This is a genomic window from Ruegeria sp. HKCCSA071, from assembly GCF_017872555.1.
Classification (GTDB): Bacteria; Pseudomonadota; Alphaproteobacteria; order Rhodobacterales; family Rhodobacteraceae; genus Ruegeria.
The window spans coordinates 455,883-569,656 of sequence record NZ_JAEDOX010000001.1 but is presented as its reverse complement, the minus strand read 5'-3'; the positions used below and the strand labels follow the sequence as shown (position 1 = coordinate 569,656).

Genomic DNA, 113,774 nt, shown 5'->3' with positions numbered 1-113,774 from the left:
GTAACGTCGAGACCGGTCATCTCGAAATGGACACCGCCGGGGATCGTGCCCTCAGACTGATGCACGCCAAAGAAATCGCGCACCTCACGCAAGACAGAATCGAACGGACGGGTTTTGTAGCCCGTGGCCGATTTGATGGTGTTGCCGTGCATCGGGTCGCAGACCCAGGTGACCTTGGCGCCTTCTTCCTTCACAGCCTTGACCAGACGCGGAAGGTGTTCACCCGCCTTGCCTGCACCAAAACGCGCGATCAGGGTCAGGCGGCCCTCTTCATTTTCAGGGTTCAGCTTCGACATGAGAACTTTGAGGTCTTCTGCCGTCGTCGTCGGACCACATTTCAACCCGATCGGGTTCAGAACGCCACGACAGAACTCGACATGTGCACCGTCAGGCTGGCGTGTACGGTCGCCGATCCAGATCATGTGACCAGACCCGGCCAGCCAGTTGCCCGAGGTCGAATCCAGACGGGTCAGCGCCTCTTCATATTCAAGCAACAGACCTTCGTGGCTGGTGTAGAATTCAACAGTCGAGAATTCGTGCGTCGTGTCTGCCGTGATGCCAGCTGCTTCCATGAAGTCGATGGTGTCCTGAATGCGATCTGCCACCTCGGAGTACTTCTGAACGTCCTGTTCGTCGGTAAAGCCCAGCGTCCACGAATGAACACGGCTCATGTCGGCGAAGCCACCGGTTGAAAAGGCACGCAGCAGGTTCAACGTGGCCGCCGCCTGTGTGTAGGCCTGCAACATCTTGCCGGGATTCGGAATCCGCGCTTCGGGCGTGAACGCCAATTCGTTGATAATGTCACCGCGGTAGCTGGGCAGTTCTACACCATTCACAACCTCTGTCGGGGCGCTGCGCGGCTTTGCAAATTGGCCGGCCATGCGACCGACCTTTACCACCGGCACCTTGGCACCATAGGTTAGAACCATCGCCATTTGCAGCATCACCTTGAAGGTGTCACGGATCGCATCGGCGCTGAATTGTTCAAAGCTTTCAGCACAATCCCCACCCTGAAGCAGGAAGGCCTCGCCGCGACCGGCGGCACCAAGATGTTGCTTGAGACGCCGCGCCTCACCGGCAAAGACCAGCGGGGGATACTGCGAAAGCTGGGCCTCGACCTTGGCCAATGCGGCCTCGTCGGTATAGTCTGGCATCTGAACCCGGGGCTTGTTGCGCCAGTTCGTTTTTTGCCATTCGGTCATAGCTTTGATCTCCGCTGAAGTGTTCAGGTCGCCTCTATACAAAAAGCAATGAAGAGTGACCATATCCCATTTGCGCCTCTTGACGCCGCAAACAAGCTTTGATCATGGTGACTGCCAAATACGCCGCAGGATACCTGGTTTTCCCGCGCAGAATTAAGGACATTTTGTCATGCAAGTGCAACGCCAAGCAGTCACGGTCGAAAATGCTGGGGCCATGCCCCGTCATTTCGTTTTTGTCCTTTTGGACAAGTTTTCGCTGCTGTCTTTTGCATCGGCACTCGACAGCCTGCGCATCGCAAACCGCATGGCGGACAAACAGCTTTATACATGGACGCTTTCAGGTGAAGGCGGAGATTCAATTTCATGTTCGGCCGGAACCGAATTCAAACTCGATCGTGACCTGGACGAACTGCAACGCGACGATGTCGTTCTGATTTGCGGGGGCGTTGACGTGCAGGCTGCTACAACCAAACGCATTCTGAACTGGTTGCGGCGCGAGGCACGGCGCGGACTGCGGATCGGCGGTCTGTGCACGGCTGCTTATACCTTGGCCAAGGCTGGTCTGCTGGACAACAAGCGGGCGACGATACATTGGGAAAACTCCGACAGTTTCATCGAAGAATTCGATGAGGTCGAGTTGACGAAAGCAGTCTTTCAGATTGACGGCAGTCGTATGACGACGGCTGGGGGGACTTCATCCATTGATCTGATGCTCAAGTTGATTGCAGACGATTTCGGCGAAGACCTGGCAAATGCGGTGGCGGATCAGATGATCTATTCGTCTATCCGGACAGATCAGGACACGCAGCGCCTGTCTACACCGACACGGATTGGTGTACGTCACCCCAAGTTGAGTCAGGTCATCCTGATGATGGAAAAGAACATAGAAGAGCCGATCTCACCTTCGATTTTGGCCAAGGAAGTCGGTATGTCGACCCGCCAGCTTGAGCGCCTGTTCCGGCGTTATCTCAGCCGCTCGCCCAAGCGGTACTATATGGAGCTTCGTTTGCACAAGGCGCGGAACCTGCTAATGCAAACCGATATGAGTGTCATCAACGTAGCCCTGGCCTGTGGGTTCGCCTCGCCTAGCCATTTCTCGAAATGCTACCGCGCGCATTACAACACCACGCCCTATCGCGAGCGCGGTGCGCAAAGCGGGCGGCTATCGGTGTAAGGTCACTTTGCCGGGGCCATTCTGTAGACGGCCCCCTGCCCAACCGAGATAAACCAGATCGACCCGTCTGGCGCTTCGACGATATCGCGGACGCGCTCGGTTTCAGGGCTTCTGATCTGTTCGGCCTCGTGCATTGGATCGCCCTTAAGTCGGGCGATATAGTCAAACTTCAACGATCCTACGAAAGTGTCACCTGCCCATTGCGGCCAGAGCTTGCCGGAATAAACCAGCAGACCAGAGGGTGCTATGGAAGGATCCCAGTAGTGAACCGGCTGTTCCAGCCCTTCTTTGGTTGTACCTTCCCCGATTTTGTCTCCGGAATAATGTGTGCCGTACGAGATAACAGGCCAGCCGTAATTGGCACCTGCGCGGGGTTGGTTGATTTCATCTCCACCCCGCGCCCCGTGTTCCGAGATCCAAAGTCGGCCAAGCGCGTCCAAATCCGCGCCCTGTGGATTTCGATGACCGTATGACCATATCTCGGGTTCGATATTCAATTGCCCCACAAAGGGGTTATCTGCCGGAACCGTCCCATCGCGGTTGATACGAATGACCGAGCCCATAGGATTGGACCGATCCTGTGCCTTCTCCGCCTGTCCCCGCTCGCCCAAGGTCACGAACAATGTCCCATCATTCGCTTCGACCACACGGCTGCCAAAATGGCGACCACCTGTACCACCTGGCGATGCCTCGAAAACTACTCGGAAGTTCTGAAGGTTTTTGCCTGTTTCGGACAGGCGCGCAACCGCAACAGCAGTTCCTGCACCGTCGCCTTGCGGTTTTGCAAAAGTCAAAAAGACCTCTCGGCTTTGATTGAAATTGCGTGAGATCGTGACGTCCAACAATCCGCCCTGCCCCAGAGCCGCGACCTTTGGAACGCCTGAAACACCCTCTACTTGACTATTTCGCACATACAGCAACCTTCCATCCCGTTCCGTGACGAGGAAGCTTTCATCGGGCAAAATGCCAACTGCCCATGGGGTCTCCAACCCGCCGACCATTTCTTCCAGCTTGACCATCCCGGCTGAAACCGACAGCGTCTGGGCCGCGGCATTCAAGGCGCAGAGTGAGAAAGACAGAATCATCGCCGTTCTGAGCATTCTGGTCCCTTTCGGTGACAATCAGGAGTGAGTCCCAACAAAACAGATAGGATTTCAAACGAAAAAGACAGGTTTGCGTTAGGACTTTTCTTTTCCGAACAGCTTGCCTAGGGTCGTCGCCAGAACGAATACGTTCACAACTGGGAGTAACCATATGAAAAAGCTGCTTACTGCAACTGCAGCAACTGCATTGCTGGCCGGCGCAGCCATGGCCGAAGATGTCAAACTGGGGATTTTGATCGGCTTTACCGGCCCGATTGAATCGCTGGCCCCTGCCATGGGATCGGGCGCGGAACTGGCAATCGCCGAAGTCAACGAATCCGGCAAGTTCATGAACGGTGCCAGCGTGGCTGGTGTACGTGCTGATACCGGCTGTATCGACAATGGTCTGTCCACCTCGAACGGCGAGCGTATGATCGCTGACGGCGTTGCAGGCATCATCGGCGGCGACTGTTCGGGTGTAACCGGCGCGATCCTGCAGAACGTTGCCATTCCAAACGGCATGGTCATGATCTCGCCTTCGGCGACCTCGCCCGGCCTGTCGACCATGGAGGACAACGGCCTGTTCTTCCGCACCGCGCCGTCGGATGCTCGCGAAGGTCAGGTTATGGCTGATATCCTCAAGGATCGTGGCATCAACTCGATCGCGCTGACCTATACCAACAACGACTATGGCAAAGGTCTGGCCGATGCGATCCAGACGTCCTTCGAGGCGGTTGGCGGCGAAGTGACCATCGTGACGGCGCACGAAGACGGCAAGGCCGACTATTCGGCTGAAGTTGGCGCGCTGGCCTCGGCCGGTGGCGACATTCTCGTTGTCGCGGGTTATCTGGACCAGGGTGGTCTGGGCATCATCCAGTCGTCGCTGGACAGCGGTGCGTTCGACACCTTTGGTCTGCCCGGTGGCATGATCGGTGACTCGCTGCCCGCAAATGTCGGCCCCGACCTGAACGGCTCGTTCGGTCAGATCGCCGGGTCCGGTGGTGAAGGTGCAGAAAAGTACTTTGCACTGGCTGAAGCAGCCGGGTTTGACGGGTCGTCGCCCTATTCGCCCGAATCCTATGACGCGGCAGCGCTGTTCATGTTCGCCATGCAAGCCGCCGGTTCGACCAACCCCGCAGATTACGCGGGCAAAGTAATGGACGTCGCTAACGCACCGGGTGAAAAGATCTATCCGGGTGAACTGGCCAAAGGTCTGGAACTGCTGGCCGCCGGTCAGGACATCGACTATGTCGGCGCGTCCGGTGTCGAGTTGATCGGCCCCGGCGAAAGCGCAGGATCGTATCGCGAAATCGAAGTGACCGACGGCGAAAACAAGACCGTCAACTTCCGTTGATCCCGCATATCAAGCTATAAAAACAGACAGCCCGGGCCTTGTGCCCGGGCTGTTTCAATGACAAAAGGCTGCACCTCGTTTCACGGGGACAAGGCAAGGGGATACCATGATCGTCGTCGAGGACGTGCATAAGCATTTCGGCGGATTTCACGCGGTGGATGGGGCGTCGCTGGAAATCCAAAAAGGGTCGATCACCGGCCTGATCGGGCCCAACGGGGCCGGAAAAACCACTCTGTTCAACGTGATCGCCGGTGTTTTGCCCCCGACCAGCGGCAAAGTGGTCATGGACGGTGAAGATATCACCGGCCTGCCCCCGCATGAGTTGTTTCACAAGGGTTTGCTGCGCACGTTCCAGATCGCGCATGAATTCTCGTCGATGACCTGCCGCGAAAATCTGATGATGGTGCCCGGTGCGCAGTCGGGTGAGGCGCTGTGGAATACCTGGTTCGGACGCAAACGCATCGCTGATGAAGAACGCGCGCTGAAAGCCATGGCAGACGAGGTGCTGGAGTTTCTGACCATCGAACATCTGGCCGATCACAAGGCAGGTCAGGTTTCGGGCGGTCAAAAGAAACTGCTGGAACTTGGACGTACCATGATGGTGGACGCCAAGATCGTATTTCTGGACGAGGTCGGAGCAGGCGTGAACCGCACCCTGCTGATGACCATTGCTGATACGATCCTGCGCCTGAACAAAGAGCGTGGTTATACGTTCGTCGTTATCGAGCACGACATGGATTTCATCGGCAAGATCTGCGACCCGGTCATCTGCATGGCCGAGGGCAAGGTTCTGGCCGAGGGCACTCTGGATGAGATCAAGGCAAACGAGCACGTGATCGAAGCCTATCTTGGCACCGGCCTCAAAAACAAAGACAAGCTGGAGGCCCAGACATGACCGCTGGCATGAGCGATAACCCCTATCAGGACGACAAGGGCAACAAGGACGCATCGATTACCAACACGCAAGGTATCGGTACAATGACGCCTGCCCATCGGAAAAGCGGGACGACTCATCGCGTTGAAGGCGGCCCGTTTCTGATTGGCGACACCATGACCGGCGGCTATGGCAAAGGCCCGGATATCCTGCATGACTGTACCATTGCCGTGGACAAGGGTGAAATCGCAGTCATTGTCGGACCGAACGGTGCGGGCAAGTCAACGGCGATGAAAGCTGTGTTTGGGATGCTGGATGTTCGCGCCGGCTCAGTGCGTCTGGATGGCGAGGATATCACCAGCCTCACCCCGCAAGACCGCGTAATCCGCGGTATGGGCTTTGTTCCTCAGACGTCGAACATTTTCACCTCGATGACTGTCGAGGAAAATCTGGAAATGGGTGCCTTCATTCGGCGCGACGATTTCTCGGACACGATGGAGCAGGTCTATGACCTGTTCCCGATCCTGCGCGACAAACGCAATCAGCCCGCCGGAGAGCTTTCTGGCGGTCAGCGCCAGCAGGTTGCCGTGGGTCGCGCGCTGATGACGCAACCCAAGGTCTTGATGCTGGACGAGCCGACCGCGGGTGTCTCACCCATCGTGATGGATGAGCTTTTTGACCGCATCATCGAGGTCGCACGCACCGGGTTGCCGATCCTGATGGTCGAACAAAACGCCCGTCAGGCGCTAGAGATTGCCGACAAGGGATATGTGCTGGTTCAAGGGCGGAATGCCTATACCGGCACGGGCAAGGAACTGTTGGCCGATCCGGAAGTGCGTAAGAGTTTCTTGGGGGGGTGAGGCCTATGAAAACCAGCCTACTCGCCGTTTTCTGTTCATGTCTGCTAGGCAGCATCGCGTTTGCTCAGAGCCTAGCACCGCAAGCTAAGCAGTCTAGAAATGGGGTGATCTTTCGTTGCGATTTCGAGAATCAACGAACGGTCATCCTATCGGCGCTCGATGACAGGATTGTTTGGCAGGAAAATGGTTCTGATTACCCTGCCAGTGATTGGGCACATATTCGGATATCGCATGACCCAATCCTGTCAGTATTTGCTTATGGTGTGGGCATCGGAAGCCCTAGGCTCGATATTTACCAAGGTATCTTCCACGCTGATAAGCCCGGCTACGACCTTAGAACTGCAATCCTCAGCGAGACGCTTGTTGGGCGCGAAAGGTTGATAGTAGAGGCCGTTGAGGGTTTTTGCCAAGGCGAGCAACAGAACTAGTGGGCTTTTTCAAAGCCATTTTTGCACCCTCCAACTTCCTTCTTGTTTCCGCAATCAACTGAAGTCGCCAGTTTAGAAGGAAACGCTAGTTAATCTCGGTATCTGGCCGTCTTCAACCGCGACAACCATCCCAAGATTTCCACGCGTCGGCTGCAATCCGGTCACATTGTGCGTTTAGCGCCCGGCGCTGTGAAGGAAACGGTTTCCCGGACAAGCAAATCTGGTTCCGAGAAATCAAGCGAACCTTCTGAATGAAAAACTCTATTCAGGACCCAAGAATGAAAAATTGGATGTGGGTGGCCGTCGCCACTTTGTGCACGACCGCAGCAACTGCGGAAGAGCGTCACTTTGTCTGCGTCTCAGACCGCGACGGCAGTGAAGTGCGCCTCAAACGGGCGTCGGAAGGAGACAAGGGCATCATCGAAACCACAAGTGTTTCTGGCGATGCGATGGTCTTCAAAGGCGTTGGCAACATGACGTTTGTCTATATCCAGGGCGATGAGGTCATGACCTTTGTCGTGAACTATGACGACATGACCTTTGATCTCTCGGTCAAAGGCCCCAATGCGGGGACCGATCGCGGCGCTTGTACTGAAACAAACGCCTGAGCCCCCTTCCGACCATCTCAACCACGCATCGGAATTGACCGGTGCGTGACTGAGCCGGGCTAGATGTGGAAAGTCCGTCCTTCGTGGAAATTTTTCTAGGGTTTTTGCGCTACCAGCAGGAAAATATGACGATAAACCGCGTGCAAAACATTGTGCCCGCGCAGACCGTTATGCCATAAGGTCGCACCCGGACAGTGAGAAGAAATAATGGACTTACTCAACGCGCTTGTTGCGCTTGCCAACTTTGTCATCGTGCCCGCGATTGCCTATGGCAGTCAGTTGGCGTTGGGAGCGCTTGGCGTGACCCTGATCTACGGAATCCTGCGGTTTTCGAACTTTGCCCATGGTGACACCATGGCCTTTGGCGCGATGATCGCTGTGCTTGTCACCTGGGGCTTGCAAGCCGTTGGTCTCAGCTTTGGGCCGTTGCCGACTGCCCTGCTTGCTCTGCCCTTTGCCATCCTTGGCTGCATCCTTTTGGTGTTGGTCACGGACAGGCTGGTCTACCGCTTTTACCGCGAACAAAAGGCCAAGCCGGTTATCCTTGTGATCGTTTCAATGGGTGTAATGTTCATCATGAACGGTCTGGTACGCTTTATCATCGGGCCGGACGACCAAAAGTTTTCGGATGGTGCAAGATTCCTGATTTCCGCGCGTGACTTTAAGTCCATGACGGGCCTACAAGAGGGGCTGGCTATCAAGACCTCGCAAGGGATTACACTGATAGTGGCCGTTATTGCCGTGGCCTTGTTGTTCTGGTTCCTCAATAAAACACGAACCGGAAAATCGATGCGCGCCTATTCCGACAACGAGGATCTGGCGCTGTTGTCTGGTATCAACCCTGAACGTGTTGTGATGATCACCTGGATCATCGTAGCCGCCCTGGCGACCACAGCGGGTGTACTTTACGGGTTGGACAAGAGCTTTAAACCCTTCGTCTATTTCCAGCTTCTGCTGCCGATATTCGCTTCGGCCATCGTGGGTGGCCTTGGTAACCCACTGGGCGCAATTGCAGGCGGGTTCATCATCGCGTTTTCCGAGGTGACGATCACCTATGCCTGGAAAAAAGTACTGACCTATGTGGCCCCGGAAAACCTGGAGCCGTCCGGATTGGTTCAGCTCCTGTCCACCGATTACAAATTCGCTGTCAGCTTTGTCATCCTGCTGATTGTGCTTCTGTTTAAGCCCACGGGCCTGTTCAAGGGAAAAGCAGTATGACCGAATCTGTCAAAAACACTCTGCTTTTCATAGCGGTTGGCAGCCTCATTCTGCTGACCGGTTTCACGCAAAGCTGGAACACCGCCGTTCTGATTCTGAACATGGGGCTGATCTCGGCCATCATGGCGATCGGTGTGAACCTGCAATGGGGCTTTGCAGGCCTGTTTAACGTGGGGGTCATGGGCTTCGTCGCGCTGGGCGGTCTGGCCGTGGTGCTGGTTTCGACGGCGCCTACCCCGGGCGCCTGGGGCGCTGGCGGTTATGGTATCGTTCTGTCCTTACTACTGGGGGCTGCCACCGTGGTTGCAGCCGTACTGGTGGCAACAAAAATGCCCAAAGGCCGGGTGCAGACGCTCACAATAATCGCTGTCCTTATCGTCGGCTTTTTCCTCTACCGGGCCGTGTTCGACCCCAATGTTGCCGCGGTCGAGGCCATTGACCCGGCGATTGCCGGTAACATTGGTGGTCTGAACCTGCCCGTTCTGCTGGCCTGGCCTGCCGGAGGTCTGCTGGCAGCCGGGGCGGCATGGCTGATTGGCAAAACCGCGCTTGGGCTGCGGTCAGATTATCTGGCAATTGCCACGCTGGGTATCGCCGAGATTATCATCGCCGTCATGAAGAACGAGGATTGGCTGGCCCGCGGCGTGAAGAATGTCTATGGCATTCCGCGCCCCTCACCGGTTGTCGGGTACGAAGTTGAATTGCAGCAAGATCCGGCTTTTCTGGCCCGCGCCGAATGGCTGGGGCTGGATCCGGTCACTGCATCCACCCTCTCGGTGAAACTTGGGTATTCGCTGCTGTTCATGCTGGTTCTTTTGGCGTTACTCTGGATGGCGCAGATGGCGCTGAAAAGCCCGTGGGGTCGTATGATGCGCGCAATCCGCGACAATGAAGTCGCGGCCGAAGCCATGGGCAAGGACGTCACCCGTCGCCACTTGCAGATTTTCGTATTGGGGTCGGCCATTTGCGGAATCGCAGGCGCTATGATGACCACTCTGGACGGACAGCTGACGCCAGGCACCTACAATCCGCTGCGTTTTACCTTTTTGGTTTGGGTCATGGTGATTGTTGGCGGTTCCGGCAACAACTTCGGAGCCGTACTTGGCGCGTTCCTGATCTGGTTCTTGTGGGTTCAGGTCGAGCCGATTGGCTTGTGGTTGATGAGTGTGATCACCGCTGGCTTGCCGGATGGCAGCGCGCTGAAGTCACATCTTATTGATAGTGCCGCACATATGCGCCTGTTCACGATGGGCCTGATCCTGTTGATTGTTCTCAGATTCAGCCCAAGGGGTCTGATCCCCGAGAAATAGGTCAACGCCACGTTCCAATACGCAAGACCGCGCCACTAATCTGGCGCGGTTTCTTGATTCTTAAGGTTTTTCTGAATAAACGGACCCACCACAGTGTTTTTGATTTGCAGCAGGTCCCTGACACTCACACCCGCCTATACCGTTATAATCAATCAACATGACGAGTAGACAAGAGTAGAAAATGAAAGCACCACATCTGAAATCACTCATTCTGTTTCCGGCTATTGCCGTTGCAGTATCCGCCTGCGTCCCCAGTCCCGAAGATCTTGAGACGACGCCGGTCAAAGTACAGACACCAAAAGGTGTCGTGACCTGTCAGCTCTATCGTCAGGATCGCGTGACCTGGGACCGTGCAATCGACTTCCCAGCTACGAAGATGTCGGTTCCCGAGGCTGATGCCTATTGTCGTCAGGAAGGCCAACGCCGACTGAAGTAAACGCGACAGCGCCCCCAACGGGCGCTGCGTTACTTACCTGTTGCGAAACAAACCGCCAAGGATACCGCGCACAATCCGGCGCCCGGTTGTACCTTTAAGCTCTTTGATCACCGCTTCGGTCATTGCCGTGGCGAAGGTGTCCTGCTTGCGCTCAACCCGGGATGAAGACCGACCGACCCGGCTGCCGGAGTATCTGCGGGCGGAAGAGTATTCGCGTTCGATCGGCGATTGCGCTTCAAGAACTTCGTCGGATTCCGCCCGTTCCGCTGCACTGGCCGCAGCTTGGGCTCGCGCCTGAAGAATCTCGAAGGCAGATTTTCGATCTACGCTCTTATCGTATTTCCCTGCCATCGCCGAGGCGGCAAGGATATCCCGGCGTTCGGCATCTGAAATTGGCCCCAGCTGAGATCCCGGTGGACGAATAAGCGTACGCTCGACCACGCCCGGAACGCCTTTCTTTTGCAGCATTGAGGTGATAGCTTCGCCAACGCCGACTTCGCGAATTGCCGTTTCCGTGTCGAAAGTCGGGTTTTCGCGATAGGTTTCAGCGGCCAGCCTCAGGTTCTTTCGGTCCCGCGCCGTGAATGCCCTTAGTGCGTGCTGTATACGGTTGCCCAGCTGTCCAAGAATATCTTCCGGGATGTCAGCAGGGCTCTGAGTGATAAAATATACCCCCACACCCTTTGAACGGATCAGGCGGGCGACCTGTTCAACCTTGTCCACCAGAACCTTAGGCGCATCGTCAAACAGCAGATGGGCCTCGTCAAAAAAGAACACCAGCTTTGGTTTTTCTGGGTCCCCAACCTCTGGCAGCTCTTCGAACAGTTCGCTCAGCAGCCATAACAGGAACGTTGCATAAAGCCGTGGGGCAGCCATCAGCTGGTCGGACGCCAGTATGTTCACCATCCCCTGCCCGTTTTCGTCAGTTCGCATCAGATCGGCCAGATCCAGTGCAGGCTCGCCAAACAGCTTTGTACCACCCTGATTCTCGAGGACCAGCAGACGTCGCTGAATCGCCCCAATCGAGGACGTGGATACGTTGCCGTATCGCAATGACAGTTGCGCCCGATTCTCTCCGATCCATATCAGCAGCGCCTGTAAGTCCTTGAGGTCCAGCAGCGGCATCCCTTCTTCGTCAGCTACGCGGAATGCGATATTCAGGATACCTTCCTGCGCCTCGCTCAACTCCAGTAACCGTGACAGCAACAGCGGGCCCATTTCCGTCACTGTCGTACGCACCGGATGGCCCTGTTCACCGAACAGATCCCAGAACGTCACCGGGCAGGCAGAATAGGCAAAATCCTCGAACCCGATCCTACTGGCCCGTTCCTGAAAGGCCTGATTCAGTTTGTGGGTCTCGCTTCCGGGAAGGGCCAGCCCAGACAGGTCCCCTTTCACATCCGAGAGGAATACCGGGACACCCGCCTGAGAAAAACCTTCTGCAAGAATCTGCAATGTCACGGTCTTGCCGGTACCAGTTGCCCCGGCAATCAATCCATGGCGGTTCGCATATTTCAACGTAAGTTCCTGCGGCTCAGCATAGTTTTCACCGCCACCGCCCAAAAAGATATTCGTGCCCATTAACATTGCCTTATTGTTCACCGATCCGCCGCCAGCATACAAAGTTAACCTTTGACTGCGATAGTCTATTTGCCTTGCGTTGCGGGGCAAAATTCCTCCCTGTCGACTGGCCGTGCCTGCTGGCACGGCCCTTTTGGTTCGGCCCCTAGATTATTATTCTGGCGCATAGATTAAAAATTGAGGATAGCTGTTGACCCGTGTGCGCCCCTTCCGTAGGGTTTGCGCATAAATAAGTCGGCCAGTCCGACGGGGAGAATCTTATGGGGAAGGGAGCTGGTCGAACAGCTCCCTTTTTCTAATATCCGAAGGTGCGGCTCCAACCCTCAGGCAAGAATCTGTTCACGTTCACAAAGGCTGCTCTGTTAGTGCCTGACACTGGTTCAGAAGAGTGTTAAACGAAGCAAAAAGATCAATCATCAACCCGAGGCATTCATGATCAAGAAAATCCTCTCGTTCAACACTATCGCCGCCGTACTTCTGTCCGGTGCGGCGTATGCACAGGACACATCCACAACCGCGCCTGAAGCTGGCCTCGACCTTGGTCAAGAAGGACCTCGGGCCGGTGAACAGTTCGTAAAGGAAGAATTCGGAGATTGGGACGTTTCCTGTATCAAGGCACAGGAAGGTGACGATCCTTGTGCCATCGTTCAGGTTCTTGAAGGCAACAATGGTGATCCGATAGCAGAAGTATCGATCGGAAAACTGCCGGAAGGTGGTGCCGCTGTTGCCTGGGCAAACGTCATCGTACCCCTGGAAACACTGCTGCAAGCACAACTAGCCCTGTCAATCGATGGCGCGCCGCGTAAGCTGTACAACTACCATCACTGCGTTCCGGTGGGCTGTATTGCGCAACTGGGTCTCAGCCAAGGCGATATTGACGCGATGAAAGCTGGTACCAAGGCGACGTTTTCGCTGGTTCCCGCCCGTTTCCCGGATCAGGTTCTTGAAATGGACATGTCGCTCTCCGGCTTCACATCGGGCTTTGACGCTCTGAACGTCAACACGAACTAAGAAATTAATTCCGTGAAAGCCGCCGCCTTATCAACGGCGGCTTCTTCACTAAATCCGCTTCAAGGCCAGTACGGCATTCAACCCACCAAAGGCGAATGCGTTGCTAAGCGCGACGTCGACCTTTGCCTCGCGCGATTCGTTCGGTACGACGTCCAACGCGCATTCCGGGTCTGCTTCCTCATATCCGATCGTCGGTGCAATGACACCGTCCCGCAATGCCATGATGCAGGCCAGCAGCTCAACAGCTCCGGTCCCACCAATTAGGTGGCCGTGCATGGACTTCGTGGACGATATCATCAGATCGTCTGCGTGCGGCCCAAACACGTCGGCCACCGCAGCGCACTCAGTTTTGTCATTTGCAGCCGTTCCGGTTCCATGTGCGTTGATATAGCCCACATCTTTTGCGTTCAGTTTCGCATCGGCTAAGGCACCAGCCATAGCCCGCGCGGCACCTTGTTTGCTGGGCATCACAATGTCCGAGGCATCCGATGACATGGCAAAGCCGGCAACCTCGCATAGTATTTCGGCGCCTCGGGCCCGGGCGTGTTCGTATTCCTCAAAGACAAAGACACCAGCTCCTTCGCCCTGCACCATTCCGTTGCGGTTGGCACTGAACGGACGGCACGCGTCTTTCGACATCACGCGCAACCCTTCCCAGGCTTTTACGCCGCCGAAACACAACATGGATTCGGACCCACCCGTAACCATGACCGGCGCCGCGCCGCTGCGCACAATCTGAAAGGCCTGCGCCATCGCATGGTTTGATGACGCACATGCTGTCGACACCGTGAAACTGGGGCCTTTTAGGTTGTGTTCCATGGAAACATGGCTGGCGGCCGCATTGTTCATGAGCTTTGGAACGACAAAGGGGTGTACCCTATTCTTCCCATCCTCATAGACGGAACGGTAATTGTCATCCCAGGTCGAAACACCACCGCCCGCGGTCCCCAGAACGACGCCTGATCTGGCCGCCAGTTCGCCGTGAAATTCGATGCCCGACTGTTCAATCGCCTCTTTGGCTGCTGTCAGGGTGAATTGGGTGAAACGGTCGTACAGCGACATCTGCTGTCGGTTGAACCGTCCCTCCGCCTCGAATCCCCGGACCTGTCCGCCGATCTTGATGGCCAACCGATCGACATCCCGGAATTCAAGCTCCGAAATACCACAACGACCTTCGCGCATGGCTTCCAGTGTATCAGGGACCGAATGCCCCAGCGAATTGATCGTACCCGCTCCGGTAATGACAACGCGTTTCATGAGCGTTTGTCAGACCTTTTCCGAAACGAGTTTTTCGATCCCAGAGATGATCGCGGCCACATTGGAGATATCAAAATCATTGGCCTCAGGCTCGTTGGCATTGAAAGGAACCGAAATGTCAAACTCTTCCTCGATGGCAAATATGCTTTCGACCAGCCCGAGGCTGTCGATTCCCAGATCTTCCAGCGTGCTTTCGGGCGTTACATCCGATGGCTCCAGAACGGCCTGTTCTGCAATGATCGCGATGACGCGGTCGCTGATGCTCATGTCGATCCCCTGATTATCAGTTTGAGGTTGATTTAATCGCTCGGGTTCTGTTTGAAAACAGCCTTTTTCAATGCCTCGACGTCGCGGGCGATACGGGGCAAGCGCCGTTGCACCTTGTAAATATCTGTATGCGTTTCCATTTTGACGCCGGGATACCCCATGATCACGCGACCAGCGGGTACATTGGAAAGTATCTTGGTGCCGCCTCCGGCAATAACCCCGTCCCCGATGAAAATGTTGTCGACAACGCCGGTCTGACCGCCCAGAACCACGTTGTTTCCGATCTCAACCGAACCCGACACACCAGTCTGACCGCACAACAGGCAGTCCTGACCGACTCGGGTGTTGTGCCCGACATGGACCAGATTATCCAACTTCGAACCGTGGCCAATATACGTATTTCGGATCGTGCCATTATCGACTGTGCAATTCGCACCGACTTCGACGTCATCACCGATTTCCACCGCACCCAGCGAATGAATGCGCAGCCAGCTCTGCGCTTTGGCCTCCCCCTGATCGCCCATTGTCTTGCGTACATTTTCGACGCCCGAGACTTCGGGTGTTACGAAGCTGAACCCGTCCCCTCCGATCCGGGCACCGGGTTGCGCGATAAAACGATCTCCGATCTGCGCCCGTGCGCCAATGCTGACCATTTCGCGCAACACCGCCTGGTCGCCCAATATGGCATCCATTCCCACCGCGCAATGTGCCCCTATGACAGAGCCTGCGCCGATCCGGGCGCGCGCGCCCACAACAACCAACGGTCCAATCGCGACGTCAGGACTGATTTCAGCTGTTGGATCGATCACGGCCGAAGGGTGTATCCCCGGCTCGACCCCCTGCCCCCGGTCCAGCATGGAAGTAATGCCAGCCATCGCCATACGTGGACGTTTGACAAAGATCGCAGCACGCAATCCCATCGCCTGCCAATCGGCCCCTTCCCAAAGGACGGCCGCACGAGCGGCTCCGTTGGTAAGCGCCTCGGCGTATTTCGGAGACATGGCCATCGCCAGATCTGTCGGGCCTGCATCGCCCGGTTCGGCGGCGCGCACAATCGTCAGGCCGCCATCGCCCTGACATTCAGCACCCAGAGACTCGGCGATCTGTTGTACGGTAAACTGCATGGCGGGCTTCCTTTTGGCAGGATTTGCCCTGTGCTTACCCCTGAACGTCCGGCAGGGCCACCCCTGCTTTTTGAAGCGCATCCCAAATCTTGCCGTCCCGTCCATAAACATCTCGGCGGTACTGTACTTCGCCTTTGGGCCCGACATAGGCCGTTCGATAAATCAGATGCACCGGAACTTTCTGTTCCAAATTGACTTTGGTCTCTTTTCCGGTGTTCAGAACGCGATGGAAGAATGCCTTTGGATCTTCCTCCTGTTTGGCCAGAAGCGCGTAAGCAAATTCAAAGGGCTGGGCCAAGCGGATACACCCATGTGAAAAGGCCCGAACTTCGCGCGAGAACAGGTTTTTCTGTGGAGTATCATGCAGATAGATGTTGTGCTTATTGGGGAACATGAACTTCACCAGACCCAACGCATTGCTTTTGCTGGGCGGTTGGCGCATCGCGAAGGGAAAATTGCTGGTCGTGAACTGGGTAAAGTCTACCGCACCCCGATTGACCTGCCTGCCGCTTCTATCTGTTATCTGGATATGGCCAACAGCATTTGGGTTTGATTGCAGTTTCGGCAGGTATTCCTTGGTTATAATCGAGCGGGGAACATACCAGCTGGGGTTGATTACCATATGCTCCATCTCATCCGAAAACTCCGGACTCCTGCGATCATGCACATTTTTACCGATAACCGCACGGGTTTCAAAGGTGACTTGCCCGTCATCCACGATCTTCGCCGTGAAATCGGCTTGGTTCACAAGAATTTGACGCGTGCCACGTTCCCGAGGCAGCCACCGCTCACGTTCCAACGCCACGTAAACGGCTTTCAACCGGTCTGTCGCTGGACGGTTCATCTCGGCAATCGTCCCTTTACCCGCCACACCATCGGGTTCAAGCCCATGCGCGGTTTGAAAGGCACGAACGCCCTCAAGCAATGCGTTATCGAAAGTCGGGCTGGCGGAAGGTTTCATGTAACCCATTACCACTAGGCGATCGCGCAGCTTGATAACATTTGGTCCCGTGTCGCCGTATTCCAGTTTGCTTTCGGGAACTGTTGGCCCCCATCCCCCCTGAAACACCAGCTTTTCCAAGGACAGCTTCTGCTTCATCAACGCACGGTATTGATGTGATTGCGGCGCTAGGGCTGTAAAGTAGGCCGCGCCCTGGGTGCTTATTCCTTGCAAATGCTCTACAGGGCTGCGTCGTTCTACGGACCGAACCAGCCCATCATCCACGCTGCCGGGCCGGATTACGCCCGCATAAAGCGCGTCGGCATATTCGACAAAGATACGGCTCAGTTCGGCTTCAACTGTTCCGAGATCACGCACCGAACGGGCCTTTTCCATCTTCTCCATCACGGCGGCGATAATCGGCTCGGCCTGTGGCAGACCGTGCAGATGCCCATCCTTAAGCGCCTTGATCAACGTCGCCCGGCGTTGAGCGTGTTCAGGCGTATCGCCGACCCATAGCGGTGAGAACCCGTTTGCCCGGTAGAACTCAACCAGTTGCGGTGCCTGCAGAGTATGTTCAGCGATGGCCATCTGAAACGCAGTTCCTGGCGCTGCTTCGGACGTCGTATTGGCGACAGACGCGGTGGCCACGAAATACGCAGCAAACAGGATACTGGTACTGGTTCGGAGAACAGAAAGCATAGGATAGCCTTGGAATTCAATAGTTTGAACTGGTGATTTATACGCCGAATAACTATGCAGTCTTGCCAGAACGCTTGTCCACTCACGATATCCTTACCAAATCGCATCTTCGTCGGCCTGATGCGCGTTTGCATCGGCTACGCGGCCCAAAGCCCACAACTGCGAAATATTTGTAATGCTCTGTGACAAATGCGCAAAAAACTGCCGAAAACTCCCCCTTGAAAAGGTGAAAATGAAACACTTCTTGGCCCTCGATTCCGATTGTGCCATAAATTCCGCATCTGGGATGGGAATAATTAAGACAGTGCACGTAACATCGTGTGCAGGCAGGAACAGTACGGGACGAAACCAAAATGACAGAGAGCAGTTCCTCGGGCTTGACCCGACGTGCCCTATTGGGTGCGTTTGCAGCAACGGCAATCGCAGCAGCACCAACCTACTCCAACGCAGCGGGCTTTTTACGCGGTGGCGGTGACATCCGTCGCATCCGTATGTATTCCGGTCGCACAGGCGAACGGTTGGATATGATTTATTGGGTTGATGGTAAGTATATCAAGGACGCTGTCAAAGAAGTGAACAACTTCATGCGTGATTGGCGCACAGATCAGGTAAAATCAATCGATTTACGCACTATTGATATCATGGCGGCATCACACAGCCTGCTGGATGTCAACGAACCCTATATGCTGTTGTCTGGCTACCGCTCTCCTCAGACCAATGCAATGCTCCGCTCCCGGTCCCGCCGTGTGGCGCGCAATTCGCTTCACATGGAAGGGCAAGCAGCTGATTTGCGCCTTGCCTCCCGCTCGGTTTCGCAGATGGCCAAGGCGGCGATGTCGTGCCGTGCAGGTGGTGTTGGTCAATATTACGGATCGAACTTCGTACACATGGATTGCGGCGTGGTTCGCACCTGGCGCGGGTAACACCTGGACACTCCTCCCGGTTTGTTCAGAACTTTAGCTGACTATATATTCCGGTCGGTTTTATCGTTTTCGTGGCGATTGGCGGCAGAGTCGCCAAGTCTGCTAATTTGAATTTCTCGGTACCTGGCAGGGTATCCCTCTCTCAAGCACTACAACTCAGCTATGGTTATTAGCTTGCGGGCCGTTGTGATGACTGCACGATCAAAGCGCAAAGCGAGCTAATTCACAAGCCTACCGTTCTGGGCTCCCGACTTCGATCCAACTTTGAATATTGGGTGGCGCACCTGAGAGGATTCGAACCTCTGGCCTCTGCCTTCGGAGGGCAGCGCTCTATCCAGCTGAGCTACAGGTGCCTTGGCCGTTAGCTAACCTTGTTCCAATCCGGGTGCAACTGCAAATCGCGATTGCCGCACCCCAATCAAGCCAAAATCAGGCAAACAGATCATGCGCCAATTCAAGCGCTTCGATCAGCGTATCAACTTCATCGGTAGTGTTATAGAGACCAAAGCTGGCGCGGCACGTTGCCGTCACCCCCAGGTGGTCCATCAGTGGCCCGGCACAGTGGTGACCGGCACGAACCGCAACACCCTTCTTGTCGAGAATGGTTGAGACGTCGTGTGCATGGCCAGCACCGTCCAGCGTAAAGCTGAAAATCGCGGCCTTGTCCGGGCGAGCGCCCTGAACCTGCAACCAGTTCAGCCCTGTCAGACGTTGCATCGCGTAATCGCGCAAGCAGGATTCATGGGCAGCGATGTTTTCCATCCCCAGGTCCATCATATACTCCAGCGCTACGCCAAGGCCGATGGTCTGAACGATCCCCGGCGTGCCGGCCTCGAACTTCATTGGCGGGTCATTATAGATGACCTGATCCTTACTGACCTCTTTGATCATGTCGCCGCCACCGATAAAGGGGCGCATTTCGGCCATGCGGTCGGATTTGATGAAAATCGCACCCGACCCTGACGGACCATAAAGCTTGTGGCCAGTGATCGCGTAGAAATCGCACCCGATCTCTTCGACATTTACCGGCATGTGAACGGCACCCTGACTGCCATCAACCAGAACCGGGACGCCCTTGGCGTGGGCACCATCAGTTATGGTCTTCACATCCACAACCGTGCCCAGCACGTTCGAGCAGTGTGTCACAGCAACCAGCTTGGTTTTCGGTCCGATTGCATCGATTACCGCCTGCGGGTCCAACCCGCCCTCTGCGTCGACATCGACCCATTTCAGCACGACACCCTGTCGTTCGCGCAGGAAATGCCAGGGCACGATGTTTGCATGATGCTCCATCACACTCAGAACGACCTCATCCCCCGCTTCAAGTCGCGGCATAGCCCAGCCATAGGCGATCAGGTTTATTCCTTCTGTGGTACCAGAGTTCAGGACGATCTCATTCTCGTTCGATGCCCCCAGAAAACGTGCGATCGTTCCACGAACGGCCTCGTATTTCTCTGTCGCAAGGTTGGACAGGAAATGCAGGCCACGATGGACATTCGAATACTCCTCGGCATATGCCCGCGTCACCGCGTCAATGACCACCTGAGGCTTCTGAGCCGAAGCACCATTGTCGAGATACGTCAAGGGCTTGCCATTCACCTGACGCGACAGGATCGGAAAGTCAGAGCGAATTTTCTGCACATCATACATAAGAGTGGTATTCCTAGACGGGCCCGGTTGGGCTTAGAAACAGAACGAAAGGGATGGCGACAAAAGCTGACAACACAATTACCGCAAAGGATTTCCAGAGAGACCCGAACTGATGCGCTTCATTCAGAAAATGAAGCGTGACGTAAAGGCTCAGGATTGCTGTCGCCAACAATGTCATCATCATCAGGAATGGTAGGGTCAGACTCAAGACCAGCGTCACCACCAACGCGGCTATTTGCAGGAACTGCAGCCAGATCGTCAAAACCATCAGATCATCGAACCTCGCCAGACCTCCCAGCAATCGCCCGACCAGCAGGAATGCGACGATGCTCAGCATCATGGCCCCGGCCGAGCGCACCAAAACGATGGGAATACTCTCGAGCGCCGGAGAGGGTTGACCCGCCGCCATTGTTATCGACAAATCTATTCCCAATTGGACAGCGCAGTTCAAAACGACCGCCAGCGCAAATGCCAGCCAAAGCACTTCTCGCCTCAGCTTGAGCGCCATCAGCCGTCGCGCCGCTTCGGCCGGGTTCTTGATCGTCAAGACCGCCAGATTTCCCAGGAAACTCGAATTCATGCGACGGACCTTTGCACTTGTCTGAGACCGGATACCCAGAACCAAACAAAAACAGCAACCCAGACGAAACCCACAAACGTCAATGTAGGCCCTGGTCCGATAAACCCGGCGACAAGGCCGTTCAGCAGAACCAGCGGTGCAGAGGACAACAGCGCCCAGAACAGCGCCAGACGCGCACCAAAAGCGCTTCCCTGCCCGCCAAACAGGCGCGCCGCCCAATGAGTCACCAGTGCCAGCGTGTAAAAGACCAAGGGCAGAATGAACACTGATCCAAGCAGAGCACCACCCAATAGCATGTTCAGTTCAACGCCTTCCAGATGCGCTTTGCGCGCAAGGCCAGGCATCTGGGCGATGAATGCCACCACACAAAACGCCATGACAAAGATCAGCGCCCGGTCTTCTCGTTGCCCCATATCCAGAAGCCTGCGCACCACGCGCCCCGGCCCCCGGTATGTTGCCAGGATATCCGACGAAAGGGCCATCAGCTTCGGCGCGCCAGCCACCCTTCCAGACGGCTTACGATTTCATCTGCCAAAGCGTTGTCTTCGATCTCGTCCACTGCTTCTGCCAGGAATGCCAGCGTCAACATGTTGGTCGCGTCCTTGACCGGAACACCCCGTGACCGAAGATAGAACAGCGCCGTTTCGTCAATCGCGCCCGAGGTTGAGCCGTGGGAACACGCCACATCATCGGCGTAGATCTCAAGTTCGGGTTTGGCGAGGAACTGGCTATCATCATCCAAAAGCAGCGATTGGCTGATCTGGTACCCATCGGTTTTCTGGGCACCTTCCTTTACAAGGATCTTGCCCTGAAACACTCCGGTCGCACCGTTGCGCAGCACTTTCTTAAAGACCTGACGGCTTTCGCAATTCACCGCGTCATGGGTGATGAACACCGTGTCATCATGGTGGAAATCACCATCCCCAACACAGGCCCCGGCCACATGCGCCACAGCATTGTCGCCGGTCAGTTCAACGACCTGTTCGTTACGGGTCAGCACCCCATTCGCTGTCAAGGTGAAGGACTTGTAGACCGACTCTGCCCCCAAACGCGTGAACATATGGGTCGCGGCGCGACGTTCATGGTCCCTGCCTTGTGCCCGCACATGATGCAGCGTCCCCTTGTCGGCGATTTCAATCTCCATGCATTTGTTGAAACGCGACGCCGCCGGACCGGATTCAAGAATTGTCACCTCGGCCCCGCTTTCCACACGAATAACGTGATGCAGGATCGCGTCGGATGTCGGTGAGGCATGACGATAGATCAGGTTGATCGGTTTAGAGGGTTTGCCCGTAACGTGAATGGCGACACCGTCCGACGCAAAGGCCGTGTTCAATGCAGCCAACGGACGTTGAACCGGGGACTGGCCACGCGCTTCCAGAACGCCATACAGGTCTTTTGCCCAATGAATGTCTTTGCAGCAGATGTCTTCAATCCGGTCGATCTTGACACCGTCCAGCGACAGCTCATCGGATTCCTCGGCGCTGAACACCCCGTCGACAAAGACTATTTTCAAACGGTCGAGGTCGTTGAAAAGTACCGGTTCATCATTGACAAACACCGCCGCAGGCAAAGCCTCGGCAGAAATCAGACTGTCGGGCTGGGTGTATTTCCAATACTCATCCCGGCGCCCCGGCAGCCCGGATTCCAGAACACGCGCCAGAGCGTCTTCGCGTGCACCGCGGGTGCAGCCCGCGTCAGGCATGGTCAGCGCAGCCAGACGCGCCTCGGTTGCGGTTTGTTTCGCTTGCGGCAAAGCCATCAGTTCACCTCGGCCAGAATGTCGGCATAACCGTTGTTTTCAACCTCAAGCGCCAGATCCGGGCCTCCGGTTTTGACAATGCGGCCATCGGCCATGATGTGCACGACGTCAGGTTTGATGTGATCCAGCAGGCGCTGGTAATGGGTGATGACCAGGAACCCACGGCCTTCGTCCCGCAGGGCATTCACACCTTCGGCGACCAGCTTCATCGCATCCACATCAAGGCCCGAGTCGGTTTCGTCCATGATGCACATCTTCGGTTCAAGCATAGCCATCTGCAGGATTTCGTTACGCTTTTTCTCACCGCCCGAAAAACCAACATTGACCGGGCGCTTAAGCATATCCGCGTCGATCTTTAGCGTCTTGGCCTTGCCACGCACTTCTTTCAGGAAGTCTGCGGCAGACAGTTCCTCTTCTCCACGGGCCTTGCGCTGCGCGTTTACTGCGGTGCGCAGGAACGTCATGTTGCCAACTCCGGGGATTTCAACCGGGTATTGGAAGGCAAGGAAAACACCTGCTGCTGCGCGTTCCTCCGGTTCCATCTCCAGCAGGTCCTGACCGTCCAGAGTGGCCGAACCTTCGGTAACTTCGTACCCGTCGCGCCCCGACAGAACATAGCTGAGGGTCGATTTGCCCGACCCGTTCGGCCCCATGATCGCGTGTACCTTGCCAGCCTCGACCGTCAGGTCTACACCTTTGAGGATCTGTTTGTCTTCTTCTTCAAGCTGTACGTGCAGGTTTTTGATTTCCAGCATTTTTTGTCCTTTTGCGTATCGCAAGGGGCCCTTGGCCCCGTATTGTTCTAGCCCAGTAATCTGCGGATCAGTCTGGCGATGATCCAACCCAGGATCGCCCCGCCACCTACTGCCCAAACCGGGTTGATGAATTCCATGTAATGGGTGTTGACGTAGGCCACGCCAAGCAGACCGCCCAGAACCGGCAATGCGTACCCAAGCCAGGTCAGCACATTATCCTTTCGGATGCGGGTTCCGGGTGACCGCGTCATCACCCAACCGAACCTTCAAGTGAGATGGCCACCAACTGCTGTGCTTCCATCGCAAACTCCATCGGAAGCGCCTGAAGCACGTCTTTGCAGAACCCGTTGACCACCAGAGCCACGGCTTCTTCCTCGTCCATGCCGCGCTGACGGCAGTAGAACAGTTGATCGTCATCCACTTTTGACGTCGTCGCCTCGTGCTCAACGCGGCTCGAGTTGTTCCTGACCTCGATATAGGGAACCGTATGTGCGCCGCACTTGTCACCGATCAGCAGACTGTCACACTGCGTGTAGTTCCTGCTGTCCTTGGCTTTCGGGTGCATCGACACTAGCCCACGATAGGTGTTCTGGGCCTTACCCGCACTGATGCCCTTGGACACGATGCGCGACTTGGTGTTTTTGCCCAGATGTATCATCTTTGTGCCGGTATCAGCCTGCTGATAATTGTTGGCAATCGCGATCGAATAGAATTCACCTTGGCTTTCATTGCCGCGCAGGATGCAGGACGGGTATTTCCATGTCACGGCCGATCCGGTTTCCACCTGCGTCCACATCACCTTCGACCGGTCACCCCGGCAGTCGGCGCGTTTGGTCACGAAGTTATAGATACCGCCCTTGCCGTTTTCATCCCCCGGAAACCAGTTCTGAACGGTCGAGTATTTTACCTCGGCATCTTCTTCGACGATGATCTCGACCACGGCAGCATGCAGTTGTGCCGTGTCACGCTGGGGTGCAGTACAGCCTTCCAGATATGAGACGTACGAGCCCTTGTCAGCAATGATCAGGGTGCGTTCGAATTGACCGGTGTTCTCGGCGTTGATGCGGAAATACGTGCTTAGTTCCATCGGGCAGCGAACGCCCGGCGGGATGTAGACGAATGAGCCATCCGAGAATACAGCTGAATTCAACGTTGCATAGAAATTGTCCGATACGGGAACCACGGTTCCCAGGTACTTCTTGACCAGCTCAGGATGCTCTTTGATCGCCTCAGAGATCGAGCAGAAGATCACGCCTGCCTTTTTCAGTTCGGCCTGAAAGGTCGTGCCCACGGAAACCGAGTCAAACACTGCATCAACCGCTACCTTGCGGCCTTCGGCAGGTGCATCCTCTGCACCTTCAACACCAGCCAGAATCATCTGTTCTTTCAGGGGGATACCAAGCTTTTCGTAAGTGGCGAGCAGTTTTGGATCAACCTCATCCAGAGATTTGGGCTTCTCTTCCATCGATTTGGGGCGGGCATAGTAGTACTGGTTCTGAAAATCGATTGGAGGATAGTGAACCATGGCCCATTTGGGCTCTTCCATTTTTGTCCAACGCTCGAAAGCGGCCAGACGCCATTCGGTCATCCACTCAGGCTCATCGTTTTTCCCCGAGATCAGACGGACGATATCCGGGTTCACGCCTTTGGGCGCGTATTCCATCTCGATATCGGTGTCCCAGCCATATTTGTATGTGCCGACCTCGCGAACCGCGTCCACGGTTTCCTGATCGACACCTTCTTTTACCTGGGTCTGGTCCAAAGCGGCCATGACTTACCCTCCGTCAGATCACGCAGCCCGCGCGCGATGCTTTTTCTCTTTTTCAAGCCACGTTTCGGCGAAACGCAGCACATCTTCTTCAGTCGTCTCTGGCCCCAACGATACGCGGATTGCGCATGACGCCACCGTCTCATCAAATCCCATTGCTGTCAGAACCCGACTGGTTTTAACTTTGCCGCTGGAACAGGCGGATCCCGCACTGATGGCAAAGCCCGACAAATCCATCTGCATCACCTGCGTTTCGCCTTTCCAGCCGGACGTCGCGAAACACAGGGTATTCGGGAGTCGCTCCTGATCTTTCCCGACAAAAATAGTAGATATTGAACCAGCCTCAAGGGCGTTTTCTAGAATATTTCTAAGTTCTCTGACTTTTTCCCATACTCCATCAGCCAGATCGCGCTGAGCAGCTTCGGCAGCCGCGCCAAATCCGGCGATACCCACCACATTTTCAGTTCCGGATCTTCGCCCCAACTCCTGACCGCCGCCGCTGGCCAAAGGTTCGATATCGATACCTTGCCGCAGGATCAAAGCGCCAACACCTTTTGGCCCGCCAATCTTGTGCGCCGACAGGATCGCCATATCTGCGCCGCTCCAGGCAAAAGAAAACGGAATGCGTCCGACAACCTGCGTAATATCAAGCAACAGCCAATCAGCGCGCCGCGCGCCATAGGGCCACTGGTTCTCGACTTTCTGTGGCGGCTTCGTGATGACTCCAGTCTCGGAGTTCGCAAGCCCCATCGCCATTATGTGCCCAGGGCCAAAGGGATGCTCGCTGCAATGGGTCAAGTCGAAATGCGACCATAGCGCATCGTGGGCGGTGCTGTCGACAAATACGTCGCAGCCTTCGGGGCGGTTTTGCAGAACCCGCGCCGCTTCGGTCGCGCCAGAGGTAAATATGACCTCTTGCGGACGGCAACCGACGGCATCGGCGACCTGCGCCCGCGCACATTCAACCAACGCTTTTGCGGCACGCCCTTCTGCATGAACAGATGACGGGTTCCCGACCACATCCATCGCCGTGATCATCGCTTCGCGTGCTTCGGGTCGCAGCGGCGTGGTCGCGTTATGATCCAGATAAACACGTTTCATGGATACATCTTTTCCCGCACGGAACTCATATGCATGTTCGACTTACCCAGCTCATTCATCCACGACGGAAAACAGGCTTGGAACTGCCGGGCAAGGCGCAAGGTCGTTCCTGATCACATCCGACAGGCGCGTCTGATGCAAAAAGACATAAACATGCGCGCTTAGGCTTTCCCACAAGCGGTTCGTCAAGGATTGCGCCCTGCTGCCCGATGACGCACCGGATGCTCCGGCCCCTTTTTGCAGGGCATCAACCGTCTCATCCACGGCCGCAAGAACCTCGACCACGCGAATCTCGGAGGCGGGACGTGCAAGACGATACCCTCCACCGGGCCCACGGACTGATGCAACCAGTTCCGCGCGACGCAGCTTGACGAAGAGCTGCTCAAGATACGGCAGAGAAATGTCCTGCCGTTCCGAGATTTCGCCCAGGGTTACCAGCCGGTCTGTTGGCTGAAGCGCAATATCCGCCACAGCGACCATTGCGTAACGCCCTTTGGTCGAAAGCTTCATTCCCTGCCCCCTTTTAGCCGGATCTGCGCGAAATCATTGACGCCGACGCTGCCAGTGCGTATCTCCGACTGACAGCGCGATTGCGCCAAGCAATGTAATTAGAACCGTTCTAAGGTGTCCGACGATTATAGTCAAGTATATCCGGATACCCGCACGAAAATGACAGGACCAAAGCACACATGCCCGAGGTGATTTTTCCCGGACCCGAAGGCCGCCTGGAAGGCCGCTACCACCCGCAAAAGGAAAAAGACGCACCGATCGCTATCGTGCTTCACCCGCATCCTCAGTTCGGCGGGACTATGAACAACAAGGTGGTCTATAACCTGCACTATGCCTTTTACAACATGGGCTTCACCGTGCTGCGCTTTAACTTCCGCGGCGTCGGTCGCAGCCAGGGCGAATATGATCAGGGCGTAGGCGAGCTGAGCGATGCGGCATCTGCGCTGGATTACCTGCAATCCATGAACAACAACTCGAAACACTGCTGGGTTGCGGGCTTTTCGTTTGGGGCGTGGATTGGAATGCAGTTGCTGATGCGCCGCCCCGAAATCACGGGTTTCATTAGCGTGTCACCGCCTGCCAACATGTATGACTTTTCCTTCCTTGCGCCCTGCCCGTCTTCGGGTCTGATCATCAACGGATCGGCTGACCGTGTGGCACCACCAGCGGATACCACCGCGCTGGTCAACAAGCTGCACGAGCAAAAAGGAATCACAATCACCCATAACGAGGTTGAGGGCGCGGATCATTTCTTCCAGGAACGCCACATGGACACGCTGATCACAGATGTCAGCGACTATGTGAAACGTCGGCTGACCGAGAACACCCGCTAATGTCCGACACCATCACATCGCTCGCGGCCAAACTGGCCGAAGATACGATGAAGGTCATGGACGAAACTGGCGAAGACCGGTTCTTCGTGGAGGTAGGTGAAGTGCTTGGTGCGGCGTCGCAATCACTGGAAGAGGCTTTTCTGACGGAAATCCGCGTGCGTCTGGCCGAACGCAAGGCCAGACAATTCGTGATCAAGCGCCTCGCCACGCATCGCGCGAAACTCAAGGCGATTGAAAAGCAATGACCGATCACCTGGCTGCGCAGGTCGCATTTCTGAAACGGGCCGACAATCTGAAACTGGTCGAGCGGGCAAATGTCCTGCTTGACCAGTCAAGGCCCGAAAACTCTGCTGAACACAGCTGGCACTTGGCTTTGTGGGCAATGGTCATGGCACCGCTGGCCGGGCCGGACATCTCGGTCGACCGGGTCATCCGCATGTTGCTACTGCATGATCTGGTTGAGATCGTGACAGGTGATCACCCGATTCACCTCAACACGGATTGGGACACCGTGGCCGAGGCTGAACAGGCTGCCGCACAGGAATTGTTTGGCCTGTTGCCCGACGAACAAGCGCAGGAATTTCTTTCACTCTGGCACGAATTCGAGGCGGACCAAACCCCGGATGCCCGGTTTGCCAAGATTCTGGATCGCTGCCAGCCGCTGTTTCAGGTTCTGTGCGCCACCGACCCACGAGAGGATCATGTGGAGATTGCGCGGTCAAATCTGGCAGACGGGCGCGCAGCGTATCTGGCCCATACGTTTCCAATGGCCCACCAGCATGCCACTAACCTCTTGACCAACTCGGCCCCTCAGGATGACGCATTCACGAAAAGATTGGCATTTCTCACAGAAGCGGACCAGTTGAAATCCGTTCTGCGCGCCTCACGCCTGATGGCCAGTGACAGGTTCGAGAATTCGGCTGAACATTCGTGGCATGTCATGCTCTACGCATGGGTATTGTCGGAATACGCGCATTCGGATGTTCAAGTGGACCGAACCCTCCAGATGTTGCTTTTGCACGATGTTGTCGAAATCGACGCGGGCGACCACCCGATCCACGGACATGTCGACCACGCGGAACAGGAAGCCAAAGAACAGGCCGCCGCCAAGCGATTGTTTGGCCTTTTGCCTGACTGTCAACACAGGCCATTTACTGAACTTTGGCACGAGTTTGAGGCAGCTGAGACCGCAGAAGCCAGGTTTGCAAAGGCTGTTGACCGCTTTCAGACACCCATAGCAAATCTGGAAACAGGTGGCGGCTCATGGGTCGAATACAAAGTGAAATTCGACCAGATTGTAACGCGTGTCCGACCAGCTATTGCAGCGGGAGCGCCTCAGCTGTGGGACTGGCTGCAACCGCAACTGGTTGCGCATTTCGAAAATGGCAAAACAACCGATCCTCAAGCATAAAAAAAGGAGCCTGAAGGCTCCTTCTTTCTTGCTCGGTTTCTAGCGGCGTTCAAAAAACACTACTACCATCAAACTGTTGAACCAAGTTGGCTGCATTCACTTCGACGGACCCCCCGTCAGCAAGCCACCCAATCGCCACTATCAGACCCGAAGCAAATATGATTGATTTCGCAAATAACGTCATCGCTCAAAACTCGTTAACAAAATGAAAAAATATACGGCGAATATTACCTTCATTCGACTGAAAAAACAGTCAGGTATACCTGACCCAAGGTAATCTTGTAGACAACATGACGGCCCGCGTATTTCACTCACACAAATCGCTCTCAAGCCACCCGACGCACCCTTTTCCGAGGTATTCAAATGCCCCAAGCTTATCTGTATCTGTTGCTGGCTGTGCTGGCTGAAACCATTGGCACAACGGCCCTGCAAGCCAGCCAGCAGTTTACGCGGTTCTGGCCATCCGTGATCGTTATCGTTGGGTACGCGTTTGCATTCTACCTTTTGGCGATGACGTTGAAGGTCATGCCTGTCGGCATTGTCTATGCTATTTGGTCCGGACTAGGCATCTTTCTGATCGCGCTCATCGGTTTTGTCGTTTTCGGTCAGCGTTTGGATTGGCCGGCAATTGTCGGATTGGCGATGATTCTGGCGGGAATCCTGATCATTCACCTCTTTTCAAAGACTGCCGGGCACTGAAGGCCGGTTAGGGCTGGTATATTTTGCCGCGCCGCGTTATGCGCGCGGCAACTTTCCGTTCAAAGGCTGACCTCTCATGGACCTGCGCAATATCGCAATCATCGCTCACGTGGACCACGGCAAAACGACCCTGGTGGACGAGCTGCTCAAACAATCCGGTGCATTCCGGGAAAATCAGGCTGTCGCAGAACGCGCCATGGACAGTAACGATCTGGAGCGAGAACGCGGCATCACCATCCTGGCCAAGGCCACGTCGGTTGAATGGAAAGACACGCGCATCAATATCGTCGACACCCCTGGCCACGCCGATTTCGGTGGCGAGGTCGAGCGCATTCTCAGCATGGTCGACGGTGTTGTTCTGTTGGTGGACGCCGCAGAAGGCCCGATGCCCCAGACCAAGTTTGTAACGTCCAAGGCACTGGCGCTGGGCCTACGCCCGATCGTGGTTCTGAACAAGGTCGATAAGCCGGACGCCGAACCTGACCGCGCACTGGACGAATGCTTTGACCTGTTCGCCAATCTCGGCGCGGATGACGACCAGCTGGATTTCCCTTCAATGTACGCCTCGGGTCGTTCGGGCTGGGCGGATATGGAGCTGGACGGCCCCCGCAAGGACTTGAGCGCGCTATTCGACCTGATCGTCGATCATGTCCCTGCCCCGAAGCAGGTCGATCACAAAAATGAACCCTTCCGCATGCTGGCCACAACATTGGGCAGCGATCCCTTCATCGGTCGTATCCTGACCGGTCGTGTGGAAAGCGGCACGCTGAAGGCTGGCGACAGCCTCAAGGCGCTCAGCCGCGATGGTTCGGTCATCGAAAACTTCCGCGCCACGAAAATCCTGGCGTTCAGGGGCCTGGCTCAACAGCCCATTGACGTGGCCGAAGCAGGCGACATCGTGACCATCGCTGGCATGAGCAAAGCCACCGTAGCGGATTCGCTGGTTGCCCCTCAGGTCACTGAGGCCCTGCCCGCGCAGCCCATCGATCCACCGACCATTACCGTGACCTTCGGTATTAATGATTCTCCGCTGGCAGGCCGTGACGGCAAAAAAGTTCAATCTCGCGTCATTCGTGACCGCCTGATGAAGGAAGCCGAGTCGAACGTCGCCATCCGTGTCACCGACACCCCCGGCGGTGAGGCGTTCGAGGTTGCGGGCCGCGGCGAGTTGCAAATGGGTGTTCTGATCGAGAATATGCGCCGAGAAGGCTTTGAGCTCAGCATCTCGCGCCCGCAGGTTCTGTTCCGTGAAGAAGACGGGCAGCGGCTTGAGCCCATCGAAGAAGTTACCATTGACGTGGATGACGAATATTCTGGTTCCGTAATTGAAAAGGTTACCGGCGCACGTAAGGGTGAACTGGTCGAGATGCGCCCAGCCGGTACGGGCAAGACGCGGATCATCGCCTATGTCCCGTCCCGCGGTCTGATTGGTTACCATGGCGAATTCCTGACCGACACGCGCGGTACGGGTGTACTTAACCGCGTGTTCCATGACTGGGCGCCACATAAGGGGCAGATTCCGGGCCGTCGCGCAGGTGTTCTGATCTCGATGGAGAAAGGTCAGGCCGTGGCTTATGCGCTGTGGAACCTGGAAGAGCGTGGCCGCATGTTTGTTGGTCCCCAAACAGACGTGTACCAGGGTATGGTGATCGGCGAACACTCGCGCGACAACGATCTGGAAGTGAACCCGCTCAAAGGCAAGAAGTTGACAAACGTACGCGCCAGTGGATCCGACGACGCGGTCCGCCTGACGCCGCATATCCAGTTCTCACTGGAGGAGGCAATTGCCTATATCGACGATGACGAACTTGTGGAAGTCACACCAAACGCGGTGCGTCTGCGGAAGCGTTTTCTTGACCCGCACGAGCGTAAGCGGATGGCCAAATCTGCCTAGAACACCCTCAGGTTGCAAACTGACCAAACGGAAACAATGGCATTAGTGTGGCAAATTTGCTTCCAATTCGACAAAGGACGAAATCAGAAAAACCGGGCTCACTGCCCGGTTTTTATTTGAAAAATAACAGTTTTCTCCATATGGTTGAAGGTTTCTGACACAAACCTCACCAACAAGATATTGTAGGCGCCCTCAAATTATGGTCAAAACACGTCAGAAGTGTGACGTCCTTCACAAACACCGACACGGGAATGGTGCATAGAAGGACGAAGTTTAGTTATCGAGTTCCAAGGAGTTCAAAATGGGTAATAGAGCTCGTAAGTTTCCGCTGTTTTTTATTGCGACAACTTTTCTGCTTTCACCTGCCGGTGAAACCTTTGCCGCTGGGACATGTACAGTTGCAACAGCGCGGCAATCCGCTGCGTCCGCTCAGGTTTTGTGCGAATGCGATGCCGTGACATCCGGCATGATCCGCTATATTCAACGTCGCCATGACTTCGATCAGATACTGGCGCGCGTAGGTGCAGAATGCGCCCCGCTGGCGGGCCTGCTGAGTGACTTCCCGACCGCATCGATCGGTGTCTCAGACCAGAGATCTGGAGACGGACCTTCCCAGGAAAACGGCACGACCTCCAATGGCGGCGGTGGTAACCCAACCGGGGGTGAAGAACCCGGTGGTGAAGAACCCGGTGGTGAAGAGCCCGGTGGTGAAGAGCCCGGTGGTGAAGAACCCGATGGTGAAGAGCCCGGTGGTGAAGAACCCGGTGGTGAAGAGCCCGGTGGTGAAGAGCCCGGCGGTGAAGAGCCCGGTGGTGAAGAGCCCGGTGGTGAAGAGCCCGGTGGTGAAGAGCCCGGTGGTGAAGAGCCCGGTGGTGAAGAGCCCGGTGGTGAAGAGCCCAAGAATATGGAGCAGCAAGTCAACGAACGCGCCCAAGGAATGCGGAGCGCATTTGATGGCAAAAACTCCGCTGGCCGTGGCCTCGGGAATAGAGAGCGCCGATAAGAAAAACGTCCGGATTTCCCTTTCCGAACGTCAGGTTATCGACAGCACTGTCAGGCGCAGATTACCGCTGCGCCTACGACAACACATAGTTCTTCGCTGATATCAGCTGCGTCCGTAAACGCCAACCCATTGACTGGGCCGCTTCGGATTCTGCATTCGCAAAAACAGGTAGCGCGTAGCTGTCCAGGGTTTGATCCGGTTTGTAAGATTATCCAGAATCAGGTCGCCCTGTGCCGAACGGTAAACCAGAACCGCATGAGGTGTCCGACGTGTGTCCAGTACGGTTGCAATCAAAAGCTTTCTTGGATCAACCCCGGCATGGATCAGATCTCTTTTCTTCAACAAAGCAAAGTCTTCGCAGTCACCGCCTCTGGATGTTGGCAGCGCCCATCGCTCTCGCATTTTATACTGGGACTGATCTGTAACTTCACGGGTCGACGCGTTTACGCGGCGATTCACCTGATTTACCACCTTCAGTTCTTGCTGGCTGGAAAGTTTGACCGAGCGTTTAGCGGCGCAAGCCCAGTCATACTGGCTGCAAAGGTTGATTGCACCTGAAGGCGGTGGCGAAGACGCGATGAATGGAATAAAGACACCGTCGGAAGCGTGGGCAGCAGGTGCTAAAGCCAAGCCACCGATGCACACGGCGCAGATACCCAATGCACGCGCCGCAACCGATACAGGCACGGAAACACACCTCTTGGTTAAATTCGCTAATGAAATCATGCGAGTTCCCCGATCCGATGTTCTTCGAATGATTACATGGCCACCTGCACCACATTCTGTTTCTTGAAACTATCTGTGATCAGGTGTTACGCGCAATCTTTTGAGACCTTGCAAAGGAAACAGGGCAGAAATTCGTCCGAGAATCTGACAATTTCACGTAAGAATTTTGTTGGCGGGGCCACAATTCGGCCAGGAACCATTCAACAGAACAGGAGCATTGAAGGATAAGTGATTGAATTAAATCAATTAAGCAAAAAACAGCCCGCTGTCGCGGGCTAATCAGTATCAATCAAACATGACATAAGCCGAATCTTGCTCATTCACTGCCGGTTTTCTTGGAAATATCAGTGCCTTGGAAGCAAGCCCCGAATGTCACTCGGTGATTTCCACCACAACCAGTTCACGTTCGCTTGCTCCACGCGCGTGATTCAGGGCCTGCTGGTACTCATCCGAGTGATAGCATTCAACCGCAGCCTCCAGCGTTGGGAAGCGCGCCACTACGTTTCGTGGACGTTCCTTACCTTCCAGCTGAACGTACCGTGCAGCACGGGCGATAAACTCGCCCCCGTGCTTGGCGATGGCCGGTCCGGCCAGTTCCGCGTATTTGCCGTAAGCCTCAGTGTTCGTCACCGTGACATGCGCAATCCAAAGAGCAGCCATATTATCCTCCCAAAACCTGTTGTGCGGCCTTGATTGCCGCATCTGCATTTGATGCATCCTTGCCGCCGCCCTGGGCCATATCAGGACGACCGCCGCCGCCTTTTCCGCCCAACTCGATTACCGCAGCTTTGACAAGATCCACCGCCGAAATCTGTCCGGTCAGGTCTTCTGTCACACCAGCCGCAACGGCCGCCTTGCCGCCCGTATCCGCAATCAGCAACACCGCACCCGATCCAAGGCGGCTTTTGTGTTCGTCGATCAACGCGGGAAGGTCCTTGCCTGAAACACCGCTGAGCGCTTGTGCCAGGAATTTCACACCGTTTACATCCCGCGCCTCGGCACCACCGCTCTGACCGGCCCCGCCAGCCATAGCCAAATCCCGGCGCAACTGAGCCACTTCGTTCTGCAAGGCCTTGCGTTCGTCCAGAAGGCTTTTCACGCGCGCCACCACGTCGTCCGGTTGCGCTTTCAGTTCCGATGCCACCTGAGCCAGACGTTGATCCTGAGCTGAAAGATAGCGGAAGGCTTCACCCCCGGTCAGCGCTTCGATCCGACGCACACCTGCACTGCTGGCGCTGTCACCCAACACAACAAAGGTGCCGATATCACCTGTCTGGCGCACATGTGTGCCGCCACAGAGTTCTATCGACCATGTATCGCCTTCATGGCCTTTGCCTGTTGGCGCCTTGCCCATGGAGACGACACGAACCTCGTCACCATATTTCTCGCCGAACAAGGCCTGCGCGCCCAATGCGCGCGCGTCGTCAGGTGTCATGACCCGGGTTTCAACGATCGAATTCTGGCGGATGAAATCGTTCACCTCACGTTCGACTTTTTGAATTTCCTCCAGGCTCAGCGCTTTGGAATGACTGAAGTCAAACCGCAAACGATCCGCCGCGTTCAGCGAGCCGCGCTGCGCCACGTGATCACCCAGCGTTTCGCGCAACGCTTCATGCAGCAGGTGCGTGGCCGAATGGTTGGCGCGAATGGCGGAACGGCGGGCGTGATCAACTTCAAGCTCTACCGCGTCGCCCTTGCAAATGACTCCGCTTTGAACCGCCACCTTATGAGCATAGACCTTGCCGTCGGCAAACTTCCTCGTGTCCTCCACGCGGCTCAGGTGATCGCGATCCTCCAGCCGACGCAACGCGCCAGTATCACCGACCTGACCACCGGCCTCTCCATAGAACGGGGTCTGGTTCACGACGACCCAACCGCTGCTGCCCGCGTCGATCTTGTCGACCAGCGAACCATCAACAACGAGGGCGGCAACCTGCGCTTCGGCTTTCTCAGTATCGTAGCCCAGGAAATCCGTCGCACCGGCTGCATCCAGAACATCGAACCATACGACCTGATCCGCTGCTTCACCTGACCCGGCCCATGCGGCACGTGCCTTGGCCTTTTGTTCGGCCATCGCGGTATCAAAACCGTCCGTGTCAACGCTCAGGCCCTTTTCACGCAGCGCATCCTGCGTAAGATCCAGTGGGAAGCCATAAGTGTCGTAAAGCTTAAAGGCTGCTTCACCTGACAGGGGCGCCCCCTCGGAAAGCCCCGAAACCTCATCATCCAGCAACTTCAGACCACGGTCCAGTGTCTGCTTGAACCGGGTTTCTTCCAGCAGCAGCGTCTCTTCGATAAGCGGTTGCGCCTGTTTCAGTTCAGAATAATGCCCACCCATCTGCTGCACCAGCGTAGGCACCAGGCGATGCATGACAGGATCCTTTGCGCCCAGCAGGTGCGCATGGCGCATGGCGCGGCGCATGATCCGGCGCAGAACGTATCCGCGGCCGTCATTGCTGGGCATCACACCGTCTGCAATCAGGAACGAGGTCGACCGCAGGTGATCCGCGATCACCCTGTGATGCACGTTCTGGTCGCCATAGGGGTCGACACCGGTCGCGTCTGCCGAAGCCTCAATCAAGGTCTTGAACAGGTCGGTGTCATAATTGTCATGACTGCCCTGCAACAGCGCCCCAATCCGTTCGAGCCCCATACCGGTATCGATGGACTGCATGTCAAGCTCGACCATCGAGCCATCTTCGAACTGCTCGTTCTGCATGAAAACGACGTTCCAGATTTCGATGAACCGGTCGCCATCCTCCTCGGGTGATCCCGGAGGGCCACCCCAGATGTGATCGCCGTGATCATAGAAGATCTCGGTGCACGGGCCGCAAGGTCCGGTCGGACCCATCTGCCAGAAATTGTCATTGGTGGCGATACGAATGATCCGGTCCTCGGGCACACCGACCTTTTTCCAGATTTCAAAGGCTTCATCATCCGTGTGGTAGACGGTCGTCAACAGGCGGGTCTTGTCGATACCGAATTCCTTGGTGATCAGTTCCCAGGCAAATGGGATCGCTTCATGTTTGAAATAATCCCCGAATGAGAAGTTTCCCAGCATCTCAAAAAACGTATGATGACGCGCCGTATAGCCAACATTGTCGAGATCGTTGTGCTTGCCACCCGCACGCACACATTTCTGCGCCGTAGTGGCGCGTTTGTAATCGCGGGTTTCCAGACCGGTGAACAGGTTCTTGAACTGCACCATACCTGAGTTCACGAACATCAGCGTCGGGTCATTGCGCGGCACCAGCGGGCTGGACGCGACGACCTCATGCCCTTGTTTTTCAAAGTAGTTCAGAAAAGTCGATCGGATGTCGTTCAGGGTTGGCATAGGGCTCTCTCGGCGCACATATATCTTGGTCTCCGTTGGTTTAGCCCCCCGTCAGGTGAGTGTCCACAGCAGAGGCACTCGGGAACGAAACAAGGCGACCCGATCAGGCCGCCTTGTTTCAAGTGTTACAGTCTTTGCGCAGATGTCAGGGGTACCCACCTCAGGACATCAGGCCTCCAGAATATCGTCATCCTCGGTAACGCCTGGCGACATATCGAATTCCAGCCCATGCGCCGCGCGGATCTTGTCTTCGATGTCCAGCGCCACCCGGCTGTTTTCCCGCAGGTATTGTTTGGCGTTCTCACGCCCCTGCCCGATCCGCTCATCACCATAGCTGAACCAGGACCCGGACTTTTCGACAACACCAGCTTTAACACCCAAATCCAGCAATTCGCCCATCTTCGAGATGCCTTCGCCATACATGATATCGAACTCGACCTGCTTGAACGGCGGTGCGACTTTGTTCTTCACAACTTTGACGCGGGTCTGGTTCCCGACAACTTCGTCCCGATCCTTGATCGCGCCAATCCGGCGGATATCCAGCCGAACCGAGCTGTAGAATTTCAGCGCATTGCCACCGGTTGTGGTTTCCGGGCTGCCGAACATCACGCCGATCTTCATCCGAATCTGGTTGATAAAGATGACCATGCAGTTCGAGCGACTGATCGAGCCGGTCAGTTTGCGCATCGCCTGGCTCATCAGCCGGGCCTGCACACCGACACTGCTGTCGCCCATGTCCCCTTCGAGTTCCGATTTCGGCGTCAGGGCAGCGACCGAGTCGACAACAACCATGTTGACCGCGCCCGAGCGCACCAGTGTATCCGTAATTTCAAGCGCCTGCTCACCGGTATCGGGCTGCGAGATCAGGAGCTCATCCAGATCAACACCCAGCTTTCGGGCATATTGCGGGTCCAGTGCGTGTTCTGCATCCACGAACGCGCAAACTCCACCCCGCTTTTGCTGCTCAGCAATGCAATGAAGGGTCAAAGTGGTTTTGCCCGAGCTCTCAGGCCCGTAAATTTCAACGATACGCCCCATCGGCAGCCCGCCGATACCCAGCGCGATATCCAGACCCAGCGACCCGGTCGAGCTCGCCTCGATGTCCTGCCGGGCATCTTCGCCCAGCTTCATGATCGACCCCTTGCCGAACTGCCGTTCGATCTGGGCCAGCGCACTGTCGAGCGCCTTTTGCTTGTCTGCGTTTTTCTTGTCGCTCATTGTCAGAAGATCCGCCATTGTCCTGTCGCCTTCCCTTTTGTCACACCCTTAATCGGGCGGCAATCGCTGCCTTGTTCGCCTCTTGTTCCTTATGAGATCAAAAAGAGAACATTTCAACTAAAACTTACAGAAATCAGTCTTCTGCAATTGTGTTAAAGAGTCGTTTACGACAATCTGCACAAGTAACATGGCAACCTTGAGAACCGATAAATGCTTGTTTTTTATAAAGAACGACTTGCTTTTCTTTCAGTCCCCAAGACCGGAAGCACGGCTTATCACACGGCGTTGCGTGACCGGGCCGATCTCATCGTGACACATCCACCTGAGCTGAAACACGCCCCGGTGCGTCGGTATGACCGGTTTTTCCAGACCATGTTTCGAAAACTGTTTGATACCGAGATGGAAATTATGGCCGTTGTGCGCGAGCCGTTGGATTGGTTGGGCAGCTGGTACCGGTTTCGCAGTCGTGAAGACTTGATAGGTCAACCGCGCTCGACACGTGACATGAGTTTTGACGCATTCGTGCAAGCCTATTTGCTGGACACACGTCCCGAGTTCGCCAATGTCGGCAGCCAGGCGCAATTCTTCCTTACTCGCAACGACAGTTCTGGCGCTCGTCATATCTTCAAATACGAGCATCAAGACAAGGTGTTGGGCTTTCTGCAAACACGTCTGGACATGCAGATCGACCTGAAGCGCGAAAACGTTTCGCCTCCGGGAGATTTGCATCTGTCACCTGCGACCGAACAGAAGTTTCGAAATGCCTTCCCGGAAGAATTTGCGCTGCACAAAGCCGCAATGTGATCCATCAGTTGAGTTGTTGAAACACGGCCTCAGTCAGTTGGTTGAGGGAAAACGGCTTGGGCAGAAAGGTTGAGTTGGCAATATCCGGACCGGTATCGCCGAAAACGCCTTCGGTATACCCGGACACGAAGATCACACGCGCGTCCGGGCGCGTCTCCCTGGCCTTGCGCACCCAGGTGGGCCCGTCCATTCCCGGCATGACAACATCGGTGACGAATACGTCGACACTTAACGCGGAATCTTCAAGCAGTCGAAGCGCCTCTTCCGCCGAGTCCGCCTCGAGCACGGTGTAACCCTTCAGTCGCAGCGCGCGCGTTGCAAAGGCGCGAACTGGTGCCTCATCCTCGACCAGCAGCACCACGCCCTCACCCTGTCTGGTGCTCTGGGCTTCGGGCTGGACTGGCAATTCGGCTTCGACATGGGTCGCTGTCTCGCAAATCGGAAGAAAGACAGTGAACTCGGTGCCCCGTCCAATCGCACTGTCGACAAAGATGAACCCGCCGGTCTGCTTGACGATCCCGTAGGCCGTTGAAAGCCCAAGGCCAGTGCCTTCACCAGTTCGTTTCGTGGTGTAGAAAGGTTCGAAAATCTTCTGCAGCTTATCTGCTGGGATACCAACACCGCCATCCACGACCTTGACTGACACATAATCGCCCGGTTGTACGGTTGCCCTGTCCCGCATGAGAGGCTGCAAAAGTGTCAACACACTGGTTTCAATGCGAATTTCACCACCGTCCGGCATGGCATCTCGTGCGTTAACGACAAGGTTCATCAGCACCTGCTCAAGTTGACGCTTGTCCGCCCGCACGGGTTTGAGCACCGGATCGTGGCTCAGCGTCAATTGCACCTTCTCGCCAACCAACCGGTTCAGCAGGTGAATAAGGTCCGAGATCGTGTCACGCAGATCCAACACTTCGGGCCTGAGGGTCTGTTTTCGCGAAAACGCCAAAAGCTGACTGACCAGCGCGGCGGCCCGGTTGGCATTCTGATTGATCTGCACCAAATCCCCGTAATCCGGGTCATTCTGGTCATGGCGCAACAGCAGCAGATCGCAGTGACCGGAAATGGCCGTCAGCAGGTTGTTGAAATCATGTGCAACACCTCCGGCCAATTGCCCTACGGCCTGCATCTTCTGGCCCTGAACGAATTGAGCTTCGAGCGTCTTCAGTTCAGTTGCATCGTTCAGAACCGCGATTAGGCATATCTTTCCGTCGACAAACACGCGGCTCAAGGTGACTTGAACAAATATTTCTTTGTCGTCCCTAATGAACCGCAAAAACTCGGATCGCAGCGTTTCTTCATGTGCTTCGGTCCGTTTCAACCAATCCAGCACAGGGCCACCCATGCCCCGCATGATGTCGCTGATATTACTGCCTTCAAGCTGCTTCTTTCCCAACAGTTTCACCGCCAGCCGATTACTGTCAAGGATGATGCCGTCCTCGGAAAGCCTGAGGATTGGAACCGGAAGGTCAGAGAAGGACGTGACCGCATCCTGTGCGGGTCTCTGCGTAATCGGTAGCAAACAAAGGCTTCGCTCTGACCCGGATTGAGAAAGTACGGAGACGGCTGCCAGAACATGACCATCGCGGGTCCTGACCGCGTTGACAGCCCCGATCCGCGGTTCGGCTTCGCTGAAAATATCCTGCGCCCCGGCAGGGTGCGCACCAAACAAACGCTCGGCCGTGGCATTGACGCGCAATATTTCACCTTCGCGTCCAAGTGTTATGACCGGCAAGCCAAGGGTTTGCCAACTCTCCTGTTGAACACAGCTGAAACTCCAGCAGAACAGCCCCGGCCTCAATTGATGCACGGAAACCGAAATGGTCCGGTCGCCACCGGGAAACTCGCTCTGGGCGCGTCCCGCGGACTGCGCCCGCGATTGCAGGCTTAGTAAAATCGCCGACGGATTGGCAAACTTGGAGCGCAAACAGCGGGTCAGGGGTTCGCCCCGTACGGCCCCCAGCTTTTTCTCGGCCAGGACGTTCGCGGCCAATATATCACCATACCCGTTTGAGATCACAACCGGAACATCCTCGCGTTCTGCGAAAGCGACAAAAAGGGCTGATATCTGTTGCAAATGCCTGTTTGCAATCGCCCCCTTGATCCCAAACAAAAGCGCCACAACCAGCAGTGAAATGCCTGTTGCCAGCAAACCTTTTGTCCAATCCGACGGCAGAAACCCAACCGCAGGTGCCACGCTGATCAACAGCGCCACAAACACCAACGACCCGATCCGAAACACCGATGGAGTATCGGCGGTTGAAGGGACTGGAACAAATTCAGTGATGTCAGGCATAAACGGCTCGGGCACAGGTTTTGCGGTAATAACAGGTAGAATTGGTTAACACTCGCCTAACGGCGCTAAAAAACAAATCAGCTACCCAAGGTTGTATTTACCGAAAGATCAGCGCGTCAAGTGTGACGTAAAGAACCCGTCGGACCCGCGCGTTACCTGCCACGCCTGCCGGAAGGTTTCACGCCAGCCCGCATGTTTTGTCAGAAACCTGTCGACAACCGCATCGTTCTCGTCGGCAAGAACCGAACACGTTGCATAAGCCAGCACTCCACCTGCTTGGACCAATGGCGTGATATCTGCGAGAATGTCAGCCTGAATGACCGTGAGTTCTTGCAAACGTTCTTCAGTCAACGCCCATTTGCCTGCCGGTGCGCGCCGCCACGAACCGCTGCCAGAACACGGGGCGTCAGCCAAAACGACGTCAAAAGGCCCGTGACCAGCAAGTTCCGCGCTGTTCAGGATGGTTATTCTGGCCCCTGCCCGCTCTGCCCGCGCTGGAATATCCTTCATTCGGCGCGCATTCACATCATGAGCGCAAACCTCGACACCCTTGTTGGCCGCAATCGCAAGCGACTTGCCACCGCCCCCTGCGCAGTAGTCCAAAACGCGCATTCCAGGGCGCAGATCCAAGGCGGCAACAACCGCCTGACTTGCCGCATCCTGAAGCTCGACCAGGCCCTGAGCGTATGCCTGACTTTGCGCGATCCGGCGCGCGCCCTCTGTCACCTCCAGCCCGGTCTCACATATCGGTGTTGGACGGGCTGAAATACCGTCGGTTTCCAAAGCATCAATCGCCCGGGTTGCATCCGTTTTCAACAGATTGACCCGCAGAAAAACCGGGGCGCGCTCTTGCAGTGCCAATGCGCAAGGCACGGCGGCATCGTTCAAGGATGCAACGAACCTTGGCCACAGCCAGTCGGGAAGATCATATCTCTCGGCGTCGGATGTAAAATCCCTTGATACTTCGTCATTTTGAAGGGCTTCTGGCGCGTGGCGGTCACCGGTAAAAAACTCAACCGGATCTTCACCCGATGCGCGAATTGCGCCGATCATCAGGCCGCGGCCAGTTCCGGAACCACCCAACGCAGCAAACGAGCGTTTGCACCGCAAAGCGTCAAACACATGATCGCGAATAGCTGCCCGATCCTTGGAGCCCGCAAACCTGCTTCGCCGCGCCCAGCCGGTCAGCACTTTTTCAACCGGCGCCCCGGCCAGAATTTGATCCAATATTTCAATCGAGGCCTGAACGCGGGCAGCAGGTGTCATCACGGATTACCTTGACTGAAACAGGCCGTGACAGGCCAATACAAAATAGCTACGGCACCCCGAGCATGGGTGCCGTATGTCATGCGCAACGGCTTACATCACCCGGTAGTTCGGGCTTTCACGTGTGATCTGAACATCGTGCACGTGGCTCTCTTTCAGACCTGCGCCCGTGATCTTTACGAATTGGCAGTTTCTGCGCATCTCTTCGACAGTCGCGCAGCCGGTGTATCCCATCGCGGCGCGCAAACCACCAACTAGCTGGTGGATCACTGCACTTGCTGATCCTTTGTAAGGAACCTGCCCTTCAATCCCTTCGGGTACCAGCTTGTCATTTGCTGCGTCCTTCTGGAAATACCGATCCGCCGATCCGCGCGCCATCGCACCAAGACTGCCCATACCGCGATAGGATTTGAACGACCGGCCCTGATACAGAATGACCTCACCCGGGCTTTCGTCTGTGCCCGCGATCATCGAACCGACCATGGCGCAGGACGCGCCAGCCGCGATTGCCTTGGCAAAATCGCCCGAGAACTTGATGCCACCATCCGCAATGACCGGAACATCCCCCGCCGCAGCCGCACAATCACTGATCGCGGTCAGCTGAGGTACACCAACGCCCGCCACCATGCGTGTTGTACAGATCGAGCCGGGGCCAATGCCCACCTTGATGGCGTCAGCACCCACGTCGATCAGTGCCTTGGTCGCCTCGCCTGTGGCCACGTTTCCGGCAATGATCTGGACCTCGTTCGACAGGGTCTTGACCCGTCTGACCGCATCCAGCACGCCCTGAGAATGACCATGCGCCGTATCGACGACAATGATATCCACGCCCGAAGCCACCAGTTGCTCGGACCGCTCAAATCCCGCGTCTCCAACCGAAGTCGCGGCAGCCACTCGCAGGCGGCCAAGCCGGTCTTTGCACGCAGTTGGGTTCAGAACGGCCTGTTCGGTGTCCTTCAGCGTCAGCAGACCTGTCAGTTTTCTCGTGCCATCAACGACAAGCAGTTTTTCGATACGACGGGCCCGCATCAGGCTTTTGGCCTCTTCCAGATCGGCGGGTTCTTTCAGCATTGCCAGGTTTTCCGAGGTCATCATCGCCTTGATCGGCGTGTCGTCTGAATTGGCAAAGCGCATATCCCGGTTGGTCACGATACCAACCACGCGACCATCTGCGTCAACCACCGGGAAACCGGTGAAATTATAGCGCTCGACCAGAGCCTTCGCATCGGCCAGGGTCTGATCCGCACGCAAGGTAACGGGGTTGTAGACGATACCCGATTCGAACCGTTTGACGCGGCGAACCTCGCGAGACTGCTCTTCTACGGAAAGGTTCTTGTGGATGACCCCGATACCTCCCGCCTGTGCCATGGCAATGGCCATGCGCGCCTCGGTCACAGTGTCCATGGCCGAGCTCAGCAGCGGGATGTTCATGGTAATCTCACGCGTGACACGCGTGGTGGTGTTCGCTGTTGCCGGCAGCACTGAAGATGCGGCCGGAACCAGAAGAACGTCGTCAAAGGTGAGTGCCTCACGAATCTGCATCTGAATACCCCATGCAAAAGCCCGTTTGGCGGTGACCCTATTGCATGGATTGAACCAAAGGAAAAGCCCTTGGGGGCAACTCTGTGGCTCCAGTTGCCTATACAGCCGAAGAAAACGACGCATGCCGCGCAAATCGTGCCGCTGATAGCCCTTTCCCTTTGCGCTCAAACCCATATCTTGCCGGGAAAACGCGCGAACACAAAAAGGCATGTCACTCATGACCACCGACCCACTTGTCGTCTTTACCCCGTCCGGCAAACGCGGGCATTTTCCTGTCGGAACGCCCATTCTGACCGCAGCCCGCCAATTGGGAGTGGATCTGGATTCGGTTTGCGGGGGCCGTGGTATCTGTTCAAAGTGTCAGATCACCCCAAGCTATGGCGAGTTTCCCAAGCACGGCGTCACGGTGGCCAAGGATGCGCTGAGCGAATGGAACGCTGTCGAGCAACGATACGACGACAAGCGCGGTCTGAAACCCGGTCGTCGACTGGGCTGTCAGGCTTCGGTTCAGGGCGATGTCGTGATCGACGTACCGCCAGAAAGCCAGGTACATCGTCAGGTCGTTCGCAAGGCCGCCACGGCACGCGCCATCACCATGGATTCAGCAACGCGTCTGTATTTCGTGGTGGTCGAAGAACCCGACATGCATTCGCCAACCGGCGATCTGGAGCGCCTTGAGCGCGCACTGCGCCAGCAGTGGAAAATTGACGCGGTCACAGCGGATCTGTCACTTTTGTCCAAGCTGCAACCGGTCCTGCGCAAAGGCAAATGGGAAGTCACTGTGGCCGTACACAAAGGTCACAAGGACAGCGTCGCACGCATTGTCGAAATCTGGCCCGGCCTGCACGAAGGCGGGCTGTATGGGCTGGCCATCGACCTTGGCTCAACTACGATTGCGGCTCATCTGACCGACTTGGAAACCGGCGAGGTCAAGGCGTCATCGGGTCTGATGAACCCGCAAATCCGCTTTGGCGAAGATCTGATGAGCCGTGTTTCATATTCCATGATGAACCCCGGCGGGGATCAGGAAATGACAAAAGCCGTGCGCGAGGCGATCAATGATCTGACCACCTCAATCGCTGAAGAAGCTGGGATTGACACCGCGCTGATCGTTGAAACGGTGTTTGTCTGCAACCCGGTCATGCACCATCTGCTGCTGGGTCTGGACCCGGTCGAACTGGGTCAGGCGCCCTTTGCCTTGGCCACGTCCGAGTCGATGTCCCTGCCTGCACGCGAGATGGAACTGACCACCATGAACCCCCGCGCGCAGGTCTATATCCTGCCTTGCATCGCGGGCCACGTAGGCGCGGATTGTGCGGCAGTTGCCCTGTCCGAAGAACCCGGCAAGTCCGAGGATTTGGTTCTGATCGTCGATGTGGGCACCAATGCCGAAATCCTGCTGGGCAACACCAGCCGCGTTCTGGCCTGTTCCTCGCCCACAGGGCCTGCGTTTGAAGGCGCACAGATCAGTTCTGGCCAGCGCGCGGCACCCGGCGCGATCGAGCGGATCGAAATCGATCCCCTTACCAAGGAACCCCGCTTTCGCATCATCGGGTCCGAGAAATGGTCGGACGAAGACGGCTTTGACCTTGATGTCGCCACCACTGGTATCACCGGTATCTGTGGATCGGGCATTATAGAAGCTGTGGCCGAGATGCGTATGGCTGGCCTTCTGGACGAAAGCGGCCTGATCGGATCGGCCGAGCAGACTGGAACGGCCCGCTGCATTCCTGAAGGCCGCACACATGCTTACCTGATTCACGATGCCAGCGCCGAAGGCGGCCCCCGCATCACTGTCACGCAGGGCGACATCCGCGCCATCCAGCTGGCAAAATCCGCGCTTTATGCTGGTGCGCGCCTTCTGATGGACGAGATGGAAGTCGACAAGGTGGATCGTGTGGTTCTGGCCGGTGCCTTTGGCGCTCATATCTCGACCAAGCACGCCATGGTTCTGGGCATGATCCCTGATGCACCGCTGGACAAGGTCACCAGCGCGGGTAACGCCGCTGGTACAGGTGCGCGGATTGCGCTGTGCAATATCGGATCACGCGCTGAAATCGAACGCGTCGTGCGCGAGATCACCAAGATCGAAACCGCAATTGAGCCGAAGTTCCAGGATCATTTCGTGGCCGCCAACGCGATCCCGCACAAAACCGATCCGTTTCCGGAACTGGCGCAGGTTGTCACGCTGCCCAATCCAAGCTTCAACACAGGTGGAGAGAGCGAAACAGGCGGTGGGCGCCGTCGCAGACGCCGCGGTTAGACCAGCATAGGAACGACTCGCAAGTACGCCTCGGGTCGTTCCCCAAACTGGTTTCAGGTTTCGAGACGCACCTCGTCCAGCGACGAAACGCCCATCTGCGCCATGGCAATACTCATTTCATCACTCAGCACAGACCACAGTTGCTCAAGCCCTTCTTCCCCTTCTGCCGCGATTGCAAATTGCAGGATGCGGCCGAAGAAGGCAAAATCTGCGCCGTTTGCCAAGGCTTTCAAAACATCCTCGCCCGAGCGCAAACCGCTGTCGTAAAACAGCGGATATTCCGGACCGACGGCGTTCCGAATTTCAGGCAATACGGCAATCGGCGCGGGCGCACTGTCCAACTGGCGCCCACCGTGGCTTGAGACCTGAATGGCATCGACACCTGCCGACTTGAGGCTCAGCGCGTCCTCTGCATCCAGAACGCCCTTGACCACCAGTGTCCCGGCCCACTGGTCGCGCAGACGGGCCAATATCTCCCACGTCGCCTTGGCCCGGCTTTCCCGGCGATCAAAATCATATCCGTCCATCAGGAAATTCGCCATTTCGGGCTTGCCCCGCAGTAGTGTTGATAGCGACCACCGGGGGTGAAACGCAAAATCAAGCACCTGTTTCGGCCCCATTTTGAATGGCATCCTGAACCCATGGCGCAATTCACGCGGGCGACGTCCCACTTCGGGCACATCCACCGTCAGCACCAGCGTTTCGTACCCCGCAGACTTTGCGCGCTCGACCAGCTTGAACGTGCCACTGCCATCGCCGCTGAAATACAGCTGAAACCAGGCATGTCCTTCTGCCTCGACAATCAGGTCTTCCATCGGGGTTGATGCGACGGTTGATACCCCAAGCGGCACCTCGTACCGCGCCGCAAGACGTGCCAGCATCAGATCTGCACCGGGGGCCGACAGATTGCACATGCCCATCGGTGCGATGCCAAACGGGCGTTGGGTCGACCTCCCAAAGACGGAACAAGCAAGCGACCTTTCGCTGACATCTTTCAGAATTCTAGGACGAAGGGTCAGCGCATCCAGTGCAGCCCTGTTTCGGGCTGCGCCAACCTCGGCCCCGGCGGAACCGTCGATATAGTCAAATACCATCCACGGCAGACGCCGCCGCGCGAGGCGGCGGGCGTCCTCGGAACTGTGGATAGCGCTGGATAACATCAGGCCTGTACGGCCTTCATGAACCGGTCGCGGATCACCACCGGATCCATCGTGATAACAGGCATCTTGGCATTTCCGCTTTCGCACTTAGCCACGATGATGGTCATCTGTTTCGAATCCAGCGCTTCTTGCAGCACGCGGCCGGTGTCTTCGGCCTGGCATTCGATGACGCGCTCGCATCCTGCGGCTTCCGCCATTTTCGCCAGAGAGGTCTTCTGCCCAGCATATGTCGGCTGATCCCCTGTGGACCCGTATGACCCATTATCGACGATCAACAGGATATAGTTGTCCGCCACGTTGTTGGCGATGGTCGGCAAGGTACCCAGATTGGTCAGAACCGACCCGTCCCCATCGATCACGATAACCGGCTTGGGCTGCGACAAGGCCAGACCCAGACCGATGGATGAGGCCAGCCCCATCGTGCCCAGCATATAGAAATTGGTAGGCTGGTCATCGATGGCATGCAGTTCCTGACTTGGAATGCCGATGTTACAAACAACAAGCTGATCGCGCAGGATCGGAGCAATTTCTTTCAGAATCTCAGAACGGATCATTGGTCGCCATAGCCTCCCCAGAAACTGGCATCGGTCAGAATGGCGACCGGTTTGTTGCACATAAAGGTGTATTTGAGGATCGTGTCGAGCTCCTCAACATCTGACTGATGGTGGAAGTGATAAGTCGGGATATTCAGCTGAGCCAGCAGCGCTTTGGTATGCACAGCCATTTCAACCTGGCAGGCAACCGGTTCGCGCAGCTCTCCGCGATAGGAAATCAGCATGGGCAAAGGCATTCGGTAAAACTGGATCAGTGTCGCCAGCGTGTTGATCGTCACACCGATTGCGGTGTTTTGCATGATGATCGCGGGACGCTTGCCGCCCATCCATGCCCCGGCGCACAGGCCCATCCCCTCGTCTTCCTTGTTGGACGGGATGTGATAGATGTCCTCTCGCTGGTCGATTTCAGCGATGACGCCTGCCAGTTGCTTGCAGGGGACGGTGGTGACGAACGAGATATCGTTGGCCACCAGATCGTCGGTTATCTTCTTGTCTATGTTCATGGTCGGGCTGTTGGTCCTGTTGGGGCGCTTGGCGCGATTAAGGAAATCAGGTTCTGCGATGCACATGTACAGCGCAGGGGGCATGACGAACAACGCGTGACGCTGTCGATCCCAGAAAGTAGTCGCTTAGATCCGGTTTATGCGAACCTATGACAATGCAGTCCACATTGTTGCTGGTCGCGTAGTCAATGATGGTGCGGGCGGTGTGCCCTTTGATGATTTCGGCTTTCACACCATCCAGCCCGTCAACCTTTTGCAACAAGGCCTGCCTCGCGCGCTCGAATCCTTCGGCCACTGCGGATTTGTCCAGATAGGCGCTGACCGATCCCTGTGGCATTTCGTAGACATGCAAGCCGATGACCTCGGCCCCGTTTTCGGACAAGGCACGCGCGACTTCCAGCGTATGCTGTGAAATGCCGTGATCCAAAGCCATCGGGACCAGAATTTTCTTGTACATGGTGGCCTCCAGTTCTGTCAGGTTTATCCCCAGGGTCTCAGGATAATCTTTGGTGCGGCTACGGAGCCAGAGCGGATATCGCGAAACGCCTGCGCGCCATCGGCCAGTGCACGCTCATCAACCCAATTCAGTGCGCCAAGACGGCCGTCAAAGATCGCCTGAGCCGTGTCGCGGAAATCCTGCGCGGTGTAGGTGTAGGTTCCGATAAAAGTGATCTCCTGCAAGGTCATGCGACGCACGTCCAGACCTCCGGCATCTTCACCCAATCCGACATGCGCGATCACGCCACCCGGCGCGGCCAGGGCCGAAGCGACCGACCGTGTCGCGGCATATCCAACAGCATCAATGACCAACGGGAAAGACCCATTGGGCGCACCCACGAGCGCAAAACTTTCGATTTCCGCCAGATAAGCCCGGCGCAACGCGTTTGGTTCCGCGATTGTAACGTCTTCAATACCCTGTGCCCGCAGGGCCAAGGCTGCTGCAAGGCCAATGGCCCCACCGCCGATCACCAACGCGCGGCGGTCCATCGCAGAATGCAGAGCCTCGATTCCCAATCTGACTGCGTGCCAGCCTACCGCCAGAGGTTCGGCCAACGCAGCCTTGGCGAAAGAGACATCCTCGGGCACATCGACAAGATTTCTGCCGGGCATCGAGACGTATTGCGCGAAAGCGCCTTCGCGCGGTGGCATCGAGATGATCTGACGATCCGGGCAAAGATTTTCGCGACCCGTCCGACATGCAGCGCATTGACCACAGCTTACCAGCGGATTGATCGTTACCCGATCACCCGCACGTAATCCGTCGACAATGACACCGGCTGCCTCGTGCCCTAGGATCAGGGGCGCTGGGCGACGTGCATCATGGCCCAGATAGGCGTGCATGTCCGATCCGCAGATGCCGACCGCCTCGACCCGGATCAGGTGTTCCGATGCGCCCGGTTCGGCATTCGGCACATCGTCAAACACCATGTGTTCAACATCTTTGTAAACCAGAGCCTTCATTTAGCTGTGAAACCTCCGTCAACCATAAGGACCTGCCCTGTGACATAGTCAGAAGCCTGTGAGCACAAGAACAGGATCGGTCCGTCGATATCCTGCATTCGTCCGTTGCGTCCGATACAGGTTTGCGCGGCGTTCCGTTCTGCGCGCTTGGGGTCGTCGAACACGGCCTGAGTCAGTTCGGTGGGAAAGAACCCCGGGCCGATGGCGTTGGCGGTTATGCCGAAAGGCGACCACGCCTCGGCCATGGCGCGTGTCAACTGCCCGATCCCCGCCTTGGATGCGCCATAGGCGATACCACCTGGAAAAGCGCGCGTTGTTTGCAGCGAGGCGAAATTGACAATACGCCCCCACCCCTTTTCCTTCATCGACGGAACCATCGCCTGACTAAGGAAGAACGGCGCGCTCAGGTTCAGGGCAAGCGTGGCATCCCACCCCTCAGGAGTAACATAGTCAGCAGCCTCACGCGCATTCAGGCCAGCCGCATGAACCAGAATGTCGGGGGGGCCAAACTTGGAAGCGACGGCCTGTGTCAACGCATCTACCCCAGCGCGATCTGCAACGTCTGCAACAACCGTTGCAGCACGCGTGCCAATCTCGGCCTGCATCTCCGCCAACGCATCGCTGCGCCGGGCCACGCCGATAACACGGGCACCTGCTGCGGCAAGAGTCCGTGCCACTTGCCGCCCAAGTCCCGAGCTGGCACCGGTGATACACGCCAGCCGGCCTGTCAGGTCAAATAAAGTGCGCGGGTCATCCATCGGCAGTCAAGTCGAACTGCTCGTCCGGGAAATACTTCGCAAGACGCACATCTGCTGCACGGGCGTGACCCTCCATTCCTTCTAACCGCGATATCCGCGCGGTCGCTTCGGCAATGGGCTTCGACCCTTCGCGCGTAGCCCGCTGCCACGTCACGATCTTCATGTATTTGTGGACACTCAGCCCGCCAGTATAGCTGGCCGCGCCCGAGGTTGGCAGAACATGGTTCGTACCGGTCGCCTTATCTCCGTATGACACGGTTGTTTCCTCGCCCAGAAACAGCGATCCATAACAGGTCAGTCGTTCCAGCCACCAATCCAGATCCTCAGCCTGAACCGTCAGATGTTCGGGTGCATATTCGTCGGAACAGGCGGCCATCTCTTCGCGGTTGGAACAGACGATAACCTCAGCATAATCGCGCCATGCGGCCGAGGCGTTTTCGCGGTTCAGTTCCGGCAGATCGGCGATGAGCGCAGGTACCAGTTCCATCACCTTTTGCGCAAGGTCGCGATCATCAGTGACCAGCCAGACCGGCGAGTTGTATCCGTGCTCGGCCTGACTGACCAAATCGGTGGCGACGACATGCGCATCGGCAGACTGATCGGCAAGGATCAAACTGTCGGTCGGACCTGCGATCATGTCGATACCAACCTTGCCGTAAAGGATGCGCTTGGCTTCGGCCACGAACTGGTTGCCGGGGCCCACAAGGATGTTGGCGCGCGGCAAACCGAACAGACCGTAAGTCATGGCGGCAACACCCTGCACGCCCCCCATGGCCAGAATGCTGTCGGCCCCGCAGATATGCGCCGCATAAACGATGGCAGGCGCAACCCCTTCGCCAGGGCGCGGAGGCGAGCACGCCGTGATGTGGCGACATCCCGCAACTTTCGCTGTGGTCACTGTCATAATCGCACTGGCGATGTGGCTGTATCGCCCCCCTGGCACGTAACACCCTGCAGCATCCACTGGAATTGCCTTCTGCCCGGCAACGAAGCCCGGAACGATCTCGGTCTGAACGTCAGATACGGTCGCTTTCTGCGTCTCGGCAAAGCGCCGCACATTGTCGTGGGCGAAACGGATGTCGGCCTTCAGCTTTTCGGAAACTTTTGCACAGGCGGCCTCAATCTCAGCCGGGGTCAGCAAGACATTCCCTTCGTACTTGTCGAACTTGGCGGCGTACTCTCTTGCCTTTGCATCACCGCCCGCCTCGATATCGGTAAGAATGGTCTTCACCGTATCATGCACCTCTGAGGCGTGTGATTGAGCCGTTAAAGTTGCCTTTTTCAGATATTCACGAGGCATGTTCAGCAGGTCCTATTGGTAGATTTCAGGTAGCAATGTTGTCGACACGGCTGGCACGTAGGCGATCAGGATCACCACGATCAGCATGGTCAATACGAAAGGCACGGCTCGGGCGGCAATCTTCAGAATGGATTCACCGGTAATGCCAGATACGACAAACAGGTTCAGCCCCAGCGGCGGGGTGATAAAGCCCACTCCCAGCGCGGTGATCATCATGATGCAGAACTGGATCTCGTTCATGCCGATATTGTCCGCCAGTGGTTTCAGGATCGGTGCCAGGATCACGATATTCGGCGTCGTCTCCATGACGCAGCCCGCGGCGATCAGGATGCCAATCATCAACAGGATCAGCAGATACGGATCGTCTGTCAGCGAGGTCACCGAAGTTACAAACCCCTGCGGAACACCCATGATCGCCAGCGCCTCGGCCAGCGGTGCCGAAAATGCGATGATCGGCAGGATCACCCCGTTCACCTTGGCAGAGCTGACCAGCATCGACGGAAAGTCGGCCAGTGTCAGTGTACGCAGGATGAAGCCCATGATGATGGTGACGACAACAGCTGTGGCACCAGCCTCAGTCGGTGTCAGGCGCCCCGAGAAGATACCGTAAAAGATAATACCCGGTACGATAAAGGCATACCAGCCGGACCTGAGCGCCTTGCCCAGATTGGCCAACCATTCACCCATGGTCATCATCCCGCCGCCTTCGTATGCATAAAGGCGGTTCATGATGATGTTGGTGATCAGGATCGAGACCAGGATAGCCAGACCCGGGATCAGAGCGGCCAGAAAAAGCGTCGATGCGGAGATACCCAGCACAAGGCCGATGATGATATAGGCGATTGAGGGCGGTATCAGGATGCCCGTGCAGGCACCTGCCGCGACCAGAGCACAGGCGTAGGGGCGCGGATACCCGCTTTCCACCAACCGGTTGATGGTCATCCGGCCTACCGCTGCAGCCCCGGCGGCATCCGACCCTGAAATCGCGGCGAACATACCGCAGACCAGAACCGTGGCCGATCCAAAGCCCCCCTTGGCGAAGCATGTCAAAGCCTCGGCAACATCCAGAAACTTGCGTGACAACCCTGTCCGAACCAAAACATCCCCGGTCAGGATAAACAAGGGCACAGCAGTCAGGGCAAAAGCGTCGATGCCAGTAAACAGGCTCTCTCCGACAAGGCTGAGAGGAAGGTCACCGGACATGATCAGCATTACAATCGCTGCTGTCCCAATGGCGGCCCAAACGGGCACGGCCAAGGCAATCAGGCCTACGAACAGGATCACCGGCAGGTAAAAATCCCAGCCCAGTTCAACGGTTTGATTGAGGGAATTCCAAAGCATCCGGTCTCTCCTCAGTCAAACAGCTTGTCGCCTTCGAAGACGGGCGTGCCGTCGCGAAGGCATTTCAGATCGCGTAACAGGGATTGGATCAGCCGCCAGATCATCAGGGCAAACCCGGTCGGCACAGCCATCAGGAACCAAACCTTGGAAATCCGCAAACCGTCCGTAACGGAACCAAACTTGGCCGAAACGTGAACCGCTTCATACGACCAGTAGAGTGCGATGATAGCCACCAGGAACATCACCAGATCGCCGAAGATATACAGCAGTGCCTTGGGGCGCGGCCCGACATAGTGCATGATCACATCGATCCGGATATGGGCGCGCTCTTTCACCGCGGCAGCAGCACCGATCCAGGCAAGGTAGATAAAGGAATACCGTACGATTTCCTCGCCCCAGATCGAGGAATAGGCGAATATCTCGCGCCGCAGCACCTCGATGGCCATGGTGATTACCAGCATCACGTAGAACACCAGCAGCAACCAGCGTTCGGCGTTTCGGTCAATGTTCTGAAGAACGGTCATCTGATCCTCCGGCGATGGAACAGCCAAGTCCGCACCTGCCTTGACGGGCCACTGTCGGCCGCGCAGTACAAGATCGTGGACGCCCGCAGGCGCCCACGGGTTTCACCTTAGGCGTCGTGGACGTAGTATTTGCCCTGCGTACCGGCCGCTTCGACCAGCTTCTCAAAGTTGTCCATCGAACCGGCCAGTTCCGTCTTGAACGGATCCCATTCCGAACGCTGATACCCACCGGCATCCTGCCATTCCGCCAGCTGATCATCGCTGAGCGAATGGAATTCAACACCAGCTTTGTTCAACTCGGCCATGGCATAGGCGCGGGCCGACGGAACTTTGGACAGGTTCTGATGCCCGGTCATCTCGGCACCCCACATGATGCCTTCCTGCACGTCTGCAGGCATCGAGTTGAACCACTCCAGATTACAGGAATAAACCTGACTGTCCGGAACGGCCTGCGTGAAGGTGACATGGCTGAGGATGTCCTTGAAACCGAAAACATAAAGCGCCCCGACCGACGGATCGAGCGCGTCGGCAACACCCTGCTTGATCGCAGAAGGTGTTTCGCCCCATGCCACAGGTGTCGGGTTGGCACCGACCATACGATAGTATTGTTGCAGCATCTTCGATCCGGGAACACGGAACTTGATCCCACTCATGTCGCCCGGGGTTATGACCGCATTGCCACCTTGCCGGACAGCGACAACACGCGGATCGATATTCACATAGAATAAGGCCTTGAAGCCTGCCGCCTCGACCTTGGGGTGGACTTCGCTTGTCCAAGTGTCCGAATGGACAAGGTTGGTGAAGCGCTGGTTCGACCCGCACAGGTACGGCATGTTGATCAGGTCGACCGTGGACGCGAAAGGTGCAAAATTCGACAGCGAGTGCTGCGCGGCCTGAATGGTTCCACCCTGTACTTTCTGCACCAGCGCGCCGCCTGCGCCAAGCTGACCGCCGGGGGCCAATTTGACATAGACCTTGCCGTTGGTAGCATTCTGGATGTTTTCCTTCAGGTCCAGCTGCATGATCGGATAGCTGCGCGACGCGCCCAGCACGTAGGCTGTAGCCACCGTCATAACGTGGTCTGCGGCCTTTTCGCGCTCACTCTCTTCTTTCGCGGTTTGCGCGGCAGCCTCGGAAGACCACAAAACACCCCCAGCCCCGGCAACCATTGCGGCTGTGAACGCGCCACTTGCACTCAGCTTCAGAAAGTTGCGACGTTCTGCTGACGCCAGTTCAATCTTGTCGTTGTTCATGAATTGCCCTCCCAAGCAAAAGTTCAGCTGCCGTCTGTTTCGTTTCGGTCAGCTTCCTTTTTCAGAATTGCGACAACGAACAAAATCGACGCCGCGAACAGAACCAACATCTCTCCTACGTCGCCGAGAAATGCGCTGCCTGCGAAAGCACCCAGTGCAACGTTTGCGAAATAGATCGCGAAAACGACGATAGATGCAGCAAGGACCATTTCCGGGACTCCCTTTTAGAATCGGCTCAACACCTTTGTAAGCGCTTACATCAATATTGCAAGCGCTTACATTGATGCTTTCATCATTTGAAAAATGCGCTTAACTTAAGCCAACCGGAATTGAGAGTTCGAGAATGTCAAAACATCGGTCTGCTCCGACACTGGATGACGTTGCCAAGGCCGCGGGTGTATCGACCGCGACAGTGTCCCGCTGTCTGAACAGCCCGCAGCAAGTTGTTGAAGCTACGCGCAAGCGTGTCCTGTCGACGGTCGAAGAATTGGGGTACACGCCGAATTTCGCGGCCCGCGTGATGGCGGCAAAGCGGTCATTTACCATTGGTGCCATCATCCCCACCATGGAGAACGCGATATTCGCAAGAGGGTTACAAGCGTTTCAGGAAGAAATTCATCAGCGTGGCTACACGCTGCTGGTCTCCAGTTCAGCTTATGAACCCGAAGCGGAAAAGGATCAGATCCGAACCCTGGTTGCACGGGGTGCAGATGGATTGTTGCTGATCGGTCATGACAGGGACGCAGATATTTACGATTACCTGGACAGACGGAAAGTGCCCGCGCTGGTTGCCTGGTCCTTTCTGCCGGATAAACCTGTGCCGTCAGTTGGGTTCGACAACCGCAAGGCCATGAAAGCGCTGGCAGACCAGATCATCAGACAAGGACATACGCGTCTTGCGACGATATCGGGTATCAGTTCGGGAAATGATCGGGCGCGGCTCAGGATCGCAGGGATAAAAAGCGCCATGGCTGAGCACGGCTTGCAGCCGGATGACCTAATGGTGATCGAAGCCACATATGAGTTCGAAAACGGCGCGACGGCGTTCAGGGATCTCATGGCGAGTGACACGCCGCCGACCGCAGTTTTGTGCGGAAACGATGTTCTTGCTGTCGGCGCATTGAGACAGGCGCAGAAAATGGGGCTCCGAGTACCTGAGGATGTGTCAATTACCGGCTTTGACGACATCGAAATCGCGCGCATTGTCATCCCTGCCCTGACAACGGTTCACGTGCCCCACCGTGAAATGGGTCAAAAAGCTGCGCAGGAATTGATACGGATGATCGAAACGAGTTCTGCGGGCCAGTCTTTGGAGCTTTCGACCCATTTGGTTACCCGAGACTCCTTGCTTGGCCGCATACCCTAACGCTCAGAAAGGTCGGCGATTTATCCCCGAGTTCATTGCGTGTGAAAGGCGCACCGGGCTGCGATTCTGTGTGACGTTCCGCTTTCATTGACCTGAATCAAGGCACGCAATGCGACCACATAGTGAAGTACGAATATATCATCGGGCCCGACGCTCACTTGCCTGACCCCAAGCAAATTTTCCGGTGATCAGTGATTCAGTGGTGTGAAAGTTCGCTCCGTGGGCGCGGCGAACGCGCTGCGCGCTCTTCTGCCGGCTACCCTCTGGCTACTCGGCACTTACCGCATGCCAGTAAGTGCATATGATCAAGGCGACGGGACCAAGCACGGAAACGTCGATGCCAACTTAAAACACGCGATGCAATCCAATTGGCGGATAGATGATGTCCATCGTTGAACAAAAGACACCAAAGCTGCGACGGGCGCTGACGACCCCGCTGCTCACGCTCTATGGGCTTGGAGTGACCGTGGGGGCTGGCATTTATGTGCTTGTTGGTGCGACGGCCGGGATAGCGGGCCCGTATGCCGCGGTTTCGTTCCTGATTGCTGCGCTTGTTGTTGCGCTGACCGCCCTGTCATACGCAGAACTGGCAACCCGATATCCTGTGAGTGCGGGTGAGGCCGCTTATGTCGAAGCTGGGTTTCAGAAAAGCTGGATGGCCGTGCTGGTCGGTCTCGCGGTGGCCGCCTCGGGCATCATCTCTGCCTCGGCCGTGGCTATCGGGGCCGCCTCATACCTTCATACACTCACCGGTTTGGGCATTTCAGGTCTGACAATCGGTGTTGTTCTGGTCATGGGGCTGATCGCCCTTTGGGGAATCTCGCAATCGGTATTGGTGGCGGCAGTCATTACCATCATAGAAATCAGCGGGTTACTCGTCGTTATTGGTTGGGGTCTGTCCCTTCCAGACCCTCAGGGCTATGCCCTCACCCAGATGGTTCCCGGGCTGGACCCAAACGCCTGGAGAGGGATATTGGCGGCTTCGCTTCTGGCGTTTTTCGCCTTTGTGGGTTTCGAGGACATGGCAAATGTCGCTGAAGAGGTTAAAGACCCCGCCGGAACAATCCCGAAAGCAATCCTGTTGACGCTTATTCTAGCCACGGTCTTGTATCTTGGTACGTCCATGACTGTTCTTTATGTAGTGCCGATCGATGTCCTTTCAGCGTCCGCCGCGCCGCTAGCCCTGATTTTCACGGACGCGCCCGAGGTTGTCCAGCAGGGGTTTTCGGCCATTGCCATCGTAGCCACAATCAATGGTGTTCTGATCCAGATGATCATGGCATCCCGCGTGATCTACGGGCTCGCGGACCGGGATCATTTGCCAAAGCTTCTGGCTAAGGTATCTCAGGTCACTCAGACACCAACGGTAGCGACAATCGTGGTCATGGCGATAATCCTGTTGCTGACCCAAACGCTTCCAATCGCCATTCTGGCCGAGCGCACGTCGCAAATTGTTCTGGGTGTCTTTGTGCTGGTCAATCTTTCACTGATCCTTTTGAAGACCCGGGCTGAATTCGAAGAACCGCAGTTCCGTGTGCCACTTGTTGTTCCTCTCTTTGGGGTAGTGACCAGTTTGTTGCTTTTTGCGTCCGCGTTTCTGTAAGCCTGTATCATTAGGTCAAGGAAATCCTACGATGCGATTTACGTGAACATGACCACTGACCAGCCTTCTACAGGAGCGATGCTTTCTGCATGGTGGCATAGAACCTTTGTTGATCTGGCCCGACAGATGCAATGGTCCTACCTGCCACCGCTCATGGTCTATTTTGCCGCCGGTGTTTCTGGCCTGACATCGGTCGTCGGCGCCTTCTTTCTTAAGGACTACCTTAACCTATCCGCATCCTTTGTTGCGGGGCTGGCATTTTGGGCCGGGCTTCCCTGGATCCTGAAAATGCCGCTGGGTCATATCGTTGATCTGTTTTGGCGGTGGAAGTCATTGCTGATTCTATTGGGGGCAACCCTGATTACCTTGTCCCTGCTCACCATGTACGGGCTTGTAGCCTTTCCCGGGCATATGGCTGATGTGATTCCGCTGGAACACTGGTACATCATTGCCCTGCTCTTGGCGCCTTCCGGCTATGCCATTCAGGATGTTGTCGCCGACGCGATGACGGTCGAAGCCGTTCCAAAGATCAATCCCGACGGGCAGCCGTTTTCACCCGAGGAAACCCGTGCTCAGCATACAACAATGCAAACACTGGGCAGGATCGCCATTATCTCCGGATTCGCAGCCGTTGCGGCGGTCAACATCTGGGTGTTCTCGGGAACCGAAGGCATGCAGAAATCAGACCGCCTTGCATTGTATGGCAACGTCTATCTGATTGCACTTGTCATTCCTCTGTTGTCCGTCAGCGGCGTGGTCTTGCACAGTTTGATACAGCGTCAACGTCTTCGCCTAGGTCATCCCCCGCATACCCCTGACGAAACCACCGAGGTCAAATGGCCGATCCTGCTGGGCGGTCTCGCCTTTGTCGTACTGAGCATTGTGTTGGGAACATCGAATTTCCAACTCGCTCAGGAAACTATTTTTGCAGTCTCACTGAGTGTGATCTTGTACCTGATGTCACGCTTGGTGAAGGAACTGAACCTAAATCAGGCAAAGGCCCTGATTGGTACCGCAATAATCATCTTCGTGTTTCGCGCGGTTCCCCTGCCCGGGCCAGGGTTGACCTGGTTCGAAATTGACGAGTTGGGGTTTGACGAGCAGTTCCTGGCTATCCTGGCGCTTCTGACGTCCCTGCTTGCATTGGTCGGGCTGATCGTCCTGAGACCGTTTATGGCCAACCGCTCGATTGCGCAGGTCGTCATCATTCTAACCATCGCGTCGGGGGTCCTCGCCCTGCCCAACCTTGCGCTGTATTACGGCGTGCATGAATGGACGTCTGCGCATACCGGCGGGATCGTAGACGCAAGGTTCATCGCAATCCTCGACACCGCAGTTGAATCTCCACTGGGCCAAATTGCGATGGTTCCTATGCTGGCCTGGATCGCACGCAATGCTCCTGTGCATCTGAAGGCAACTTTCTTTGCCGTCATGGCGTCATTCACCAACATGGCCTTATCGGCCAGCAGTTTGGCAACGAAATACCTGAACCAGATTTTCGTGGTGTCGCGCGCAGTAACCGATCCGGAAACCGGTGTCGTCTCATCAATTGCCGATTACGGCCAACTTGGGCACCTGTTGATCGCCGTGGCCGTGATTTCTGTGATCGTTCCGTTGGCAGTAGTATTCTTTGTTCAAAAATCGCCGTTCCAGACCAGTGATTGATTACTGGCCGGCAGTTTCATTCAGCAAGGTTTTCAGGTGCAAGACCGGAACCCCGATGTTCGAGCCTCCGAACTCTGGCAGGATCGCGGCGTTAATCGCGACCACCTCACCCTTGCGGTTCAGGGCCGGTCCTCCGCTTCCTCCTGAGGTTGTTTCTGCGTCATAAACAACTGCCCCCGGACTTGTCTGCGCCACGATTCCTCGGCTGGCGAGAGGTTGAACCTGGTTTTGCGCAGATAACCGTGCGGCGATCGTCCAGAAATTGACGGACTCGTCTTTCTCGAGCGTTTTCAGAAATTCCGGCCCCGCCTGCGCAATTAACGCTTTCAGGCCAGTGGGATACCCCAGCAGAAAGACTTCGTCACCGCTGCGAGGAAGGTCATCGGCCAGTCGTAATCCCTGCCCTTCAATTCGGCTTGGATCAACCGACAAAAGCGCCAGATCGGCGGTTTCACTGAAGCGGTCCAAAGTAGCCTCGATCGGATCGGTCTGACCTGGCAGATAGGCCAGCAACTGCAGCATCTCGGCCTCAAGACCTGCGTTTTTCAGTGCCTGAGCCTTGTCGCCGGTTGTCCAGGGCAAGGCAACGTGGCGGTTGGTGGCCATCAGCGGTGTACCCTCCAGCAGAAACCCGGTGCCGGTGAACTGGAACTCTGCGGGCTCACCCGTTGCGTCCGGTTCGATCCAGGGTTGTCCGAAGGGTGTTTGCAACTTCTCTCCGTTTGGCCCCAACACATGGCGCAGCAGTTTGCCGCTTTCGACATGACGCAATCCGTAGGCACCCTGAATGAAAGCCACGGATTGAGTAGACGCGGTGATGACCCGCGTGGACGCCCCTGCGCGCTGTTCAAGGGTACCCAACCGCTGCTCGGTAGATATCAGCTGGTTCTGAAAGGCATCCCTCAACGCCACAAGGTCTTCGGGGGTCAGCACATCTTCCCGCGTCTGGCTAAGCATGGCCGCCACTGCTTCGATCTTGCGGGCTTCCTGTTGTAGACTGTCGGCCAGTCTCCGGTCGTTTTGATAAAGCAGGAACAGCAGACCTGCGATCAGCGCAATCGCGGCAACCACCGTAATCCTGAAGAACATAGTGGTTTGAGAAACAAGCCGTCGCCCACTCTCACGTAGCGCACCCGACATTCTTTGGGCAAAGGGCCGGCGACTTGACCGCGCATAGGCATAGGCGTCACTCAGGATATCTTCGACCGTATGACGAATGGGAAACCTCTGAGTACATATGCGGTACCGTGAGATCGGGCCCAATTCGCCAAATTCGATCATGTCGCCGTGTTTCAGCGATGCTGATACAATCTTGTGGCCATTGACCCAGATGTCTTGCCCTGCCAGCGCGTTGAGCACATAGCCCCCCTCGGACCACTGAAGCGTTGCAATGTCTTCGTCATGAGGCGGCGTGTTGTCTTTTAGGCGCAGGCCTAGCGCACGGGCTTCGCCGACAGAAACAGTCAATGCGCTGTCGACAAGCCAGGAAACAGTTCCTCGGGACGGGCCCGTCAGGCTCTCCAGAAAGGCATGAACATCACCTGCGCAAGGCTCTTGGGGCGTTTTCGCGCCGATCTGATCCATTTCCCGCATAGTTGGGCTCTGCTTAACAGTGATGGGGTCACTCTATCATAAGACGCCCGGAATCCTACCAATCGCAAGGGGGATGCCCAAAACCGGAAATATCTACAGGCACAAGTCAATTTGGTGGAACGTCCCGACACGGCTGCAATGCCTGCCAGAGCAGACCTTCACCGGAAATCGCCGTCTGACCTGAGAGTTCTGGAGCGGGTAGCGGGAATCGAACCCGCGCGTTCAGCTTGGGAAGCTGACAGGCTACCATTACATCATACCCGCCGCACCCTGAGATATAACCAGAGTTCCCCGACGCGCAAGCCGGATCGTTTCAGGTGGCCCGGAAAATGTCACTCGGTCCGCGCACGAAGACTGTCGATCAGCGAGTCATCAACATCCAAAGCCTGGATGGCCGCCTCAAGCGTGCGGCTGTCCAGATGTTGCGGGTTCAGATCGACCCCGGCTGAAAACGCTTTGACAATGGCCTTTATCGCGCTGATACGTGCGTATCTTTTGTTATTGGCTGGTATCACGTGCCACGGCGCCAGATCGGTTGACGTCCGGGCCAGCATTTCATCCACGGCGACCTCGGTATCATCCCATTTCTCGCGATTCCTGAAATCCTCGTACGTCAGCTTCCAGCGCTTCAGCGGGTTTCTCAGCCGTTCTGTAAACCGCTTCATCTGTTCATCTTCAGAGATGTGAAAGAACAGCTTGACGATCCGGGCACCATCATCGACCAGCATGCGCTCGAAATCATTGATTTCCTGATAGGCAGCGCGCCAGCGTGTTTCCGGGGTCAGGTTCTCGATCCTCTCGACCAACACGCGCCCGTACCAGCTGCGGTCGAACGCGGATATCGCACCGAACGGTGGCAAACGTTCCCAAAACCGCAGCAGGTAATGCCGGTTGAGGTAGTAGTTCCGGGGTGCCCCAATTGGCCAGACCTTAAAGCTGCGCGGGTCTAAAGCCTGGCTGATCCTACGAATGGTTCCCCCCTTGCCTGCCGCATCCCAACCCTCGAACACCAGCACACCCTTGAGCCCGTGAAACAGATACGCTTGCTGAATCCTGGCCAGTTTGGCCTGAAGATCAATCAGTTGCTCGAAATACTCCTTTTTGCCCAACCGCTTGGTCAGATCCGCTTCTGAGAGGTTCGGGGGGTGATGTTTGCGCATGGTGCCACCTGATCGTTGCGTCCCAGATCAGGATATCCTGAACCCTTGCGTAAAATCGACATTGATCAGGGGCAAACGAAAAAGGCCGGGCACAGTGCCCGGCCTTTGCTGTTTTTTGTTGATGCAATCAGGCGCGGCGACGACGGCCACCACCGCGACGACTACCGGCTGCGCCACCGGCCTCGTCAGGTGATTTGTTGAACCGGATCCACTCGCCACCATGCGGGTCGTTGTTGGTCAGCAGGTTGGCAGCGCGGATGGCCTCCATCTCCTTACCGGCGCGCGGCTTGGTGGAGCCCAGGCCGAACATCTGAACGAACACCTCGTCATCCATGCCTTCGGGCAGGATGATGCCCGCCGCGGCAACGGCTTCTTTTTTCTCGGCAATCTTTGTCTGCGTCACTGGAAGTGCCACCGGGTTCATGATCGCCGAGGTCATGCCGGCACCCATAGCCATCGGCAGGAAGGCATTGTTGATGCCGTGGCGGTTCGGCAAGCCGAACGAGATGTTGGACGCGCCACAGGTGGTGTTCACGCCCAGCTCCTCGCGCAGGCGGCGGACCAGAGCAAACACCTGCTGACCGGCAGTTGCCATCGCGCCAATCGGCATGACCAGCGGGTCAACAACGATGTCATGCGCGGGGATGCCGAAATCGGCAGCGCGCTGAACGATCTTTTTGGCCACTTCGAAACGGACATCGGGGTCTTCCGATATGCCTGTGTCGTCGTTCGAGATCGCCACAACAGGAACGTTGTATTTTTTGACCAGCGGCAGAACCAGCTCCAGACGCTCTTCCTCACCTGTGACCGAGTTCAGCAGCGGGCGACCTTCCGCCGCCTCAAGACCCGCTTCCAGAGCACCGGGAACCGACGAGTCGATACACAGCGGAACTTCGACCAGACCCTGCACCAGCTCAACGATCTTGCGCATCAGTGGCGGTTCGGTCTCGTTCGGGTTGGGGTTCGAGTTGTAGACGACGCCCGCATTGATATCCAGAACGGTCGCGCCCGCCATCACCTGCGCCAGTGCATCCTTCTCGACGGTCGAGAAATCGCCTGCTTCCAGTTCGGCCGCCAGCTTTTTCCGACCGGTCGGGTTGATCCGCTCACCGATCACGCAGAACGGTTCGTCAAAGCCCAGGACGGCTGTTTTTGTTTTTGATTCTACGACTGTTCGGGTCATGTCCGTTCCTTAGGAGTTTGCAGGCTGCGCCGAGGCACCGCCGTTATTGATCGCCCAGTTGGCGTTGGTTTTGATCCCGCCCAGCGGGAAGAAGTGCACGTTGGTGATGTTGAAATCCGGGTTGGCCGCTTTGTGATTGGCCAATTCAGTCACAACATCGTTCGGCTCATAGGGCAGCAGAAGCTTCGACACATCCATAGCGCGCTTTTGCAGAACTTTCAGCGACGGGCCGACACCGCAGGCAATTGCGAACTTGATCAGGGTCTGCAGTTTGGCCGGACCGGCGATGCCGATGTGGATGGGCAGGTCGATCCCTGCCTCTTTCAGACTATCTGCCCAGGCGATGATCGGCTTGGCATCGAAGGCAAACTGGGTTGCCAGCGCCATCTCGGCATCCGTGGTCTCGTTAAATTTCTGTTTCCAGCGCAGGGCGTCATCGACATTCTTGGTGGACCCATCCGGATCGATGTCCTTGTTACCCTCAGGGTGGCCCGCAACATGAAGACGCTTGAACCCCGCCTTGTCAAACAGACCGGTTTCCATCAGCTGCATGGAACTGTCGAAATCGCCATGCGGTTTTGTCACGCCGCCGGCCAGCAACAGCGCCTGCTCGACGCCAGCCTCGCCCTGGTACATCGAAATCCAGTTGTCCAAGGTTGCCGCATCTTTGATGATCCGCGCCGGGAAGTGGGGCATGACAGGATAGCCTTCGGCCGCAATCCGCTTGGCTGTCTTGACCATGTCTTCAATCGGGGTGCCTTCGATATGGGCAATGTAGACGCGTGTGCCTTCGGGCAGCAGCGCGCGGAAATCCTCGACCTTTTCGGCGGTCCGCGGCATGACCTCGATCGAATAGCCTTGCAGGAAGGCTTCGACGGTCGGGTTCACAGGGCTGTTTTCGACCACATCACGTTTCTTGAAGTTCAGCAAAGCCATTGAGGCCTCCCATTAAGATTAGGGCTTATGCCCAACCGTCATTTGCGATCAGCGCTTTGATGCGGTCCTGATCGTATTCCTTTTCCAGACGCAGGGCCTCGGCCTCTGCTACTTCTGCCGGGTCGCCATCGACCGCAAAAGGCTCGGCCTTGCGCCATTCGGCCAGATAGGCATCACTGTCCTTGGCGTTTACCTTCATGGCGGCGCGGTCGATGGCCTGCTCGAACCGTTCTTCCAATTGCCGCTTCGCGCCGCGACGGCCTTTGCCGACGATGACCTGAGCGGGAATGTCGCGCCAGTACACGATGGTGACGTCAGGCATTACTGTGATTCCTCCTAACCCGATGGGCCGGTTCTAAACTTCAATGTGGGGATGGGTCGGTCGGTTTTCGACACCCGGCGCTTTTCAAGCGACGTTTTCGCCCACGGTGGCGTGGCGGGGTTTTAACCCGTCTCGCGGCGAAAACGCATACCAAAATTCTCATTGTCACTATGAGAGCGCTGCATAATGAACAAAAGCCCCGGACAGCATGACCCGCCCGAGGCTTTTTTCAACGCGTCTTGCCGGGGTTAACCGACCAGCCCGCCGTCTTCACGAGAAACCGCAATGATGGCAGAACGAGGAACCGAGTTTCCACCGTCGGGCCAGTGGCTATTGCCGTCTTCACCGGGGTGCTGAATACCAACAAACATGGTGCGGCGATCCGGCGACCAGCTGAGGCCAGTGATCTCACACTCGTTCGGGCCGACGAGGAAACGACGGATTTCACCGGTAACGGGGTCGCCTGCCAGCATCTGGTTGTTCCCCTGCCCTTCGAAGTCGCCCTCGTTGCTGTATTTGCCGTCGGTCTGGATCCACAGCAGACCGTTGCTGTCAAACTTCAGACCGTCGGGCGAGTTGAACATATTGTCGGCGTTGACATTGTCCGAGCCGCCATAAGCATCCTGATGCACGGTCGGGTTTCCGGCCAGTACATACAGGTCCCATTCGAAACCTGATGCGCCATGGTCTCCGCCTTCAGGACGCCAGCGCACGATCTGACCGTAGTTGTTCGCCTCGCGCGGATTCGGCCCATTGACCGAAGTGTCGTCGCCACCGGCATCCGGTTTGACACCGCGGTTCTTGTTGTTGGTCAGGCAGCAATAGACCTCGGGCGCGTTCGGATTGGCCGCAACCCATTCCGGGCGGTCCATAGTGGTCGCGCCCACGGCCGACGCTGCTTGCCGCGTATGGATGCAGATTTCGGCCTGCGACGCCAAACCGGTTGCTTCAGGTGTCAGGTCCAGCCACTCACCGGTCCCGTCATCGTTGAACTTTGCAACTGACAACGTACCGTTCTCAAGCAATGCATGCGTGTCCACCCCAGCGGCATAAACACCGTCCGAGACGAAGCGATACAGGAACTCACCCCGTTCATCATCACCCATGTAGACGACGACACGACCGTCATTGTTCACAATGGACTCGGCGTTTTCATGCTTGAACCGACCGAGCGCGGTCAGCTTGCGAGGGATCGAGGCCGGATCGGTTGGATCGATTTCGACTACATAGCCTGCGCGGTTCGGCTCGTTAGGGTTTTTCGAGACGTCGAAACGCTCGTCAATTCCGGCCCATCCGTATCCCCAATCCTTGGACGAAACGCCGTAGCGCTGAAGTTCGGCGCTGACTTCATGGTTTTCGTCCTCAGCCGAGAAGTAACCGTTAAAATTCTCTTCACAGGCCAAATACGTCCCCCATGGGGTCATGCCGTTGCCACAGTTGTTCCAGGTGCCCTTAGAGGTGGTACCTGTCGGATCAGCGGCAGTTTTCAACAGATCATGGCCCGCGGCAGGGCCGGTCAGCGACATGTCTGTCCGCGGCGTGACGCGGCGGTTATACGGGCTATCCCTGACGATGCCCCATTTGCCGTCGGCAGCAGCAATCTCGACCACCGTCACACCATGCGCCATCATGCCCTTGGCAACATCGTCATCCGAGGCGGCCTTGGCGTCCGGATTGTTTCCCCAAAGGATATCGCGATTGGTATATTCGTTGTTCACGACCAGCAGAACGTGCCCCTCGTGCAGAAACACATCCTGTCCGTCGGTGTTGTCACCAAATGCACGCTCCTGACTGGCGGCAGTTCCACGGGTTGCCGGATCGAATTCGGGCGCATCAGACCAAAGCGGATCGCCCCAGCGCACCAACACCTCGGCCTTGTAGCCCTGCGGCACGATGACGTCGTCGGCAGTTGACGCCGGAATCGCCTCGAACGCAAAACGATCTGCGGCTGCGCGCGCACCAGTCGGAAGCAGCGACCCAGCCAAAGCCGTGAAACTTCCTGTCGCCAATACGCCGCCCAGAAATCCCCGACGTGACAGGGCACGCTCAACGACGCGGTCAAACTCGCATTCCTCTGGGCGCGGGTTCACCATTTCATCGAATTCGTCAAAGGTCAGGACACGTTCATCTTTCATGGCAGGCTCCGTCTGCGGCTAATTGCAATCAAGAATCCCTCAACCGGGATCAAAGATCAAATCGCACCTCAGTATGAACCGCGTGTGACATCCAAACCAAATTTGAAATGGAAATCGCTTGCACGACGACGACGCCCCGCCTAGGGTCAAATCAACTCGAAAATCGGAGGGCGTTACGATGGCGCCCAAGCGTCCCAAAGGTGCGGGCGCGTTCCCGAAAGCGGTCGAAAGCCCCGCGCCGGCAAGACCCGATCCGGATGCCCTGTATGCGGCTCTGGATTTGGGAACAAATAGTTGCCGCATGTTGATAGCCCAGCCCAAGGGCAGCGGGTTTCATGTGGTTGACAGCTTCTCCAAGTCCGTGCAGCTGGGCGCGGGTCTGGAACGTACCGGACGTCTGTCGCGGGCGTCGATGGCACGCACCGTTCAGGCGCTGCGAATCTGTCAACAAAAGCTGAAACGGAACAAAGTGAAACGGATGCGTCTGATCGCAACCGAGGCCTGCCGCCGCGCCAAGAATTCCCGCGAATTCATCCGACAGGTCAAACGCGAAACCGGGCTGACGCTTGAAATCATCCAACCCGAAGAAGAAGCCCGTTTGGCGGTGATTTCCTGCGCCCCGCTGGTGTCCACCAAGACCGAACAGCTGTTGGTTGTCGATATTGGCGGCGGTTCGACCGAGCTGGTCTGGATCGACATCTCGTCCGTCCCTCGCCGTGACCGCCCGGCTGCGATCATGCGTTTGCATAACGGATTTCACACGGTCGACAGCCCTTTTCCGGCTGCAAAAGTTGTGGACTGGATCAGCGTGCCGCTGGGTGTTGCCACGTTGCGGGATCAGTTCAATGACGTCGAAAACGACGCGGCACGGTTTGCGTTGATGAGCTGGTTTTTCGAAGAAAACCTGGCCGATTTCGCACCTTACAAAGATGAACAGACCCGTGAAGGTTTTCAGATCGTTGGCACCAGCGGAACTGTCACAACGGTTGCGGCATCGCATCTGGGCCTCAAGCGGTATGACCGGACCAAAGTTGACGGGCTGCGCATGACCAGCGATCAGATTGACAAAGTCATACGCGGGTATTTAGAACTCGGCCCTCATGGGCGCCGCCGGGATCCTCGGATTGGTGAAGACCGGCAGGCCCTGATCATGTCCGGCTCGGCCATTTTGCAGGCATTGTTGCGCTGTTGGCCCACTGATCGCCTTTCCGTGGCAGATCGGGGGCTGCGCGAGGGCCTGCTTTATGCACAGATGAGCGCGGACGGGGTACTGGAAGACGGACCGTTCTGATGGCGAAGACACCAACTGGCAAAAACAACTCGGGGCGCGGGCAGCGTGACCTGAAGGTAAAAGTAAAGACCGCAAGGGGTCGCAAGCTGAGTTCGACCCGTTGGCTCGAACGGCAGTTGAACGACCCCTATGTCAAGCGCGCCCAGACCGAAGGATACCGTGGGCGCGCCGCGTATAAGATCTTGGAACTTGACGACAAGTTCCGCTTTCTCGTTCCCGGAGCACGGGTTGTTGATCTGGGGTGCGCGCCTGGTGGCTGGTGCCAGGTTGCAGTCAAACGGGTAAACGCGCTTGGCGAAAAGTCAGGAAAACGGGTCGGAACGGTGCTGGGTATCGACTTGCAGGAAGTGGAACCGGTTGCGGGTGCCGATACCCATGTTCTGGACTTCATGGAGGATGACGCCGACCAGAAGGTCAAAGACTGGCTGGGTGGCAAGGCGGATGTGGTAATGTCGGATATGGCCGCGGCGTCCTCGGGTCACAAGCAGACCGACCATCTTCGGATCATTGCACTGTGTGAAACTGCGGCCCATTTTGCGTTTGACGTGCTGGAAGAAGGTGGCACATTCGTAGCCAAGGTTCTTGCCGGCGGTGCCGAAGGCGATTTGCAAAAACTTCTGAAGCAGAAATTTCAGAAAGTGGCGCATGTGAAACCGCCCGCATCCCGTTCGGACAGTTCGGAAAAATTCGTTGTGGCAACCGGATTTCGCGGCTGAACTTAATCTTCCAACCGGATACGGTTCCCGGTTAGCCGTTGTTCGCGCAACGACGTGGCGGCCATACCCTGCAACATCAGTGTGTCCCCATGCGAAACATATACAGGCTCGCGATTGCGCAGCTCTTCAATGCGCTGCGCCAGCGTAGCAGGGTTCGGCCCGGTTGCTTTCTGTCTTGTTGACTCAGCGGACATGCATCACCTCAAAACAACAGTTCCGAAATGCTGTTAGCGTAAAATCTTGCCGTGAAGATGGAACAAATCGGGCAAGCCTGTGCCCGATCAGGGGCCCAGTTGTTGCAACAATTGCAGCAAGGCCGGGTCATCGGGCAACCTGATCAAGGCGTCGCGCAAGGCGATACGTGCGGCTTCCGGGCCGCTGTTGATCTGCGCCAGCTGTACCACCATGGGCCACGCTTCGGCGCGTTGAGGGTCCAGCGCGACAACCTCACGAAATGCCCGTTCGGCGGCCGGGGCGTTGCGCAGCGTCAACGCCATGCCCCCCAGAACCAGATGCGTTTCAGGGGCATCCAGCCTGTTCGAGATCGCCGCCTGCCACTCGGCCATCCCCTGCCCGGCCAGACCCTGTTGCTGAGGTGTCAGAGCTTGAGGAGGGATACTCAGAAATTCCTTGGCGGCGGCTATGCGAACGTTGCGAAAAGGATCAGACAAAAGGGGCTCTAACCTTTGGGCACGATCCGTTGGGCTCGCCTGACGCTGCAAGGCTGCTGCATTTGCGCGTATCAGCGGATCGTCTTCCTGCAACAGTGGCGCTGTATGCGCGGCAACCTCGGGCGAGCTGAAGGGTTGCAGCAAATACGCCGCTGTTGCGCGCACGATAGCGGGTTGCGAGGGTTCCATTGCGACAGCAATCAAACCCTCTGGCGTATTCAACTGACCATCGGCAGCAGCTTTGAATACCGTACCAAAATGCGCCCCTCGATTGGCTGTGTCAGGAAACCACCCTTTGATCCGGCTGGCAGCCCAGGCCTGATCCTTATTCTGGTGGCAATCAGTGCAGGCATCAGCCCCTAATCCCAGATCCGGTCGCGGCACGCGAAAGCTGTGATCCCGGCGACCGTCCACACCCATATATGTGCGTTCGATCATGTGGCAGCTTTTACACTGGGCCCCCGCGCTATCCATGACGTGATGATGGTGATTGGTTGTATCGTATTCCCTTTTCGCTAGCGTCGGGAAATCTGGGTTTCCGGCCGTGGAATGACATTGCGTGCAAATACCGTTGCCTTCGGTCTTCAACTGCGCGCTATGTGCCTCGTGGCAGTTCATGCATCCGACCCCTCGGGCATACATTTTGGATTGCAGGAATGAGCCGTAAACGTAGACCTCATCCAGTATCTGCCCGTCCGGATGATACGAACCGGGCCGCAACACAGCCAGGTTATAGGCATCATGATACGGGGTTCCCGGCAAAGGGTTTCCGTTGCCATGCGCCTCGCGCCGCGAATGACACCCTGCGCATTGCTGGATCTCGGTCTCGGTCTGGCCCTTGCCCCAGCTCATCGAGAAGCCTCTATCACTCAGCTCCTCGGCAACGCCCTGCCCTTTGGTCCAATCGATATGTGCCGATCCAGGTCCATGGCAGGCTTCGCAGCCAACACCAATCTCGGCCTGTTGGGAAGAGTATGTTCTGGATTGCGCGACGTAGTTCTTTTCAAACCCTGTGGCGTGACATTCGGCGCAGCGCGCGTTCCAGTTCTTGTAAGGGCCCGTCCAGTGCAGCCCGTCTTCTGGCGGCAGATCCTGATCGGGGTATAAGTGATACCAGCGCTTCTGCTCGGTATCCCAAACCACATCAAAACTTTGCAACCGCCCCGGTTCGGTTTCAAACAGATATTGCTGCAGAGGCGTGATCCCGACAACGGAATGCACATCATATGCCGTCGTCGCACCGTCTTTTTCCGTTACACGAGCTGTGAACCTGTCTGTCTGTCTTTCAAATTCAACTGTCATCCCGTTCTGTACGAACCGGGTTCCATCGAAATCGGCGTCCAGATGACCGTCGCCGACTTCCGTCCAGGCCAAGGCATGATGAGACGAAGCCCAGGCCTCAGCCTCGTGCTGATGGCAGTCCGAACATTGATCCGAGCCGACATACTCCGGTGACTGCGCCAGCCCTTCACTTGCGAAGATCAAGCAAGCCGCCAGAATGGCAAATCTCATTCCACATCTCCTTCGCCAGCGTTTCGCAGGTCGATCAACGCGCCATTGTATTCGGCGCCAAGGATCAGCATCGCAGAGCACAGATACAAGAAGATCAGCGCGGCCATTGCCCCGGCCAAACCGGCATATGTGGCACTGTAGGTGGCAAACTGGCTGATATAGACCGAAAACGCCCATCCACCGGCTGCCCACAAAACCAATGTCAAAATGACACCAGGCAGGATTTGGGTCAGGCTGTGCCTTCGGGTCGGCAGAATAAGATGTGCCAGCAGGACGGTGCCGGCCGGGATGGCCACAGTAAACGTCCAGCGCAGGCGATCTACGGACAGCCAGTCCGCAACCTGAGCTTCGGTATGCTCTGCCACCAGTTTCGTGTAGACCGGCAGAACCACCTCGAGCGTTGCAATAACAAGGATTGCCGAACCGCCAAGGATAACCAGGACCAGACACAAAAGCCGGGTTTTCCAAAAAGGCCAACTGTCCTGATCGTGATAGGCCTGATTCATCGCTGCGCGTACTGCAGCAACCCCGTTGGAGGCAAAGTAGATCGCAAGCAGGCCACCCAGCGTAATCACGCCCGACCCCGCCCCGGCCAGAACCGCACGCAATTCGGCCACGATCGGGTCCGCAACATCCTTGGGCCATGCCCCGAATAGCAGATCAATCAACTCATCAGTGACATAGTCCTGTGACAATGCCCCGGCCAGCGCCACGGTGAACAACACAAAGGGAAACAGGGCCATCATCAGCGACATGGCGACGTGGCTGCTCATGACAGGTCCGTTTTTCCTGACGAACCGGCGAAGTGCCAGCCATAACGCCTGAAGCGGGCGGCCAAACGGGGGATTCGTAGGCTTTGTCATCCTGCAACCCTAACCTGCCGAAATAAAACACAGAACCCGTCATCGCTATCAAAGTGACAATTGCCGATCTGCAAACGGCTGACTGCATTGCTAAAAACGGATTGCAGGTGCAGGATTAGGTAAAGACAGGCGATCACCAGCCTACGTAAGAACAGATAAACAGGATACTGAATGATCCCGGATCAGGAAGATTTCACGGCTCGCCCCAGGCTAAAACTGTCTGTTGTCCGCGACACCTGCATCATCGCGACGCTGATAGTGTTGGGGCTTTATGCCGGGGCGAACTTCCTGATCCCTCTTGCCATGGCGCTGTTGGTCAACGTTCTGATCATAGCGTTAAGCGACCGCGTTACCGCGCTGACCCGCGCTCCGGTCTGGTTGGCCAATATCGCCGGAGTGACCGTCGTTCTGGTAGGATTGTTCATGATCATGTACGTGCTGGGCAGTCAGGCAACGCAGTTTGCACGGTCCGTCAGCACGTACGAAAACCAGTTCGACGGGGCGGTTGAGCGCATAACCGGTCTTGTCGGCAACGACGTCACCACTTTCATCCGCGACAATCTGGTCAGCATCGACATGACCTATGTCGCACGCCTGTTGTTGGGCAGCGCTACGTCCCTGCTAAACCAGTTCTTTCTGATCAGCCTCTATGTCGCGTTCCTGATGGCCGAGCGTCTGGCCTTTCGCAAGAAAATTCAACTGGCGGCTGGCGACCCCCAAACCGGCGCGGATTTTGCGACCATGCTTGATGCCATATCGATCAGCCTGCAACGATATGTTGGGGTTAAGACGCTGATCAGCCTGATCACAGCAGGCATCAGTTATTTTGTATTCAGGGTCCTTGGTTTGGAATATGCGGAAACCTGGGCCGTTTTGACCTTTGCTCTGAACTTCATTCCCTCGATCGGGTCGATTATAGCGGTGTTTTTTCCGGCCATGATCGCACTTGTTCAGTTTGATACGATCGTTCCGTTTCTGATCATCTTGTTTGGGTGCGGCACCCTTCAATTCCTGATCGGTAACTTCCTTGATCCGGCCATGCTGGGCCGTTCGCTGAACATGTCGACATTCCTTGTCATTCTGGCGTTGACCTTCTGGACAACAGTCTGGGGCCTGATCGGTGCTTTCCTCAGCGTACCGCTGACGGTCTGCATCCTGATCGTGTTCAGCCACATCCCCGCTTTGCGCCCGGTTGCAATCCTGATGTCTCTGGACGGCCAATTGGGCGAGGAGGACAGTCAGGCGCGTGCGAAAAACTGAACCGCGGCGTGGCGTAGGCTTAAGTTCGTCGGGTACGGTACACAGCGGCCAGCCTGTCCGCGTATATTGGACCGCATGCCGGTGTCGCTACCCGAAACCTCAGGTCTGACAACTGGCTATCAATGCGCCCCGATCCAGCAGTCGAACCCGGCCATACCCCAGTTCGATTAACCCCAAATCCACAAGCCGGTGAAGGTTCCTGTGCAAAGTCGGTTGCGATACAGCAATCATCACCGCCAGATCGTCTTGGGAAACTTCAATCCAGCCCTCGGTTTTCGAGGTTCCTTCGTCCAAGTGAAGCAACCTCAGGACCAGCCGCTTTTCCGTTCCCGTCACGGCCAGATTTGCCATGATGCGCAAAGCGGTTCGCATATTCTCATGCGTTAACGCATAGAAATCCCGGATGTAGTCAGGATTGTTCTGAATCAATCGCGAGATGCTCAGGTTAGGGAAGAACAAGGCTTGAGTGGCTTGCGTCGTGACAACACTGACCAGTCGCAATGCACCTGCAAACAATGCAAGATCGCCAATCCAGAACCCAGCGCCATCGCGGTGCAAAACAAACTCCTGACCGTCATCCGCGGGGGCCGTTATCTGCACACCACCGCTGAGAATCGCGTAGATTCCATTTGCCGGATCACCGTAGTGGTACAGCGTCTCTCCTGCTTCTACCGATTTCGCTATGCCAAGGGCTGCCAAATCGGCCTGAAACTCTGACGAGCGTTCACTGAACCATCCGGTGTTTCGTAATAGCGGCAGATTATTCATTTTGTCTCACATTTGTACTTTGAGATATAATCATATGATGAGTTTCCGACGCAAGAACTGACCTATGATGAAAACGTTCGATTCCCAGAATCTGATATTTTCGACATGGGAATCAACACATTGCTGCCGTGTTGTTCATGCGTTTGAACGCCGGAGATTTAATTTTCCAAGGGTCACTAAGATCCTATCAGATCAGGAGCAAACCATGTTACCTCCATGTTCGCCATCTGGCACCTGGCGCAGTAACTTGCGCCGACTTGCCGTGGTAACCGCCACGTTGACACTGGCCATTCCCGCTTGGGCGCAGGACCAGAAACCGAATATCCTTGTGATCTGGGGCGACGATGTTGGTCAGTCTAACATCTCGGCCTACACGCGGGGTCTGATGGGGTATCAGACACCCAATATCGACCGCATCGCCGAAGAAGGCATGATGTTCACGGATTACTACGGTGAGCAGTCGTGCACGGCCGGGCGATCATCTTTCATCATGGGGCAATCCGTTTTCCGCACGGGCCTGTCCAAAGTTGGCCTGCCAGGCGCTAAGGAAGGTATGCAGATCGAAGACCCGACCATTGCGGGACTTCTTAAAGCAGAAGGCTATGCCACAGGTCAGTTCGGAAAAAACCACCTGGGCGACCGGGATGAACATCTGCCGACAAACCACGGTTTTGACGAATTTTTTGGTAATCTTTACCACCTCAATGCCGAGGAAGAGCCGGAAAACATTGACTATCCCAATGATGCTGTTCTGCCCGATGGCAGAACCTTTCGGCAAGCTTTCGGACCGCGCGGTGTGATCAAGTCGGCAGCAGGTGGTGAGATCGAGGATACCGGCCCGCTGACCAAGAAGCGCATGGAAACGGTCGACGATGAAACCGCGGCGGCAGCGATTGAATTCATCCGCAAACAAGAGGAAAGCGGTACACCGTGGTTCGTCTGGTGGTCAGGCACCCGGATGCATTTCCGCACGCATGTTTCCGAAGAGAAATGGGCAAAAGCCAATGAAATCGTCGGCAAGCAGGTGGATGAGTATACGGCTGGCATGATCGAACACGATATGCATATCGGTGACTTCCTGACTGCGCTGGACGAGCTGGGCATTGCCGACAAAACCATCGTGTTTTACTCGACTGACAATGGTCCGCACATGAATACGTGGCCAGATGCCGCGATGACACCGTTCTGGGGTGAGAAAAACACCCAATGGGAAGGTGCATGGCGCGTACCTGCCATGGTTCGGTGGCCCGGCAAAATTGCCGAAGGCGCTGTGTCGAACGAGATCGTGCACCATATGGATTGGTTGCCGACATTTCTGGCTGCAGCTGGCAACGAAACCGTGAAAGAAGATCTTCTGGAAGGTGTCACCGTGGCCGAAGTTGGCGGCGGGCGTGACTATCGGGTGCATCTGGATGGCTACAACATCTTGCCGTTGCTGACCGGCGAAACAGACGAGAGCCCGCGCAGGGAAATCTTCTATTTCACGGACGATGGTGACCTTGCGGCACTGCGCTTCGGTGATTGGAAAATCACCTTCCTTGAACAGAAGGCATGGGCGACCTTGCGCGCCTGGATGGAGCCACTGACCCCTCTGCGCGTGCCATTGATCACCAACCTGCGACGCGACCCATACGAGCGTGGCTATCGCACATCGAACACCTACTATGACTGGATGCTCGACCGTGCCTACATGCTGGTACCTGCGCAGGCCTATGTCGCGCAGTTCCTTGAAACCTTCAAGGAATACCCACCCCGACAGGAAGCGGCGAGCTTCAGCCTCGACAAGGTGATGGAGAAGCTGACGTCACCTCCGGGCGCACCGTGAACCTGGCCGTTTGATCCAAGAAACAGCAAAGCCGGAGTCCCGATATCGGGGCCCCGGCGCTTCTCATTGGCGGTTGAAAATTGAGGAATAATCCGTGCGTCTGATTTTGATATTGTGCAGTGTGCTAGGAGCGACGGTCGCCATCGCCGACCCCTTGCCCTCTTGGAACAATTTAGAATCCAAAGCGAAAATCGTTTCGTTTATTGATGAAGTAACCGACCCTGCCTCAGCTCATTACGTGACGCCGGATGACCGGATCGCCGTATTCGACAATGACGGAACGCTTTGGGCCGAACAGCCCGTGTATTTCCAGTTTGTTTTTGCCATGGACCGACTGGCCGATCTGGCCGATCAGGACCCGTCGATCCTGACAACGCCTGCACTGGAAGCTGCTGCAAAGGGTGATCTTGCGGCCGTTCTTGAAGGCGGGCATGAGGCGCTGATCGAAGTTGTCAACGCCTCGCATTCGGGCACCAGCGTCGATGACTTTCAGGCAGGTGTTGCGCAATGGCTGGAAACCGAACGCCACCCTGGCACCGGCCTGCCCTATGACCAAATGACCTACCAACCGATGGTAGAGTTGCTGCGTTATCTACGTGATGAAGGTTTCAAGACCTACATCGTATCCGGTGGCGGCATTCATTTCATGCGCGTCTTCGCCGAGGATGCCTATGGTATCCCGCCGGAACAGATATTGGGAAGTTACGCAGACAGCACCTATAAGGTGATCGACAGCAGCCCGACGATTATCAAGGCGCCGGGGTTAGCCTTCATCGACGACAAGGAAGGCAAGCCGATCAACATCGAACGCACGATTGGCAGACGCCCGATTCTGGCCGCAGGCAATTCGGACGGAGATTTCGCTATGCTGGATTGGACAACGTCGGGTGATGGCCCGCGTTTGGGAATTCTGATCCACCACACGGACGCGGAACGCGAATGGGCCTACGACCGCGAAAGTCCGATCGGAAAGCTGGCAGACGGGCTGGATCAGGGTCCTGACAAGGGATGGATCATCGTCGATATGGCGCAAGACTGGTCGCGCATCTACACTGGGGAAAACTGAACGGCCCGAAAGACGTAAGACCCCATGTGGACAGCGCTGGTATCTATCTTTGTATTCACGTTGTACGTGGCTGCATTTGTGTTTTCGATCCGAGCGGCGCAAACCGCGCGGACACCGCAAGGTGCAGTTGGTTGGGTGGTCTTTTTGGTGTCAGCACCTTTCCTGGCGGTGCCATTGTACCTTTTTCTGGGGCACCATCGCTTTCACGGATATCGCATCGCGCGCCAGAAAAGTGAGCGGGTTGTTGAAGGGATCAAAACCTTTGCCGATTATTCAAGGCCCGACCCCTCCTCAATGTCCATCAATCCGCGCCCGTTCGAGTTTCTGGCGCATCTCCCTGTGTCCAGCGGAAACGGTGCCCGGCTACTGGTTGACGGGCACGCCACATTCGACGCCATTTTCGACGCCATCGACAAGGCCAAGAACTATATCCTCATTCAATTCTACATTATCAGAGACGATACGCTTGGCCGCAAACTGCAATCCAAACTGATCGAGGCGACGAAGCGTGGGGTTCACGTCCGTTTCATGACCGATGCAGTCGGCAGTTATGGTTTGCCGCGCGCGTATCTGGATACCATGCGTGAAGCCGGGATTGATGTCGCCGACCCTCGTCAGCAACGCGGCCCGAATTTCCGGTTTCAACTGAATTACCGAAACCACCGCAAAACTGTCATTATCGATGGCGAGACAGGCTTTATCGGTGGCCACAATGTAGGCGAGGAATATCTGGGCAAACACCCGCATTTCGGCCACTGGCGCGACACTCACATAATGATGTCCGGTCATGTCGTCCGGCAATTACAGCTAATCTTCACCGAAGATTGGCATTGGGCGCATAACGAAGACCTGATTGATGAACTTGACTGGGCAGGCAGTGAATCCGAACAGAACATGAATGCCCTGCTGGTCGCGACCGGGCCCGGAGATGAAACCGAAACTGGTGCCATGATGTTCTTTGCGGCAATCGCCGAGGCAAAAGAACGGTTGTGGATTGCGTCGCCTTACTTCGTACCCGACATCGATGTCATGACAGCGCTGCAACATGCCGCGATGCGCGGGGTGGATGTACGCATCCTTGTTCCTGACATGATCGACCATCGCCTGCCCTGGCTGGCCGCGTTTGCCTATTTCGATGAAATCCGCGACTGCGGCGTGCGCGTGTTCCGCTATACTGGTGGGTTCATGCATCAAAAGGCGTTCGTTGTCGACGAGACGCTGGCCGCTGTTGGAACAACAAACCTCGACAACCGATCCTTCCGCCTGAACTTCGAAGCCATGGCGCTGTTCTTTGATGCCCGGGCCGCACAGGCCGTCGACCAGATGCTGCAAGAAGATTTCGAAACCAGTTACGAATTGACCCGCAGGTTGAGTCAACAACCGGCCCACATCCGCTTTGGTGCGCCGCTGGCGCGGTTGTTTGCTCCGATCCTTTAGGAAAAGAACCTCTCCTGAAAGACGCGTGTCATCAATGCGACCAGATACGCGGTCGACAATCCAAACGCCAACAGCCCGGTGACCGAGGCAAACGAGCCGAAAATGCGCAGCCCTTCACCCAGAACAATGTCGCCGTATCCGAGCGTCGTAAACGTCACCAACGAGAAATAGATGGCCGAGTTCCAGTCCGGCAGAACATTCAGCAATACCCAGACGATAGCCCAGATCCAGACCTGAATGGTGTGCGTTGCGATAATGAAGCCCAAGGCAACGGCAATTGGCCCCGCGGTTGCCACAAACACCCCGCGTGTGACCCATCTTTTGTCCATCTTGATTATGGACATCGTGCACCAGGTCAGAAAGAGAATCTCGATCAGGATGCAGATACCCAGAAAGGTACTGCCCCAAACGATCTGATGCAGCAACGTCATGTATTTACACCCTGATATTCGATCACGAACTGTCAAGGCACAATGACCTTTCAAAACGCAAGGCACAACCCCGCCACCGGATAAGTCAGCCTGCGGCGAAAGGAACCGGAGTAAGGTCTGCACTGGACAGTTGGGAAGTCCAACGCACATCCTGTGCAAAAAGGGCGCTTCATGCTGTTGATCATCGACCGAGTTCAGAAAACCTACCCCGGCGGGCGACCCGTTCTGCGCGACGTGTCTCTGGCACTGGATCAGGGACAAACGCTTGCACTGACCGGTGAAAGCGGCTGTGGAAAAAGCACTTTGCTGAACCTGGCCGCCGCACTGGACAGTTTCGACGGTGGAGAAATCACGCTGGATGGCACGCCGCTATCCCCTTTGGATGATGCGGGCCGAGCCGAGTTGCGGCGCAGTAAGGTTTCGCTGGTGTTCCAGCAGTTCAACCTGATCCCATCGCTGACCGTGGGGCAAAACCTGTCCTTTTATGCCCGCCTTGCAGGTACCGAGGATGTCAATTGGTCTGGGCAACTGGCCGAACGGCTTGGGCTTTTGGATCTGCTGGACCGCTACCCCGAAAGCTTGTCAGGCGGGCAACAACAGCGGGTGGCCATCGGACGCGCCATGGCAGCGCGCCCGAAACTGTTGCTGGCGGACGAGCCGACGGGCAATCTTGACGAAACCGCCAGCGCCAAGGTGCTGGACCTGATGCTGTCACTTGTGTCTGATACCGGCGCAGCTTTGCTGCTGGTGACGCATTCCCCGCAGATCGCGGACCGACTGGACACGCACCTACGCCTGAGCGGCGGGTGCATACAATGACATTTGCCGTCGTCCAGGCCCTGCTGTCCCATTGGCGGGTGCATTGGTTGCAACTGGCAACGCTGCTGATCGGTATCGCCCTGGCAACTGGTCTGTGGTCCGCTGTACAGGCCATCAATGCCGAGGCCCGCGCCAGCTATTCCCGTGCCAACGCCCAACTGGCACTTGGGCAGTTTGACGAATTGCGCGATCCAGCCGGTTTCATCCCCATGTCCCGTTATGTCGACCTGCGTCGCGCAGGATGGCAGGTGGCCGCCGTACTGGAAGGCCCTTATCGGGTCGCTGGACGTACGTTACGTTTGATGGGCGTGGATATGGTGGCCTATCCCGCCCTGCCCGCAGTTACCGAGGCCCAGCAAAGCGATGCGCCGCCCGACCCGGCGGACATATTGACTGCTCCGGGCCGCCTGCTGGTTTCGACAGAGTTGGAGCACTTGTTGCGCGGTCACGATACTCTGCCCCCAGTTCTCAGTACCTCTGCACTACCACCAGATGTGATCCTGACGGATATCGGCGTTGCCGAACGTCTTCTGAATCAGCCCGGTGCAATCTCGCGGCTCATTATACTGCCTGATCAACCCCGCGGGCTTCATCCCCTGACCGCGATCGCGCCAGAGCTGGAACGCATCAGCCCCTCACAAAAGATCGACACTGCTCAGCTGACCGACAGTTTTCATCTGAACCTGTCAGCCTTTGGATTGCTGTCCTTTGCGGTCGGCCTTTTTATCGTGAACGGCACGGTCGGGCTGGCCTTTGCACAACGCAGAGGCATCATCCGTACCCTGCGGGCATTGGGTGTTTCGATGCGATTGTTGGTCTGGCTGATCCTTGCCGAGCTGACTTTTCTGGCCCTGATCGGTGGGCTTGTCGGGTTGCTTTTGGGCTTCTTTCTGGCCGGAGCACTTCTGCCTGATGTCGCAGCCACGTTGCGTGGCCTTTACGGCGCACCAGTAACAGGGCAACTGACGCTGCAACTGCAATGGGTTTTGGCAGGGATCGCCATGGCAGTCTTTGGCACTTTACTGGCCAGCGGTCACGCATTGTGGCGCCTGTCGCGTATGCCCCTGCTGGCAAGTCCGGGCGTTCAAGCATGGCGGGGCGACCCCCGCGCGCGCCATCTTGCGGCGGTATTAGGTCTGATCATGATCCTGGGTGGCGGTTTGGCCTATGTCACTTTCGGGGGGCTGATCGCCGGGTTTGCCCTGTTGGCTGGCTTGCTAACCGGTTCAGCGCTGATGTTGCCTGCGCTTTTGTCTCTAACGCTTTCACTCTGCGGCCGCGCGGCGCGGGGGCCTGTTGCCCAATGGGTTTGGGCAGATATGCGGGCACAATTGCCCGGATTGTCACTTGCCCTGATGGCCCTGTTGCTGGCCTTGGCAGCGAATGTCGGCGTAGGCACAATGGTATCCAGTTTCCGGCTGACATTCGTCGGGTGGCTGGACCAGCGCCTGACCTCAGAACTCTACCTGACTGCCAGCGACGACGATCAGGGGCGGGAAATCACCGATTGGCTGCGCCCTCAGGTCGAAGCCATTCTGCCAATCCGAAATGTGGAATTGTCGCACGAGACGGGGCCTCTGTTTCTTTACGGTATCGTGGATGATCCGGTCTATCGGCAGAACTGGCCAGTGATCACCTCCACGCCGAATGCATGGGATGACGTCATGGCCGGGCGTGCGGTTCTGATCAACGAACAGCTTGCCCGACGTGCCGACCTTTGGCCCGAGGATGTACTTGCCTTATTGCCGGACCACATCCTGACCATCGCCGGGGTTTATTCGGATTATGGAAATCCTACTGGGCAAGCCATCGTCTCGATGGACCAACTGGACTGGGTCGCGCCGGGTGCGGAAAACCGCCGCTTTGGCATTCGTCTAAACACCGAAAAAGCAACGGAAATGGCGCAAACCCTGAGGGAACGGTTCAACCTTCCACGTCAGGCTGTCGTGCAGCAAGCCGCAATGAAGGCGCAGTCGCTTGCGATATTTGAGAAGACCTTTGTCGTGACCTCGGCTTTGAATGTGCTGACCCTCGGCGTGGCGGGATTTGCCATTCTCACCAGTCTGCTGACCCTGTGGACCCAGCGCCTGCCACAGATCGCACCGGTCTGGGCGCTGGGGCTAAACAGGGTGCAACTTGCGGGGTTGGAACTGTTGCGTAGCCTTTTGCTGGCGGCGTTGACCGCCTGTCTGGCGCTGCCACTTGGGCTTGTTCTGGCTTGGGTTCTGCTGACGGTGATCAACGTTCAGGCCTTTGGTTGGCGCCTGCCGATGTTCGTGTTCCCATGGGATTGGCTGTGGTTGTTCCTGTTGACCCTTCTTGCCGCCCTGCTTGCCGCCACCCTGCCTGCGCTACGGATGCTCCGCCTGCCACCCGCCGATCTGCTGAGAGTGTTCGCCAATGAACGTTAGGATCCTCCTGTTCCTTCTATTGTGGCTCTACCCAATACCACTATGGGCGCAGGGCTATGCAGGTCTCGGCGGGTCGGCCGAAGGCTTTGACGTGCCATCAGCCGGGTATGAGTTTGAATTCCCAATGGATCACGGCCCACATCCGGCCTACCGCGTCGAATGGTGGTATCTGACCGCCAATCTCCAAGGGGACGACGGCCTGGACTATGGCATTCAATGGACCCTATTCCGGTCAGCCCTGAAACCCTATGACAGCGACGGGTGGCAAAGTCCGCAACTTTGGATGGGTCATGCTGCTGTTACGACCCCCAAGGATCATTTTTTTACCGAGCGATTGTCACGCGGGGGGATTGGCCAGGCCGGTGTAACCGCACAACCGTTTGAGGCCTGGATTGATGAATGGCGCATGGCCGGATCGGATCTGGACAGCCTGTCGCTTACAGCAAATGGTGAAGACTTCGGCTATGATCTTTCTCTGACTGCGCAAGGGCCATTGGTTCTTCACGGCAACGCGGGCTATTCGGTCAAATCCGCTGATGGACAGGCGAGTTACTATTACTCACAGCCCTTCTATACAGTCGAAGGCGTGCTGCATTTGCCGGATAGTGAAGTCCGTGTAACCGGTCAGGGCTGGCTGGATCGGGAATGGTCCTCACAACCTTTGGCGACGGATCAGAGGGGCTGGGATTGGTTCTCGCTCAGCTTTGAGGACGGCGACAAACTGATGGCTTTTCGCCTGCGCGGGGATCGTGGCGATTTCACCTCGGCCACCTGGGTCAATTCAGACGGCAGTACTGAGGCCATCCCCAACGGCTCAATCAACCTCTTGCCGCTGAGTACCGATAAGGTCGCCGGACGCAATATCCCGACACACTGGCACGTCAATCTTCCGGACCGGGGCATAGACATTCAGGTCTCAGCCCTCACACCTGATGCGTGGATGGGAACCAGTTTCGAATACTGGGAAGGTCCTGTCACCGTAACCGGCAGCCAAAAAGGCGCTGGCTATCTTGAGATGACAGGCTACTGAACCCACCCGATATTCGTTCACGACCGGCGACGCGATCTTTTGCGCGCTGGAGGATCAGTCAGCGTACGACATACACCGAAACGTTGGAATGCCGAACCACACGCGCGGCATTCGGACCAAGCAGGTAGTCCTTCAAATCCGGCTTATGCGCGCCGATCACGATCAGATCGGAACCCGCGTTTTCGGCGGTTTTCAGGATCTCCTGATAGGCTGTACCTGTCGCAACCACATGCCGGATACTTTCATTGCGCTCCGCCCCCAATGCTGAAATGCACAACGCCGTCAGTTTGGCTTGCGCCTCTGCCAACGCCTTTTCGTGAAAATCGGATTCAAAGAACCCGGACACCCAGCTTTCCCCAAAATCGGGCAGCACAGTCACGACATCCAACTGTGCCCCCTCCAGATCCGCCAAAGCTGCGGCTTTTTGCAAGACCGGAGCATCAATCTCGCCATTGCTGATATCAATGGCACACAGAACAGAACGTGTCATGCGGGCACCCCTTGTCTGGCGGCACGGCCGCGTTGCAGGAACGCGATAAGACCCAAGAAGATCATCGCTGGGATATACACCAGCTGCTTGGGCAGCTGTTCGGACGGTAAGCTGACCGAGGCCAGGCGTACGGGTTCATCGCCATAGTAGTCAAAGATGCCCAGATCGTCGGCGACCGGCGTGCCAAACAGCGGCTCGTCAAGCTTGATCAGCCCGTCCTCAGGAACCAGCAGCAGGCCCATCGCCTCAATCCGTGCAGCACCTCCTTCTTCGTCGCCCACAGTGACAACAACAGTTGTGTCCACCATCTCGAGCGTATCGAAATCGGGGCCCGCAACGACCAGGCGTACATCTGTTCCCGGTGGTGTCTGACCAATGGTTTCTTCGAATGCAGCGGGTTCAACTGATTTGAACGGAGGCGAGATACGATCCATGAAAAAGTCTGGTCGGAATAGGGCAAATGCCACCAGAACGAGCGCGACACTTTCATAGATACGGCTCCGGGTCAGGAAATACCCCATCGTGCCCGCCGTGAAGACCAGAATCGCTATGGTCGCAAAAACGGCCACCGTGATCCCTTCAAGCCATGTAACGTCGATCAAAAGAAGATCAGTGTTGAAGATGAACACGAAAGGCAGTGCCACAGTGCGCAGGCTGTAGAAGAACGCCGTGAAGCCGGTTTTGATCGCATCACCGCCCGACACGGCAGCAGCCGCGAAACTTGCAAGCCCAACGGGCGGTGTAACATCGGCCATGATCCCGAAGTAAAACACAAACAGGTGTACAGCGATCAGCGGTACAATCAGCCCGCTTTGCGCGCCCAGCTCAACGACTACCCCGGCCATCAACGAACTGACAACGATATAGTTCGCCGTGGTCGGCAGACCCATGCCCAGAATCAGACTTAGCAGCCCAACCATAACCAGCATCAGGATAAGATTGCCTCCCGACAGGAACTCTACCAGATCAGCCATAACCTGACCTACGCCCGTCAAGGTCACCGTGCCTACGATCACGCCCGCAGTGGCGGTTGCCAGCGCGATACCGATCATGTTCCGCGCGCCATCAATCAACCCTTGCCACAGGTCAGCGACGCCATCGACAAAGGTGTTCTTGAGATTGCTCTGCCCCCGGAAAAGAGCCTTGAGCGGTTTCTGCGTCAACAGGATTACGAACAGCAGGGCGGTCGCCCAGAACGCCGACAGTCCCGGCGATTTTTGTTCGATCATCAGGAAGTAAACCAGAACGATGATCGGCAGAAGGTAATGCAAACCTGCCTTATAAATATCAGCGATAACAGGAAGCGTGACCTCTTTTGCATTCGGGTCGTCCGGCTCAAGGTCCGGCACCTGAGCGGCCAGATAAAGCAATCCGACATAAATCGCGCAGACGATCAGGCTCAGCACAAGGCCTGCTGCAGACGGAACCCAGCTCGTTACAGCATCGACCGGGAATTGCGAGCCATAACAAAGCCCTGCAAACACCAGGAAGAAAGCCAACATACCCACAACGGTTCGCGCCAGATGCACGTCACGGTCACCTAAAGTCGGCATGTTCCGCTTCACGGCTTCCAAATGCACGATATAGACCAGCGCGATGTAAGAAATCGCTGCTGGCAGGAACGCGTGGGTAATCACCTCGACATACGAAATGCCCACATATTCCACCATCAGGAACGCCGCAGCACCCATCACAGGTGGCATGATCTGACCGTTGACCGATGAGGCCACTTCGACCGATCCGGCTTGTTCACTGCTAAAGCCCACACGCTTCATCAGCGGAATGGTGAATGTCCCGGTTGTCACAACGTTGGCAATCGACGAGCCCGAGATCAGGCCGGTTGCAGCGGAACCAACGACGGCCGCTTTCGCCGGACCACCACGCAGGTGTCCGAGTGCACCAAAGGCCATCTTGATGAAATAGTTCCCTGCCCCTGCCTTATCCAGCAGCGCACCAAACAGCACGAACAGGAACACGAATTTGGTGGAAACGCCCAAGGCGATGCCAAACACGCCCTCCGACGTGATCCACATATGGCTCATGGCCTTTTTCAGACTTGCACCCTTCCATCGGATTACTTCCGGCACCCATTCGGATGCGCCAAAGAAGACATAGGCCAAAAAAATCGTCGCGATAATTGCCATGGCCGGGCCGAGCGCTCGACGCGCCGCCTCGAACAAAAGTAGCAACCCAAGCAACGCGACCCATTTGTCCGTATCGTCGGCCAAACCGCCCGCATTTACGATCTTGTCATAGAAAAAATAGCCATAAAGCGCGACGAACGCACCGACCAAGCCCATGATCCAATCCTGAACCGGAATATAGCCGCGCGGGCTGGATTTCAGAGCGGGGTAAGCCGCAAAGGCCAGAAACAGAGCGAAGGCAAGGTGGAATTGCCGCGCATTGTTTACCACGCTGCCCGGCAACACGTAGTTTGCGAGCGGCGACGCCAGGATAACCTGAAAAATCGACCAAATCGCGGCTACAATCGCCAGGAAGACACCTACATTCCCGACCGGATTACGCCCGCCCGCGTCAGATGATGCGACCAGATCCTGAAGCTCTTCTTCGGAAAGCGGACGATTGGATTGAGTGTCGGAATTCATTAAATGTCTCCCCGTCGCGGCCATTTTGACCTTCTGATTCACCTGCTTGGTACAGGCGTTGTGCAGGGCGCCCCAAAAGCACCCTGCGTCAGGACTGGTTTACTGAATCCAGCCTTTTTCTTTGTAATACTTCTCGGCACCCGGATGCAGCGGCGCCGACAGGCCATCTGCGATCATCTCTTCGGGCTTGAGGTTGGCAAACGCCGGATGCAGCTTTTTGAAGTCTTCGAAGTTTTCAAAGACCGAGCTGACCACCGCATATACCGCGTCTTCCGACACATCTGCCGAAGTTACGAAAGTCGCGCCTACGCCGAATGTCTGGGTGTCGCCGTCAGAACCACGATACATGCCACCGGGGATGGTTGCAGTGCGGTAGAACGAATTGTCATTGACCAGCTTGTCCACGGCTTCACCGCTGACATTCACCAGAACCGAGTCACAGGCTGTGGTGGCTTCCTGAATCGAACCCGACGGGTGACCAACGGTATAAACCATAGCATCGATCTGGTTGTCGCAAAGGGCAGCCGATTGTTCAGCCGCTTTCAGCTCTGTCGCCAGTTCGAAATCATCGGTGGTCCAGCCCATTTCGCTCAGAAGAACTTCCATGGTGCCCCGCTGACCGGAACCGGGGTTCCCGATGTTCACGCGCTTGCCTTTCAGGTCTTCAAAGTTTGTGATGCCCGCATCGGCGCGGGCCACAACCGTAAATGGCTCGGGGTGGACCGAGAACACGGCACGCAGCTTTTCGAAGGGACCTGCCTCTTCAAATTTAGAGGAGCCGTTATACGCGTGATACTGCCAGTCGGACTGGGCAACGCCGAATTCCAGCTCGCCTTCGCGAATGGTGTTGATGTTGTAGACCGAGCCACCGGTCGATTCGACCGAGCAGCGCACGCCGTGCTCTTTCCGGCCCTTGTTCACCAGACGGCAGATCGCGCCACCTGTCGGATAGTAAACACCGGTCACGCCGCCGGTACCAATTGTAATGAACTCTTCGGCATAGGCCGCCGGAGCCAACATGGCTGCGGTTACAAACGCGCCGAGGCTCAATTTGCTGCTGTTTTTCATTTCAATACTCCCACATATTTTTGTCTGGCAGTTGGAATTCAAATCGATGACCTGCCCATGAAACTGTGCCGATAACGATGATCGGCACGCCTCACAGCAGGTGCAACCTGTTGAATTTTCCAGTTTCTCCCAACCCCTTTGAGGGTTCATCCAGATACTTTCAATGTCAAGGCCAGCGCCGGCCTGACTCGCATCAATCCGCATATATGAGCGTAATTTTTGAATTTTCCCCTCTGGCACACAGGAAAACCCGCCTGATCGGTCTACTTTATCTTTGCGTCCATTTTTGTTCAGGTTTGTTCAACAGCGGATCGTATACGGCACCCTCATCCGGGATGAGGGTGATACCAGAGGCAGGAAAAGAACCAGACCAGAACGAAGAATTGAGAGTTAAGTGCCCAAGCACTCGATAATCCCGAATAGAAAAAACAGGAAGCAGGTTCCCCTAACCCCCTGTTTTTACTTTGGTACCCAAGGCCGGACTCGAACCGGCACGGTATCACTACCGGGGGATTTTGAATCCCCTGCGTCTACCATTCCGCCACTTGGGCCACGGACACTGGATTAGCGCCCATCAAAGGGAAGGTCCAGAGGCAAAAATCATCCATTATTCCATTTGTTACTGCCGTGATGGTTGACGGGCCGTCAGGTGCGTGGTTTGGCTTTCCCGGGTCGAGAACGGGATTTGAGTGCTAAATGTTGCGATCGCTTTATGACTGGACAATTCGTCTGGCGGAACACCCTCATGCGCTTTGGGCGCTGGCCGTAGTGGCTTTTGTCGAAAGCTCGTTCTTTCCAATCCCCCCCGACGTTCTGATGATTCCAATGATCCTGGCGCGCCCGTCGCGCGCCTGGCTGATTGCAACCGTAGCCCTGGTGGCTTCGGTTCTGGGCGGGATGCTGGGCTACGCGATTGGTGCGTTTTTCTATGAAAGCCTTGGGCAGCCCATTCTTGAATCCATGGGCAAGGCCCATGCGATGGAAGAATTCAACACCCGCTTCAACGATTTCGGGTTCTGGGCGGTACTGGCCGCCGGAGTGACGCCTTTCCCCTACAAGGTCATCACCATCATGTCAGGCTGGACAGGAATGCCGCTTGGAACATTCATCGCAACGTCGATACTGGCACGCGCGCTCAGGTTCTTCCTTGTTGCGGCCCTGCTTTGGGGCTTTGGCGAGCCGATCCGTGAATTTATCGAAAAACGCCTGGGGCTGATGTTCACCTTGTTCATCATCCTGTTGTTTGGCGGCTTCCTGGTGGTGAAATACCTATGACGAGACGTTCACAACTTATCGCACTGGCAAGTCTTGGGTCGCTGGCCCTTCTGCTGGCAGCTTTTGGCTTTCAGCATCTGGGCGGCCTTGCCCCGTGTAAAATGTGTATCTGGCAGCGCTACCCGCATGGGGTCGCAATCGCGATTGGCGTTTTGGCGCTGGCCTTACCAAGGCTAAGTTTCCTGCCCCTCTGTGGCGCAATGGCCGCTGCCACCACTTCGGGCATCGGGTTCTATCACGCCGGTGTTGAGCAAGGATGGTGGGAAGGTCCGACCAGTTGCACATCCGGTAGCATTAGTGGGATGTCGAATGACGACCTGTTCGATCAGATTATGTCCGCGCCTTTGGTTCGCTGCGACGATATCCCTTGGGAACTGTTCAACATCTCGATGGCTGGATGGAATGCCATTGCCTCGGCTGTTCTGGTGCTGATCTGGCTCGCGGCATGGCGGTCAGGCAGAGCCTAGAATTCGTCCAGTTCCGCATCCCAATACAGAAAATCGATCCAGCTTTCGTGCAAGTGATTGGGGGGAAATTTCCGACCAACATTGCGCAGTGCTTCGGCGTCAGGCTGGCGGGGTGGCTTACGCAGGCTCATTCCTGCCTGACGGAGCGATTTCGACCCTTTGCGCAGATTGCACGGGCTGCACGCCGCCACAACGTTCTGCCAGCTGGTCACCCCACCAGCGGCCCGTGGCACCACATGATCAAAGGTCAGATCACCGCGACTGCCACAATACTGGCACCGGAACTCGTCTCTCAGAAATAAATTAAAGCGCGTGAAGGCCACGCGCTTTCTGGGTTTTACATAGTCTTTCAAAACAACGACCGAAGGTATTCGGATCTGCGTACTCGGGCTGCGAACCACTTCATCGTATTCGGCCACGATGTCGACCCGATCCAGCCAGGCCGCCTTGATCGCCTCTTGCCAGGGCCACAGGGACAACGGGTAATAAGACAGGGGGCGATAATCGGCGTTCAAAACCAATGCCGGATGATGCTTCAATGCACCTGGCTCCCTGACAAATTCGGTCCTGAAGTCTCCGTCCATATCAGAATCGCTCCTCGCTCTGCTCTGCCCTTTTTGACATCAGAGCGGGGAACACCCGCCCCGGCCTTAGTTTGACTATATATCGTGTTAATACTCTGACAAGCCCTGATTTTCCACAATATGTCGCAAACTGGGTAATGCGAATCCGTAACAGGCACATGACAGTTATCCACAGCTTGCGCGGGGTGCACTCTTCGGGGTATGCGCACGTCATGTCCTGGTTCATTCGCTTCAACAAACCTTACGATGTACTGCCGCAGTTCACCGACCGCGACAATGCGGATACTCCGCGCAGTACACTGTCCGATTTCATCGATCTGCCCGGGGTTTATCCCGCCGGTCGACTGGACCGTGACAGCGAAGGTTTGATGCTTCTGACTGACCACGGCAAGTTGCAGGCGCAGATCTCGGACCCCAAGCACAAGATGGCAAAAACCTATTGGGTTCAGATCGAGGGCATTCCGGACGAAACTGCCCTGAAAGCTCTGCGAAACGGCGTCGAGTTAAAAGACGGCCTGACCCGTCCGGCTAAGGTGCGCCAGATCGACGAGCCAGGCAACCTGTGGCCCCGTACCCCGCCAATCCGCGAGCGCGAGACGGTACCAGACAGTTGGATAGAACTGTCCATACGCGAAGGCAAAAACCGTCAAGTGCGTCGAATGACGGCCGCCGTGGGCTTGCCGACCCTGCGCCTGATCCGCTGTCGCATTGGTGACTGGACGTTGGACGATCTGGAACCGGGCCAGTGGGACAGCCTGCCCATGCCATCCCTGAACACCACACCGCAACGAAAACGCGACCGTCGACCACGCCGGTGACATACCCTGCCCTGATCTGCTAAACTTAGGTCATGAAACTAACTCCCGGAATACCGGCCCCTTCGGCGATTCTGGAAGCGTCGCTTTATGTCGATGATCTGGACGCAGCGGAACAGTTTTACGGCGAAGTACTGGGCCTGGACCGCATTCAGCGCGTCGCCAACCGCCACGTGTTTTACCGAATTGGCGGATCGGTCCTGCTGATCTTTAACCCAGAACAGACGGAACAGCCGCCCCTCAACCCGGACATGCCCGTTCCGCCCCACGGCGCCCGCGGTGCCGGGCATGTGTGTCTTGTACTGACCCGTGATGAAATCGCAGTGATGCGCAAGCACCTTCTGGACTGGAATGTCCCCGTAGACGCAGAGTTTGACTGGCCCGGAGGCGCGCGTTCCTTGTACGTGCGCGACCCGGCCGGAAACTCAGTCGAGTTTGCGGAAGCGCATCTTTGGTCTTGATCCGATGCGAAACACCGGTGTTCCGCTGATTTGATCTTACCGGCTAAAGGCTCAGCTTGTCGCGCATGAAGGCCAGGGCCACACTCAGCCCGTCCGGGGCGATGCCGTGCCCGGTGCCTTTCATGACATGAGCATAGACCTCTTTGAAACCGGCGGATTGCAGGGCCTCTGCCGCTTCGGGCAAGGATTGTGGCGGGACGACGTCGTCGGCATCGCCATGCACCAGCAATACCGGCATCCGGCTGATGGTTTCGTCTGCCAGAAGGTCCGCCTCTAGCAAACGTCCAGAGAAAGCGACAATTCCTGCCACGGGGTCTTCGCGGCGGGGCGCGACATACAGGCTCATCATCGTACCCTGGCTGAAACCAAAAAGGACAACCTGTTCGGGCAACAGGTCTTCATCCACCATCAGAGCATCCAGAAAGGCATTGAAATCCTCGACCGCCATTTCCATGCCCCTGCGCGCCTCTTCCTCAGACGAACCGTCAATCCAGGGAATGGGAAACCACTGAAAACCATTGGGCATTCCCGGGATCTGCTCGGGCGCGTCCGGGGCCACGAACAACGTGTCGGGCAGGTGTTCACCCAACGGGTCGGCCAAACCCAGCAGATCGGCACCGTTTGCGCCATAGCCATGTACGAACACCACAACCGAGCGCGTGTCGCCCGAAACAGGCTCTTTCCGGAGCGCATTCAAAACCCGTGTCATCTGATCCCTTCTCTTTGCTTTGCAACCCGGTAATAGGCCCACAGCACCCGCGCCGCAACCGAGCGCCAGGGCGACCAGGCCTCGGCCATCTTGCGCAGTTCTTTGTCCGTTGGACGGTTGGGCAGGTCATAAAGGATGCGCGCGGCCTCTTGCAGCGCCAGATCACCGGGGGCGATCACATCAGCGCGACCAAGTGAGAACATGGCGTATATCTCCGCGGTCCAGACGCCAATGCCTGACACTTGCGTCAGCGTGGTCAAAACTTCCGCATCAGAGGCATCACGTAACGCTTTGTAATCTATACGCGCTTCCACCAAAGCCCTTGCATATCGGATCTTCTGACGGCTTAACCCTACAGCCCGAAGATCGTCATCCGTTGCCCACATGATCTTACGCGGACCCGTCAGTTTGGCCTCTTGCAGGCGTTTCCATATTGCATTGGCCGAAGCCACACTGACCTGTTGGCTGACAATGGCACTCAGCAGTTGCGCGAACCCGTCGGGACGGCGACGTAACGGCAATGGGCCAGTCTGTTCCATTGCATAGGCCATGCGCGGACAGCTCTGGGCCAGCCATTCAGCCCCTTCCGCCACACAATCCGGCGTTTCGATGATGCGGCCAACAGGCATCTGGTCTCCCTGCTCGGTTGTCACTGGCACGTTAGGCGCATGTGCCGCAGATGCAACCGGGTTGTGCCTCAAACACTTAGCCGATAACCATTCGGCCATGACCATGATCTCGACCCTTCCCGATGACCGCCAGGCCAAACGCAACGTCGCCGTCTTGGTGGCGGCGCAGGCCATTCTGGGCGCGCAGATGCCCGTGATGTTCATCGTCGGTGGGCTGGCAGGCCAGTCGCTGGCGACCAATCCCTGCCTGGCAACATTGCCCATTTCGCTGATTGTTCTGGGATCGATGCTGGCAGCCACGCCAATCTCAGCCATCATGCAAAAATGGGGGCGTCGGGTTGGGTTCCTTGTCGGGGCAACCGCCGGTGCTCTGGGCGGGTTGATCAGCGCTTATGGGCTGTTCCTGGGCTCGTTTCCCATTTTTCTTGTCGGCAGCCTGCTGACCGGCATCTACATGAGCGCGCACGGGTTCTATCGCTTTGCAGCGGCAGACACCGCATCAGACGATTACCGCCCCAAAGCGATTTCCTATGTCATGGCTGGAGGGCTGGCGGCCGCCATCATTGGCCCGCAGATCGTCAAGCTCACATCAGAAGCCTATGTCATCCCGTTTCTGGGCACCTATCTGGCCGTCATTGGGATCAATGTTCTGGGGTCCGCCCTGTTCTTCTTTCTTGACATCCCAACGCCTGCAAAACCCACCGACACCGAGCCCAAGGGGCGGTCGCGACTGGAGTTGCTGAAAACACCCCGCATCGCCGTGGCCATCATATGTGCCATGGTATCTTACGCGCTGATGAATCTTGTGATGACCTCAACTCCGTTGGCCGTGGTGGGTTGTGGTTACTCGGCCAATGACGCGGCTGACATCGTCACCAGCCACGTGCTGGCCATGTATGTGCCCAGTTTCTTTACGGGTCACCTGATCGCCCGGTTTGGCATCGAAAGGATCGTGGCGCTGGGTCTGGCGATTCTTGCAGCCGCTGGACTGGTCGCCTTGCAGGGCGTTGATTTAGGGAACTTTTTCGTTGCTCTCATTCTTCTTGGTGTTGGGTGGAACTTTGGCTTTATCGGCGCGACCACGATGCTGGCCGCATCGCATGAACCGCAGGAACGCGGTCGGATGCAGGGTCTTAACGACCTGCTGGTGTTTGGCGGAGTGACTATGGCCTCGCTGGCTTCGGGTGGATTGATGAACTGCTCGGGTGGGTCCCCGGTTGAAGGGTGGACAGCAGTCAACCTTGCCATGATTCCGTTGCTGACATTGGCAGGCGGGGCCCTGTTGTGGCTGGTTCTGCGACCTGCCGACCCGGAACGGGCCTGATCACCAGCGCCCGCTGCCCGCAGTCCACATCAAGGACAGCCGCTGCTGTATTTCTCGCGGTACAAGATCACCGGAGGCGACACGTTCGGGTCGGGCTATGGCTTGCTTTAAAACCCGTTCGGCCAACCAACCGGAATATAATGCTGGCCGTGCCTCGGCCGAAATCTCAGCCCGATGCGATCTAGCTTTTTGCAGGCGATTCAAAGCGGTTCCGGCCAAGGCACGCACCCCTTCAATGGTACCGTCCAAAAGCGGTATCCGCCCGCGTTGTTCCAATTCAGGAATAGCCCTCAACCAGTTCGACACCCCAACCGCATATCCAAAGTCACGCAACACAGTTTCATCGGCCGCCCCCAGCGCCTGAGCTGATGCAACAACCAATGAGCCCGTACTGTGATCGATGTAGGCGTCAAAGTGATCCTGATCCTCGAACGGATCACGGTATATATCCCAACGCCTTACAGCCACATATTCATCCAAAACACCAGCCAGATGGGGCGAAAGAACCCGTGACAAGGGTGTCACCACCTCGTGCCGCCGTACGGTTGCCCCTTCTGCAATTTCCTGTAGCGCGTCTCGCCACCATTGCAGCCGCATCTCGGCGATCATCGGCTCTTGCGTCACCCAGGGCGCGCGGGCAACTTCGACGTTGAGCGCGTAAATCGGGAACAGAACTGCACGATCTGCAACCGGTGCAGCCATCGCTGCGCGGAAACGATCTGGATCAGCCCGCTGCACAAGTGCCGCGCAGGCTTTGACGTCTTGGTCAAAGACCACGCTCACTCGGCTGCTGCCTTTTTCGGATCACAGTCGCGCACCAGTTTCCACTGAATCGCATCCAGAAGCGCCTCGAAAGACGCATCGACTATGTTCGCGCTGACGCCCACGGTCGACCAGCGCCGCCCCTTACCGTCTTCGCTGTCGATGATGACACGTGTGACCGCTTCGGTGCCGCCTTGCGTAATACGCACCTTGAAGTCGACCAGACGCATATCTGACAGCACCTGCGAATACTGGCCCAGATCCTTAGCCAGCGCCTTCGCAAGGGCGTTCACTGGCCCTCTGTCGCTGCCTGACTCGTCCATGGATTCACTCACAGACAGCTTCTTTTCACCATCCACTTTTACGACAACAACGGCCTCGGATAGGCTGACCATCTTGTTGTATTTGTTCTTACGCCTTTCAACGGTGACTTTGTAACGCTTGACCTCGAAGAACTCAGGTAACTGACCCAGTTCTTCCCGCGCCAGCAGTTCAAAACTGGCCTGAGCGGTGTCATAGGAATATCCATCCGCCTCGCGGGCCTTTATCTGGTCAAGGATGCGGCCAAGTGCGGGGTCACCTGCCTCAACACGCAAACCAGCCTCGGTCAAACGCTTGCGCAGGTTTGACTGACCAGCTTGGTTCGACATCGGAATGATGCGGGCGTTCCCGACGCTTGCGGGGTCCACATGCTCATATGTCGATGGGTCCTTGAGGATCGCGCTGGCGTGCAGTCCGGCCTTATGTGCAAAAGCCGACGCCCCGACGTAAGCCGCCTGCTTGCTGGGCACCCGATTCAGGACATCATCCAGCATCCGGCTGATCCGGGTCAAACCAGCCAGAGCCTCACGGCTGACACCAATATCAAACTGCGACGCATAGGGTTCCTTCAACAACAGCGTCGGGATCAAAGCGGTCAGGTTCGCATTGCCGCAACGTTCGCCCAAACCATTCAATGTGCCCTGAATTTGCCGTGCACCGGCCTCAACAGCAGCCAGAGAACAGGCAACGGCATTTTCGGTATCGTTATGGGTGTGAATGCCCAGCCGATCACCGGGCAGCCCGGCTGCGATCACCTCGGATACAATCCGCCCGACCTCGGACGGCAAAGCGCCACCATTTGTGTCGCACAGGACAACCCACCGCGCGCCCGCCTCAAGCGCTGCGCGACAAACATCCACGGCATATTCCGGATCGTCCTTGTAGCCATCAAAGAAATGTTCCGCATCAAAAAGCGCTTCACGCCCCTGCGCGACGATATGCGCGACCGAGGCACGCACGTTTTCCGTGTTTTCTTCCAGTGAAATGCCAAGCGCGTGGGTGACGTGATAATCATGCGACTTGCCGACCAGACAAACAGCCTGCGTTCCCGCATTCATCACCGCAGCCAGCACATCGTCATTCTCGGCTGATCGTCCAGCGCGTTTGGTCATGCCGAACGCCGTCAACCGGGCCGAGGTCTTTGGGGCCACCTCGAAAAACGCGCTATCGGTCGGGTTGGCGCCGGGCCAACCGCCTTCGATGTAATCCACGCCCAATGCGTCCAGCGCCTGCGCGATCTGCACTTTTTCAGCGGTCGAAAACTGCACACCCTGTGTTTGCTGCCCATCGCGCAGGGTTGTGTCGTAAAGGTAGAGGCGTTCCTTGGTCATCAGACCTCCTCCAGCTTGGCAGCATCAAAACCGGCGCCCGGCACCAGTTCGACACCTTCCTTGCTCATTCGAACCTCAAGCCCCGCCGCTACATATGCTGCCTTCAAGCGATCAACTTCCGAGAAGTCCTTGCTTTGCATCGCGGTGGCTCGTGCTTTCGCCAAACGGTCCGCATGGGCGGTCAGGTCGACAGATGCGGTGTCGGCCCAGTCGCCCATCTCAGGCAAAAGCAAACCCAGCAGTTGCGCACTTGCCAACAGGCCTGCGGCGTCACCATCTGAAGCCAGACGGTAAAGCTCGCTCATGGCACCTGCCGTATTCAGATCGTCACTTAGTGCTGCGATGACTTCAGGTGCCGCGCTGGCGGCAGGCTCGATGCCCGCTGTCAGCGCCCGCCATTTGCGCAGCGTCGCCTCGGCCTCATGGGCCTTTTTCTCGGTCCAGTCCATCGGCTTGCGATAATGCGTCTGAAGAAAGACGAAGCGGATCACTTCACCCGGCACGCTCTGCTCCAACAGATCGTGCACGGTAAAGAAATTGCCCAGCGATTTGGACATTTTTTTTCCTTCAACCTGCAACATCTCGTTATGCAGCCAGACCCGCGCGAATTCGCCATGCGGGTGCGCGCATTTGCTTTGGGCGATCTCGTTCTCATGATGCGGGAACATCAGGTCGTTGCCACCACCATGGATATCAAAGCTCTCACCCAGCAGTTCATAGCTCATGGCTGAGCATTCGATGTGCCAGCCCGGACGTCCCCGGCCCCATGGGCTGTCCCAGCCCGGCAGTTCATCGGTCGAAGGCTTCCACAACACGAAATCCATCGGGTTTTTCTTGTATGGTGCCACCTCGACCCGCGCACCTGCGATCATGTCATCGACCGACCGGCCAGACAGCTTGCCATAGCTTTCTTTCCAGCTGTCGACCGCGAACAGAACATGGCCTTCGGCGGCATAGGCGTGGCCCTTGGCGATCAGGTCTTTGATCATCGCGATCATCTGGGCGATATACTGGGTCGCGCGTGGCATCTGGTTGGGTTCCAACGCTCCCAACGCCCCCATGTCGTGCAAGTACCAGTCGATGGTCTCGTCCGACCGCTCCTGCACCAATTGTTCCAGCGTGCCTTCTGCACCAGCCTGCTTGCGCGCCAGCGCCGTCGCATTGATCTTGTCGTCCACATCGGTGAAGTTGCGCACATAAGTCACATGCTTTGCGCCATAGACGTAGCGCAAAAGGCGATAGAGCACATCGAACACAACCACCGGACGGGCATTACCCAAATGGGCGCGGTCATAGACCGTTGGGCCACAGACATACATCCGCACGTTTTCAGGATCGATCGGTACGAAGTCTTCCTTCGTCCGCGTCCGTGTGTTGTGCAGCTTGATCGTCGTCATCGGTCGGGCTCCTAAGAAACAGCAAAGGCTTGCGCGTTGGCGCGGGCTTAGCAACTTGTCTCAGGGATGAAAACGAAAGAAACCGGCCCGCTTGATAAATCAGCAGGTAATGCAGCAGATAATGATGCAGGTCACCGGGTTCATGGGACATCGGTTAGCATGGGATCATTCACAAGCCAAGTGTTGAGTTTGCCACCCCCGTTGGGCACAGTGCCGAACATGGACCGAGATTTCGTCAATTCCATCTGCAAAACGCTTCCCGGTGCTGAACTTTCCGATCCCTGGGGCGGTGGCCATGACGCCTGGAAAATTGGTGGCAAGATGTTCGCCTGTATCGGAATCGCAAATGACGGTGTTTCCGTCAAAACGCCCGATATCGAGACGGCGCAGATGCTGATAGACGCCGGGATCGGCGTAAAAGCCCCCTATTTCCACCGCAGCTGGGTGCGTCTTCCGTTTGAAACCGGCGCTGACGAAATGCGCCATCGTTTGACTGTGTCCTATGACCTTGTCCGCGCATCATTGACCAAAAAAACTCAGGCCTCGATAGCGCCGCAAAGCTGATTGACAAACGCCTGCCGCTCTGTCCCATTCAGCGCAGAGTAACCGGGACCCTTGTCATGAAATTGTCCAAGCGCATCACGCAGATCACCGGCGGCAGCGACGGGTGGGAGGTGTTCAACCGCGCCCGACGGATGCTGAATGAAGGGCATGTTGTGACAGAATTGACAATCGGCGAGCATGACGTTCGTACCGACCCTTCGATCCTGCACGCTATGGACTTGTCGGCCCGCAACGGTCACACCGGTTATGCCACGGTGCCCGGAACAGATTTGCTGCGCGATACGGTTGCTGCCCGGGTTCAGTCCCGCACAGGTATTCCAACGACGCGCAACAATGTAATGATCACGCCCGGTGGGCAGTCCGCCCTGTTCGCGGCGTATATGGCGGTGTGCGATCCCGGCGACACCGGGCTGTTTCTGGACCCGTATTATGCCACTTATCCCGGGACGATTCGCGGCGCCGGGGCCATTGCCCGCGCTGTTCGGACCGCTGCAGAGGATGCATTTCAACCGCGCGCCGATTTGATCGATGCAGCCGCGGAAGGCGCGGTTTCGCTGTTGATCAACACACCGAACAACCCGACCGGAGTGGTGTATTCCCGTCAGTCACTTGAAGCCATTGCCGATGTTTGCCAACGCCGTGACCTGTGGTTGATATCAGATGAAGTCTATGACACCCAGATCTGGGAGGGTGAGCACCTGTCCGCCCGCGCGCTGCCCGGAATGGCCGACCGTACCTTGGTGGTTGGATCAATGTCCAAATCTCATGCCATGACCGGGTCCCGATGCGGGTGGATCGTTGGTCCTGAACACGTGATCCGTCACCTGATAGATCTGGCTACTCACACAACCTATGGCGTACCGGGGTTCATTCAGGACGCGGCCAGCTTTGCACTCAACGCAGGACAGGAACTTGAAAACAAGATCGCCGCGCCATTCCGTCGCCGCCGTTCATTTGCGATGGACATATTGGCGGCACAGAACACAGTGGGGCTCGTCCCGGTGCAGGGTTCTATGTATCTGATGCTGGATGTGCGGGCGACCGGCCTGACGGGTGAAGAGTTTGCGAACGCCCTGCTGGACACTCATGCGATTGCCGTCATGCCGGGCGAAAGCTTTGGCAAAGCCGCTGCAGGGCACATTCGGGTCGCCATGACCGTGGATGATGAGAAATTTGTCAGTGCCTTGAAAACCCTGTGCGCGTTTTCAGCACAGCTCGCCAAGCGACACGCGGCTGAATAGCCGCATTCAAAACCGAAATGTCGTACGCAGGTTGAAAACATTGGTGTCCAGACTGCCGCTGGACCGGGTGACATCGTCGAAATTCTGTCGCAACGCTTCACCGCTGATAACTAAATTCTCGCCAATCGGATAGGCCAGTCCGATTCCGTAAACCGCGGCTGTGTCACTGTCGACCGATGTATCAGCCCGCGCCGCGCCTACGACCACGTATCCCAGAGCGTTGCCAAAATCATATCCGCCACGCAGTTTCAAGCTGGTCATGCTGTCGAGACTGCCCTGAGACTGGCCAAGGTTCAGGGACAGCCGATTATACTCCAACTCACCGCCCAGAACAAAATTCCCAAAATCCTGATCATAGCCCAGATGCGCACCAAAGGCCGTATCATCGCCATTTGCACCACCCGGACCATCAGCATCTGCAAATCCAAAACTGAAACCAGCATACCCGCCAGTCCAGTCCTCGGCGGCAACAGGGTCAGCACCGGCGAACATTATCGCAACAACAAGGACGGAAAAAGGTTTCACAGTCGGGTTCAATGCAACACCGCTCTGGTTTCGATCAGAGGCATGACTTCAATTCAATCTGTGGCCTACTGGTTCATAATTCAACTCACAGGCGCAGACCTCAGAAGTAAGTGAATGCAGTGTAACAGATTCCCGCCGAAATGGGTGAAAATATCGGCGCATGATTATCTGGCAAAGTGACGGCGAGATTTGTCCGCGTGAATAATTTTCAAAGGTCGCAAATAGAACAGATTGTGTCGCAGTGTTTTGGAATGCTCGCGCAAGACGTTGAGGGGCAAAATGGCAGACGACGACTGGAAAATCAGCCTGATCAGCCGCACCATTGGGGCAGATCGTGGGCGTGCCGCACGAGGACGGCCGTAAAGGTGTGCTTGCTGACACCTTAAGACATCACTCAACGACCGGATTCTTGAAATGAACGACCAACCCCGCAATTCTTCGCGCAGTGGCGGCCGTGCCGCGCGCCGAGCTGCCCGTGCAACTGCACTGCCCGAGCACCTGCGACCTGTCCGCCCCGGAATGGAAGGCGGCGTCCTGAATGTACTGACACAGGCACAGATCGAACGCATCCACGAAGCAGCACTGACCGCGCTTGAAACCATTGGCCTGGCGGACGCGCCGCAAAGTGGCATTGACTATCTGGTCGGTGCGGGCTGCACCTTGGGCGACGATGGACGTATCCGTTTCCCCCGTGCCCTTGTCGAGGACACGGTTGCTAAGGCGAACCGTTCAGTCACTTTGTACAGCCGGGACGGTAACACCGATCTGGAACTGTCGGGCACCAAGGTGCACTACGGTACGGCCGGAGCGGCCGTGTCCATGGTCGACGTCCACGGTCGGGAATATCGCCATTCCACCGTGCAAGATCTGCACGATGCCGCACGCATCTGCCAACAGCTTGATAATATACACTTTGTGCAGCGGCCAATGGTCTGTCGTGACATCGCGGACAACCTCGAAATGGACCTCAACACGATTTACGCCTGCTGTTCAGGGTCATTCAAACACATCGGGACATCTTTCACCGAACCAAGCCACGTCGCTCCAGCGATGGAGATGATCTATATGATTGCGGGCGGTGAAGACAAATTTCGCGAACGACCCTTCGTGTCGAACTCGAACTGCTTTGTTGTTCCTCCAATGAAATTCGCAACCGAAAGCTGCGAAGTGATGGAAGCATGCATCAAGGCCGGAATGCCTGTCTTGCTGCTATCTGCTGGTATGGCCGGAGCCACAGCGCCGTCGACCATCGCCGGTGCGATCACGCAAGCAACTGCGGAATGCCTGGCGGGATTGGTTTATGTTAATGCCGTAAGTCCCGGTGCTCCGGCGATTTTTGGCACCTGGCCGTTTGGTTTGGACCTGCGAACCGGTGCCATGTCGATCGGTTCAGGGGAACAGGCCCTTCTGACTGCCGGATGTGCCCAGATGCACCGGTTCTACGACCTTCCGGGCGGAGCTGCGGCTGGCGCATCGGATTCGAAACTGCCCGATATGCAAGCCGGATGGGAACAGATGTGTTCGAATGTCATGGCAGGTCTGTCCGGTCTGAACATGGTATATGAGGCAGCCGGGATGCATGCCTCGTTGCTGGGGTTCTGCCTGGAAAGTCTGATCCTCAGCGATGATTTGATCGGACAGGCGCAACGCTGTGTACGCGGGATCGAAGTGACGGATGACACGCTGGCACTGGATCAAATGGCGGCGGTATGCATGGGCGGCCCAGGCCACTATCTGGGAACTGACGCAACGCTGAGCCGGATGCAGTCAGATTACGTCTATCCGACTTACGGAGATCGCTCCTCACCGAAAGAGTGGGTTGAGCTTGGCAAGCCCGATCTGGTGGAAAAAGCCGTGGCAAGGAAAGAGGAAATCCTTTCCACCCCTTCCCCAGCAAGGTTCGACCCGGTTCTGGACGCCGAACTTCGAAAAAAATTTAAAATCCATCTTCCCGCTTAAGGTGATGAAAATGCGGCCCGAAAGGGATCGGGCCGCCTGTTCATACAATGCCTACCCGTCGCTGGGCGGCAACAATCCTGCCTCCTGCGCGATCGCGACCTCGTCTGCATCCAGCGCTCCGTCACCATTGGCATCCATGGCCGAGAAGGTATCGGCGCTGACTTCCGGTACGACTGCCTGAATTTCCTCGATGGTCAGCAGACCATCACCGTTGGTATCGGCTGAGGATTGGGCCGAAGCAACGCCGGGCAAGCCCAGAACGGCCATGGAAAGCCCGATCAAATAATGCGATTTCATTTCAGTGCCTCCTGAAAGGTGTGTTTGTGTTTACGTCCGGACGACGCCCAGAAGCACATGGGCCCCCCTGCGCGTCACGCGCTTTGGTAGAGTATCGTGATTTCACGCCAATCTTTGCGTGTTTGCCCGAGTCGGGTTTGCGGCCCTCCGCCTGAAGAAGCCGGCAAAACCTGTATCGGCGGCTCTTGCCCGACAGGACCACCTCGATCCGGCAATGTGGCGCTTATCCGGGACGACTCGGAAGGACAAAAAGAAAGGGGGCCGAAGCCCCCTGTCAGTTTCGCCTTCCAGGCTCATTTCGTTGACCGCCCGGTGTTTTTTTGCCTGCGGCCTGGACTGCGCATGGGGCGAGCGCACCCGCCCCGTGAAAGAGTGGGAGGGAGCAAATATTCCGCCCCACCCTGTTCCCGGCCAACACGGGCATGTCGGCCGAGTGGAGAAAGGTCACTTGGTAAGTCTCAGACCTGTTCTCCGTATTCGTCGGGGTCGGTTACTTAGGGCAGCGTCCGACCCCTACGCCCCGGGGTGCCGGGGCGCTAAAGTCAGCTACACCCGCTTGTCGCGCCGCAGGTATTGCACTTCATGCAAGTGCCGTTACGCACCAGCGTGTAGTTTCCGCATTCGCCACAGGGGTCGCCCTCATAGCCCTGCATCTTGGCTTTGGTGCGGGCGTCCATCCCGGTTGCCACTGCCGTTTCGGTGGCAGGCGCTTCGAACACAGTTGCCGTTTCCGACATTCCGGCCACGTCGCCATAACTGCCGTTTAACACCATCAGATCCTGTGGCAGACGCTTGCGCAGATACCCTGTCGAGCTGATTTGTTTCAACACTTCCAACGACTTGGACGCCGCAGTTTCACTGATTTCCGAAACGTTAGAAACGCCTTCATCTTCACCGCGGCCCAGATCATCAAAGGTCGCGCCCTCGGGTTTCACATGAGCCAGATCGGTACGGTCCAGATAGGACACGGCCAATTCGCGAAAGATGTAATCCAGGATCGAGGTCGCGTTCTTGATCGAGTCGTTGCCCTGCACCATCCCTGCCGGTTCGAACTTGGTAAAGGTGAAGGCGTCGACAAACTCCTCCAGCGGCACGCCATATTGCAGCCCGACCGACACGGCGATGGCAAAGTTGTTCATCATCGCCCGGAAGCCAGCGCCTTCCTTGTGCATGTCGATGAAAATCTCGCCCAATTGACCGTCTTCAAACTCACCTGTGCGCAGGTACACTTTGTGGCCGCCAACGATGGCCTTCTGAGTATACCCCTTGCGGCGATGCGGCAGTTTCTCGCGATGGCTGCGGATCATTTCCTTGACCACAACCTTTTCGATCACTTTTTCGGCCAGAACGACGGCTTTTTCCTGCGCCGAGCCGCTTTCCAGCACTTCGGCCGCCTCGTCGTCGTCCTCGACCAGTGCTGCCGCCAGAGGTTGCGATAGCTTCGAGCCGTCTCGGTAGAGCGCGTTGGCCTTCACACCCAGCGACCAGCTGAGTTCATAGGCTTTCTGGCAATCCTCGATGGTCGCGTCATTCGGCATGTTGATCGTTTTGCTGATCGCGCCCGAGATGAAGCTCTGTGCCGCAGCCATCATGGTGATGTGGCTGTCAACCCCAAGGAAACGCTTGCCTTTTTTTCCGCACGGGTTGGCGCAGTCGAAGATCGAGTAGTGTTCTTCCTTCAGATGCGGCGCGCCTTCCAGCGTCATGGTTCCGCAGACGTGATCGTTCGCTGCGTCGATATCCGCCTTGGTAAAGCCCAGATGGCGCAGCAGATCAAACGTTGGGTCATTCAGCTTGGTCGCTGGAATGCCCAGAACACCGGTGCAGAAATCTTCGCCCAGTGTCCACTGGTTGAAGACGAACCGGATGTCGAATGCGCTTTCCAGTGCGGCATCCACCTTGGCCAGCTCATTCGGGCCAAAGCCGTGGCCGGTCAGCGAGGTGTGGTTAATCCCCGGCGCGTTGCCGATGGTGCCGTGACCAACGGCATATGAAACGATCTCTTCGATCTGTGACGAGGAATAGCCCAGCTTTTCCAGCGCCGACGGGACCGAGCGGTTGATGATCTTGAAGTAACCGCCACCGGCCAGCTTCTTGAACTTCACCAGAGCAAAGTCTGGCTCAATCCCGGTGGTGTCGCAATCCATCACCAGACCAATGGTGCCGGTGGGCGCAATCACCGTGGCCTGTGCGTTGCGGTAGCCGTTTTTCTCGCCAAGGCTCAGCGCCTCATCCCAAGCGGACATGGCCAGATCGACCAGACGCTTGTCGGGGCAGTTACCATGGTCCAGAGGCACGGGCTTGACGGCCAGTTTCTCATACCCGTCGGTCACGCCTTGCGCCGCGCGGCGGTGGTTGCGGATGACGCGCAGCATATGCTCGGCGTTGCGCTCATAGCCTTTGAACGGACCCAGCTCCCCCGCAATCTCAGCCGAGGTCGCGTAGGCCACACCGGTCATGATCGCGGTCAGTGCGCCGCAGATCGCCCGGCCCTCATCCGAGTCATAGCTGTAGCCCATGTTCATCAGCAGACCGCCGATATTGGCATAACCCAGACCCAGCGTGCGGAAGTCATAGGACAGTTGCGCGATTTCCTTTGACGGGAATTGCGCCATGGTCACCGAGATTTCCAGCGTCAGGGTCCACAGGCGAGAGGCATGCATATAATCCGCCGCCTGGAACTCGCCATCCTTAAGGAAGGTCAGCAAGTTCATCGAGGCAAGGTTACAGGCCGTGTCATCGAGGAACATGTATTCCGAGCACGGGTTTGAGCCGCGGATCTCGCCGTCTTCTGGACATGTGTGCCACTCGTTGACCGTGTCATGGAACTGGATGCCCGGATCGGCACAGGCCCAAGCGGCGTGGCCGACTTTCTCCCACAGGTCCCTCGCCTTGACCGTCTTGGCGACCTTGCCGTCAGTTCGGTTGATCAGTTCCCAATCGGCGTCTTTCTCGACAGCGGTCAGAAACGCATTGGTGACGCGGATGGAGTTGTTCGAGTTCTGGCCCGAAACCGAGCTATAGGCTTCCGAATCCCAGTCAGTATTATAGGTCGGGAACTCGATGCTGTCGTGGCCCTGCTTGGCATAATCCAAGACACGCTTGATGTAAGTTTCCGGGATTGCGACCTTTTTCGCTTCACGAACCGCCTTTTTCAGCGCGTCGTTCCTGTTCGGATCATAAGCGTCATCAGCGACACCATCCCAAGACCGGATGGCCTCGAAGATGCCGTTCAGCATCTTCTCGTGCATCTTCGATCCGGCAACGATCGAGGCCACTTTCTGCTCTTCGATCACCTTCCATTCGATGAATTGTTCGATGTCGGGGTGATCCGCATCGACAATAACCATCTTTGCTGCCCGACGGGTTGTCCCGCCTGATTTGATCGCGCCGGCGGCGCGGTCGCCGATCTTTAGAAAGCCCATCAGGCCCGAGGATTTGCCACCACCCGACAGTGCCTCGCCTTCGGCCCGCAGATGGCTGAAGTTGGTCCCGGTGCCCGAGCCGTATTTGAACAGGCGCGCCTCGCGCACCCACAGATCCATGATGCCGCCTTCGTTCACCAGATCATCATCGACAGACTGAATGAAACACGCGTGCGGCTGCGGATGCTCGTAGGCGGACTTGGATTTGGTCAGTTTGCCGGTTTTGAAGTCGACATAGTGGTGCCCTTGCGCCGGACCGTCGATCCCATAGGCCCAGTGCAGGCCAGTGTTGAACCATTGCGGGCTATTTGGCGCGGCGCGCTGGGTCGCCAGCATGTACCGCATCTCGTCAAAATAGGCGCGCGCATCCTCCTCGGTAGAAAAGTAACCACCTTTCCATCCCCAGTATGCCCACGCACCGGCCAGTCGGTCAAAGACCTGCTTGGAGGAAGTCTCGCCCTCGAATTCAGCATTTTCAGCGGGAACCGACCGCCAAAGGAATTCGGGTACGTCTTTTTCCTTAACTTTCTTCAGTTTGGACGGAACACCAGCTTTGCGAAAGTACTTCTGGGCGATTACGTCACTTGCCACCTGCGACCAGGGTGATGGAACTTCGATCCCTTCCAGACGGAATACAATGGTTCCATCAGGATTGCGGATTTCAGACGTAGCGGACACAAAATCCAGTTCTGAATAGGCATCCTGACCTGGTTTGGTGAATTTTCTTTCAATCTTCATGTCCGCAGCCCTAGTTAAATTCCGCCCAGTTTTCGGTTCACGGCACTTCATATTGAGTTGCGGAGCACCACCGCAACGCCGACAGAAGCGCACAAAGGTACAGGTCGCTGCTTTGTGCAGCGAAAAAGCCGTCACTACGGCTGCACGACATTAGACTGTGCGTATCCGACCCTCGCCCGTTACCGTCCCAGCTTGAACACCAGATATTGTGGCAATTTCTTCGGCTCATACAATCTGACGTATCTTACCATAGAAGGTCAACGCCCTTTTTCAGCCAAAATTGAAATCTTTTTTGTTGACCTGACCGTGACAGGAAGGGGGCGAGACTCAGGGCATGATTCCTCCACAGGCTTGCCCGCGGTAAGTTTTCGATCACAACCCGAAGTCTCAAATCGAATTACCGTTTTTACCAGCATAGTTATCTGTAATTGATCAACCAACGCCGCACTGATTAGGTTGCAATGGAATCACCTTCGCCGGGTCTGTCGAACCCACGCTGAACGACCAAAGGTTCACTCCGGATTGAGAAAGGCCAAACGAATGAAGTTGCTTCGCTTTATCCCCGCATTGGCCTGCATCGTGGCCTGCACGCCACAAGAAATGCCCACCCCGTCACGTAGCGCACTGTTCGAAACCCATCCCAAAAGGTTATTTGAGGCTTTCGAAACCAGTTGTTCTGGTCCCGGCAAGGTCTTTGAGAAAATCGGCGAACAGGCTTTTGAATGTAGCGAGTATCTGCCCCCAAAAGCGGCGGCCTATTTGATTCTGAACTATGACGGATTTCCGCAGGACCTGCCCCAGAGTGTCATGCGCCTGACATCGTCAAAAACAGGTTCCGGCTATCGCGTCGACACACGTTCGTACTTTAAAGTACCGCAGAAAAGCGGTTTGATCGTTGAAGTACCATTGGAAAGTGACACGCTGGATCAGGCGATCAGCTCCTTGTATCGGGCGATGGGCGGAACGCCCACATGAGAATGTGAAGGAAGTGGTCGGGGCGGCAGGATTCGAACCTACGACCCCCTGTACCCAAAACAGGTGCGCTACCAGACTGCGCCACGCCCCGGACCGTGCGCCTTCCTAACGATGCCAATCTGATTTGAAAAGCCCTAACAGGGCCAAATCGCAGGGCCTTGCGAAAAAATTTCGTGCTGCATCTGAGTGCCGACGCCGATAGAGTAGCGCGCGGACAATCCCGCATTGATTTCCAGCACCGCAAAAATGGCATCACCACCTTCAATCGGTGTCAGATCGCCGGGAATCGCTCTCTCATGTACATGTGTCACCGTGCCCGTACGGTCCAGAAATATCATGTCGAGCGGAATCAGTGTGTTCTTCATCCAGAACGCGACGGGTTGCGGTGGATCAAACACGAACAACATACCCGATCGATTCGGCAACGACTCGCGAAACATCAAACCCCTTGACCGTTCCTGTGGCGTAATCGCCACTTCCACGTCAAATCGGATTGTCGCGCTGTCGTTTCGGAGTGTGACATGGTCGGCGCTGCATGCAGCAAACGCCCCCCCTGTCCACAGCGTGATCAGAAGGGTCCAGAATACCAGAAAACGAGTCATGGAACCGTCAGCCGTCCAGCGCGGCTTCCCAGGCGAGAACCTGCGCCGCCATTCGGCCGCGCTTGCCATCAATTACGCGCATCGCAAGCGCCTCTCCGGGCTGAAGGTCAGCAAGCCCCGAGCGCCGCAGCACTTCTATGTGCAAGAACACGTCTTCTCCGCGCCCAAAAACATTTGCGAACCCGAAGCCCTTGCCTTTGTCGAACCACTTCACCCGCGCAGCCTCCAAAGGGGCTTCTGCGATAGCGTCCGGATCCAACTCGGCAAAATCAGCCAGCATCATCGACTCGGCGCGCGCTGGCGGGTCGATTGCAACAACCTCAACCGCTTGGACACCTCTGTCCGTGCGATGTGTCATGATTTCGATACCCGCACCGTCCGCGACGGAACTCTGACCGAAATTGCGCAAAACATTCACATGCAACAGGATGTCTGGCCCGCCTTCGTCCGACACAACAAAGCCGTATCCCTTAGCGGGATCGAACCATTTCACGTGTCCACGGACGCGATACATATTGTTCAGGTCTTCTGGCACGGTTTTCCCATCGCGAATTTTAGCAGTTCGTTAAGGGTCTGTTGTTTATGGGATTGGCGGGCAAATTCAAGCTGAAAAAATCGTTTACTTTCTGCCTGTTGCATTTCACGACACGTGAACGTCATGGATTCAACCTTTCAACATGCCATGCCGATCCCGGCTCAATTCGTTTCCATCTGAACCGGTCATGCAAGCGAAATGCTCCATCGGCCCAGAACTCAATTTCTGTCGGCGTTAATCGGTACCCGCCCCAGAACGGAGGGCGTGGTGGATTCGGCCCTAGTTTAGCGGTCACTTTCGCGACCTCTGCCATCAAAGCTGTGCGGCTTGAAAGCGGTTGTGACTGCTTTGAAGCCCAGGCACCCAACCGGCTTTTCAATGACCTTGATGCATAATATGCATCAGCTTGGGGCCCGTTTTCACGACATATTGTACCACGAACGCGAAGTTGACGCCGCAAAGATTTCCAATGCATTACAAATGCAGCTTTTTCCGACGTATCCAGCTCGTTCGCTTTGGCGCTTTCGTAGTTTGTATAAAATACAAACGAATCCGCCTCAATTTCCTTTAGCAAGACCATGCGTGCATTTGGCAAACCATCCGGGTCTACGGTTGCAAGCGCAATCGCATTCGGATCATTCACCTCAGTTTCTTCAGCCTCAGCTAACCACCGGGCCGCAATTTCAAACGGATCGGAGCCAGCAAAGATGCCTTCACGCTCGGTCATTTCCATCCCCTGGAAAGTATTAACGACGAACCTAAGGCGAGAACCCGCTGCGAGCAAGAGCGCACGGCCTTGATGCAGCGCAACCAATGGCATAAACCAACTCAACATAACGCGAAGACAGGCGGAGAACCAAACATGTCAAATCAGTTGATGGCCGGCAAACGTGGCCTCATCATGGGACTGGCCAATGACAAATCGATTGCATGGGGAATCGCCCGCGCCTTGTCCGAAGCCGGAGCTGAACTTGCCTTTTCCTACCAGGGTGATGCTTTAAAGAAACGTGTGGACCCACTGGCTGCGCAGCTCGGGAGCGAAATCGTTCTGCCCTGCGACGTGAGCGATGAGGCATCTATTGATGCACTCTTTACGGCGCTGGAAGAGAAATGGGGTAAACTGGATTTCGTCGTTCACGCCATCGGTTTTTCTGACAAGAACGAATTGCGTGGACGTTATGTGGATACAAGCCGGGCCAATTTCACGCTGACAATGGATGTATCCGTTTATTCGTTCACTGCGGTTATGCAGCGCGCGGAAAAGTTGATGTCCGAAGGCGGCAGCGCGATAACGCTGACCTATTACGGAGCCGAGCAGGTCATGCCGCATTATAATGTGATGGGTGTTGCAAAGGCCGCTCTGGAAGCGTCAGTCAAGTATCTGGCCGAGGATCTGGGCAAGGACGGCATTCGCGTGAACGCGATTTCCGCCGGTCCGATCAAAACGCTGGCCGCCAGCGGCATTGGCGATTTCCGCTACATCATGAAATGGAACGAGTACAACTCTCCGCTGCGCCGCAACGTGACCATTGACGATGTCGGCAAGTCGGCCCTGTACCTGCTGTCAGACCTAAGCAGCGGCGTCACCGGTGAGAACCTGCACGTGGATTCGGGCTACCATATCGTCGGAATGAAGGCCGTTGACGCCCCAGACGTGGAAAAAGGTTAAGAACATGAGCGCTAAGGATCGCCTGCCGCACGAAAAAGGATTTCACATCAGCTGGGACCAGATCCACCGCGACTCGCGCGCATTGGCGTGGCGTCTGGACGGACAAGGCCCCGATGACGGCAGCTGGCGTGCTGTGGTGGCGATCACCCGCGGCGGCATGGCCCCTGCGATGATCGTAAGCCGGGAACTGGATATTCGTACTGTCGATACGGTCAGCGTCAAATCCTACCATCATCAGGCTCAGGGTGAGGCCGAAGTTCTGAAAGCACCCGATGCCAAATTAATGGGCGACGGAACCGGAATTTTGATCATCGACGACTTGGTAGACAGCGGGAAAACACTGGAATTGGTTCGGGAGATGTATCCGAAAGCGCATTTTGCGACGGTTTATGCAAAACCCAAGGGACGCCCAATGGTGGATACGTTCATCACCGAAGTCAGTCAGGACACATGGATCTTTTTCCCGTGGGACATGGCCCTTCAGTATGTCGAGCCCTATCGGGGCACCGATTGAATTCAGATCAGTAGGCAGCACATGACGCTCAGCCGGACCGCCGCAACATTTGCGCCGCCAGTGATGGAAGCGCGCCGATGGCTCGAGGGTGTTACGTTCCCGCCCGAACGTCCGTTGATCAACGTCAGCCAAGCGGCGCCGGTTGACCCGCCGCCGCTGGCGTTGCGCGAGGCTATGGCCGAATTTACCGTGCGCGAAGACCATGCGCATCTTTATGGCCCTGTGCTGGGAAATAATGATCTTCGCGCGGAACTGGCTGCGCAGATCAGCGAGCATTACGCAGCAAGTGTTGAGGCACCTCAGGTTGCTATCACCTCAGGCTGCAATCAGGCGTTTTCAGCAGTGATTTCGGCCATCACAGGTGAAGGGGATGAGGTTATTCTTCCAACCCCATGGTATTTCAATCATAAAATGTGGCTGGATATGTCGGGTGTCCACGCTTTGGACCTGAAGTCCGGCGACGATTTGCTGCCCGACCCTGAGAGCGCACGCGCGCTGATCACGGACAAAACACGTGCCATCGCTCTGGTCACGCCCAATAATCCCGGCGGCGTTGAATACCCGGCGGACCTTGTCCGCGCCTTCTTTGAGCTGGCGCGCGAAACCGGGATTCACCTAATCGTCGACGAAACCTACCGTGACTTCGACAGTCGCAGCGGGCCGCCACATGATCTGTTCCAGCAACCAGACTGGGATCAGACGCTGATCCACCTTTATTCCTTCTCTAAGGCCTACAGGCTGACGGGTCACAGGGTCGGTGCCATTGCAACGGGACCTGCACTTTTGGCTGAGGTCGAAAAGTTTCTTGACACCGTTGCCATTTGCCCTGGTCAGGTCGGACAGTTCGCCGCGCTTTGGGGTATGCAAAACTTGTCGCAATGGCTGGCAGGGGAACGCGACGAAATACTCGACCGTCGTGCTGCCATCCTTGAGGGTATGCCCGCGCTGGAATCCGAAGGTTGGCGCCTTTTGGGACTTGGGGCGTATTTCGCCTATCTGGAGCATCCGTTTGACATTCCGTCTGACGAGCTTGCTCGGCGTTTGGTGCGTGAAGCCGGTGTTCTGTTATTGCCCGGTACCATGTTCATGCCCGCTCACCACCCGGACGGGAAACGGCAAGTGCGCATTGCATTCGCCAACCTCGACCGCACAGGTTTGGGCCAATTGTTCAAACGATTGCAGGGCCTGTCCTTCTAAGCTTGCCCCCCGGCGGTGTGCGTCGTATTCAAGGCGGCAACCGACAGGGCAGAACGCTGCCGAAATAACAAGAGGGCACCATGGCCGCAGGCGCTAAAAGTCTTTCGAAAACCTTTGTCTGGATTCTGATGGGCATGCTGATGCTGGGGCTTGCGGGGTTCGGCGCGGTCAACCTGAGCGGCACAGTCCGTACTGTGGCGCAAGTTGGTGATGAAAGCATCTCGATCGATGATTTTGTCCGCGAGTTACAGCGCGAGATCCGCGCGGTTGAGGCGCAATCGGGTCAGCCCCTGCAAATGTCGCAGGCACGCGATCTGGGGCTGGATCGCAATGCGCTTGCCCGCCTGACGGCCTTGGCGGCGTTGGACAACGAGGTGAGCCAGCTCGGGATTTCCATAGGGGATGAAAACCTGCAAAAAGAGATCGTGTCTGTCCCGGCCTTTCAGGGCGTAGACGGCAATTTCGACCGCGAGGCATACCGCTTTCAGCTTGAACAGGTCGGCATGACGGATTCCGAGTTCGAGTCGGACCTGCGCAAAGAATCTGCCCGTACGATCGTTCAAGGTGCGATCATGGGAGGTGTGGAAATGCCCGCAACCGTGACAGACACAATGGCCAACTACATTGGTGCCCGTCGCAGCTTTACTGTTGCAACCGCAGGGGCCGAGGCATTGGAAGACCCCGTGGCCGAGCCGACTGACGCACAGATTCAGACCTACTATGACGAAAACGCTGAGCAGTTCACCCTGCCCCGCACGAAACAGCTGACGTATGCGATTCTGTCTCCGGCCATGTTGGTGGACACGGTTGAGGTTGACGAAGAAGCCCTTCGCAAACTTTTTGAAGAGCGGTCGGACGAATATAATCAACCGGAACGCCGTTTGGTCGAGCGCCTGAATTTCCCGGATGAGCAAGCAGCCAATGACGCCAAGGCGCAACTTGAGGTCGGCGGAACGACTTTTGAACAACTGGTTCGCGACCGTGATCTGGAACTTTCCGATATCGATCTCGGCGACCTGACACGTGAGGATCTGGGCGAGGCCGCCGACGCCGTGTTCGCGGCAGAGCTTGACGCCGTTGTCGGCCCTCTGCCTTCGGTATTTGGCCCCGCCCTGTTCCGTGTCAACGGATCCCTGGCTGCAAACAGCGTTCCCTTTGAGGAGGCCGAACCGGCCCTGCGCGAAGAACTGGCGACAGAACGCGCCCGCCGCCTGATCGAGGCACAGTCCGAAGACATAAACGACATGCTGGCTGGCGGTGCGACTCTGGAAGAATTGGCAAATGAAACCGAAATGGAACTGGGTCAGATCGACTGGACCCGCGACAGCGCCGAGGACATAGCAGCCTATGACGGGTTCCGCGCTGCCGCCGAAGCCGTGCAAGAAGGAGATTTCCCTGAAATCTCATTCCTCGAAGACGGATCGATCTTTGCCTTGCGCCTGAACGACGTTCTGCCGCGTCGCCCCGAACCGCTGGAAAGCGCACGAGACAGTGTCGCTGCGGCTTGGGTACAGGCAGAGACCAATAAAGCCCTGTTGGACAAAGCAAACGCCGCACTGAGCCAACTGGCCACCGATGGTGACTTCGCAGCGACTGGCCTGCCATTCCGCGTTGAAAACGCACTGACACGCACCGCGTTTCTTGATGACGTTCCCGCCAGTTTCATGAACGAAGTGTTCCAGATGGAACTCGGTGAGTTGCGCGTCGTTGGCGGAAATGGTGCAGCGTTTCTAGTGCGTCTGGACGAGGTTCTGCCCCCCGAGGATTCCGACGAACTGCGCCGGTTGCGCGACGCACTGGCAACGCAGATGGATCAGGCGCTGTCACAGAATATTTTTGACGCATACGTACGGGACGCTCAGACCCGCGCCCGCCCGGTCGTGGATCAGCAGGCGCTGAACGCCGTGCAGGCGAGCTTTTAAGCGAGACCAAGATGGCCCTGACACCCGATTTCGATACCTTCGCACGCGCCTATGAAGCGGGCGAAAACCAGGTGGTTTACACACGTCTCGCCGCCGATCTGGACACACCCGTGTCGTTGATGCTCAAACTGACGGGAGCGCAGAAAGATGCGTTCATGCTGGAGTCGGTTACGGGCGGTGAGGTGCGTGGCCGCTATTCGATCATCGGCATGAAACCGGACCTGATCTGGCGCTGTCACGGTGAAGCGTCCGAATTGAACCGCTCGGCGCGGTTCGACGCCGACGCCTTTGCTGCGCAGGACGGCAATCCGATGGACAACTTGCGTGCCTTGCTGGCCGAAAGCCGTATCGAGTTGCCAGACGACCTGCCTCAGGCCGCTGCCGGGCTGTTTGGATATCTGGGCTATGACATGGTTCGGCTGGTCGAATACCTGCCGGACGTGAACCCCGATCCGTTGGGGCTGCCAGATGCGATCATGTTGCGCCCGTCTGTTGTCGCAGTACTGGATGGTGTCAAAGGCGAGGTGACCGTGGTCTCACCCGCCTGGGCCAGCGACGGTCAATCTGCCAAGGCTGCCTATGCGCAGGCGGCCGAGCGTGTAATGGATGCGGTCCGCGATCTGGAGCGCGCGATGCCCGCCGAAACCCGTGATCTGGGCGACGCGCGCGAAATTGCGGAACCGGTGTCA

The 113,774-nt window shown here is 56.6% G+C and carries 105 protein-coding genes and 4 tRNA genes (2 of these 109 cut by a window edge); 45 read left to right on the top strand and 64 right to left on the bottom strand.

Going from position 1 to position 113,774, the window contains the following annotated elements:
• Window positions 1-1,202 carry the 5' portion of a 3-deoxy-7-phosphoheptulonate synthase class II gene (locus tag I9188_RS02815; RefSeq protein WP_209503919.1) on the bottom strand. 169 nt of this gene lie to the left of the window's left edge, so 1,202 of the gene's 1,371 nt are visible here — the first part of the coding sequence; the start codon lies at window positions 1,200-1,202; its stop codon lies beyond the left edge, outside the window.
• Window positions 1,203-1,371: 169 nt separating this feature from the next.
• Here I9188_RS02815 and I9188_RS02810 point away from each other — a divergent pair, with 169 nt between their 5' ends.
• Window positions 1,372-2,376 carry a GlxA family transcriptional regulator gene (locus I9188_RS02810; protein WP_209503918.1) on the top strand — a complete coding sequence of 335 codons (1,005 nt, stop codon included), beginning with the start codon at window positions 1,372-1,374 and terminating at the stop codon, window positions 2,374-2,376.
• A 2-nt stretch (window positions 2,377-2,378) separates the two neighbouring features.
• On the opposite strand, the gene I9188_RS02805 is transcribed toward I9188_RS02810, so the two are convergent.
• The gene (locus tag I9188_RS02805) at window positions 2,379-3,476 is read right to left on the bottom strand and encodes a PQQ-dependent sugar dehydrogenase (RefSeq protein WP_209503917.1); all 1,098 of its coding nucleotides are present in this window, start codon (window positions 3,474-3,476) and stop codon (window positions 2,379-2,381) included.
• 154 nt (window positions 3,477-3,630) lie between these two features.
• Here I9188_RS02805 and I9188_RS02800 point away from each other — a divergent pair, with 154 nt between their 5' ends.
• From I9188_RS02800 to I9188_RS02765, 8 genes are all read left to right on the top strand, one after another.
• Window positions 3,631-4,812 (top strand): ABC transporter substrate-binding protein, encoded by a 1,182-nt coding sequence (locus I9188_RS02800; protein WP_209503916.1) that lies wholly within the window; start codon window positions 3,631-3,633, stop codon window positions 4,810-4,812.
• Between the two features lie 106 nt (window positions 4,813-4,918).
• Entirely contained in the window at window positions 4,919-5,707 is a 789-nt protein-coding gene (locus tag I9188_RS02795; RefSeq protein ID WP_209503915.1) for an ABC transporter ATP-binding protein, read from the top strand.
• Between the two features lie 8 nt (window positions 5,708-5,715).
• A complete protein-coding gene (locus I9188_RS02790; RefSeq protein ID WP_209504888.1) occupies window positions 5,716-6,546 on the top strand; it encodes an ABC transporter ATP-binding protein in 831 nt (276 codons plus the stop codon).
• Between the two features lie 5 nt (window positions 6,547-6,551).
• Window positions 6,552-6,974, top strand: a complete 423-nt coding sequence (locus tag I9188_RS02785; protein ID WP_209503914.1) for a hypothetical protein — start codon at window positions 6,552-6,554, stop codon at window positions 6,972-6,974.
• A 278-nt stretch (window positions 6,975-7,252) separates the two neighbouring features.
• Entirely contained in the window at window positions 7,253-7,582 is a 330-nt protein-coding gene (locus tag I9188_RS02780) for a hypothetical protein (protein WP_209503913.1), read from the top strand.
• Between the two features lie 207 nt (window positions 7,583-7,789).
• Window positions 7,790-8,800 carry a branched-chain amino acid ABC transporter permease gene (locus I9188_RS02775; protein ID WP_209503912.1) on the top strand — a complete coding sequence of 337 codons (1,011 nt, stop codon included), beginning with the start codon at window positions 7,790-7,792 and terminating at the stop codon, window positions 8,798-8,800.
• The gene (locus I9188_RS02770) at window positions 8,797-10,110 is read left to right on the top strand and encodes a branched-chain amino acid ABC transporter permease (protein ID WP_209503911.1); all 1,314 of its coding nucleotides are present in this window, start codon (window positions 8,797-8,799) and stop codon (window positions 10,108-10,110) included. Before I9188_RS02775 ends, I9188_RS02770 begins: the two co-directional genes overlap by 4 nt.
• Window positions 10,111-10,291: 181 nt before the next feature.
• Complete coding sequence (locus tag I9188_RS02765) at window positions 10,292-10,546, top strand: hypothetical protein (RefSeq protein ID WP_209503910.1); 255 nt, start codon at window positions 10,292-10,294, stop codon at window positions 10,544-10,546.
• A gap of 33 nt (window positions 10,547-10,579) precedes the next feature.
• On the opposite strand, the gene I9188_RS02760 is transcribed toward I9188_RS02765, so the two are convergent.
• Complete coding sequence (locus I9188_RS02760) at window positions 10,580-12,127, bottom strand: helicase HerA-like domain-containing protein (RefSeq protein WP_209503909.1); 1,548 nt, start codon at window positions 12,125-12,127, stop codon at window positions 10,580-10,582.
• Window positions 12,128-12,559: 432 nt separating this feature from the next.
• On the opposite strand from I9188_RS02760, the gene I9188_RS02755 reads away from it, so the two are divergent.
• Window positions 12,560-13,138 carry an invasion associated locus B family protein gene (locus I9188_RS02755; RefSeq protein WP_209503908.1) on the top strand — a complete coding sequence of 193 codons (579 nt, stop codon included), beginning with the start codon at window positions 12,560-12,562 and terminating at the stop codon, window positions 13,136-13,138.
• A gap of 48 nt (window positions 13,139-13,186) precedes the next feature.
• Here the strand turns inward: I9188_RS02755 and I9188_RS02750 are convergent, their stop codons facing one another.
• Genes I9188_RS02750 through I9188_RS02735 form a run of 4 tightly spaced genes read right to left on the bottom strand, consistent with a single transcriptional unit; the run spans window position 13,187 to window position 17,428 of the window.
• On the bottom strand, window positions 13,187-14,395 hold the full coding sequence (locus I9188_RS02750) for a beta-ketoacyl-[acyl-carrier-protein] synthase family protein (protein ID WP_209503907.1): 1,209 nt from the start codon (window positions 14,393-14,395) through the stop codon (window positions 13,187-13,189).
• A gap of 9 nt (window positions 14,396-14,404) precedes the next feature.
• Window positions 14,405-14,662, bottom strand: a complete 258-nt coding sequence (locus tag I9188_RS02745; protein WP_209503906.1) for an acyl carrier protein — start codon at window positions 14,660-14,662, stop codon at window positions 14,405-14,407.
• Between the two features lie 32 nt (window positions 14,663-14,694).
• Window positions 14,695-15,786, bottom strand: coding sequence for a UDP-3-O-(3-hydroxymyristoyl)glucosamine N-acyltransferase (gene lpxD, locus I9188_RS02740; protein ID WP_209503905.1), 1,092 nt, complete (start codon window positions 15,784-15,786; stop codon window positions 14,695-14,697).
• Between the two features lie 34 nt (window positions 15,787-15,820).
• Complete coding sequence (locus tag I9188_RS02735) at window positions 15,821-17,428, bottom strand: L,D-transpeptidase family protein (protein WP_209503904.1); 1,608 nt, start codon at window positions 17,426-17,428, stop codon at window positions 15,821-15,823.
• 353 nt (window positions 17,429-17,781) lie between these two features.
• On the opposite strand from I9188_RS02735, the gene I9188_RS02730 reads away from it, so the two are divergent.
• Window positions 17,782-18,351: a DUF882 domain-containing protein gene (locus tag I9188_RS02730; RefSeq protein ID WP_209503903.1), complete on the top strand. Its 570-nt coding sequence runs from the start codon at window positions 17,782-17,784 to the stop codon at window positions 18,349-18,351.
• A 276-nt stretch (window positions 18,352-18,627) separates the two neighbouring features.
• Here the strand turns inward: I9188_RS02730 and I9188_RS02725 are convergent.
• The 10 genes from I9188_RS02725 to I9188_RS02680 all read right to left on the bottom strand — a co-directional run bounded on the left by I9188_RS02725 (window position 18,628) and on the right by I9188_RS02680 (window position 26,477).
• Window positions 18,628-18,704: transfer RNA gene (locus I9188_RS02725), tRNA-Arg, on the bottom strand.
• A gap of 76 nt (window positions 18,705-18,780) precedes the next feature.
• Window positions 18,781-20,001, bottom strand: a complete 1,221-nt coding sequence (locus I9188_RS02720) for a cysteine desulfurase (protein WP_209503902.1) — start codon at window positions 19,999-20,001, stop codon at window positions 18,781-18,783.
• A gap of 13 nt (window positions 20,002-20,014) precedes the next feature.
• Complete coding sequence (locus I9188_RS02715) at window positions 20,015-20,581, bottom strand: YIP1 family protein (protein ID WP_209503901.1); 567 nt, start codon at window positions 20,579-20,581, stop codon at window positions 20,015-20,017.
• A complete protein-coding gene (locus I9188_RS02710; protein ID WP_209503900.1) occupies window positions 20,578-21,063 on the bottom strand; it encodes a YIP1 family protein in 486 nt (161 codons plus the stop codon). Before I9188_RS02710 ends, I9188_RS02715 begins: the two co-directional genes overlap by 4 nt.
• Complete coding sequence (sufD, locus tag I9188_RS02705) at window positions 21,063-22,343, bottom strand: Fe-S cluster assembly protein SufD (protein ID WP_209503899.1); 1,281 nt, start codon at window positions 22,341-22,343, stop codon at window positions 21,063-21,065. The genes I9188_RS02710 and sufD overlap by 1 nt, the downstream gene beginning before the upstream one ends.
• Complete coding sequence (gene sufC, locus I9188_RS02700) at window positions 22,343-23,098, bottom strand: Fe-S cluster assembly ATPase SufC (protein ID WP_209503898.1); 756 nt, start codon at window positions 23,096-23,098, stop codon at window positions 22,343-22,345. The genes sufD and sufC overlap by 1 nt, the downstream gene beginning before the upstream one ends.
• Before the next feature lie 47 nt (window positions 23,099-23,145).
• A complete protein-coding gene (locus I9188_RS02695) occupies window positions 23,146-23,349 on the bottom strand; it encodes a hypothetical protein (protein ID WP_209503897.1) in 204 nt (67 codons plus the stop codon).
• Entirely contained in the window at window positions 23,349-24,869 is a 1,521-nt protein-coding gene (gene sufB / locus I9188_RS02690; protein ID WP_209503896.1) for a Fe-S cluster assembly protein SufB, read from the bottom strand. Before sufB ends, I9188_RS02695 begins: the two co-directional genes overlap by 1 nt.
• Window positions 24,870-24,887: 18 nt before the next feature.
• Complete coding sequence (locus tag I9188_RS02685; protein WP_209599556.1) at window positions 24,888-25,967, bottom strand: cysteine desulfurase family protein; 1,080 nt, start codon at window positions 25,965-25,967, stop codon at window positions 24,888-24,890.
• 51 nt (window positions 25,968-26,018) lie between these two features.
• Window positions 26,019-26,477: an Rrf2 family transcriptional regulator gene (locus I9188_RS02680; RefSeq protein ID WP_209503894.1), complete on the bottom strand. Its 459-nt coding sequence runs from the start codon at window positions 26,475-26,477 to the stop codon at window positions 26,019-26,021.
• A gap of 179 nt (window positions 26,478-26,656) precedes the next feature.
• Here I9188_RS02680 and I9188_RS02675 point away from each other — a divergent pair, with 179 nt between their 5' ends.
• From I9188_RS02675 to I9188_RS02650, 6 genes are all read left to right on the top strand, one after another.
• Window positions 26,657-27,310, top strand: coding sequence for an alpha/beta hydrolase (locus tag I9188_RS02675; RefSeq protein WP_209503893.1), 654 nt, complete (start codon window positions 26,657-26,659; stop codon window positions 27,308-27,310).
• Entirely contained in the window at window positions 27,310-27,555 is a 246-nt protein-coding gene (locus tag I9188_RS02670; RefSeq protein WP_209503892.1) for a hypothetical protein, read from the top strand. The genes I9188_RS02675 and I9188_RS02670 overlap by 1 nt, the downstream gene beginning before the upstream one ends.
• Window positions 27,552-28,721: an HD domain-containing protein gene (locus tag I9188_RS02665; RefSeq protein WP_209503891.1), complete on the top strand. Its 1,170-nt coding sequence runs from the start codon at window positions 27,552-27,554 to the stop codon at window positions 28,719-28,721. The genes I9188_RS02670 and I9188_RS02665 overlap by 4 nt, the downstream gene beginning before the upstream one ends.
• A gap of 363 nt (window positions 28,722-29,084) precedes the next feature.
• Complete coding sequence (locus I9188_RS02660; RefSeq protein ID WP_209503890.1) at window positions 29,085-29,420, top strand: SMR family transporter; 336 nt, start codon at window positions 29,085-29,087, stop codon at window positions 29,418-29,420.
• Window positions 29,421-29,496: 76 nt separating this feature from the next.
• Window positions 29,497-31,314 carry a translational GTPase TypA gene (typA, locus tag I9188_RS02655; RefSeq protein WP_209503889.1) on the top strand — a complete coding sequence of 606 codons (1,818 nt, stop codon included), beginning with the start codon at window positions 29,497-29,499 and terminating at the stop codon, window positions 31,312-31,314.
• Between the two features lie 301 nt (window positions 31,315-31,615).
• A complete protein-coding gene (locus tag I9188_RS02650; RefSeq protein WP_209599555.1) occupies window positions 31,616-32,317 on the top strand; it encodes a hypothetical protein in 702 nt (233 codons plus the stop codon).
• A 102-nt stretch (window positions 32,318-32,419) separates the two neighbouring features.
• Here the strand turns inward: I9188_RS02650 and I9188_RS02645 are convergent, their stop codons facing one another.
• From I9188_RS02645 to recA, 4 genes are all read right to left on the bottom strand, one after another.
• On the bottom strand, window positions 32,420-33,004 hold the full coding sequence (locus I9188_RS02645) for a transglutaminase-like cysteine peptidase (RefSeq protein WP_348540316.1): 585 nt from the start codon (window positions 33,002-33,004) through the stop codon (window positions 32,420-32,422).
• 411 nt (window positions 33,005-33,415) lie between these two features.
• On the bottom strand, window positions 33,416-33,703 hold the full coding sequence (locus I9188_RS02640) for a DUF1330 domain-containing protein (protein ID WP_209503886.1): 288 nt from the start codon (window positions 33,701-33,703) through the stop codon (window positions 33,416-33,418).
• Window position 33,704: 1 nt separating this feature from the next.
• Complete coding sequence (alaS, locus tag I9188_RS02635) at window positions 33,705-36,377, bottom strand: alanine--tRNA ligase (RefSeq protein WP_209503885.1); 2,673 nt, start codon at window positions 36,375-36,377, stop codon at window positions 33,705-33,707.
• Between the two features lie 168 nt (window positions 36,378-36,545).
• On the bottom strand, window positions 36,546-37,613 hold the full coding sequence (gene recA / locus I9188_RS02630) for a recombinase RecA (RefSeq protein WP_209503884.1): 1,068 nt from the start codon (window positions 37,611-37,613) through the stop codon (window positions 36,546-36,548).
• 192 nt (window positions 37,614-37,805) lie between these two features.
• Between recA and I9188_RS02625 the strand changes: the two genes are divergently transcribed.
• Complete coding sequence (locus I9188_RS02625; RefSeq protein WP_209503883.1) at window positions 37,806-38,399, top strand: sulfotransferase family 2 domain-containing protein; 594 nt, start codon at window positions 37,806-37,808, stop codon at window positions 38,397-38,399.
• Between the two features lie 4 nt (window positions 38,400-38,403).
• Here I9188_RS02625 and I9188_RS02620 read toward each other — a convergent pair whose 3' ends face one another.
• The 3 genes from I9188_RS02620 to guaB form a co-directional block, all read right to left on the bottom strand.
• Window positions 38,404-40,695 carry an ATP-binding protein gene (locus I9188_RS02620; protein WP_209503882.1) on the bottom strand — a complete coding sequence of 764 codons (2,292 nt, stop codon included), beginning with the start codon at window positions 40,693-40,695 and terminating at the stop codon, window positions 38,404-38,406.
• A gap of 108 nt (window positions 40,696-40,803) precedes the next feature.
• Window positions 40,804-41,961 (bottom strand): RsmB/NOP family class I SAM-dependent RNA methyltransferase, encoded by a 1,158-nt coding sequence (locus I9188_RS02615; protein ID WP_209503881.1) that lies wholly within the window; start codon window positions 41,959-41,961, stop codon window positions 40,804-40,806.
• Window positions 41,962-42,054: 93 nt separating this feature from the next.
• A complete protein-coding gene (guaB, locus tag I9188_RS02610; protein ID WP_209503880.1) occupies window positions 42,055-43,503 on the bottom strand; it encodes an IMP dehydrogenase in 1,449 nt (482 codons plus the stop codon).
• Window positions 43,504-43,720: 217 nt separating this feature from the next.
• On the opposite strand from guaB, the gene I9188_RS02605 reads away from it, so the two are divergent.
• Entirely contained in the window at window positions 43,721-45,766 is a 2,046-nt protein-coding gene (locus I9188_RS02605; RefSeq protein ID WP_209503879.1) for an ASKHA domain-containing protein, read from the top strand.
• 53 nt (window positions 45,767-45,819) lie between these two features.
• Here I9188_RS02605 and I9188_RS02600 read toward each other — a convergent pair whose 3' ends face one another.
• The 11 genes from I9188_RS02600 to I9188_RS02550 form a co-directional block, all read right to left on the bottom strand.
• Window positions 45,820-46,926, bottom strand: a complete 1,107-nt coding sequence (locus I9188_RS02600; RefSeq protein ID WP_209503878.1) for an alpha-hydroxy acid oxidase — start codon at window positions 46,924-46,926, stop codon at window positions 45,820-45,822.
• Window positions 46,926-47,480 (bottom strand): sulfopyruvate decarboxylase subunit beta, encoded by a 555-nt coding sequence (comE, locus tag I9188_RS02595; RefSeq protein WP_209503877.1) that lies wholly within the window; start codon window positions 47,478-47,480, stop codon window positions 46,926-46,928. Before comE ends, I9188_RS02600 begins: the two co-directional genes overlap by 1 nt.
• On the bottom strand, window positions 47,477-47,983 hold the full coding sequence (gene comD / locus I9188_RS02590; RefSeq protein WP_209503876.1) for a sulfopyruvate decarboxylase subunit alpha: 507 nt from the start codon (window positions 47,981-47,983) through the stop codon (window positions 47,477-47,479). The genes comE and comD overlap by 4 nt, the downstream gene beginning before the upstream one ends.
• Window positions 47,984-48,029: 46 nt before the next feature.
• Window positions 48,030-48,440 carry a universal stress protein gene (locus I9188_RS02585; RefSeq protein ID WP_209503875.1) on the bottom strand — a complete coding sequence of 137 codons (411 nt, stop codon included), beginning with the start codon at window positions 48,438-48,440 and terminating at the stop codon, window positions 48,030-48,032.
• A 23-nt stretch (window positions 48,441-48,463) separates the two neighbouring features.
• Window positions 48,464-49,444 carry an alcohol dehydrogenase catalytic domain-containing protein gene (locus I9188_RS02580; RefSeq protein ID WP_209503874.1) on the bottom strand — a complete coding sequence of 327 codons (981 nt, stop codon included), beginning with the start codon at window positions 49,442-49,444 and terminating at the stop codon, window positions 48,464-48,466.
• Window positions 49,441-50,202 carry an SDR family oxidoreductase gene (locus I9188_RS02575; protein ID WP_209503873.1) on the bottom strand — a complete coding sequence of 254 codons (762 nt, stop codon included), beginning with the start codon at window positions 50,200-50,202 and terminating at the stop codon, window positions 49,441-49,443. Before I9188_RS02575 ends, I9188_RS02580 begins: the two co-directional genes overlap by 4 nt.
• Complete coding sequence (hisD, locus tag I9188_RS02570; RefSeq protein ID WP_209503872.1) at window positions 50,195-51,502, bottom strand: histidinol dehydrogenase; 1,308 nt, start codon at window positions 51,500-51,502, stop codon at window positions 50,195-50,197. Before hisD ends, I9188_RS02575 begins: the two co-directional genes overlap by 8 nt.
• Before the next feature lie 12 nt (window positions 51,503-51,514).
• Window positions 51,515-52,843, bottom strand: coding sequence for a TRAP transporter large permease (locus tag I9188_RS02565; protein WP_209503871.1), 1,329 nt, complete (start codon window positions 52,841-52,843; stop codon window positions 51,515-51,517).
• 11 nt (window positions 52,844-52,854) lie between these two features.
• Window positions 52,855-53,367, bottom strand: coding sequence for a TRAP transporter small permease (locus tag I9188_RS02560; RefSeq protein WP_209503870.1), 513 nt, complete (start codon window positions 53,365-53,367; stop codon window positions 52,855-52,857).
• A 107-nt stretch (window positions 53,368-53,474) separates the two neighbouring features.
• Window positions 53,475-54,620 carry a TRAP transporter substrate-binding protein gene (locus I9188_RS02555; RefSeq protein ID WP_209503869.1) on the bottom strand — a complete coding sequence of 382 codons (1,146 nt, stop codon included), beginning with the start codon at window positions 54,618-54,620 and terminating at the stop codon, window positions 53,475-53,477.
• Window positions 54,621-54,643: 23 nt separating this feature from the next.
• On the bottom strand, window positions 54,644-54,829 hold the full coding sequence (locus I9188_RS02550; protein WP_209503868.1) for a hypothetical protein: 186 nt from the start codon (window positions 54,827-54,829) through the stop codon (window positions 54,644-54,646).
• Between the two features lie 134 nt (window positions 54,830-54,963).
• Here I9188_RS02550 and I9188_RS02545 point away from each other — a divergent pair, with 134 nt between their 5' ends.
• From I9188_RS02545 to I9188_RS02535, 3 genes are all read left to right on the top strand, one after another.
• Entirely contained in the window at window positions 54,964-55,986 is a 1,023-nt protein-coding gene (locus I9188_RS02545) for a LacI family DNA-binding transcriptional regulator (protein WP_209503867.1), read from the top strand.
• 379 nt (window positions 55,987-56,365) lie between these two features.
• Window positions 56,366-57,589 (top strand): amino acid permease, encoded by a 1,224-nt coding sequence (locus I9188_RS02540; protein ID WP_209596338.1) that lies wholly within the window; start codon window positions 56,366-56,368, stop codon window positions 57,587-57,589.
• Between the two features lie 78 nt (window positions 57,590-57,667).
• Window positions 57,668-59,254 carry a hypothetical protein gene (locus I9188_RS02535; RefSeq protein ID WP_245220403.1) on the top strand — a complete coding sequence of 529 codons (1,587 nt, stop codon included), beginning with the start codon at window positions 57,668-57,670 and terminating at the stop codon, window positions 59,252-59,254.
• On the opposite strand, the gene I9188_RS02530 is transcribed toward I9188_RS02535, so the two are convergent.
• The 7 genes from I9188_RS02530 to I9188_RS02500 form a co-directional block, all read right to left on the bottom strand.
• Window positions 59,255-60,847: a trypsin-like peptidase domain-containing protein gene (locus I9188_RS02530; protein WP_209503865.1), complete on the bottom strand. Its 1,593-nt coding sequence runs from the start codon at window positions 60,845-60,847 to the stop codon at window positions 59,255-59,257.
• Between the two features lie 190 nt (window positions 60,848-61,037).
• Window positions 61,038-61,111: transfer RNA gene (locus I9188_RS02525), tRNA-Gly, on the bottom strand.
• Between the two features lie 68 nt (window positions 61,112-61,179).
• Complete coding sequence (locus I9188_RS02520; protein ID WP_209503864.1) at window positions 61,180-62,007, bottom strand: polyphosphate kinase 2; 828 nt, start codon at window positions 62,005-62,007, stop codon at window positions 61,180-61,182.
• 127 nt (window positions 62,008-62,134) lie between these two features.
• Window positions 62,135-63,190: a methyltetrahydrofolate cobalamin methyltransferase gene (locus tag I9188_RS02515; protein ID WP_209503863.1), complete on the bottom strand. Its 1,056-nt coding sequence runs from the start codon at window positions 63,188-63,190 to the stop codon at window positions 62,135-62,137.
• 9 nt (window positions 63,191-63,199) lie between these two features.
• Window positions 63,200-64,126: a methylenetetrahydrofolate reductase gene (locus I9188_RS02510; RefSeq protein ID WP_209503862.1), complete on the bottom strand. Its 927-nt coding sequence runs from the start codon at window positions 64,124-64,126 to the stop codon at window positions 63,200-63,202.
• Between the two features lie 25 nt (window positions 64,127-64,151).
• Entirely contained in the window at window positions 64,152-64,448 is a 297-nt protein-coding gene (locus tag I9188_RS02505; RefSeq protein ID WP_209503861.1) for a virulence factor, read from the bottom strand.
• A 248-nt stretch (window positions 64,449-64,696) separates the two neighbouring features.
• Window positions 64,697-66,583 (bottom strand): PhoX family phosphatase, encoded by a 1,887-nt coding sequence (locus I9188_RS02500; protein WP_209503860.1) that lies wholly within the window; start codon window positions 66,581-66,583, stop codon window positions 64,697-64,699.
• 178 nt (window positions 66,584-66,761) lie between these two features.
• Here I9188_RS02500 and I9188_RS02495 point away from each other — a divergent pair, with 178 nt between their 5' ends.
• Window positions 66,762-67,874, top strand: a complete 1,113-nt coding sequence (locus I9188_RS02495) for a Ppx/GppA phosphatase family protein (protein ID WP_209503859.1) — start codon at window positions 66,762-66,764, stop codon at window positions 67,872-67,874.
• A complete protein-coding gene (locus tag I9188_RS02490; RefSeq protein WP_209503858.1) occupies window positions 67,874-68,590 on the top strand; it encodes an RlmE family RNA methyltransferase in 717 nt (238 codons plus the stop codon). The genes I9188_RS02495 and I9188_RS02490 overlap by 1 nt, the downstream gene beginning before the upstream one ends.
• Window positions 68,591-68,592: 2 nt before the next feature.
• Here I9188_RS02490 and I9188_RS02485 read toward each other — a convergent pair whose 3' ends face one another.
• The 3 genes from I9188_RS02485 to I9188_RS02475 form a co-directional block, all read right to left on the bottom strand.
• Entirely contained in the window at window positions 68,593-68,784 is a 192-nt protein-coding gene (locus I9188_RS02485; RefSeq protein ID WP_209503857.1) for a hypothetical protein, read from the bottom strand.
• A gap of 87 nt (window positions 68,785-68,871) precedes the next feature.
• Entirely contained in the window at window positions 68,872-70,773 is a 1,902-nt protein-coding gene (locus I9188_RS02480; protein WP_209503856.1) for a multiheme c-type cytochrome, read from the bottom strand.
• Window positions 70,770-71,636 (bottom strand): YihY/virulence factor BrkB family protein, encoded by an 867-nt coding sequence (locus I9188_RS02475; protein WP_209503855.1) that lies wholly within the window; start codon window positions 71,634-71,636, stop codon window positions 70,770-70,772. The genes I9188_RS02480 and I9188_RS02475 overlap by 4 nt, the downstream gene beginning before the upstream one ends.
• 171 nt (window positions 71,637-71,807) lie before the next feature.
• On the opposite strand from I9188_RS02475, the gene I9188_RS02470 reads away from it, so the two are divergent.
• Complete coding sequence (locus I9188_RS02470) at window positions 71,808-72,896, top strand: AI-2E family transporter (protein ID WP_209503854.1); 1,089 nt, start codon at window positions 71,808-71,810, stop codon at window positions 72,894-72,896.
• A 99-nt stretch (window positions 72,897-72,995) separates the two neighbouring features.
• On the opposite strand, the gene I9188_RS02465 is transcribed toward I9188_RS02470, so the two are convergent.
• Window positions 72,996-73,664 carry a Crp/Fnr family transcriptional regulator gene (locus I9188_RS02465; protein ID WP_209503853.1) on the bottom strand — a complete coding sequence of 223 codons (669 nt, stop codon included), beginning with the start codon at window positions 73,662-73,664 and terminating at the stop codon, window positions 72,996-72,998.
• A 205-nt stretch (window positions 73,665-73,869) separates the two neighbouring features.
• On the opposite strand from I9188_RS02465, the gene I9188_RS02460 reads away from it, so the two are divergent.
• From I9188_RS02460 to cls, 3 genes are all read left to right on the top strand, one after another.
• Window positions 73,870-75,489, top strand: a complete 1,620-nt coding sequence (locus tag I9188_RS02460; RefSeq protein ID WP_209503852.1) for an arylsulfatase — start codon at window positions 73,870-73,872, stop codon at window positions 75,487-75,489.
• Between the two features lie 94 nt (window positions 75,490-75,583).
• Window positions 75,584-76,555 (top strand): HAD family hydrolase, encoded by a 972-nt coding sequence (locus I9188_RS02455; protein WP_209503851.1) that lies wholly within the window; start codon window positions 75,584-75,586, stop codon window positions 76,553-76,555.
• A 24-nt stretch (window positions 76,556-76,579) separates the two neighbouring features.
• The gene (gene cls, locus I9188_RS02450; RefSeq protein WP_209503850.1) at window positions 76,580-77,992 is read left to right on the top strand and encodes a cardiolipin synthase; all 1,413 of its coding nucleotides are present in this window, start codon (window positions 76,580-76,582) and stop codon (window positions 77,990-77,992) included.
• Here the strand turns inward: cls and I9188_RS02445 are convergent.
• Complete coding sequence (locus tag I9188_RS02445; protein WP_209503849.1) at window positions 77,989-78,423, bottom strand: ion channel; 435 nt, start codon at window positions 78,421-78,423, stop codon at window positions 77,989-77,991. The genes cls and I9188_RS02445 overlap by 4 nt on opposite strands.
• Before the next feature lie 171 nt (window positions 78,424-78,594).
• On the opposite strand from I9188_RS02445, the gene I9188_RS02440 reads away from it, so the two are divergent.
• Genes I9188_RS02440 through I9188_RS02430 form a run of 3 tightly spaced genes read left to right on the top strand, consistent with a single transcriptional unit; the run spans window position 78,595 to window position 82,683 of the window.
• Window positions 78,595-79,242 (top strand): ABC transporter ATP-binding protein, encoded by a 648-nt coding sequence (locus tag I9188_RS02440; RefSeq protein ID WP_209503848.1) that lies wholly within the window; start codon window positions 78,595-78,597, stop codon window positions 79,240-79,242.
• Window positions 79,239-81,653: an FtsX-like permease family protein gene (locus I9188_RS02435; protein ID WP_209503847.1), complete on the top strand. Its 2,415-nt coding sequence runs from the start codon at window positions 79,239-79,241 to the stop codon at window positions 81,651-81,653. The genes I9188_RS02440 and I9188_RS02435 overlap by 4 nt, the downstream gene beginning before the upstream one ends.
• Window positions 81,643-82,683 carry a lipocalin-like domain-containing protein gene (locus I9188_RS02430; RefSeq protein WP_209503846.1) on the top strand — a complete coding sequence of 347 codons (1,041 nt, stop codon included), beginning with the start codon at window positions 81,643-81,645 and terminating at the stop codon, window positions 82,681-82,683. Before I9188_RS02435 ends, I9188_RS02430 begins: the two co-directional genes overlap by 11 nt.
• A 58-nt stretch (window positions 82,684-82,741) precedes the next feature.
• Here I9188_RS02430 and I9188_RS02425 read toward each other — a convergent pair whose 3' ends face one another.
• The 4 genes from I9188_RS02425 to I9188_RS02410 all read right to left on the bottom strand — a co-directional run bounded on the left by I9188_RS02425 (window position 82,742) and on the right by I9188_RS02410 (window position 87,398).
• A complete protein-coding gene (locus tag I9188_RS02425; protein WP_209503845.1) occupies window positions 82,742-83,173 on the bottom strand; it encodes a universal stress protein in 432 nt (143 codons plus the stop codon).
• Window positions 83,170-85,779, bottom strand: coding sequence for a TRAP transporter permease (locus I9188_RS02420; RefSeq protein WP_209503844.1), 2,610 nt, complete (start codon window positions 85,777-85,779; stop codon window positions 83,170-83,172). The genes I9188_RS02425 and I9188_RS02420 overlap by 4 nt, the downstream gene beginning before the upstream one ends.
• 99 nt (window positions 85,780-85,878) lie before the next feature.
• Window positions 85,879-86,847: a TAXI family TRAP transporter solute-binding subunit gene (locus I9188_RS02415; RefSeq protein ID WP_209503843.1), complete on the bottom strand. Its 969-nt coding sequence runs from the start codon at window positions 86,845-86,847 to the stop codon at window positions 85,879-85,881.
• Between the two features lie 465 nt (window positions 86,848-87,312).
• A tRNA-Leu gene (locus I9188_RS02410) sits at window positions 87,313-87,398 on the bottom strand.
• Window positions 87,399-87,543: 145 nt separating this feature from the next.
• Between I9188_RS02410 and I9188_RS02405 the strand changes: the two genes are divergently transcribed.
• Together I9188_RS02405 and I9188_RS02400 are read left to right on the top strand one after the other, a co-directional pair.
• Complete coding sequence (locus I9188_RS02405; RefSeq protein WP_209503842.1) at window positions 87,544-88,122, top strand: YqaA family protein; 579 nt, start codon at window positions 87,544-87,546, stop codon at window positions 88,120-88,122.
• Window positions 88,119-88,589 (top strand): disulfide bond formation protein B, encoded by a 471-nt coding sequence (locus tag I9188_RS02400; protein ID WP_209503841.1) that lies wholly within the window; start codon window positions 88,119-88,121, stop codon window positions 88,587-88,589. The genes I9188_RS02405 and I9188_RS02400 overlap by 4 nt, the downstream gene beginning before the upstream one ends.
• Here the strand turns inward: I9188_RS02400 and I9188_RS02395 are convergent.
• Entirely contained in the window at window positions 88,586-89,173 is a 588-nt protein-coding gene (locus tag I9188_RS02395; RefSeq protein WP_209503840.1) for an HNH endonuclease, read from the bottom strand. The genes I9188_RS02400 and I9188_RS02395 overlap by 4 nt on opposite strands.
• A gap of 212 nt (window positions 89,174-89,385) precedes the next feature.
• Between I9188_RS02395 and I9188_RS02390 the strand changes: the two genes are divergently transcribed.
• Complete coding sequence (locus I9188_RS02390) at window positions 89,386-89,991, top strand: rRNA large subunit pseudouridine synthase E (RefSeq protein WP_209503839.1); 606 nt, start codon at window positions 89,386-89,388, stop codon at window positions 89,989-89,991.
• A gap of 32 nt (window positions 89,992-90,023) precedes the next feature.
• Window positions 90,024-90,449, top strand: a complete 426-nt coding sequence (locus tag I9188_RS02385) for a VOC family protein (protein WP_209503838.1) — start codon at window positions 90,024-90,026, stop codon at window positions 90,447-90,449.
• A 43-nt stretch (window positions 90,450-90,492) separates the two neighbouring features.
• On the opposite strand, the gene I9188_RS02380 is transcribed toward I9188_RS02385, so the two are convergent.
• Complete coding sequence (locus I9188_RS02380; protein WP_209503837.1) at window positions 90,493-91,158, bottom strand: alpha/beta fold hydrolase; 666 nt, start codon at window positions 91,156-91,158, stop codon at window positions 90,493-90,495.
• Entirely contained in the window at window positions 91,155-91,787 is a 633-nt protein-coding gene (locus I9188_RS02375) for a DNA-3-methyladenine glycosylase 2 family protein (protein WP_209503836.1), read from the bottom strand. Before I9188_RS02375 ends, I9188_RS02380 begins: the two co-directional genes overlap by 4 nt.
• Window positions 91,788-91,884: 97 nt before the next feature.
• Here I9188_RS02375 and I9188_RS02370 point away from each other — a divergent pair, with 97 nt between their 5' ends.
• Window positions 91,885-93,111: an MFS transporter gene (locus I9188_RS02370; RefSeq protein ID WP_209504886.1), complete on the top strand. Its 1,227-nt coding sequence runs from the start codon at window positions 91,885-91,887 to the stop codon at window positions 93,109-93,111.
• On the opposite strand, the gene I9188_RS02365 is transcribed toward I9188_RS02370, so the two are convergent.
• Genes I9188_RS02365 through cysS form a run of 3 tightly spaced genes read right to left on the bottom strand, consistent with a single transcriptional unit; the run spans window position 93,112 to window position 96,922 of the window.
• Entirely contained in the window at window positions 93,112-93,888 is a 777-nt protein-coding gene (locus I9188_RS02365; protein WP_209504885.1) for a squalene/phytoene synthase family protein, read from the bottom strand.
• Window positions 93,889-93,890: 2 nt separating this feature from the next.
• Entirely contained in the window at window positions 93,891-95,525 is a 1,635-nt protein-coding gene (gene cimA, locus I9188_RS02360; RefSeq protein ID WP_209503835.1) for a citramalate synthase, read from the bottom strand.
• Window positions 95,525-96,922: a cysteine--tRNA ligase gene (gene cysS / locus I9188_RS02355; protein ID WP_209503834.1), complete on the bottom strand. Its 1,398-nt coding sequence runs from the start codon at window positions 96,920-96,922 to the stop codon at window positions 95,525-95,527. Before cysS ends, cimA begins: the two co-directional genes overlap by 1 nt.
• A gap of 219 nt (window positions 96,923-97,141) precedes the next feature.
• On the opposite strand from cysS, the gene I9188_RS02350 reads away from it, so the two are divergent.
• Entirely contained in the window at window positions 97,142-97,486 is a 345-nt protein-coding gene (locus tag I9188_RS02350) for an MmcQ/YjbR family DNA-binding protein (protein ID WP_209503833.1), read from the top strand.
• 56 nt (window positions 97,487-97,542) lie between these two features.
• Window positions 97,543-98,727 (top strand): pyridoxal phosphate-dependent aminotransferase, encoded by a 1,185-nt coding sequence (locus I9188_RS02345; protein WP_209503832.1) that lies wholly within the window; start codon window positions 97,543-97,545, stop codon window positions 98,725-98,727.
• 6 nt (window positions 98,728-98,733) lie between these two features.
• Here I9188_RS02345 and I9188_RS02340 read toward each other — a convergent pair whose 3' ends face one another.
• On the bottom strand, window positions 98,734-99,252 hold the full coding sequence (locus tag I9188_RS02340; protein ID WP_348540315.1) for an outer membrane beta-barrel protein: 519 nt from the start codon (window positions 99,250-99,252) through the stop codon (window positions 98,734-98,736).
• Window positions 99,253-99,666: 414 nt separating this feature from the next.
• Here I9188_RS02340 and I9188_RS02335 point away from each other — a divergent pair, with 414 nt between their 5' ends.
• The gene (locus tag I9188_RS02335) at window positions 99,667-101,211 is read left to right on the top strand and encodes a trimethylamine methyltransferase family protein (RefSeq protein WP_209503831.1); all 1,545 of its coding nucleotides are present in this window, start codon (window positions 99,667-99,669) and stop codon (window positions 101,209-101,211) included.
• Between the two features lie 51 nt (window positions 101,212-101,262).
• Here I9188_RS02335 and I9188_RS02330 read toward each other — a convergent pair whose 3' ends face one another.
• Both I9188_RS02330 and I9188_RS02325 read right to left on the bottom strand, forming a co-directional pair.
• A complete protein-coding gene (locus I9188_RS02330) occupies window positions 101,263-101,508 on the bottom strand; it encodes a hypothetical protein (protein WP_209503830.1) in 246 nt (81 codons plus the stop codon).
• A gap of 542 nt (window positions 101,509-102,050) precedes the next feature.
• Complete coding sequence (locus I9188_RS02325; protein WP_209503829.1) at window positions 102,051-105,671, bottom strand: vitamin B12-dependent ribonucleotide reductase; 3,621 nt, start codon at window positions 105,669-105,671, stop codon at window positions 102,051-102,053.
• A gap of 540 nt (window positions 105,672-106,211) precedes the next feature.
• On the opposite strand from I9188_RS02325, the gene I9188_RS02320 reads away from it, so the two are divergent.
• Complete coding sequence (locus tag I9188_RS02320; protein WP_209503828.1) at window positions 106,212-106,646, top strand: hypothetical protein; 435 nt, start codon at window positions 106,212-106,214, stop codon at window positions 106,644-106,646.
• 14 nt (window positions 106,647-106,660) lie between these two features.
• Here the strand turns inward: I9188_RS02320 and I9188_RS02315 are convergent.
• The 4 genes from I9188_RS02315 to pdxH form a co-directional block, all read right to left on the bottom strand.
• Window positions 106,661-106,737, bottom strand: a tRNA-Pro gene (locus tag I9188_RS02315).
• A 43-nt stretch (window positions 106,738-106,780) separates the two neighbouring features.
• Entirely contained in the window at window positions 106,781-107,248 is a 468-nt protein-coding gene (locus tag I9188_RS02310) for a DUF192 domain-containing protein (RefSeq protein ID WP_209503827.1), read from the bottom strand.
• Between the two features lie 7 nt (window positions 107,249-107,255).
• On the bottom strand, window positions 107,256-107,783 hold the full coding sequence (locus I9188_RS02305) for a cold shock domain-containing protein (RefSeq protein WP_209503826.1): 528 nt from the start codon (window positions 107,781-107,783) through the stop codon (window positions 107,256-107,258).
• Between the two features lie 121 nt (window positions 107,784-107,904).
• Complete coding sequence (gene pdxH, locus I9188_RS02300; RefSeq protein ID WP_209503825.1) at window positions 107,905-108,510, bottom strand: pyridoxamine 5'-phosphate oxidase; 606 nt, start codon at window positions 108,508-108,510, stop codon at window positions 107,905-107,907.
• A 135-nt stretch (window positions 108,511-108,645) separates the two neighbouring features.
• On the opposite strand from pdxH, the gene fabI reads away from it, so the two are divergent.
• The 5 genes from fabI to trpE all read left to right on the top strand — a co-directional run.
• Window positions 108,646-109,452, top strand: a complete 807-nt coding sequence (gene fabI / locus I9188_RS02295; RefSeq protein WP_209503824.1) for an enoyl-ACP reductase FabI — start codon at window positions 108,646-108,648, stop codon at window positions 109,450-109,452.
• Window positions 109,453-109,456: 4 nt separating this feature from the next.
• Complete coding sequence (gpt, locus tag I9188_RS02290; RefSeq protein WP_209503823.1) at window positions 109,457-109,966, top strand: xanthine phosphoribosyltransferase; 510 nt, start codon at window positions 109,457-109,459, stop codon at window positions 109,964-109,966.
• Between the two features lie 21 nt (window positions 109,967-109,987).
• Window positions 109,988-111,163, top strand: coding sequence for an aminotransferase (locus I9188_RS02285; RefSeq protein ID WP_209503822.1), 1,176 nt, complete (start codon window positions 109,988-109,990; stop codon window positions 111,161-111,163).
• An 80-nt stretch (window positions 111,164-111,243) separates the two neighbouring features.
• Window positions 111,244-113,085, top strand: coding sequence for a SurA N-terminal domain-containing protein (locus tag I9188_RS02280; protein ID WP_209503821.1), 1,842 nt, complete (start codon window positions 111,244-111,246; stop codon window positions 113,083-113,085).
• An 11-nt stretch (window positions 113,086-113,096) separates the two neighbouring features.
• Window positions 113,097-113,774: the 5' end (the start) of an anthranilate synthase component I gene (gene trpE / locus I9188_RS02275; protein WP_209503820.1), read on the top strand. It continues 834 nt past the right edge of the window; 678 of the gene's 1,512 nt are visible here — the first part of the coding sequence; it begins with the start codon at window positions 113,097-113,099; its stop codon lies off the right edge, out of view.

What these genes read in the sequence shown, in the direction of transcription:
- I9188_RS02810 (WP_209503918.1), top strand. Translation starts at nt 1,372, where the DNA reads ATGCAAGTGCAACGCCAAGCAGTCACGGTCGAAAATGCTGGGGCCATG.
- I9188_RS02805 (WP_209503917.1), bottom strand. Translation starts at nt 3,476, where the DNA reads ATGCTCAGAACGGCGATGATTCTGTCTTTCTCACTCTGCGCCTTGAAT.
- I9188_RS02800 (WP_209503916.1), top strand. Translation starts at nt 3,631, where the DNA reads ATGAAAAAGCTGCTTACTGCAACTGCAGCAACTGCATTGCTGGCCGGC.
- I9188_RS02795 (WP_209503915.1), top strand. Translation starts at nt 4,919, where the DNA reads ATGATCGTCGTCGAGGACGTGCATAAGCATTTCGGCGGATTTCACGCG.
- I9188_RS02790 (WP_209504888.1), top strand. Translation starts at nt 5,716, where the DNA reads ATGAGCGATAACCCCTATCAGGACGACAAGGGCAACAAGGACGCATCG.
- I9188_RS02785 (WP_209503914.1), top strand. Translation starts at nt 6,552, where the DNA reads ATGAAAACCAGCCTACTCGCCGTTTTCTGTTCATGTCTGCTAGGCAGC.
- I9188_RS02780 (WP_209503913.1), top strand. Translation starts at nt 7,253, where the DNA reads ATGAAAAATTGGATGTGGGTGGCCGTCGCCACTTTGTGCACGACCGCA.
- I9188_RS02775 (WP_209503912.1), top strand. Translation starts at nt 7,790, where the DNA reads ATGGACTTACTCAACGCGCTTGTTGCGCTTGCCAACTTTGTCATCGTG.
- I9188_RS02770 (WP_209503911.1), top strand. Translation starts at nt 8,797, where the DNA reads ATGACCGAATCTGTCAAAAACACTCTGCTTTTCATAGCGGTTGGCAGC.
- I9188_RS02765 (WP_209503910.1), top strand. Translation starts at nt 10,292, where the DNA reads ATGAAAGCACCACATCTGAAATCACTCATTCTGTTTCCGGCTATTGCC.
- I9188_RS02760 (WP_209503909.1), bottom strand. Translation starts at nt 12,127, where the DNA reads ATGGGCACGAATATCTTTTTGGGCGGTGGCGGTGAAAACTATGCTGAG.
- I9188_RS02755 (WP_209503908.1), top strand. Translation starts at nt 12,560, where the DNA reads ATGATCAAGAAAATCCTCTCGTTCAACACTATCGCCGCCGTACTTCTG.
- I9188_RS02750 (WP_209503907.1), bottom strand. Translation starts at nt 14,395, where the DNA reads ATGAAACGCGTTGTCATTACCGGAGCGGGTACGATCAATTCGCTGGGG.
- I9188_RS02745 (WP_209503906.1), bottom strand. Translation starts at nt 14,662, where the DNA reads ATGAGCATCAGCGACCGCGTCATCGCGATCATTGCAGAACAGGCCGTT.
- lpxD (WP_209503905.1), bottom strand. Translation starts at nt 15,786, where the DNA reads ATGCAGTTTACCGTACAACAGATCGCCGAGTCTCTGGGTGCTGAATGT.
- I9188_RS02735 (WP_209503904.1), bottom strand. Translation starts at nt 17,428, where the DNA reads ATGCTTTCTGTTCTCCGAACCAGTACCAGTATCCTGTTTGCTGCGTAT.
- I9188_RS02730 (WP_209503903.1), top strand. Translation starts at nt 17,782, where the DNA reads ATGACAGAGAGCAGTTCCTCGGGCTTGACCCGACGTGCCCTATTGGGT.
- I9188_RS02720 (WP_209503902.1), bottom strand. Translation starts at nt 20,001, where the DNA reads ATGTATGATGTGCAGAAAATTCGCTCTGACTTTCCGATCCTGTCGCGT.
- I9188_RS02715 (WP_209503901.1), bottom strand. Translation starts at nt 20,581, where the DNA reads ATGAATTCGAGTTTCCTGGGAAATCTGGCGGTCTTGACGATCAAGAAC.
- I9188_RS02710 (WP_209503900.1), bottom strand. Translation starts at nt 21,063, where the DNA reads ATGGCCCTTTCGTCGGATATCCTGGCAACATACCGGGGGCCGGGGCGC.
- sufD (WP_209503899.1), bottom strand. Translation starts at nt 22,343, where the DNA reads ATGGCTTTGCCGCAAGCGAAACAAACCGCAACCGAGGCGCGTCTGGCT.
- sufC (WP_209503898.1), bottom strand. Translation starts at nt 23,098, where the DNA reads ATGCTGGAAATCAAAAACCTGCACGTACAGCTTGAAGAAGAAGACAAA.
- I9188_RS02695 (WP_209503897.1), bottom strand. Translation starts at nt 23,349, where the DNA reads ATGACGCGGTCACCCGGAACCCGCATCCGAAAGGATAATGTGCTGACC.
- sufB (WP_209503896.1), bottom strand. Translation starts at nt 24,869, where the DNA reads ATGGCCGCTTTGGACCAGACCCAGGTAAAAGAAGGTGTCGATCAGGAA.
- I9188_RS02685 (WP_209599556.1), bottom strand. Translation starts at nt 25,967, where the DNA reads ATGAAACGTGTTTATCTGGATCATAACGCGACCACGCCGCTGCGACCC.
- I9188_RS02680 (WP_209503894.1), bottom strand. Translation starts at nt 26,477, where the DNA reads ATGAAGCTTTCGACCAAAGGGCGTTACGCAATGGTCGCTGTGGCGGAT.
- I9188_RS02675 (WP_209503893.1), top strand. Translation starts at nt 26,657, where the DNA reads ATGCCCGAGGTGATTTTTCCCGGACCCGAAGGCCGCCTGGAAGGCCGC.
- I9188_RS02670 (WP_209503892.1), top strand. Translation starts at nt 27,310, where the DNA reads ATGTCCGACACCATCACATCGCTCGCGGCCAAACTGGCCGAAGATACG.
- I9188_RS02665 (WP_209503891.1), top strand. Translation starts at nt 27,552, where the DNA reads ATGACCGATCACCTGGCTGCGCAGGTCGCATTTCTGAAACGGGCCGAC.
- I9188_RS02660 (WP_209503890.1), top strand. Translation starts at nt 29,085, where the DNA reads ATGCCCCAAGCTTATCTGTATCTGTTGCTGGCTGTGCTGGCTGAAACC.
- typA (WP_209503889.1), top strand. Translation starts at nt 29,497, where the DNA reads ATGGACCTGCGCAATATCGCAATCATCGCTCACGTGGACCACGGCAAA.
- I9188_RS02650 (WP_209599555.1), top strand. Translation starts at nt 31,616, where the DNA reads ATGGGTAATAGAGCTCGTAAGTTTCCGCTGTTTTTTATTGCGACAACT.
- I9188_RS02640 (WP_209503886.1), bottom strand. Translation starts at nt 33,703, where the DNA reads ATGGCTGCTCTTTGGATTGCGCATGTCACGGTGACGAACACTGAGGCT.
- alaS (WP_209503885.1), bottom strand. Translation starts at nt 36,377, where the DNA reads ATGCCAACCCTGAACGACATCCGATCGACTTTTCTGAACTACTTTGAA.
- recA (WP_209503884.1), bottom strand. Translation starts at nt 37,613, where the DNA reads ATGGCGGATCTTCTGACAATGAGCGACAAGAAAAACGCAGACAAGCAA.
- I9188_RS02625 (WP_209503883.1), top strand. Translation starts at nt 37,806, where the DNA reads ATGCTTGTTTTTTATAAAGAACGACTTGCTTTTCTTTCAGTCCCCAAG.
- I9188_RS02620 (WP_209503882.1), bottom strand. Translation starts at nt 40,695, where the DNA reads ATGCCTGACATCACTGAATTTGTTCCAGTCCCTTCAACCGCCGATACT.
- I9188_RS02615 (WP_209503881.1), bottom strand. Translation starts at nt 41,961, where the DNA reads ATGACACCTGCTGCCCGCGTTCAGGCCTCGATTGAAATATTGGATCAA.
- guaB (WP_209503880.1), bottom strand. Translation starts at nt 43,503, where the DNA reads ATGCAGATTCGTGAGGCACTCACCTTTGACGACGTTCTTCTGGTTCCG.
- I9188_RS02605 (WP_209503879.1), top strand. Translation starts at nt 43,721, where the DNA reads ATGACCACCGACCCACTTGTCGTCTTTACCCCGTCCGGCAAACGCGGG.
- I9188_RS02600 (WP_209503878.1), bottom strand. Translation starts at nt 46,926, where the DNA reads ATGTTATCCAGCGCTATCCACAGTTCCGAGGACGCCCGCCGCCTCGCG.
- comE (WP_209503877.1), bottom strand. Translation starts at nt 47,480, where the DNA reads ATGATCCGTTCTGAGATTCTGAAAGAAATTGCTCCGATCCTGCGCGAT.
- comD (WP_209503876.1), bottom strand. Translation starts at nt 47,983, where the DNA reads ATGAACATAGACAAGAAGATAACCGACGATCTGGTGGCCAACGATATC.
- I9188_RS02585 (WP_209503875.1), bottom strand. Translation starts at nt 48,440, where the DNA reads ATGTACAAGAAAATTCTGGTCCCGATGGCTTTGGATCACGGCATTTCA.
- I9188_RS02580 (WP_209503874.1), bottom strand. Translation starts at nt 49,444, where the DNA reads ATGAAGGCTCTGGTTTACAAAGATGTTGAACACATGGTGTTTGACGAT.
- I9188_RS02575 (WP_209503873.1), bottom strand. Translation starts at nt 50,202, where the DNA reads ATGGATGACCCGCGCACTTTATTTGACCTGACAGGCCGGCTGGCGTGT.
- hisD (WP_209503872.1), bottom strand. Translation starts at nt 51,502, where the DNA reads ATGCCTCGTGAATATCTGAAAAAGGCAACTTTAACGGCTCAATCACAC.
- I9188_RS02565 (WP_209503871.1), bottom strand. Translation starts at nt 52,843, where the DNA reads ATGCTTTGGAATTCCCTCAATCAAACCGTTGAACTGGGCTGGGATTTT.
- I9188_RS02560 (WP_209503870.1), bottom strand. Translation starts at nt 53,367, where the DNA reads ATGACCGTTCTTCAGAACATTGACCGAAACGCCGAACGCTGGTTGCTG.
- I9188_RS02555 (WP_209503869.1), bottom strand. Translation starts at nt 54,620, where the DNA reads ATGAACAACGACAAGATTGAACTGGCGTCAGCAGAACGTCGCAACTTT.
- I9188_RS02550 (WP_209503868.1), bottom strand. Translation starts at nt 54,829, where the DNA reads ATGGTCCTTGCTGCATCTATCGTCGTTTTCGCGATCTATTTCGCAAAC.
- I9188_RS02545 (WP_209503867.1), top strand. Translation starts at nt 54,964, where the DNA reads ATGTCAAAACATCGGTCTGCTCCGACACTGGATGACGTTGCCAAGGCC.
- I9188_RS02540 (WP_209596338.1), top strand. Translation starts at nt 56,366, where the DNA reads ATGATGTCCATCGTTGAACAAAAGACACCAAAGCTGCGACGGGCGCTG.
- I9188_RS02535 (WP_245220403.1), top strand. Translation starts at nt 57,668, where the DNA reads ATGCTTTCTGCATGGTGGCATAGAACCTTTGTTGATCTGGCCCGACAG.
- I9188_RS02530 (WP_209503865.1), bottom strand. Translation starts at nt 60,847, where the DNA reads ATGCGGGAAATGGATCAGATCGGCGCGAAAACGCCCCAAGAGCCTTGC.
- I9188_RS02520 (WP_209503864.1), bottom strand. Translation starts at nt 62,007, where the DNA reads ATGCGCAAACATCACCCCCCGAACCTCTCAGAAGCGGATCTGACCAAG.
- I9188_RS02515 (WP_209503863.1), bottom strand. Translation starts at nt 63,190, where the DNA reads ATGACCCGAACAGTCGTAGAATCAAAAACAAAAACAGCCGTCCTGGGC.
- I9188_RS02510 (WP_209503862.1), bottom strand. Translation starts at nt 64,126, where the DNA reads ATGGCTTTGCTGAACTTCAAGAAACGTGATGTGGTCGAAAACAGCCCT.
- I9188_RS02505 (WP_209503861.1), bottom strand. Translation starts at nt 64,448, where the DNA reads ATGCCTGACGTCACCATCGTGTACTGGCGCGACATTCCCGCTCAGGTC.
- I9188_RS02500 (WP_209503860.1), bottom strand. Translation starts at nt 66,583, where the DNA reads ATGAAAGATGAACGTGTCCTGACCTTTGACGAATTCGATGAAATGGTG.
- I9188_RS02495 (WP_209503859.1), top strand. Translation starts at nt 66,762, where the DNA reads ATGGCGCCCAAGCGTCCCAAAGGTGCGGGCGCGTTCCCGAAAGCGGTC.
- I9188_RS02490 (WP_209503858.1), top strand. Translation starts at nt 67,874, where the DNA reads ATGGCGAAGACACCAACTGGCAAAAACAACTCGGGGCGCGGGCAGCGT.
- I9188_RS02485 (WP_209503857.1), bottom strand. Translation starts at nt 68,784, where the DNA reads ATGTCCGCTGAGTCAACAAGACAGAAAGCAACCGGGCCGAACCCTGCT.
- I9188_RS02480 (WP_209503856.1), bottom strand. Translation starts at nt 70,773, where the DNA reads ATGAGATTTGCCATTCTGGCGGCTTGCTTGATCTTCGCAAGTGAAGGG.
- I9188_RS02475 (WP_209503855.1), bottom strand. Translation starts at nt 71,636, where the DNA reads ATGACAAAGCCTACGAATCCCCCGTTTGGCCGCCCGCTTCAGGCGTTA.
- I9188_RS02470 (WP_209503854.1), top strand. Translation starts at nt 71,808, where the DNA reads ATGATCCCGGATCAGGAAGATTTCACGGCTCGCCCCAGGCTAAAACTG.
- I9188_RS02465 (WP_209503853.1), bottom strand. Translation starts at nt 73,664, where the DNA reads ATGAATAATCTGCCGCTATTACGAAACACCGGATGGTTCAGTGAACGC.
- I9188_RS02460 (WP_209503852.1), top strand. Translation starts at nt 73,870, where the DNA reads ATGTTACCTCCATGTTCGCCATCTGGCACCTGGCGCAGTAACTTGCGC.
- cls (WP_209503850.1), top strand. Translation starts at nt 76,580, where the DNA reads ATGTGGACAGCGCTGGTATCTATCTTTGTATTCACGTTGTACGTGGCT.
- I9188_RS02445 (WP_209503849.1), bottom strand. Translation starts at nt 78,423, where the DNA reads ATGACGTTGCTGCATCAGATCGTTTGGGGCAGTACCTTTCTGGGTATC.
- I9188_RS02440 (WP_209503848.1), top strand. Translation starts at nt 78,595, where the DNA reads ATGCTGTTGATCATCGACCGAGTTCAGAAAACCTACCCCGGCGGGCGA.
- I9188_RS02435 (WP_209503847.1), top strand. Translation starts at nt 79,239, where the DNA reads ATGACATTTGCCGTCGTCCAGGCCCTGCTGTCCCATTGGCGGGTGCAT.
- I9188_RS02430 (WP_209503846.1), top strand. Translation starts at nt 81,643, where the DNA reads ATGAACGTTAGGATCCTCCTGTTCCTTCTATTGTGGCTCTACCCAATA.
- I9188_RS02425 (WP_209503845.1), bottom strand. Translation starts at nt 83,173, where the DNA reads ATGACACGTTCTGTTCTGTGTGCCATTGATATCAGCAATGGCGAGATT.
- I9188_RS02420 (WP_209503844.1), bottom strand. Translation starts at nt 85,779, where the DNA reads ATGAATTCCGACACTCAATCCAATCGTCCGCTTTCCGAAGAAGAGCTT.
- I9188_RS02415 (WP_209503843.1), bottom strand. Translation starts at nt 86,847, where the DNA reads ATGAAAAACAGCAGCAAATTGAGCCTCGGCGCGTTTGTAACCGCAGCC.
- I9188_RS02405 (WP_209503842.1), top strand. Translation starts at nt 87,544, where the DNA reads ATGTTGCGATCGCTTTATGACTGGACAATTCGTCTGGCGGAACACCCT.
- I9188_RS02400 (WP_209503841.1), top strand. Translation starts at nt 88,119, where the DNA reads ATGACGAGACGTTCACAACTTATCGCACTGGCAAGTCTTGGGTCGCTG.
- I9188_RS02395 (WP_209503840.1), bottom strand. Translation starts at nt 89,173, where the DNA reads ATGGACGGAGACTTCAGGACCGAATTTGTCAGGGAGCCAGGTGCATTG.
- I9188_RS02390 (WP_209503839.1), top strand. Translation starts at nt 89,386, where the DNA reads ATGTCCTGGTTCATTCGCTTCAACAAACCTTACGATGTACTGCCGCAG.
- I9188_RS02385 (WP_209503838.1), top strand. Translation starts at nt 90,024, where the DNA reads ATGAAACTAACTCCCGGAATACCGGCCCCTTCGGCGATTCTGGAAGCG.
- I9188_RS02380 (WP_209503837.1), bottom strand. Translation starts at nt 91,158, where the DNA reads ATGACACGGGTTTTGAATGCGCTCCGGAAAGAGCCTGTTTCGGGCGAC.
- I9188_RS02375 (WP_209503836.1), bottom strand. Translation starts at nt 91,787, where the DNA reads ATGCCTGTTGGCCGCATCATCGAAACGCCGGATTGTGTGGCGGAAGGG.
- I9188_RS02370 (WP_209504886.1), top strand. Translation starts at nt 91,885, where the DNA reads ATGACCATGATCTCGACCCTTCCCGATGACCGCCAGGCCAAACGCAAC.
- cimA (WP_209503835.1), bottom strand. Translation starts at nt 95,525, where the DNA reads ATGACCAAGGAACGCCTCTACCTTTACGACACAACCCTGCGCGATGGG.
- cysS (WP_209503834.1), bottom strand. Translation starts at nt 96,922, where the DNA reads ATGACGACGATCAAGCTGCACAACACACGGACGCGGACGAAGGAAGAC.
- I9188_RS02350 (WP_209503833.1), top strand. Translation starts at nt 97,142, where the DNA reads ATGGACCGAGATTTCGTCAATTCCATCTGCAAAACGCTTCCCGGTGCT.
- I9188_RS02345 (WP_209503832.1), top strand. Translation starts at nt 97,543, where the DNA reads ATGAAATTGTCCAAGCGCATCACGCAGATCACCGGCGGCAGCGACGGG.
- I9188_RS02335 (WP_209503831.1), top strand. Translation starts at nt 99,667, where the DNA reads ATGAACGACCAACCCCGCAATTCTTCGCGCAGTGGCGGCCGTGCCGCG.
- I9188_RS02330 (WP_209503830.1), bottom strand. Translation starts at nt 101,508, where the DNA reads ATGAAATCGCATTATTTGATCGGGCTTTCCATGGCCGTTCTGGGCTTG.
- I9188_RS02325 (WP_209503829.1), bottom strand. Translation starts at nt 105,671, where the DNA reads ATGAAGATTGAAAGAAAATTCACCAAACCAGGTCAGGATGCCTATTCA.
- I9188_RS02320 (WP_209503828.1), top strand. Translation starts at nt 106,212, where the DNA reads ATGAAGTTGCTTCGCTTTATCCCCGCATTGGCCTGCATCGTGGCCTGC.
- I9188_RS02310 (WP_209503827.1), bottom strand. Translation starts at nt 107,248, where the DNA reads ATGACTCGTTTTCTGGTATTCTGGACCCTTCTGATCACGCTGTGGACA.
- pdxH (WP_209503825.1), bottom strand. Translation starts at nt 108,510, where the DNA reads ATGACCGAGCGTGAAGGCATCTTTGCTGGCTCCGATCCGTTTGAAATT.
- fabI (WP_209503824.1), top strand. Translation starts at nt 108,646, where the DNA reads ATGTCAAATCAGTTGATGGCCGGCAAACGTGGCCTCATCATGGGACTG.
- gpt (WP_209503823.1), top strand. Translation starts at nt 109,457, where the DNA reads ATGAGCGCTAAGGATCGCCTGCCGCACGAAAAAGGATTTCACATCAGC.
- I9188_RS02285 (WP_209503822.1), top strand. Translation starts at nt 109,988, where the DNA reads ATGACGCTCAGCCGGACCGCCGCAACATTTGCGCCGCCAGTGATGGAA.
- I9188_RS02280 (WP_209503821.1), top strand. Translation starts at nt 111,244, where the DNA reads ATGGCCGCAGGCGCTAAAAGTCTTTCGAAAACCTTTGTCTGGATTCTG.